This window comes from Phyllobacterium ifriqiyense (genome assembly GCF_030817885.1).
GTDB classification, from domain to species: domain Bacteria; phylum Pseudomonadota; class Alphaproteobacteria; order Rhizobiales; family Rhizobiaceae; genus Phyllobacterium; species Phyllobacterium ifriqiyense.
This window is the reverse complement of record NZ_JAUSZT010000003.1, coordinates 345,133-447,500: the sequence shown is the minus strand read 5'-3', so window position 1 is coordinate 447,500 and position 102,368 is coordinate 345,133. Positions and strand designations below refer to the sequence as shown.

The 102,368-nt window shown below is 53.2% G+C and carries 85 protein-coding genes, 3 tRNA genes, 2 rRNA genes and 5 pseudogenes (2 of these 95 only partly in view); 48 read left to right on the top strand and 47 right to left on the bottom strand.

Annotated elements, in window-relative coordinates; translation table 11 throughout:
* The 4 genes from QFZ34_RS09475 to QFZ34_RS09460 all read left to right on the top strand — a co-directional run.
* A tRNA-Ala gene (locus QFZ34_RS09475) sits at positions 1-24 on the top strand; it begins 52 nt to the left of the window's first position.
* Between the two features lie 392 nt (positions 25-416).
* Positions 417-3,235, top strand: a 23S ribosomal RNA gene (locus QFZ34_RS09470).
* A gap of 206 nt (positions 3,236-3,441) precedes the next feature.
* Positions 3,442-3,556, top strand: a 5S ribosomal RNA gene (gene rrf, locus QFZ34_RS09465).
* 281 nt (positions 3,557-3,837) lie between these two features.
* A tRNA-Met gene (locus QFZ34_RS09460) sits at positions 3,838-3,914 on the top strand.
* Positions 3,915-4,147: 233 nt separating this feature from the next.
* Here QFZ34_RS09460 and QFZ34_RS23365 read toward each other — a convergent pair.
* From QFZ34_RS23365 to QFZ34_RS09440, 5 genes and pseudogenes are all read right to left on the bottom strand, one after another.
* Positions 4,148-4,315 (bottom strand): annotated as a pseudogene (locus tag QFZ34_RS23365) (gluconokinase); the annotation flags it as partial.
* Between the two features lie 241 nt (positions 4,316-4,556).
* Positions 4,557-5,132, bottom strand: a complete 576-nt coding sequence (locus QFZ34_RS09455; RefSeq protein ID WP_307280015.1) for an endonuclease III domain-containing protein — start codon at positions 5,130-5,132, stop codon at positions 4,557-4,559.
* A 186-nt stretch (positions 5,133-5,318) separates the two neighbouring features.
* Positions 5,319-6,293 carry a WD40 repeat domain-containing protein gene (locus tag QFZ34_RS09450; RefSeq protein ID WP_307280013.1) on the bottom strand — a complete coding sequence of 325 codons (975 nt, stop codon included), beginning with the start codon at positions 6,291-6,293 and terminating at the stop codon, positions 5,319-5,321.
* Positions 6,293-7,405, bottom strand: a complete 1,113-nt coding sequence (locus QFZ34_RS09445) for a CobW family GTP-binding protein (protein ID WP_307280011.1) — start codon at positions 7,403-7,405, stop codon at positions 6,293-6,295. The genes QFZ34_RS09450 and QFZ34_RS09445 overlap by 1 nt, the downstream gene beginning before the upstream one ends.
* 104 nt (positions 7,406-7,509) lie before the next feature.
* Positions 7,510-8,277, bottom strand: coding sequence for a creatininase family protein (locus QFZ34_RS09440; RefSeq protein ID WP_370878836.1), 768 nt, complete (start codon positions 8,275-8,277; stop codon positions 7,510-7,512).
* Between the two features lie 297 nt (positions 8,278-8,574).
* Between QFZ34_RS09440 and QFZ34_RS09435 the strand changes: the two genes are divergently transcribed.
* Together QFZ34_RS09435 and QFZ34_RS09430 are read left to right on the top strand one after the other, a co-directional pair.
* Positions 8,575-9,063 carry a MarR family winged helix-turn-helix transcriptional regulator gene (locus QFZ34_RS09435; RefSeq protein ID WP_115052221.1) on the top strand — a complete coding sequence of 163 codons (489 nt, stop codon included), beginning with the start codon at positions 8,575-8,577 and terminating at the stop codon, positions 9,061-9,063.
* Positions 9,064-9,310: 247 nt separating this feature from the next.
* The gene (locus QFZ34_RS09430; protein ID WP_307280001.1) at positions 9,311-10,330 is read left to right on the top strand and encodes a LacI family DNA-binding transcriptional regulator; all 1,020 of its coding nucleotides are present in this window, start codon (positions 9,311-9,313) and stop codon (positions 10,328-10,330) included.
* A 38-nt stretch (positions 10,331-10,368) separates the two neighbouring features.
* On the opposite strand, the gene QFZ34_RS09425 is transcribed toward QFZ34_RS09430, so the two are convergent.
* Positions 10,369-11,139: a gamma-glutamyl-gamma-aminobutyrate hydrolase family protein gene (locus QFZ34_RS09425; RefSeq protein WP_307279998.1), complete on the bottom strand. Its 771-nt coding sequence runs from the start codon at positions 11,137-11,139 to the stop codon at positions 10,369-10,371.
* A 247-nt stretch (positions 11,140-11,386) separates the two neighbouring features.
* On the opposite strand from QFZ34_RS09425, the gene QFZ34_RS09420 reads away from it, so the two are divergent.
* On the top strand, positions 11,387-12,496 hold the full coding sequence (locus QFZ34_RS09420; protein WP_115052223.1) for a TRAP transporter substrate-binding protein: 1,110 nt from the start codon (positions 11,387-11,389) through the stop codon (positions 12,494-12,496).
* Positions 12,497-12,629: 133 nt separating this feature from the next.
* Positions 12,630-13,379, top strand: a complete 750-nt coding sequence (locus QFZ34_RS09415) for an SDR family NAD(P)-dependent oxidoreductase (RefSeq protein WP_115052224.1) — start codon at positions 12,630-12,632, stop codon at positions 13,377-13,379.
* Positions 13,380-13,385: 6 nt separating this feature from the next.
* Here the strand turns inward: QFZ34_RS09415 and QFZ34_RS09410 are convergent, their stop codons facing one another.
* Positions 13,386-14,285 (bottom strand): branched-chain amino acid ABC transporter permease, encoded by a 900-nt coding sequence (locus QFZ34_RS09410; RefSeq protein WP_307279994.1) that lies wholly within the window; start codon positions 14,283-14,285, stop codon positions 13,386-13,388.
* Positions 14,286-14,392: 107 nt separating this feature from the next.
* Here QFZ34_RS09410 and QFZ34_RS09405 point away from each other — a divergent pair, with 107 nt between their 5' ends.
* The 7 genes from QFZ34_RS09405 (at position 14,393) to QFZ34_RS09375 (ending at position 19,323) form a co-directional block, all read left to right on the top strand.
* Positions 14,393-14,947, top strand: coding sequence for a CGNR zinc finger domain-containing protein (locus tag QFZ34_RS09405; protein ID WP_307279992.1), 555 nt, complete (start codon positions 14,393-14,395; stop codon positions 14,945-14,947).
* Positions 14,937-15,434: a hypothetical protein gene (locus QFZ34_RS09400; RefSeq protein WP_307279989.1), complete on the top strand. Its 498-nt coding sequence runs from the start codon at positions 14,937-14,939 to the stop codon at positions 15,432-15,434. Before QFZ34_RS09405 ends, QFZ34_RS09400 begins: the two co-directional genes overlap by 11 nt.
* Before the next feature lie 112 nt (positions 15,435-15,546).
* Entirely contained in the window at positions 15,547-15,693 is a 147-nt protein-coding gene (locus tag QFZ34_RS09395; protein ID WP_008124743.1) for a DUF3096 domain-containing protein, read from the top strand.
* Positions 15,694-15,814: 121 nt separating this feature from the next.
* Positions 15,815-16,036 carry an aa3-type cytochrome c oxidase subunit IV gene (locus QFZ34_RS09390; RefSeq protein ID WP_115052228.1) on the top strand — a complete coding sequence of 74 codons (222 nt, stop codon included), beginning with the start codon at positions 15,815-15,817 and terminating at the stop codon, positions 16,034-16,036.
* A gap of 155 nt (positions 16,037-16,191) precedes the next feature.
* Positions 16,192-17,502, top strand: a complete 1,311-nt coding sequence (locus tag QFZ34_RS09385; RefSeq protein WP_307279983.1) for a Re/Si-specific NAD(P)(+) transhydrogenase subunit alpha — start codon at positions 16,192-16,194, stop codon at positions 17,500-17,502.
* Positions 17,502-17,912, top strand: a complete 411-nt coding sequence (locus QFZ34_RS09380) for an NAD(P) transhydrogenase subunit alpha part 2 (protein ID WP_115052230.1) — start codon at positions 17,502-17,504, stop codon at positions 17,910-17,912. The genes QFZ34_RS09385 and QFZ34_RS09380 overlap by 1 nt, the downstream gene beginning before the upstream one ends.
* 10 nt (positions 17,913-17,922) lie before the next feature.
* Positions 17,923-19,323, top strand: a complete 1,401-nt coding sequence (locus QFZ34_RS09375) for an NAD(P)(+) transhydrogenase (Re/Si-specific) subunit beta (RefSeq protein WP_307279981.1) — start codon at positions 17,923-17,925, stop codon at positions 19,321-19,323.
* A gap of 77 nt (positions 19,324-19,400) precedes the next feature.
* Here QFZ34_RS09375 and QFZ34_RS09370 read toward each other — a convergent pair whose 3' ends face one another.
* Positions 19,401-20,267: a tetratricopeptide repeat protein gene (locus QFZ34_RS09370; protein ID WP_370878730.1), complete on the bottom strand. Its 867-nt coding sequence runs from the start codon at positions 20,265-20,267 to the stop codon at positions 19,401-19,403.
* A gap of 127 nt (positions 20,268-20,394) precedes the next feature.
* A complete protein-coding gene (rpsU, locus tag QFZ34_RS09365; protein ID WP_008124734.1) occupies positions 20,395-20,646 on the bottom strand; it encodes a 30S ribosomal protein S21 in 252 nt (83 codons plus the stop codon).
* Between the two features lie 28 nt (positions 20,647-20,674).
* Between rpsU and QFZ34_RS09360 the strand changes: the two genes are divergently transcribed.
* From QFZ34_RS09360 to QFZ34_RS09335, 6 genes are all read left to right on the top strand, one after another.
* On the top strand, positions 20,675-20,965 hold the full coding sequence (locus tag QFZ34_RS09360) for a hypothetical protein (RefSeq protein ID WP_162802448.1): 291 nt from the start codon (positions 20,675-20,677) through the stop codon (positions 20,963-20,965).
* Between the two features lie 79 nt (positions 20,966-21,044).
* A complete protein-coding gene (locus QFZ34_RS09355) occupies positions 21,045-22,298 on the top strand; it encodes a sarcosine oxidase subunit beta (protein WP_307286223.1) in 1,254 nt (417 codons plus the stop codon).
* A 21-nt stretch (positions 22,299-22,319) separates the two neighbouring features.
* Positions 22,320-22,679, top strand: coding sequence for a sarcosine oxidase subunit delta (locus tag QFZ34_RS09350; RefSeq protein ID WP_307279972.1), 360 nt, complete (start codon positions 22,320-22,322; stop codon positions 22,677-22,679).
* A 3-nt stretch (positions 22,680-22,682) separates the two neighbouring features.
* Positions 22,683-25,661, top strand: a complete 2,979-nt coding sequence (locus tag QFZ34_RS09345) for a sarcosine oxidase subunit alpha (RefSeq protein ID WP_307279969.1) — start codon at positions 22,683-22,685, stop codon at positions 25,659-25,661.
* Positions 25,654-26,208, top strand: a complete 555-nt coding sequence (locus QFZ34_RS09340; protein ID WP_307279966.1) for a sarcosine oxidase subunit gamma — start codon at positions 25,654-25,656, stop codon at positions 26,206-26,208. The genes QFZ34_RS09345 and QFZ34_RS09340 overlap by 8 nt, the downstream gene beginning before the upstream one ends.
* A gap of 263 nt (positions 26,209-26,471) precedes the next feature.
* The gene (locus QFZ34_RS09335; RefSeq protein ID WP_307279963.1) at positions 26,472-27,647 is read left to right on the top strand and encodes an alpha/beta hydrolase; all 1,176 of its coding nucleotides are present in this window, start codon (positions 26,472-26,474) and stop codon (positions 27,645-27,647) included.
* Between the two features lie 5 nt (positions 27,648-27,652).
* Here the strand turns inward: QFZ34_RS09335 and QFZ34_RS09330 are convergent, their stop codons facing one another.
* The 3 genes from QFZ34_RS09330 to QFZ34_RS09320 form a co-directional block, all read right to left on the bottom strand.
* On the bottom strand, positions 27,653-28,135 hold the full coding sequence (locus tag QFZ34_RS09330; RefSeq protein WP_115052237.1) for a MaoC family dehydratase: 483 nt from the start codon (positions 28,133-28,135) through the stop codon (positions 27,653-27,655).
* 64 nt (positions 28,136-28,199) lie between these two features.
* Positions 28,200-29,495 (bottom strand): Hsp70 family protein, encoded by a 1,296-nt coding sequence (locus QFZ34_RS09325; RefSeq protein WP_307279958.1) that lies wholly within the window; start codon positions 29,493-29,495, stop codon positions 28,200-28,202.
* A gap of 92 nt (positions 29,496-29,587) precedes the next feature.
* On the bottom strand, positions 29,588-30,496 hold the full coding sequence (locus QFZ34_RS09320; protein WP_307279956.1) for a LysR family transcriptional regulator: 909 nt from the start codon (positions 30,494-30,496) through the stop codon (positions 29,588-29,590).
* 110 nt (positions 30,497-30,606) lie between these two features.
* On the opposite strand from QFZ34_RS09320, the gene QFZ34_RS09315 reads away from it, so the two are divergent.
* Complete coding sequence (locus QFZ34_RS09315; protein ID WP_307279952.1) at positions 30,607-31,611, top strand: aldo/keto reductase; 1,005 nt, start codon at positions 30,607-30,609, stop codon at positions 31,609-31,611.
* Between the two features lie 43 nt (positions 31,612-31,654).
* Here the strand turns inward: QFZ34_RS09315 and gnd (QFZ34_RS09310) are convergent, their stop codons facing one another.
* From gnd (QFZ34_RS09310) to cpdR, 5 genes are all read right to left on the bottom strand, one after another.
* Positions 31,655-32,686, bottom strand: a complete 1,032-nt coding sequence (gnd, locus tag QFZ34_RS09310; RefSeq protein WP_307279949.1) for a phosphogluconate dehydrogenase (NAD(+)-dependent, decarboxylating) — start codon at positions 32,684-32,686, stop codon at positions 31,655-31,657.
* A gap of 67 nt (positions 32,687-32,753) precedes the next feature.
* Positions 32,754-33,371 carry a DsbA family protein gene (locus tag QFZ34_RS09305; protein ID WP_307279946.1) on the bottom strand — a complete coding sequence of 206 codons (618 nt, stop codon included), beginning with the start codon at positions 33,369-33,371 and terminating at the stop codon, positions 32,754-32,756.
* Positions 33,372-33,485: 114 nt separating this feature from the next.
* Positions 33,486-34,361, bottom strand: a complete 876-nt coding sequence (locus tag QFZ34_RS09300) for an FkbM family methyltransferase (RefSeq protein ID WP_307279943.1) — start codon at positions 34,359-34,361, stop codon at positions 33,486-33,488.
* A gap of 364 nt (positions 34,362-34,725) precedes the next feature.
* A tRNA-Val gene (locus QFZ34_RS09295) sits at positions 34,726-34,800 on the bottom strand.
* 100 nt (positions 34,801-34,900) lie between these two features.
* Entirely contained in the window at positions 34,901-35,263 is a 363-nt protein-coding gene (gene cpdR, locus QFZ34_RS09290; RefSeq protein ID WP_115052244.1) for a cell cycle two-component system response regulator CpdR, read from the bottom strand.
* A 264-nt stretch (positions 35,264-35,527) separates the two neighbouring features.
* Between cpdR and QFZ34_RS09285 the strand changes: the two genes are divergently transcribed.
* Both QFZ34_RS09285 and hisN read left to right on the top strand, forming a co-directional pair.
* Positions 35,528-36,418, top strand: coding sequence for an N-formylglutamate amidohydrolase (locus QFZ34_RS09285; protein ID WP_115052245.1), 891 nt, complete (start codon positions 35,528-35,530; stop codon positions 36,416-36,418).
* Between the two features lie 237 nt (positions 36,419-36,655).
* Positions 36,656-37,429 (top strand): histidinol-phosphatase, encoded by a 774-nt coding sequence (gene hisN / locus QFZ34_RS09280; protein ID WP_307279940.1) that lies wholly within the window; start codon positions 36,656-36,658, stop codon positions 37,427-37,429.
* Here the strand turns inward: hisN and QFZ34_RS09275 are convergent.
* The gene (locus tag QFZ34_RS09275; protein WP_307279937.1) at positions 37,419-38,402 is read right to left on the bottom strand and encodes an alpha/beta fold hydrolase; all 984 of its coding nucleotides are present in this window, start codon (positions 38,400-38,402) and stop codon (positions 37,419-37,421) included. The two genes, hisN and QFZ34_RS09275, sit on opposite strands and share 11 nt — an antisense overlap.
* A 184-nt stretch (positions 38,403-38,586) precedes the next feature.
* Positions 38,587-39,009, bottom strand: a complete 423-nt coding sequence (locus tag QFZ34_RS09270; protein ID WP_115052248.1) for a hypothetical protein — start codon at positions 39,007-39,009, stop codon at positions 38,587-38,589.
* 268 nt (positions 39,010-39,277) lie between these two features.
* On the opposite strand from QFZ34_RS09270, the gene QFZ34_RS09265 reads away from it, so the two are divergent.
* Positions 39,278-39,745, top strand: coding sequence for an Hsp20 family protein (locus QFZ34_RS09265; RefSeq protein ID WP_115052249.1), 468 nt, complete (start codon positions 39,278-39,280; stop codon positions 39,743-39,745).
* Between the two features lie 46 nt (positions 39,746-39,791).
* Here QFZ34_RS09265 and QFZ34_RS09260 read toward each other — a convergent pair whose 3' ends face one another.
* Entirely contained in the window at positions 39,792-40,841 is a 1,050-nt protein-coding gene (locus QFZ34_RS09260; RefSeq protein ID WP_307279933.1) for a threonine aldolase family protein, read from the bottom strand.
* Between the two features lie 429 nt (positions 40,842-41,270).
* Here QFZ34_RS09260 and gltB point away from each other — a divergent pair.
* Both gltB and QFZ34_RS09250 read left to right on the top strand, forming a co-directional pair.
* Positions 41,271-45,990 (top strand): annotated as a pseudogene (gene gltB / locus QFZ34_RS09255) (glutamate synthase large subunit).
* Between the two features lie 113 nt (positions 45,991-46,103).
* The gene (locus tag QFZ34_RS09250; protein ID WP_115052251.1) at positions 46,104-47,558 is read left to right on the top strand and encodes a glutamate synthase subunit beta; all 1,455 of its coding nucleotides are present in this window, start codon (positions 46,104-46,106) and stop codon (positions 47,556-47,558) included.
* A gap of 207 nt (positions 47,559-47,765) precedes the next feature.
* Here QFZ34_RS09250 and QFZ34_RS09245 read toward each other — a convergent pair whose 3' ends face one another.
* Both QFZ34_RS09245 and QFZ34_RS09240 read right to left on the bottom strand, forming a co-directional pair.
* Positions 47,766-49,070 carry an SGNH/GDSL hydrolase family protein gene (locus QFZ34_RS09245; RefSeq protein WP_307279927.1) on the bottom strand — a complete coding sequence of 435 codons (1,305 nt, stop codon included), beginning with the start codon at positions 49,068-49,070 and terminating at the stop codon, positions 47,766-47,768.
* A 67-nt stretch (positions 49,071-49,137) separates the two neighbouring features.
* The gene (locus QFZ34_RS09240; RefSeq protein WP_115052253.1) at positions 49,138-50,364 is read right to left on the bottom strand and encodes a lytic murein transglycosylase; all 1,227 of its coding nucleotides are present in this window, start codon (positions 50,362-50,364) and stop codon (positions 49,138-49,140) included.
* A 296-nt stretch (positions 50,365-50,660) separates the two neighbouring features.
* Here QFZ34_RS09240 and galU point away from each other — a divergent pair, with 296 nt between their 5' ends.
* Positions 50,661-51,563, top strand: coding sequence for a UTP--glucose-1-phosphate uridylyltransferase GalU (gene galU / locus QFZ34_RS09235; RefSeq protein ID WP_162802453.1), 903 nt, complete (start codon positions 50,661-50,663; stop codon positions 51,561-51,563).
* Positions 51,564-51,836: 273 nt separating this feature from the next.
* Here the strand turns inward: galU and QFZ34_RS09230 are convergent, their stop codons facing one another.
* Entirely contained in the window at positions 51,837-53,597 is a 1,761-nt protein-coding gene (locus QFZ34_RS09230) for an outer membrane beta-barrel protein (RefSeq protein ID WP_307279924.1), read from the bottom strand.
* A 156-nt stretch (positions 53,598-53,753) separates the two neighbouring features.
* Here QFZ34_RS09230 and QFZ34_RS09225 point away from each other — a divergent pair, with 156 nt between their 5' ends.
* Positions 53,754-54,749, top strand: a complete 996-nt coding sequence (locus QFZ34_RS09225; RefSeq protein ID WP_307279922.1) for a KpsF/GutQ family sugar-phosphate isomerase — start codon at positions 53,754-53,756, stop codon at positions 54,747-54,749.
* A 162-nt stretch (positions 54,750-54,911) separates the two neighbouring features.
* On the opposite strand, the gene QFZ34_RS09220 is transcribed toward QFZ34_RS09225, so the two are convergent.
* The 3 genes from QFZ34_RS09220 to hemH all read right to left on the bottom strand — a co-directional run bounded on the left by QFZ34_RS09220 (position 54,912) and on the right by hemH (position 57,508).
* Entirely contained in the window at positions 54,912-55,370 is a 459-nt protein-coding gene (locus QFZ34_RS09220; protein ID WP_115052256.1) for an NfeD family protein, read from the bottom strand.
* Positions 55,371-55,388: 18 nt separating this feature from the next.
* On the bottom strand, positions 55,389-56,375 hold the full coding sequence (locus QFZ34_RS09215) for an SPFH domain-containing protein (RefSeq protein WP_307279917.1): 987 nt from the start codon (positions 56,373-56,375) through the stop codon (positions 55,389-55,391).
* A gap of 104 nt (positions 56,376-56,479) precedes the next feature.
* Positions 56,480-57,508, bottom strand: coding sequence for a ferrochelatase (hemH, locus tag QFZ34_RS09210; protein WP_307286215.1), 1,029 nt, complete (start codon positions 57,506-57,508; stop codon positions 56,480-56,482).
* A gap of 265 nt (positions 57,509-57,773) precedes the next feature.
* Between hemH and QFZ34_RS09205 the strand changes: the two genes are divergently transcribed.
* Positions 57,774-59,252 carry an NCS1 family nucleobase:cation symporter-1 gene (locus QFZ34_RS09205; RefSeq protein ID WP_307279915.1) on the top strand — a complete coding sequence of 493 codons (1,479 nt, stop codon included), beginning with the start codon at positions 57,774-57,776 and terminating at the stop codon, positions 59,250-59,252.
* A 178-nt stretch (positions 59,253-59,430) separates the two neighbouring features.
* Here the strand turns inward: QFZ34_RS09205 and QFZ34_RS09200 are convergent.
* Positions 59,431-61,315, bottom strand: a pseudogene (locus QFZ34_RS09200) (5'-nucleotidase C-terminal domain-containing protein).
* 178 nt (positions 61,316-61,493) lie between these two features.
* On the opposite strand from QFZ34_RS09200, the pseudogene QFZ34_RS09195 reads away from it, so the two are divergent.
* Positions 61,494-62,187, top strand: a pseudogene (locus tag QFZ34_RS09195) (alpha/beta hydrolase).
* Between the two features lie 78 nt (positions 62,188-62,265).
* Here the strand turns inward: QFZ34_RS09195 and omp10 are convergent.
* Complete coding sequence (omp10, locus tag QFZ34_RS09190; RefSeq protein ID WP_115052262.1) at positions 62,266-62,646, bottom strand: outer membrane lipoprotein Omp10; 381 nt, start codon at positions 62,644-62,646, stop codon at positions 62,266-62,268.
* Positions 62,647-62,762: 116 nt separating this feature from the next.
* Between omp10 and QFZ34_RS09185 the strand changes: the two genes are divergently transcribed.
* Together QFZ34_RS09185 and QFZ34_RS09180 are read left to right on the top strand one after the other, a co-directional pair.
* Positions 62,763-63,170, top strand: a complete 408-nt coding sequence (locus QFZ34_RS09185) for a VOC family protein (protein WP_115052263.1) — start codon at positions 62,763-62,765, stop codon at positions 63,168-63,170.
* Entirely contained in the window at positions 63,167-63,631 is a 465-nt protein-coding gene (locus QFZ34_RS09180; RefSeq protein ID WP_307279909.1) for a GNAT family N-acetyltransferase, read from the top strand. Before QFZ34_RS09185 ends, QFZ34_RS09180 begins: the two co-directional genes overlap by 4 nt.
* A 39-nt stretch (positions 63,632-63,670) precedes the next feature.
* Here the strand turns inward: QFZ34_RS09180 and QFZ34_RS09175 are convergent, their stop codons facing one another.
* The 3 genes from QFZ34_RS09175 to QFZ34_RS09165 form a co-directional block, all read right to left on the bottom strand.
* Entirely contained in the window at positions 63,671-65,116 is a 1,446-nt protein-coding gene (locus tag QFZ34_RS09175) for a homospermidine synthase (protein ID WP_115053209.1), read from the bottom strand.
* Positions 65,117-65,269: 153 nt separating this feature from the next.
* Positions 65,270-66,169 (bottom strand): heme-dependent oxidative N-demethylase family protein, encoded by a 900-nt coding sequence (locus QFZ34_RS09170; protein WP_307279903.1) that lies wholly within the window; start codon positions 66,167-66,169, stop codon positions 65,270-65,272.
* Positions 66,170-66,187: 18 nt separating this feature from the next.
* Positions 66,188-68,050: a M3 family oligoendopeptidase gene (locus tag QFZ34_RS09165; protein WP_307279900.1), complete on the bottom strand. Its 1,863-nt coding sequence runs from the start codon at positions 68,048-68,050 to the stop codon at positions 66,188-66,190.
* Between the two features lie 447 nt (positions 68,051-68,497).
* Here QFZ34_RS09165 and mepK point away from each other — a divergent pair, with 447 nt between their 5' ends.
* Entirely contained in the window at positions 68,498-70,354 is a 1,857-nt protein-coding gene (mepK, locus tag QFZ34_RS09160) for a peptidoglycan L,D-endopeptidase MepK (protein ID WP_307279898.1), read from the top strand.
* 72 nt (positions 70,355-70,426) lie between these two features.
* On the opposite strand, the gene QFZ34_RS09155 is transcribed toward mepK, so the two are convergent.
* Positions 70,427-71,065: a 2-dehydro-3-deoxy-phosphogluconate aldolase gene (locus QFZ34_RS09155; protein WP_307279895.1), complete on the bottom strand. Its 639-nt coding sequence runs from the start codon at positions 71,063-71,065 to the stop codon at positions 70,427-70,429.
* Positions 71,066-71,221: 156 nt separating this feature from the next.
* Here QFZ34_RS09155 and trhO point away from each other — a divergent pair, with 156 nt between their 5' ends.
* Together trhO and QFZ34_RS09145 are read left to right on the top strand one after the other, a co-directional pair.
* Positions 71,222-72,151 (top strand): oxygen-dependent tRNA uridine(34) hydroxylase TrhO, encoded by a 930-nt coding sequence (gene trhO / locus QFZ34_RS09150; RefSeq protein ID WP_115053213.1) that lies wholly within the window; start codon positions 71,222-71,224, stop codon positions 72,149-72,151.
* A gap of 125 nt (positions 72,152-72,276) precedes the next feature.
* Positions 72,277-72,993, top strand: a complete 717-nt coding sequence (locus QFZ34_RS09145) for a tellurite resistance TerB family protein (protein WP_115052268.1) — start codon at positions 72,277-72,279, stop codon at positions 72,991-72,993.
* 74 nt (positions 72,994-73,067) lie between these two features.
* On the opposite strand, the gene QFZ34_RS09140 is transcribed toward QFZ34_RS09145, so the two are convergent.
* Entirely contained in the window at positions 73,068-74,237 is a 1,170-nt protein-coding gene (locus QFZ34_RS09140) for a pyridoxal phosphate-dependent aminotransferase (RefSeq protein ID WP_307279891.1), read from the bottom strand.
* A 92-nt stretch (positions 74,238-74,329) separates the two neighbouring features.
* On the opposite strand from QFZ34_RS09140, the gene QFZ34_RS09135 reads away from it, so the two are divergent.
* Together QFZ34_RS09135 and QFZ34_RS09130 are read left to right on the top strand one after the other, a co-directional pair.
* A complete protein-coding gene (locus QFZ34_RS09135) occupies positions 74,330-75,010 on the top strand; it encodes a GNAT family N-acetyltransferase (protein ID WP_307279888.1) in 681 nt (226 codons plus the stop codon).
* Positions 75,011-75,207: 197 nt separating this feature from the next.
* Positions 75,208-75,417, top strand: a complete 210-nt coding sequence (locus QFZ34_RS09130; RefSeq protein WP_115052271.1) for a hypothetical protein — start codon at positions 75,208-75,210, stop codon at positions 75,415-75,417.
* Here QFZ34_RS09130 and QFZ34_RS09125 read toward each other — a convergent pair.
* The 4 genes from QFZ34_RS09125 to QFZ34_RS09110 form a co-directional block, all read right to left on the bottom strand.
* A complete protein-coding gene (locus QFZ34_RS09125) occupies positions 75,411-76,454 on the bottom strand; it encodes a nickel/cobalt transporter (RefSeq protein WP_115052272.1) in 1,044 nt (347 codons plus the stop codon). The two genes, QFZ34_RS09130 and QFZ34_RS09125, sit on opposite strands and share 7 nt — an antisense overlap.
* Before the next feature lie 11 nt (positions 76,455-76,465).
* Positions 76,466-77,125 (bottom strand): DUF1007 family protein, encoded by a 660-nt coding sequence (locus tag QFZ34_RS09120; protein WP_115052273.1) that lies wholly within the window; start codon positions 77,123-77,125, stop codon positions 76,466-76,468.
* An 80-nt stretch (positions 77,126-77,205) separates the two neighbouring features.
* Positions 77,206-78,114: a LysR family transcriptional regulator gene (locus tag QFZ34_RS09115; RefSeq protein ID WP_307279884.1), complete on the bottom strand. Its 909-nt coding sequence runs from the start codon at positions 78,112-78,114 to the stop codon at positions 77,206-77,208.
* On the bottom strand, positions 78,114-79,301 hold the full coding sequence (locus QFZ34_RS09110) for an amidase (protein WP_115052275.1): 1,188 nt from the start codon (positions 79,299-79,301) through the stop codon (positions 78,114-78,116). The genes QFZ34_RS09115 and QFZ34_RS09110 overlap by 1 nt, the downstream gene beginning before the upstream one ends.
* A gap of 539 nt (positions 79,302-79,840) precedes the next feature.
* On the opposite strand from QFZ34_RS09110, the gene odc2 reads away from it, so the two are divergent.
* Together odc2 and QFZ34_RS09100 are read left to right on the top strand one after the other, a co-directional pair.
* Positions 79,841-80,974 carry an ornithine/lysine decarboxylase gene (gene odc2 / locus QFZ34_RS09105; RefSeq protein WP_115052276.1) on the top strand — a complete coding sequence of 378 codons (1,134 nt, stop codon included), beginning with the start codon at positions 79,841-79,843 and terminating at the stop codon, positions 80,972-80,974.
* 83 nt (positions 80,975-81,057) lie between these two features.
* Entirely contained in the window at positions 81,058-81,669 is a 612-nt protein-coding gene (locus QFZ34_RS09100; protein ID WP_307279879.1) for a GNAT family N-acetyltransferase, read from the top strand.
* A gap of 130 nt (positions 81,670-81,799) precedes the next feature.
* Here QFZ34_RS09100 and QFZ34_RS09095 read toward each other — a convergent pair whose 3' ends face one another.
* Positions 81,800-82,408: an alpha/beta hydrolase gene (locus QFZ34_RS09095; RefSeq protein WP_307279876.1), complete on the bottom strand. Its 609-nt coding sequence runs from the start codon at positions 82,406-82,408 to the stop codon at positions 81,800-81,802.
* Between the two features lie 243 nt (positions 82,409-82,651).
* On the opposite strand from QFZ34_RS09095, the gene QFZ34_RS09090 reads away from it, so the two are divergent.
* Positions 82,652-83,215, top strand: coding sequence for an isochorismatase family protein (locus QFZ34_RS09090; protein WP_307279873.1), 564 nt, complete (start codon positions 82,652-82,654; stop codon positions 83,213-83,215).
* Positions 83,212-84,208: pseudogene (locus tag QFZ34_RS09080) on the top strand (GlxA family transcriptional regulator). Before QFZ34_RS09090 ends, QFZ34_RS09080 begins: the two are co-directional and overlap by 4 nt.
* 201 nt (positions 84,209-84,409) lie before the next feature.
* Here the strand turns inward: QFZ34_RS09080 and gnd (QFZ34_RS09075) are convergent.
* A complete protein-coding gene (gene gnd, locus QFZ34_RS09075) occupies positions 84,410-85,825 on the bottom strand; it encodes an NADP-dependent phosphogluconate dehydrogenase (RefSeq protein ID WP_307279865.1) in 1,416 nt (471 codons plus the stop codon).
* A gap of 138 nt (positions 85,826-85,963) precedes the next feature.
* Positions 85,964-86,797, bottom strand: coding sequence for a MurR/RpiR family transcriptional regulator (locus tag QFZ34_RS09070; protein ID WP_115052282.1), 834 nt, complete (start codon positions 86,795-86,797; stop codon positions 85,964-85,966).
* 175 nt (positions 86,798-86,972) lie between these two features.
* Here QFZ34_RS09070 and QFZ34_RS09065 point away from each other — a divergent pair, with 175 nt between their 5' ends.
* The 5 genes from QFZ34_RS09065 (at position 86,973) to QFZ34_RS09045 (ending at position 93,616) form a co-directional block, all read left to right on the top strand.
* A complete protein-coding gene (locus QFZ34_RS09065) occupies positions 86,973-87,722 on the top strand; it encodes an N-formylglutamate amidohydrolase (RefSeq protein WP_370878834.1) in 750 nt (249 codons plus the stop codon).
* An 89-nt stretch (positions 87,723-87,811) separates the two neighbouring features.
* Entirely contained in the window at positions 87,812-89,365 is a 1,554-nt protein-coding gene (locus tag QFZ34_RS09060; RefSeq protein ID WP_115052283.1) for an amino acid permease, read from the top strand.
* Between the two features lie 74 nt (positions 89,366-89,439).
* Entirely contained in the window at positions 89,440-90,810 is a 1,371-nt protein-coding gene (locus QFZ34_RS09055) for a glutamine synthetase family protein (protein ID WP_307279855.1), read from the top strand.
* A 91-nt stretch (positions 90,811-90,901) separates the two neighbouring features.
* The gene (locus QFZ34_RS09050; RefSeq protein ID WP_307279852.1) at positions 90,902-92,287 is read left to right on the top strand and encodes an aldehyde dehydrogenase family protein; all 1,386 of its coding nucleotides are present in this window, start codon (positions 90,902-90,904) and stop codon (positions 92,285-92,287) included.
* Positions 92,288-92,449: 162 nt separating this feature from the next.
* Entirely contained in the window at positions 92,450-93,616 is a 1,167-nt protein-coding gene (locus QFZ34_RS09045; RefSeq protein WP_115052286.1) for an iron-containing alcohol dehydrogenase, read from the top strand.
* 554 nt (positions 93,617-94,170) lie between these two features.
* Here the strand turns inward: QFZ34_RS09045 and QFZ34_RS09040 are convergent.
* The 6 genes from QFZ34_RS09040 to QFZ34_RS09015 form a co-directional block, all read right to left on the bottom strand.
* Entirely contained in the window at positions 94,171-95,235 is a 1,065-nt protein-coding gene (locus QFZ34_RS09040) for an ABC transporter ATP-binding protein (protein ID WP_307279848.1), read from the bottom strand.
* A 15-nt stretch (positions 95,236-95,250) separates the two neighbouring features.
* Positions 95,251-96,042, bottom strand: a complete 792-nt coding sequence (locus QFZ34_RS09035) for an ABC transporter permease (RefSeq protein WP_115052289.1) — start codon at positions 96,040-96,042, stop codon at positions 95,251-95,253.
* The gene (locus QFZ34_RS09030; protein WP_115052290.1) at positions 96,039-96,953 is read right to left on the bottom strand and encodes an ABC transporter permease; all 915 of its coding nucleotides are present in this window, start codon (positions 96,951-96,953) and stop codon (positions 96,039-96,041) included. The genes QFZ34_RS09035 and QFZ34_RS09030 overlap by 4 nt, the downstream gene beginning before the upstream one ends.
* 160 nt (positions 96,954-97,113) lie before the next feature.
* Positions 97,114-98,217: an ABC transporter substrate-binding protein gene (locus QFZ34_RS09025; RefSeq protein ID WP_115052291.1), complete on the bottom strand. Its 1,104-nt coding sequence runs from the start codon at positions 98,215-98,217 to the stop codon at positions 97,114-97,116.
* A gap of 398 nt (positions 98,218-98,615) precedes the next feature.
* Positions 98,616-100,205, bottom strand: coding sequence for a DHA2 family efflux MFS transporter permease subunit (locus QFZ34_RS09020; protein WP_115052292.1), 1,590 nt, complete (start codon positions 100,203-100,205; stop codon positions 98,616-98,618).
* Between the two features lie 32 nt (positions 100,206-100,237).
* Positions 100,238-101,416, bottom strand: a complete 1,179-nt coding sequence (locus tag QFZ34_RS09015) for an HlyD family secretion protein (RefSeq protein WP_115052293.1) — start codon at positions 101,414-101,416, stop codon at positions 100,238-100,240.
* Positions 101,417-101,564: 148 nt separating this feature from the next.
* Here QFZ34_RS09015 and QFZ34_RS09010 point away from each other — a divergent pair, with 148 nt between their 5' ends.
* Positions 101,565-102,263, top strand: coding sequence for a TetR/AcrR family transcriptional regulator (locus QFZ34_RS09010; protein WP_307279834.1), 699 nt, complete (start codon positions 101,565-101,567; stop codon positions 102,261-102,263).
* Between the two features lie 4 nt (positions 102,264-102,267).
* On the opposite strand, the gene QFZ34_RS09005 is transcribed toward QFZ34_RS09010, so the two are convergent.
* Positions 102,268-102,368, bottom strand: the 3' end of a protein-coding gene (locus tag QFZ34_RS09005; RefSeq protein WP_307279831.1) for a Fur family transcriptional regulator. The gene runs 304 nt beyond the window's last position; the window shows 101 of its 405 coding nt (coding positions 305-405); the start codon falls outside the window, past its right edge; the stop codon is at positions 102,268-102,270.

The following is a 102,368-nucleotide window of genomic DNA, read 5'->3' as shown; positions in this document are numbered from 1 at the left end:
GTTCGATCCCGTCCGCCTCCACCAAAGGTTTTGGAGATGGACGATGCGAAGGCAAGTATCATGTGAGGGAAGAAACAAGTTTGCAGCTTGTCGGGTTTAGGCCTGCAGGTTGCCTGTTCTGTATGACATTGTGAAGAGAAGATAAGTTCGGATTATTCCGGATGTTCAAGGATTTGCACCTTTGTGTGCTGATCTGCCGGCCTTATGGCCATGAACGCCGGGTAATGTCGTCAGGGGTGCTCATCAAAAGCCTCTGACTTATGATTGGCCGCTTAACCGCAGAGCCATCGAATTTATCTCAAGAAGCTGGTCTTTTTTGTCAAATCGATTGTTGCTGGGTGTTTTAGCAGCCTGTTGGTATCCCCCACAGGTGCAAGATGCTCGTTAAGGCAAGGATGGATATTGGCAATGAGAATGATCAAGTGTCTTAAGGGCATTTGGTGGATGCCTTGGCATGCACAGGCGATGAAGGACGTGATACGCTGCGATAAGCGTCGGGGAGGTGCGAATACCCTTTGATCCGACGATTTCCGAATGGGGAAACCCACCTTAGATATCTAGAAAATTTGAGTTGTTGGACGAATGTTCGAAGAACAATTCATTTTTCTAGATATCATAATAAGGTATCTAACTTTCGAATACATAGGGGTTAGAAGCGAACCCGGGGAACTGAAACATCTAAGTACCCGGAGGAAAGGACATCAAACGAGACTCCGTAAGTAGTGGCGAGCGAACGCGGACCAGGCCAGTGGCTTTTGTGAGACAAGTGGAACACCTTGGAAAGGGTGGCTAGAATGGGTGATAGCCCCGTACACGTAATGCGAACAGAAGTCCTTGAGTAGGGCGGGACACGTGAAATCCTGTCTGAACATGGGGAGACCACTCTCCAAGCCTAAGTACTCGTGCATGACCGATAGCGAACCAGTACCGTGAGGGAAAGGTGAAAAGCACCCCGACAAGGGGAGTGAAAGAGATCCTGAAACCGAATGCCTACAAACAGTTGGAGCCCAAGATTTGTTCTGGGTGACAGCGTACCTTTTGTATAATGGGTCAGCGACTTAGTCTGACGAGCAAGCTTAAACCGGTAGGTGTAGGCGCAGCGAAAGCGAGTCTGAACAGGGCGTTCAGTTCGTTGGATTAGACCCGAAACCAAGTGATCTAGCCATGAGCAGGTTGAAGGTAAGGTAACACTTACTGGAGGACCGAACCCGCATCTGTTGCAATAGATTGGGATGACTTGTGGCTAGGGGTGAAAGGCCAATCAAACTTGGAGATAGCTGGTTCTCCGCGAAATCTATTTAGGTAGAGCGTCGATCGAATACCTTCGGGGGTAGAGCACTGGATGGGCTAGGGGATCTCACCGATTTACCAAACCTAACCAAACTCCGAATACCGAAGAGTACTAATCGGCAGACACACGGCGGGTGCTAACGTCCGTCGTGAAGAGGGCAACAACCCTGACCACCATCTAAGGTCCCTAAGTTATGGCTAAGTGGGAAAGGATGTGAGGATCCCAAAACAACCAGGATGTTGGCTTAGAAGCAGCCATCATTTAAAGAAAGCGTAACAGCTCACTGGTCTAAATAAGGGTCTTTGCGCCGAAAATGTACCGGGGCTAAAGCCATACACCGAAGCTGTGGATTTGCATGTAAATGCAAGTGGTAGCGGAGCGTTCTGTAAGCCGTTGAAGAGGGACCCGTGAGGGCCTTTGGAGGTATCAGAAGTGAGAATGCTGACATGAGTAACGATAAAGGGAGTGAGAGACTCCCTCGCCGAAAGTCCAAGGGTTCCTGCTTAAAGTTAATCTGAGCAGGGTTAGCCGGCCCCTAAGGCGAGGCCGAAAGGCGTAGTCGATGGGAACCACGTTAATATTCGTGGGCCTGCGGGTAGTGACGGATCGCGTATGTTGTTCCTCCTTATTGGATTGGAGGGGCTTCGGGGCGGTTCCAGGAAATAGCTCCCGCGTATAGACCGTACCCTAAACCGACACTGGTGGACTGGTAGAGAATACCAAGGCGCTTGAGAGAACTGCGTTGAAGGAACTCGGCAAATTGCACGCGTAACTTCGGAAGAAGCGTGACCCTTTTTTACGCAAGTAGAGGAGGGTGGCACAGACCAGGGGGTAGCGACTGTTTACCAAAAACACAGGGCTCTGCGAAGTCGCAAGACGACGTATAGGGTCTGACGCCTGCCCGGTGCTGGAAGGTTAAGAGGAGAGGTGCAAGCTTTGAATTGAAGCCCCAGTAAACGGCGGCCGTAACTATAACGGTCCTAAGGTAGCGAAATTCCTTGTCGGGTAAGTTCCGACCTGCACGAATGGCGTAACGACTTCCCCGCTGTCTCCAACGCAGACTCAGTGAAATTGAATTCCCCGTGAAGATGCGGGGTTCCTGCGGTTAGACGGAAAGACCCCGTGCACCTTTACTATAGCTTTACACTGGCATTCGTGTCGGCATGTGTAGGATAGGTGGTAGACTTTGAAGCGGGGGCGCCAGCCTTCGTGGAGTCATCCTTGAAATACCACCCTTACCTATATGGATGTCTAACCGCGGTCCGTTATCCGGATCCGGGACAGTGTATGGTGGGTAGTTTGACTGGGGCGGTCGCCTCCTAAAGAGTAACGGAGGCGCGCGATGGTGGGCTCAGACCGGTCGGAAATCGGTCGTCGAGTGCAATGGCATAAGCCCGCCTGACTGCGAGACTGACAAGTCGAGCAGAGACGAAAGTCGGTCATAGTGATCCGGTGGTCCCGCGTGGAAGGGCCATCGCTCAACGGATAAAAGGTACGCCGGGGATAACAGGCTGATGACCCCCAAGAGTCCATATCGACGGGGTTGTTTGGCACCTCGATGTCGACTCATCGCATCCTGGGGCTGGAGCAGGTCCCAAGGGTATGGCTGTTCGCCATTTAAAGCGGTACGTGAGTTGGGTTCAGAACGTCGTGAGACAGTTCGGTCCCTATCTGCCGTGGGTGTAGGAATATTGACAGGATCTGTCCCTAGTACGAGAGGACCGGGATGGACGTATCTCTGGTGGACCTGTTGTGGCGCCAGCCGCATAGCAGGGTAGCTATATACGGACGGGATAACCGCTGAAGGCATCTAAGCGGGAAACCCACCTGAAAACGAGTATTCCCTATCAGAGCCGTGGAAGACCACCACGTTGATAGGCCGGGTGTGGAAGTGCGGCAACGCATGAAGCTTACCGGTACTAATAGCTCGATTGGCTTGATCATTCTCATTACTTATATCCATCTGACAAAGTCAGATGAAATAGATTGTCTCACGCGCCCTATCGCACCTTTGGTGCGGGCGCTGCGACAGCGCGCCGGGCAACCGGCGACGGCCAAGTCGGCCTTGTGGGCAAATGCCCGCAAGATCGATCATCGCCAACAATCAAGACAAACAATTCCAGCTTCTTCATTTTGTTGCGCTTTGCTGACCTGGTGGTTACAGCGGGGTGGCTGCACCCGATCCCATTCCGAACTCGGCCGTGAAACGCCCCTGCGCCAATGGTACTTCGTCTCAAGACGCGGGAGAGTAGGTCGCTGCCAGGTCTGCTAAACGCAACAAAATGCTGCTCAAATCACACAACAATACATAACAGACCAATCAGGCCGCGCCAGAATACGTTCAGGACGCGGCCTTTTTGCTTTTGGCAAACATTCCGGGTAATCTGGACAATGCCAAAAGCACAATGGCAATGGCAGCAATGCCCTCCTGCCACAAAAGGGTGGAGCAGCACCCCGTCCGAAAGCCCGAAAAAGCACCTTCGCTTTTGAGGCCGGACAAACGGAGAAGTCCGGGCTGCAAACGGCGTCAGCGCCGGTCTTGGTAACGCGGGGTGGAGCAGCCCGGTAGCTCGTCAGGCTCATAACCTGAAGGTCACAGGTTCAAATCCTGTCCCCGCAACCAATAACTCAACATCCCACAAAATACACCGCTACAATCCAACACACAAACACAGCACCAAGCCGCAGCAATGCACCAATGTGGCTGCAACCCGCAAGCCACAGTGCCAAATGTGGGTGCAAACCCCAAACCGGCCAATCAACGGCCGACGGTCAAGCACAACCGGACACAAACAGTTCAAACGGTCGCGATCCGAGTTGCGTCCCTGCCGGAACAGCTTGACCCCAGTCACTTATCTAAACCCTAAGCCGCCGTAGCCAGCCAACGCTCGCACCAACAATTGCGTCAATGCTCCGTGACACATCCTGGCGAAAAACCAGATCTTCCCCAACAGGCGATTCCAACGTTGAAAGCTGACTGTCCAACATCGAAACCGGCATAAAATGACCCGTGCGCTTACCCATGAATCATATCTATTCAAATCAAGCGGCATAATGCCAGTGAACATTCCGGCGCAGCATTTCATAATGCGTCGGCTTCCCGAAAAATTTCCCAGACCCTATACGATCATTAATTGCTGGTGGCTTGGCGATCACACAAATGCTTGCTGGCAGCCAAGTCGGGTAATGCAAAAATCACACGAACAAGGCAAAGCCAATCCACAATAATAGCTCGTGTCGCCATGTCCATGGCGCACAGAATTTTCTATGTCGAACATTGACCATGTGGACACATCATTTGCAGAGGGCATCCACAGCAGCGCGGTGTTCCAGTTACGCAGAATTCCTGCGCCAATTTTTTTACAAGCACGTGATGTTCTTCTGTGTCTTTAGCCAACCAGCAGTTCGGAATAAGCCGCTGTATGACTTTCATTTTGAGATTGTAGTTCCAATCGTCTTTGATGAGTTGAAATCGCGCGGCAAAACGAAGGTAGTGTGTATCAACTACCAAGGCGCGCATCTGCAAAGTGCTGAAATTGAGAACGCAGGCACTGATTTTGGGACCGACGCCCCGATGCTGCTGCAATGAGTGTAGAGCCTGTCCGACTGTCATATGGGCAAGTGTATCGAGACTGAGTTTACCCTGTTGCCGAATAATTCCACGCAACGCTTCGGGGATGTATATGCAGTATGTCTTGGGAAAAGTGATCCTATGAATGCAATCATTGACTTCGTCTGACGAAGCAGAGGCGACAGCTTCCCAGTTTTTGAATTTCTGTCGAAGATTCTGAAACGCTTCCAATGACACTTCGTCACGGGTGCGGCAGCCCAGCATTGCCATAACCAGCATACTGACAGGCGTGAACCGAAGTCCCGGAGCGGGAATGCCATAATGCGCTGTCAAGCGATCATGGACACCCACGAGCGGACTCGGAGCTCCAAAATCAAGAACATATTGCATAGGCCAATATTAGAACAAAACAAGAACATGTCAATTCCTGTTTGTGTTCTTGGCCAAAGCATCAAACTATGCTGTGATGTCGATCACGCCACAGTCGCCAGCCTCGCTTCCAAAGACCAGCCGATGCCCGGTAGTGTCCCAATTCATGGTGGAAATGGCGCCACTACCCTGCCGTCGCAATAGCACTTCTTTCTGGTCGCCAAAACGGCCCACAAGTATCATGCCATCGGAATAACCGATCGCGACAATATCCTCGACGGGATGGCAGGCAACGGAAGTCACAAGACTGTCGCCGCGCGTACCGAGTTCTAATGGCCCCTTGCCCATCGGACCGTCTTTGCCTGCAAAAGGCCAGACGATTGCTGCTGGAGCACCGGACGTTGCCAACCATTTACCCTTCGGGCTCCATGACCAGCTTTTCACTTTGTTAGGATAGCCTGTCATGCGCATGTGACGATTATCATCAAGCCGCCATCCATGCAGTGCGTTCTCTTGCATCGAGGTAACAAGAAAGCGGTTATCTGGCGAGAACATCACCATGACATGCGCGCCCTTCCACTCGAGCTCCGTCGGCGTGCTATTGGTAGCTGGCCAATGCAAGGTCACACCATTATAGCGTGCGATTGCCAAGCGAAGACCCTTTGGGGCAAAGGCCAGACCCTCAACACTGCGCTCATGGGCCAGCTCCTTGAGGCTACCATCAACAGATCGAAACCATGCGGAGCGGCCCGATGCGAATGCTATTGCACCACCCGGTGCCGCAGCAAGAGCTGTTATCCACTTGCGCGGCAGATTGCTTACTTCTGTTGACAGCCCGTTTGAGCCGGTTAAGCAGACTCTGCCATCTTCGCCACCCGTAAGCAAAGCCTTACCATCGCTCGATGGAATCGCACAAAGAAGCCCATCATGGGCCTCCACTGCTTTGTGGCCATTATCGAGACGATGGATAGTTCCATCTGCCAAAGCGAAGAAGGGGATATCTTGAATGAAACGCGCGTCGATACAGTGGCCGACCAAATCCAGTGGAGCTATGGTTGGCATCAGGCAAGACAGCTTTCAAGGCCAGCTTTCAGCGCAGCATGGTCAAGTTCGCGTCCAATGAAAACAAGACGGCTGTCATGCTTTTCGCCATCTTTCCAGGCTCGCTGATGGTCTCCCTCGATAATCATGTGCACGCCTTGGATAACGTAGCGTTCATGATCATCCTTGAATGCAAGGATACCTTTAAGGCGTAAAATATTTGGACCTTGGTCCTGCGTTATCTTTTGGATCCAGGGGAAGAATTTGTCGGCAACCAATTCCCCTGTGCGCAGAGAAACTGACTGCACAGTGACATCGTGGATTGGCGATGCATGACTGTGATCGTGATCATGCGTATGGTCGTGATCGTGATGATGGTGATGATGATGATGCGCATGACCGTGATCATGGTCACAATCCGGGCCGCAGGCATGATCGGGGTGATCATGGTCGAGAAAATGCGGGTCGTTCTCAAGTGCACGCGTCAAGTCAAATGCCCCGCGATCCAAAACTTTCACAAGATCAATATTGGCGCGTTCAGTGCGGTGAACCACTGCGTGGGGATTGATCGCGCGTATCGTGGCTTCAACAACCGCCAACTCCTCCGGTGTTACCAGATCCGTCTTGTTCAGCAGAACGACATCGGCAAATGCGATCTGGTCTTCTGCTTCCCGGCTGTCTTTCAGGCGTAGCGGCAGATGCTTGGCGTCAACCAGTGCTACCACCGCGTCAAGTGTGGTCTTTTTCCGCACATCCTCATCCATGAAAAAGGTTTGTGCGACAGGGACCGGATCGGCCAAACCCGTCGTTTCAACAATGATCGCATCAAATCTGCCCGGACGGCGCATAAGGCCTTCAACAACGCGGATCAGATCTCCACGAACGGTACAGCAGATACAGCCATTGTTCATCTCGTAAATTTCTTCATCGGACTCAACGATCAGATCGTTATCAATTCCGATTTCACCAAACTCATTGACGATGACTGCATAGCGCTTGCCATGGTTTTCGCTCAAAATGCGGTTGAGCAACGTTGTCTTGCCTGCGCCAAGATATCCGGTCAAAACTGTGACCGGTATTTGGGCGGTCTTGGCAGCGTCGGCTGGCGCGGAAATGGTCTGAGATTCACTCATAGCGTGCCTCTTGTTGAGTATAGACCCTCGATATAGGTGATTGGGTCACCGTTTGCCATATCTGTACCGAGCAAAAGGATGAGGCAATGCGATTGAGCGCCGTATCAGGTCTTGAATACAGAAACATCAAACTTCGCGACATCTTCAATCAACTCAACGATGCCCTTCAAGCTATGGCTGATTATTGCCTCGCCGGCCTGCGCAGTGGCCAATAAAGCGTTACCCGCCACGCCTTGCATGTTCAGATCAGACATTTTCCAGCCAAATGCGTGTGGCCCATAGGCTCGCAGGTGCTTGTAATCTGCGGCAAACTGGCTCTGGTTTGAGGTGAAGTTTTGCGCCTCGTTCATCTGAACAAGTTCAGGATGCAGGGCCAGCATCACCGAGGTTTCGATAAAACCACCATGGATATCGATGGTTTTTTCTTCAGGCGATATCAAACCGTCCGGTAGACCAAAGCGCGTCCAACTGGTCGCGACGGCAAGCATATCAAAGCGAACGCGCAGTTCTGTAGCGACGATTGTCATAAGCGGGGAATTGCCCCCGTGTGCGTTAAGCATGACAAGCTTGGATATTCCGCGTTCAGCTAAATTTTCACCGATCGCAATCCAACGATGTACTGCCTCGTCAAAACGTAGCGATGTTGTGCCTTTCACATCCATGTGTTCGATTGAATAGCCAACTGGTTCGGCGGTGAGGAACGTTATATCCAATTCGGGCGGTAGCAAGGGTTTGAGGCGATCGACCAATCCCTTAACAATCAACGTGTCCGTCTCGAATGGAAGGTGGGGTCCATGCTGCTCATGCGCTCCCAGCGGCAATAATGCGATTGTATTGTTTGAAGAGTTGGACATGTCCTGGTCACTTTGCATCATCGTTATAAAAAGCAATCCTGTAGCCACTGAAACTATGCTTATGCGCCGAGCATTCACAGCCTTAATTTCTGTGTCGCGAGCAATTCGTCGGCAAATTTCATCAGTTTGTCACATAAGAATTGTAACGCGGCACTCAGGCAGTAGTTTAAATGTAACCATTGTCCGGAAACGGGTCGAAAACCCCATAGGGGCCAGACATTTTCCTGACGTCGATTTGTCTGTTAATGAGTTTTGAGGCAATTGTGCTAGCCGTCTCACTATCGCGAACGGTTTATAAGCAAAAGAGGAATTGGAATGGTCAAGGATCGTAAGCCTCTTATTCTTCATCGCTTGCAGTCAACTGCAAGATTAACGCGTACCGCATTGGCGATAAGGCTGCTGGGCCACGGTTTTTATGCTGGACAAGACGCTGTAATGCTCCAACTGGCGCATGAAGATGGGCTATCGCCCAGCGTTCTTGCCAAGAGACTTGGTGTGCGTCCTCCGACGATCACAAAGACGATCTCCCGCCTGCAGACCCAAGGATTTGTGAAAAAAGAGGGGTCATCGACGGATCAGCGCCAAGCCCATATTTTCCTGACAGACACAGGAAATGAAGCCATCAAGTCGATTGAAAAATCCATTCGCAAGACCGAAAAAGACGCAATGAAAGGTTTTGACAAAAAGGAGCGTAAAGCTTTTGTCAAAATGCTCACAAGACTTGAAATGAATCTATCGGCTGCGGATCTGTTGCGTCAGACGGGCTCAGATGAGCACGATGATGACGACAATGACGATGAATAATTAACGGGCTCTATTTTGTCAGACATATAGCTTGCCTGCGGTTCTTGCCGCCTGTTCCCAGGCTGAAGACCGCAAGGTTGGGCTGCGTGCTCCGATCTTTGCAAGATAGTTTTAGCCTTGAGCGATGGGCACGCAATTTTCCGCGTCAGTTTTGGAGCGGAAAGAACTTTGATTTATTGATCCGCGATGGCATAACCCCAAGAATGATATTCTGTTCAATGAATGGAATCGCGGGGAGAAAGTACTTTTGGCGCAGAAAATTAAGCTATCGACAATTGCCGACGCGTTGAAAGTGTCTACCGCGACGGTGTCGCTTGCCTTGAGAGACAGCCCGCTTGTTGCCGACCAGACCCGGGACAAGATCAAAGAGCATGCGAGAGCAATCGGCTACATCTATAACCGGCGGGCCGCCAGCTTGCGCACTTCGCGGTCGGGAATTGTTGGCGTAGTTGTTCATGACATCATGAACCCGTTTTTTGCCGAAATTTTGCGGGCTATCGAGGGCGAGCTGGATCGTTCTGGCCAAACGTTCATTTTGTCGAATCATTACGATCAAGTGGAGAAGCAACGGACATTCATCGAAACTGTCCTGCAACTGGGCGGTGATGGTGTAATCATGTCTCCCGCCATAGGCACGCCTGCAGCAGACATTCGCATGGCTGAAGACAACGGTCTTCCAGTCGTACTGATCGCACGTACGGTGCAGGACGCGAATGTTCCGGTTTTCCGTGGAGACGATGCATATGGTATCGGGCTAGCGACCAATCATCTTATATCGCTCGGGCATACGCGCATCGCAATGGTCGGCGGTACTGATCAAACCTCAACTGGCCGTGACAGGTATGAAGGTTATCTGCATGCAATGCAGAAAGCAGGGCTCGATGCGAAACCAGAATGGCGGATTCCCGGGCCTCGGACTAAACAGGCCGGTTTCGATGCCGCGCCGCAATTTCTCGCGCTAAAGGACCATCCCACGGCAGCGGTCTGCTGGAACGATCTTTGCGCAATTGGCATGATGAACGGCATTGCTCGCGCCGGACTCGTCGCTGGCGTGGATATTTCAGTTACAGGTTATGACGATCTGGAAGAAGCCGCGATTGCGACTCCTGCCTTGACTACGGTTTGGAATGGCCAGCGGGAGGTGGGGCAACGTGCGGCGCGCGCTCTGCTTGACCAGTTAAACGGTGCAGACACCCATGCCCGTCAGGAACTTATCAAGCCTGAGTTGCGGATACGGCAGTCAACGTCAATACCAAAGGAACGCTGATCTGCTTAAGCTAGAACGGCCAAGAGTAGCGATTACTGCTATTCGGCAGCTTGCAATCGCTCGCGGCTTGCTTTGTGCGCACGCACTGCATCGCCAAATGCAGCAAAAATTCTCCGGGAAGAATTATCGGTTTTTACCCAGTACTCGGGGTGCCATTGTACACCGACTGCAAAAGCGCGAGCGTTTTTGACAGAGACAGCCTCGATCGTCCCATCATCGGCCACAGCCTCAATTTCCAGTTGAGGTGCCGGTCTATCTATTGCCTGCCGGTGTACGGAATTTACTTGGATGGCATCACTGTTCATGACTGCCGCCAGACATGAACCTGCCTTGATGTGCACCGGATGGCGAATTGCAAACCGTTCCGCCTGAATTTCGGAAGCAGGAGCCCTGTGGTCCATGCGCCCATCCAACTGCTGGATTTCTGTGGCAAGAGTGCCGCCCAATGCCACGTTCAGTTCTTGAATGCCGCGACAGATTGCCAGAAGCGGGATACCCCGGTCGATAGCGCGGCGGATCAGCGGGAGCGAGGTGGCATCGCGAGCGGGGTCATATGGCTCATGCGCTTCAGTGGGTTGGGCGCCATAGAGCGCTGGATGCACGTTGGACTTCGATCCCGTAATGAGTACGCCATCTACGCCGTCGAGAATCGCGTCAATATCCAGGCCCTCGCCAATTGAGGGTACAATAAGCGGAATAACATCGGCCGCTTGATAGGCAGCCATCAGATATTGATCGGGCGCTGCATGCCAGGTGTAATTTTCGAAATTTCGCACGTCTGACGATATGGCGACGAGAGGTTGCCGCATGATTTCACTCCAAAGGGTTCTAAATAGAATGTAGTTGAGTTCGAAGCCATTTCCAATGGTCATGACCAACCATATGCGGCGCGGGCTACCACGAAGATAGGCAAAATTAGGTAGAACCGCCGTAACCGTCGGCTGGACTAGAACAAACGAGTGTGTATGTTTAGCGCAGGATCGGGAGAACAAGACTGAATGTCTGTTGATCTGGACCGGGAATAGTTCTGGGGTTCAAAGTTTTGGAGGAGAATTAATGGATCGTCGTTCATTCATGACGAAGGCGGGTTTTGCAGGTGTTGGTGCAGCGACAGCGGCAACCACATTGGCAGCACCGGCAATTGCGCAAACATTGCCCAAAATTACATGGCGCTGTGCATCATCATTCCCGAAATCGTTGGAGACGATTTACGGTGGAGCAGTCGACTTGTCAAAATATCTGCGAGAGGCAACGGATGGCAATTTCACTATCCAGCCATTTGCGGCGGGCGAAATTGTTCCGGGCCTTCAGGCGGCTGACGCGACAGCTGCGGGTACAGTCGAACTCTGCCATACGGTCGCTTATTATTATTGGGGCAAAAATCCCACTTGGGCGCTTGGAGCAGCTGTACCTTTCGCGCTCAATGCCCGCGGCATGAATGCTTGGCAGTATCATGGCGGCGGCATTGATTTGATGAACGAATTCTTCAACACCCAAGGACTGCAGGTCTATCCCGGCGGCAACACGGGCGTGCAGATGGGTGGCTGGTTCCGGAAGGAAATCAAGACCATCGAAGATCTCAAAGGTCTGAAAATGCGCGTTGGCGGCTTTGCCGGCAAGGTCCTAGAAACCCTTGGCGTTGTACCCCAGCAATTGCCCGGCGGCGACATTTATCCGGCTCTGGAAAAGGGCACAATTGATGCGGCGGAATGGGTTGGACCTTTCGACGATGAGAAGCTCGGCTTCCAGAAAGTTGCTCCTTATTATTATTATCCAGGTTGGTGGGAAGGTGGCCCAACGGTCAGCTTCATGGTCAACAAGTCAAAATGGGATGCGCTTCCGCCCGCGTACCAGTCATTGTTCCGTACCGCTGCGCAGGCCACGGATGCAAACATGTTGCAGAAGTATGACTATCTTAACCCGGGTGCGATCAAGCGGCTTGTTGCAGGTGGTGCGCAGTTAAGGCCATTCAGCCCAGAAATTTTGAACGCATGTTTCACGGCGGCCAACACTGTTTACGCAGAACTGGAAGCCAGCAACGCTTCGTTCAAGAAGATATGGGATTCGATCAAAGCGTTCCGCAATGAGCATTTCCTCTATTCCCAAGTTGCCGAGTACACATTTGATACTTTCATGATGGTGCAACAGCGCAACGGAAAACTATAAAACCACGATCTCGACGCCAGACCCCGGTTCTCGGAGCCGGGGTCTCATTTCATTCAGCTTCTTTTGGTTGTCATGCCATGCTGGGCCGTCTATCAGTGAGACCACAATTGGGATGCCCAGCGGTACTTAATCAATGAATATTGATAGATCTATTTCGGTTGCAGGAAAAACCATTGCGGTGACAGGTGGCTCGTCCGGGCTTGGTTTACGGATGATCCAGGTTCTCGCAGCCAACGGAGCCAATGTGGTTTCGATCTCACGGACGCCAACATCCGAGAGCATGGTTCACTCGAACGTCGTCAACATTATCGCTGATATAACGATTGCGGCCGACATAGAGCGGGCATTCGACGAAACGGAACGGCTGTTCGGCCCAGTTTCAGTTGTGTTCAACAATGCTGGCGTCGCTGCCATCGAACGGGCATTGACGACCACCCGCGAGCAATTGCGCCATATCTTCGAGGTCAACGTGGAAGGGGCATTCTTTATTGCTCAGGAAGCCGCCAAGCGCATGATTGCCAACAAAATCGGGGGTTCAATAATCAATCTGTCGAGTATTCTTGCCGACGCTCCGATTAAGGGATCTGCCGGCTATGCGATGTCGAAAGCGGCGGTAGCACAAATGACGCGATCGCTCGCGCTTGAATGGGCGCCGCATGGCATCCGCGTCAATGCCATTGCACCTGGCTGGTTTCCAACCAAACTCAACGAAACCATCATGGATGGTCCGGCAAAAGGTTTTCTCAAAGGCAAAAACCCAATGCGCCGCTTGGGAGAGCCTGAAGATATTGATGGTGCAGTGCTCTTGCTTGCTTCCGATGCAAGCAGCTACATCACGGGCACTGTTATCACGATTGATGGCGGCCATAGCCTTCAAGGCTAGAGTCCTCTAGACGCGCTCTTGTTCATCGACATTGGTGCGTATTGCCAATACCAGTACAAGCAATGAAAATATTGCAGCATCGCGCCAGAGCACTGAAAAATATCCGCCCCAGATGGATTCCACCATGCCGATGATGGCCGCTCCGAACGCAGCATGGAGCGGACGCGAAAAGCTCCCGGCGGCAGTTATAAACAGGATCTTGAGCCCAAAAATTATGCCCGTATTGAAGCTCACATTGCCGTAGTAGAGTGCTGCGAGAAATCCGGCGAGCGCACAGATTCCATAAGCGACCAGGATTGCGTTTGTTCGTACAGAGACGGGATCAATTCCGCATAGCGCCGAGGCGGTGGGCTCGTCGCTGACCGCGCGCCAGATGCGACCGGCCAGCGTGCGGTTCATGGTCAGTTCTGCAAGAAGAACAACAGCCAGTGCGATACCAATGTTCACAAGCTGTAATTGGGTAAGGCTTATGTAGGCTGCCTGCCCCAGAATAAAGACAGGCGAGGCCAGCATGGGCGGTAGCCAATAATCTCTTGTATCGGCAGCAATGCGCGACAACTCCATCAGAAAGATGGTTAGCCCCAATGTGGCGACGAGCACCGTATTGCGAGTACCAGCATCCAACGGAGTATAAATAAGCCTAGCGACCAAATAGCCGGCTGCGGTTACATAAAGGGCCGCAATTATGAAGCCAAACCCCAAAGCGGCTGGCATTGTCATCCAAAGGACGGAAAAGCCAAAAGCTGCTGCAAGAATGAATGTCTGTCCCGAAAACGCGAAAATTGCGCCAAGCGAGAGATCTGTTCGGTGCGTCAATCCATGAATGAGGACATAGCCATAGGCGAGCAGTGCATAGAGCGCCGCATTGTGAATTCCGTTCAACAATAGTTGCAGAAAGTACGACATTCAGCACCATCCCATCACCAACTAGTCTAACTTGCAAAATCGATTTTACCAGTTAGAATTTCGATATGTGGATTGATTGGAATGCTCATAGGTTTAGCGGAGGTGTGTTGGCGCTTGATTTGGCGAATACGATTATCTTTCGCCAAGCCCCTGACCGCGCCCAAGACCGTTTTTCAAACAGTCTGGAGGTTGCAAGGTTTGCATGCGCTGCTGGCATTTTCCGCGCCGGGGAATGGGGCAGTGTTAATTTTATCCCACCGCAGTCGCCGTCTGGGCACTTAAATTTGATAGAATTGCGCGAGGCGATAAATAACCTGTTCCGAACAGCGGTACTGGAGGGAGGCTTTAAAGCCCAATATTTGTCGAATTTTTTGCGACTGGCCTCGGCTGTCATCGGCGATAGCCAGAATGAGCAGGATTTTACCTTGCCGCCATTTGCCCAGCACAGAGAGCTTTTATTATCCGCTGGAGCCGCGCTGTCTGGTCTCAATCTACTCGACCCTGCGCGGCTATCACGAATCAAAATATGTCCGAATTGCCATTGGCTTTATCTGGATGAGAGCCGTAATCGCAGCCGGCGCTGGTGTGACATGACCGTGTGCGGCAATCGCGCAAAAGCAAAACGGCACTATGATCGGAAGGGAAGAGGTCATGGCTTATAGAGTCCGAAGTGCCAGTTTGCTGCTCAGCATAATTATTGTCTTGGCTCTTGGGGCATGCCGCGATCCCGGACAGGGTGATTATCTTAACGTGTCGGGAAAAATCTTCGTGTTTAATTATCGTATCGCGCAGGCGACTTACGTTTTAACACTCTCAAAAGTCAGGCCCCTTCCAAATGATTCCGTGCTGGAGGCAACTTTTGAAAATCCGGCAGGCGGAGATCCTTTCATAGTACGACAAAAAATCTGGCCGACCATGACAAAGGTGACCGTGGAAAGCCCTCCGGTGAAATGTGTGAAGGCCAATCGCGAGTATAGGGTCAGCATGCGCGTCATAGATGCGAGTGGTCAGCTATTGCAGACTATAGAGCGGAAGATGATCTCTGACGTTGATCAATCTGTCATGCCTGACAAGCCGCTTGTTGTTGGTCCGTTTTATGATGCCAATCCCGATAAAGGTCCTGCCGCGGTGGTGTGCCCCGGCACCTGATGAAGCCGCTATATCCACTGAATCTGCGAGAAAAAGATCGAAATGGATTGCATTCTTACGTGATTTGGTTTGCTCTGGGCATCAGGTACATCATTCAAAGGACGTTGCAAGCATGATTACACAGATCGCCATCGCCCCGTTGGTTGCACTTATAGCGGGCATCCTCATATTGATCGCCCCACGCCTCTTGAACTACGTTGTCGCGCTTTATCTGATTATCATTGGTGTTCTCGGCCTGTTTCCTAACCTTCTCAATTAGATAATCTTCAATCGCCGATAATATTATCTCAATTGAACAGCAGCGAGCGACTATCTGCGCATTGCGCTGATGCGTCGTTTTCGCTATTGCCATTAAGACGTCGATACGAAGAGGTTTGAAGATGGCTGAACATCACGATACCGCCCCTGCGGAACTGGGCGCTCCCATGGACTACAAAGAACATGAGAACACCTACAATCTGTTTCTTACGCTTTCAAAATGGGGTGTGATTTTCTGTGTTGCGCTGTTAGCTGCAATGGCTTTCGGTTTTTTCGCTGGCGGGTTCTTCTCCGCTACCATTTTATTCATTGTTATATGTGTGGCTGCCTGGTTTTTGGTTTAGCCTGCTTGTCTTTTCGTTGCATCATTCGGGTGGATGCCCTTTGCAAACCAGTTAGCTGACTGTTTTCACCTTAAGGGTATTGCCCGGTAAAGTCGGACAGGCGTAGGCGATCTTGCTGAGCCTGTGGAGAGTTAACTTGCTTAGGGGGTGAGAGCTTGGCTCAGACACTATTCATACCGAAAGAGGCTGATGCCAGTGAGCCGCGGGTTGGCGGCTCGGCGGAAACGGTCAAAAAACTTATAAGTCTTGGTTTTTCAGTTATCGTTGAAAGCGGTGCGGGCGTTTTGTCCCGTATTCCCGATCGCGAGTTTGAGTCAGCCGGAGCCTCAATTGGCAAGGCAGCAGATGCGAAAAGCGCCGATATTGTTTTAAAGGTGCGCCGACCAAGCTCGACCGAGCTCAAATCCTACAAAAAGGGCGCGGTCGTCATTGCTATGCTCGATCCCTATGGCAATGAAACCGCAATCAAAGAACTTGCCGATGCGGGCGTTACTGCATTTACCATGGAATTCATGCCGCGTATCACGCGTGCTCAGGTCATGGACGTTCTTTCCAGCCAGGCAAACCTTGCCGGTTATCAAGCAGTGGTTGACGCAGCAGAAGAGTATGATCGCGCTTTGCCAATGATGATGACGGCTGCGGGTACCGTTCCTGCTGCAAAGGTTTTCATCATGGGTGTCGGTGTTGCCGGCCTTCAGGCGATCGCGACAGCGCGCCGTCTTGGAGCCGTTGTTACGGCAACGGACGTTCGACCAGCGGTCAAGGAACAGGTTGCTTCGCTTGGTGCGAAGTTCCTTGCTGTTGAAGATGAAGAGTTCAAGGCCGCCGAAACAGCCGGTGGCTATGCCAAGGAAATGTCGAAAGAATATCAGGCAAAGCAGGCTGCGCTGGTTGCAGAGCATATTGCCAAACAAGATATTATTATCACAACGGCCCTCATTCCCGGCAGACCAGCACCACGGCTCGTAACGCGCGAGATGTATTCGCGTATGCGACCGGGTTCCGTCATCATTGATCTGGCGGTGGAACGTGGCGGAAATGTAGAGGGTGCTGTTGCCGGAAAGATCGTTGAGGTCGACGGCGTGAAGATCGTCGGGCATCTGAATGTCGCCGGACGGATCGCCGCCACAGCGTCACAGCTTTATGCCAAAAATCTGGTCGCCTTCGTTGAAACCCTGGTCGATAAAGAAGCCAAGGTAATCAAAGTCAATTTCGACGATGAGTTGGTTAAGGCGACTGTATTGACGCATGACGGCAAGGTTGTGCATCCGGCCTTCGCAGGTGGCGCTGCCACATCCTCGGTGCAAACTGCTGCCGCGAAAAAGGTCACGACCGTCAAAGCCACTACTGCCAAGGAGGCACCGGCGAAAGCTCCGGTCAAGAAAGCAGCATCAGCAAAAGCGGCTGCACCGAAGAAAGCTGTGACGAAAACTGTTGCCCCCAAAACATCTGAAGGAGAGGCATGATGGCTGACGCAACGCTAGACAAAGCGCTCGAAACGCTTAATCAGGCCACGGAAATGGTGCGGCAGGCCGCCGAAACCATGCCCGACGCGGCTGGTGCTGCTGCACATGCGATTACCGGTGGTGCAGTTGACCCATTCGTTTTCCGCCTCGCGATTTTTGTTCTGTCAATTTTCGTTGGTTATTATGTGGTCTGGTCGGTAACGCCCGCGCTGCATACGCCGCTCATGGCCGTGACCAACGCTATTTCATCGGTCATCGTTGTCGGTGCGCTGCTTGCTGTGGGCCTGTCCGCAAGTGGGGTGGCCACCGGATTTGGGTTCATCGCGCTCGTTCTTGCAAGCGTCAATATATTTGGCGGCTTCCTCGTCACTCATCGCATGCTTGCCATGTACAAGAAAAAAGAAAAGTGAGATTTGAGCAATGAGCGTTAATTTCGCAGCTTTTCTTTATCTCGTCTCCGGCGTCCTGTTCATCTTGGCGCTGCGCGGCCTGTCACATCCAACCACAAGCCGACAGGGTAATTTCTACGGCATGATCGGTATGGGCATATCGATCATCACGACGCTGACGCTGGCCGAGCCTAGTTTGGGCGGTCTTGGCTTGATCGTTCTTGGTCTTGCCATTGGCGGCGGTGTTGGCGCCTATATCGCCAAGCGTATTGCCATGACGGCCATGCCGCAGCTTGTTGCAGCGTTCCACTCTCTCGTTGGTTTTGCCGCCGTGATGGTGGCAGCAGCGGCAGTCTACTCTCCTGAATCATTCGGGATTGGTGAAATCGGATCGATACACGCGCAGGCGCTTGTCGAAATGTCCATTGGTGTTGCTATTGGCGCGATCACCTTCACGGGTTCGATCATAGCGTTTCTTAAATTGGATGGCCGCATGTCGGGTAAGCCGATCATGTTGCCCGGACGCCATTTCATTAATGCCAGCCTATTGATCGCAATTGTTGTTCTCGTCATCGCCTTGGTCTTGACGGAAAGCCATGTGGTCTTCTGGCTTATCGTGATTTTGTCGCTCATTTTGGGTGGATTGATCATTGTGCCAATCGGCGGCGCTGATATGCCGGTCGTGGTATCAATGTTGAACTCCTATTCAGGATGGGCAGCAGCAGGTATCGGCTTTACGCTGGGCAATCTGGCATTGATCATCACCGGTGCGCTGGTTGGCTCATCCGGTGCGATCCTGTCTTACATCATGTGTAAGGGCATGAACCGGTCATTCATCTCGGTCATTCTTGGTGGCTTTGGCGGTGAGACTGGCGGTGCTGCTACTGGCGAAGTTGAGCAGCGTCCTGTCAAGCAAGGCTCTGCCGACGATGCCGCCTTTATCATGAAAAATGCTTCCAAGGTCATTATCGTGCCGGGCTATGGCATGGCCGTGGCGCAGGCGCAGCATGCTTTGCGTGAAATGGCGGACAAGCTCAAGGCCGAGGGCGTCGAGGTCAAATACGCCATTCACCCAGTTGCAGGCCGTATGCCAGGTCACATGAACGTTCTATTGGCCGAAGCAAATGTGCCTTACGATGAGGTGTTCGAACTTGAGGATATCAATTCCGAGTTCGCTCAAGCTGATGTCGCCTTTGTTATCGGTGCGAATGACGTGACCAATCCTGCAGCAAAGACTGATCCAAAGTCACCAATCTTTGGTATGCCAATCCTTGACGTGGACAAGGCTGGAACAGTTCTCTTTATCAAGCGGGGCATGGGTTCCGGTTACGCCGGGGTGGAGAATGAACTTTTCTTCCGCGACAATACGATGATGCTGTTTGCCGATGCGAAGAAGATGGTCGAAAACATTGTGAAAGCGCTCGACCACTAATCTGAAGCGCAATTAAATAATAAAAAACCCGCTATCTCGGCGGGTTTTTTATTGGTTTTATGATCTTTTCTACCGCATCAAGCGCCGCGTGTACGGGCAAGGCCGTCTTTGGCCGGCTTGTAATTCGGATCAAGTTGTACGGCCTTTGCATAGGATTTGGCTGCACGGGCCTTCTCGCCGCGATGCTCATAGATGAGAGCCTGATTTGCCCAGCCTTCTGCGATGTCACCATCGAGCTTGATGGCCGTATTGAAATCGTCAAAGGCATTGTCGTCATCGCCGAGTGCGACATAGGAGATGCCACGACCATTATAAGGTTCTGCGGCATCAGGCTGTAGCGAGATCGCTGTCGAAAAGTCTTCGATAGCCTGTTTGTGCTGGTTGCGAGCCTGATAAATCAGTCCGCGATTATGATAGGCGCGAGCGTCAGTTGTGTTGAGCTGAATAGCTTGCTGGAAATCATTCAGAGCCTGATCGAGTTTGCCCGCCTGCCGGTATAGATTACCGCGGCCAATATATGCCGTATCATATTGCGGGTTGATCTGGATGGCTCTGCTGTAATCCGCTGCAGCTTGGGCTGTGTTGCCCAAATTGCGATAGACCAGCGCCCGGTTTGCATAGGCCTGATAGAAGTTTGGGTTCAACTGAAGGGCTGTGTTGAAATCCTTGATGGCATCATTGCTACGGCCCGCGCGCCCAAAGGCCGATCCGCGCACATTATAGGCTTCGGGATCTTTTGGATTATTGCGGATGACATCATTAAGCGAACTGATGTTTTCGGCAGAGCCTTGAGCTTTGTCGATCCCGGTCATATCTGTCGCAGTGGTGTTGCAGCCTGCAAGCGCTAAAGCCATTACGGATGCCAATAAGAGGCCAGCGATTCTTGTCGATCCCTTGATCGATTCAGGTTTGCGGTATGAAGCCATTTCCATTGAATGTGTCATATTCCAATTGTCCTGTTCAACCAAAGCCTTTGCAAGCGAAAATGTTCCTATTCCGACAAACGAAAAAAGGGCGGTGTGACACAAGCCACTCCACCCCTTGTCGCGTCAAGGCGTCGTTAGTTGTCTATTAACGAGCCGCGGAAGCGCGGGCCGGAACTTTCTTAACAGGCATCGGCAAGAGGCCTTCACGCTGAGCCTGCTTACGAGCCAGCTTGCGAGCACGGCTGATTGCTTCTGCCTTCTGGCGAGCACGCTTGATCGACGGCTTTTCGTAATGATCATGCATCTTCATTTCGCGGAACATGCCTTCGCGCTGCATCTTCTTCTTGAGGACGCGGAGGGCCTGATCAACATTATTTTCGCGTACGAGTACCTGCACGGTTTTTCCTGTATCTCTTAGAATTTCGTTGAGCCTGATTTTTGACGCCTGTCCATTGAGCAGGGAACAAAAACCAAACTTCGCGACAGTCATCTATCGCAAACTGGGGTGGCCATTAGCAGAAACTTTTATCGATGTCCATGACAGAGTTGTAAACACCGGTGAGTATTTGTCTCAAAGCGCCAGCAATTATGTAATTTGGGATTATCTAACGCGAAGCGCCAATCTCCGTCGCAAAATGGCAAAAGAGCTTTGGCTGGATGCGATACTGATGCATAAAAGCATGGTTCTGGCTTTTAAAGTCGATGTCGATATTTGAACAGGATCAAGCGGCGCCACTCATTAATAATCGCTTTGCAGTGGCTATTTTGCCAAGGCCCAATTGCTAGGAATGGATGATGCGGAAATATTCGGTATTTGCTTTGGCGAGGGAGGCGTTGCGTGCCCATAAGGGCTGGGATCAGCAATGGTCTTCGCCTGAACCCAAATCAGAATATGACGTTATTATCGTCGGAGCGGGCGGTCACGGACTGGCAACTGCGTACTACCTGGCAAAAGAACATGGCATCACCAACGTGGCCGTTTTGGAAAAGGGTTGGCTGGGCGGTGGCAATACCGGCCGCAATACGACGATTATCCGCTCGAATTATCTATATGACGAATCGGCAGGTATTTACGAACATGCGGTGAAGCTCTGGGAGGGGCTGAGTCAGGATTTGAATTACAATGTGATGTATTCGGCGCGGGGCGTAATGATGCTTGCGCACAATATTCATGATGTTCAGGTCTTCAAACGGCACATCCATGCAAACCGGCTGAACGGCATCGATAATGAGTGGCTGACACCGGAGCAGGTCAAGGAGTTTTGCCCACCGATCAACCTTTCATCGGATGCGCGTTATCCCATCATCGGCGCTGCCTTGCAGCGGCGTGGTGGTACGGCGCGGCATGATGCGGTTGCGTGGGGCTATGCCCGCGCTGCCGCGGACCGAGGCGTTCACATCATCCAAAATTGCGAGGTTACGGGTATTCGTCGCGCTCCAAATGGCGCTGTGCTTGGCGTAGATACCAATCATGGCCCAATCAATGCCAAGAAAGTTGGTGTTGTCGCCGCCGGTCACACCTCTGTTTTGATGAACATGGCGGGTGTTCGTATGCCGCTCGAGAGCTATCCGCTGCAGGCCCTGGTTTCAGAGCCGGTCAAGCCGCTTATTCCCTGCGTGATCATGTCGAATACGGTCCATGCCTATATCTCGCAGTCGGATAAGGGCGAGATGGTCATTGGCGCTGGTACAGATCAGTACACATCCTATTCGCAGACAGGCGGACTGCACATTATCAACCATACGCTCGATGCGATCTGCGAGATGTTCCCGGTTCTCACGCGCCTGAAAATGCTGCGGTCTTGGGGTGGCATTGTTGATGTGACACCCGATCGTTCTCCCATTCTCGCAAAGACACCTGTGCCAGGGCTTTACGTTAATTGCGGTTGGGGAACAGGCGGTTTTAAAGCCACTCCCGGTTCGGGCAATGTTTTCGCCCATACAATTGCGCGCGACGAGCCGCACAGGATCAATGCGCCGTTCACGCTTGAGCGGTTCACGACCGGGCGTTTGATCGATGAAGCCGCTGCTGCGGCTGTTGCACACTGATTTTCAAGAGAGATAGATATTATGCTTCTCATCAAATGCCCCTATTGCGAAGAAGAGCGTCCGGAACTGGAGTTCCGCAATGCAGGCGAAGCGCATCTTGTGCGCAATTCTTCGATCATTGAACAGTCCGACGAGGAGTTCGCGTCTTATCTCTATTTCAGGCAGAACCCCAAAGGTTTGCAATTTGAACGCTGGCGCCACATTCATGGCTGCGGACGATTCTTCAATGCTGTTCGCGATTCAGTGTCGGACAAATTCCTGACCGTTTACAAGGCTGGTGAGCCAAAGCCTGAATTGGACGCACTTCTGTCCGCAAATGCTTCACAAGAAGTGGCATCGGTAAAAAAACGTGCGCCCCGCACAAAGAAAGCGGAGCTTTGATTTATGGCTCAATCCACTCATTCCGGCAGCAATCGCATTGCAGGCATTGGCCGCCTCGTTCCTGCAAAAACAGTGCGATTTACCTTTGACGGTCAAAATTTGACAGGACTGGAAGGTGACACACTCGCCTCGGCTCTGCTTGCTAACGGCATCCACCTGGTTGGTCGTTCGTTCAAATATCACCGGCCACGTGGCATTCTTTCCGCAGGCAGCGAAGAGCCGAATGCTCTTGTTGATATCGAGCGGGACAAGTCACGCAAACAGCCAAACGTTCGTGCGACAGTCCAAGAAATCTACGATGGCCTGAAGGCAAAATCGCAAAACCGCTGGCCGTCGCTGACATTCGACATTGGCGCGATCAATGATGTTTTTTCGCCAATGCTGCCAGCTGGTTTTTACTACAAAACTTTCATGTGGCCGAAATTCGCGTGGAAAACGATATATGAACCGAAAATCCGCGCAGCCGCTGGACTCGGTGTCGTACCGGGCGAGCCCGATACGGATCGTTACTCCAATCGCTTTGCGCATTGTGACGTACTGGTAATTGGCGCTGGAGCCGCAGGCCTTGCGGCAGCTTTAAGTGCGGCGTCCACTGGCTTGCAAGTTATTCTTTGCGACGAGCAGCCCGAGGTTGGTGGCGCATTGCGCTATGAAAATGACGTTCAGATTGATGGCATCAGTGGTTACGAATGGGCTGTTGCAGCCTATGCCAAACTGCGCGAAATGAAAAATGTTCGGGTCCTTACCCGCACAACGGCGTTCGGTTACTATGCGCAAAACTTTGTTGGGCTGGTTGAACGACTTAGCGACCATTTAAGCCGCCCTGCTGCTGAAATGCCCCGTGAGCGTCTCTGGCAGGTTCGAGCAAGCAAGGTGGTTCTGGCAACAGGTGCCATTGAACGACATATGGTTTTTGCCAATAATGACCGCCCGGGCATTATGCTCGCATCTGCCGCCCGCCTGTTTCTCAACCAGTATGGCGTTGCAGTTGGCCGAAAGGTGGGAGTCTATACCGCCAACGACTCGGCCTACGCAGCAGCGATCGACTTAAAGCGTGCCGGCATTGACGTGCCGGTCATTGTGGATACACGCAATAACCCATCATCCGCCATTATTGATGAGGCGCGCTCACTCGGCATAGAGGTGCTGACCGGCCATGCTGTCTACAGCGCTGGCGGCAAGCGTCGCATTTCCTCCATATCCATCAAGCCAAACGAGGGTGGAATCGAGCGAAAGATCACAGTTGACGCGTTGATCATGTCGGCGGGCTGGACGCCTTCGGTTCACCTCTTTTCGCAGTCGCGTGGCAAGGTGGCTTGGGACGCCGACAATGAGCGCTTCCTGCCGGGAACTTACGCGCAAAATTGCGTGTCCGTCGGTGCATGCAACGGTACCGACAATTTGCAGTCTGCCCTCGATGAGGCCATTGCGGCTGGCGGCGGGCAAGCTGGTACAATAGTTGCAACTGGTGGCACCAATTGGATCGCCGGGATGATCGGATCTGCTCCGGGAGCAGGGGCCGATACGACCGTTAAAGCTTTTGTGGATTTCCAGAATGACGTGACCGCCAAAGACGTCAGGCTGGCGGTTCGCGAAGGCATGCACTCCATAGAGCATATCAAGCGTTTTACTACCAATGGTATGGCGACGGACCAAGGCAAGACATCCAATCTGCATGGTCTGGCTATTGCCGCGGAAGCTTTGGACAAGCCGATTCCATCGGTGGGTCTCACAACGTTCCGGGCGCCATTCACGCCTGTCACTTTTGGCGCGATCGTCAATCATGCCCGCCATGATTTGTTTGATCCGACGCGCCGCACACCCATGCATGCCTGGCACGAGGCTCAAGGCGCTCCGTTTGAGGATGTCGGACAGTGGAAACGTGCATGGTATTATCCTCAAGCTGGCGAGGACATGCACGCGGCAGTCAATCGGGAATGTGTTGCTGTACGCAATCAAGCGGGCATTTTTGATGCTTCAACATTGGGCAAGATCGAAGTTGTTGGGCCTGACTCGGCCAAATTTCTCGAACTCCTATATACAAATCCTTGGGAAAAGCTCGGAGTGGGCCGCTGCCGTTATGGCATCATGCTGCGGGAAGATGGTTTTATCTACGATGACGGTGTTGTCGGTCGTCTCGCAGAAGACCGGTTCCATGTGACAACGACAACGGGTGGTGCTCCACGCGTGATGCACCATATGGAGGATTACCTTCAGACTGAATTCCCACATCTGAACGTATGGTTGACCTCGACAACAGAGCAATGGGCTGTAATCGCCGTGCAAGGTCCGAAGGCCCGTGAAATCATTTCGCCGCTCGTGGAAGGAATTGATCTCTCGAACGAAGCCATGCCGCATATGAGTGTGCGGGAGGGTAAAATTTGTGGTGTTCCCACCCGCTTGTTCCGCATGTCGTTTACCGGTGAAGCTGGTTACGAAATCAACGTACCAGCGGACTACGGCAAAGCCGTTTGGGAAGCGGTCTATGAACAGGGTAAGCCGTTTGGCCTTACGCCTTACGGTACTGAAACAATGCACGTCCTGCGTGCGGAAAAGGGTTACATCATTGTCGGCCAGGATACTGACGGAACTGTTACCCCGCAGGATGCCGGTCTGACTTGGGCCATCGGCAAGAATAAAACGGACTATGTTGGTATTCGTGGTCTTCTGCGCCGTGATCTTGTTTCTGATGGGCGCAAACAGCTTGTCGGATTGAAGACAGTCGATCCGAAGATTGTGTTGGAGGAGGGTGCGCAAATCGTGGCCAATCCTAACCAGCCTGTTCCGATGACAATGATCGGCCATGTTACATCTTCCTACTGGTCAGAAAATTGCGGTCGTTCCATTGCACTGGCGCTGGTGATCGACGGAACAAAGCGATTAGGCGAGAGACTTTACGTGCCAATGCCAAATGGTGTGATCGAGGTTGAAGTAACCGGAATGGTCTTCTTCGATGAAAAAGGAGAACGGCTCAATGGTTGAGGTTATCGGCGCAACACGACTGCATCCGTTGCAGGCCGGTCATTCCAGCGCTTTATCCGTTTCGGTAACGCTGGCTGAAAATGCCACTCGCTTATCGCTTCGTGCCCGGGAAGATGCAATTCCTGCGATTTCGAAGGCTCTTGGCCTGTCATTGCCAACGAAGCCCAAGACGTCCACATCCGAGGGCACGAGATCAGCACTATGGTTGGGTCCTGATGAATGGCTCATCATTGATACCGCAGATAGCAGTGTCGTCGCAGATATTGCCAAAGCTAAAGTTCTACATTCTGCGGTAGATATTTCGCATCGCAATATAGGAATTTTGGTTTCCGGCAAGGGGGCCGATGCTGTGGTCAACGGTGGGTGTCCGCAAGATCTTTCACTGGCAGTATTTCCGGTAGGAGCTGCTTCGAGGACAGTCCTCGGCAAGATCGAGATTGTCCTTTGGCGCTTGGCTGAAAATGAGTTCCGCGTGGAATGCTGGCGGTCATTCTCAAACTATGCCTATGCGTTTCTTCAGGAATCTGCTCGAGACGTTGCCGTGTAACTAAGAGATAGGTTCCTTTCGGGCCGACAGTAAAATTCGGTTTTCAGATGGATAATGGTAGAGCCTGTGCACTAAGCAAGGTGCCGGCAATCTGAGCGCATACAAAACAAGGACTGCGCTCGCGACATTTGCAATGATGTGCAATTTTCTGGATATGATGTAAACAGGCGCTGACTGCGTCGACAAACACAATTACGCCGTCGTTTTTTATGATGGGATGCGGATGACCACCGATTCGGTGGTCAGCTTGCATAGAGAAGCATATGGCGGTCAAGAAACGTCTGGTTATCAATTTCACTGGTTATGAAGGTTTGCATCCTGATGCAGTTCGTGGGCGTTATCTGAATAGTTCAGGTGACTTCAATAGGTTGTGGAACACTAAAACGATTGCCGGGCCAATGGTGGGCGAGGGGTCTGGTGTTGCTGCCATGCCCATTGAGACTACGGGAGCGAATTGGAGCACCGAAACCGAATTCTGCCAGTATGGCACTGCCGATATTTTCGATATCTATTCTGCACGAGGCGTCATCACCCGTTTTGCGACAGGCCTGATGGCCTTTCTTGATATTCTTTTATCGGGCACCTTCTATCGATACCTGCGCACCAGCTGGCGATTTTGCCTCTTCTTCATGTGGCCCTTTGCTCTTGCCTGCATAATAACGATGGTACTGCTTGGGGTCGGTTTGTCGCCCATCTGGGCAGACTTCAATCCTTGGCATTTGGTATGGAGTGTTCCCCTCGCGCTTGTAGCTTGCCGTATCCTTATTCGTTGGCCGGGAGATAAAATATTCTTTTCCTATCTGCTTGATGATTGGGCTGCGGCGTCTGATCGAATTCATGGTCGCAACAGTGAGTTGCTCCTGCGTCGTCGCGGTTTCGCCGATCACCTGATCAGGAAGCTGGAGGCAAGTGACGCGGATGAGGTCATTATAATTTCCCATAGCCTGGGAACTGTGCCAGCCGTAGAAGCAATCGCTGATGTCTGGCGCGCGCAACCGGAGCTATTGAAAAACAGACCGGTATCGCTGGTTGCAGCGGGCTCGTGCCTCCTGATGATCGCATTGCACCCCCGAGCAATAAGCTTGAAGGAGGATATCCGGGTTGTCATGCAGGAAACGCCAGTGCTTTGGGTGGAATTCCAGGCCATTTCCGACATTATACATTTTTATAAGTCAGATCCGGCAGGGGCGCTGGGGATTGAACCGAAGGTAGCGCCCATCATCCGTCGAATAAGATTCAAGAATGTTCACAAGCCAGCGCGGTATGCGCGGGCAAAGAAGAATTTCTTCAAGATGCACCTGTTGTTTCTCAAAGGAGCACAGATACGCAACACCTACGACATGGGCATGTTTGTGCAGGGGCCCTTTATGTTTGCCGAATTGATGACCAAGTATGACGGAGAAGCGGCGCCACTTGATGAAAAGGGTAGGATAGGCTGAAAACCTCAATCCATTTCTGGTGGATGCTCCAATACGGCAATTGTCAGCCAATTTGCCACTAATGCAGGCTTGATAAGGTTTTCGACGTCCAAAGTGACTTCGTAATTGTTGAGGACACGGCCTGAGGGGCGGATATCAGCATCTACAAGCTTGAAGCGTGCACGCACACGCCTGCCAGTATTGACTGGAGACATGAAGCGCACTTTGTCAAAACCGTAATTGATACCCATTGTGGCACCTTCAATCATCGGCAGTGCTTCATAGGCCAGGGTGGAAAGCAATGAAATCGTCAGGAAGCCATGGGCGATGGTGCCGCCAAACGGAGTTTCTTTTGCAGCACGCTCCGGGTCGACGTGAATGAATTGATGATCGTCGGTAGCGTCGGCAAACAGATTGATCATTTCCTGCGTGACGGTACGCCATTCGGAGCAACCGATTTCAGTCCCGACCGCTGCTTTCAATTGTTTGAGCGTTATCGCTTCTTTCATAATATCGACTTTCCAAACATATGCAGAATGTGGTTTGTTTCGATAGTCGGTTCCGCCCCGATTGTCATCCCTGAACTGTCCATTGAGCAATATCGTCGCGTTCACCGATCAGTGCCAGTCCGTGCGCAATAGAGAGGAGTTCACCCCCGCTCTCGATCCGGCCCTCGTCAAAGCGTTTGGTGAAAATGCTTCGAACAGCAGGGACAAAGGATGTTCCACCCGTCAAGAACACTTTATCGATTGAGGCCGGAGACGTGTTTGTTTTTGTCAGGACTTCATCCAGCGCGCCTTCAATCCTATCCAGATCTTCTGTTATCCAGCTTTCAAAATCTGAACGTTTGATCGTCTTTTTGCCGCCGGACCCAAGAGGGGCAAAATTGAACTCGGCTTCTTCCGCCGATGATAGTGCCATCTTCGTTGCGGACACTGCCTGATAGAGCGGGTATCCTTCGTCATGTTCGACGAGATCGACAAAAGTCTCAAGTTTTTCCGGATCAAAACTACTGCGGACAAGCTTCTTTAACTCGACGAATTCACGTGAGGTTTTGAAGATAGAAAGCTGGTTCCAGCGTCCAAAATTTGCATACCAAGACGAAGGAACTTCCAGCCTTTTGTCAAAACTCTTGAAATATGTTCCCTTGCCAATCTGTGGCGCAACGATCTGGTCTATCATGCGATAGTCGAAATGGTCGCCCGCAACGCCGACACCAGAATGACCGACAGGTGTTGCCTTCAATTTGCCTGCGAAGCTTTCAAACCGAATGATCGAATAGTCAGTCGTGCCGCCGCCGAAGTCAGCTACCAAGACTGTCGCATCTGATTTTAAATGTTGAGCGAAATAAAAGGCAGCAGCGACGGGCTCATAAACGAAGTGCATTTCAGGAAAACCAAAACGCGTGAGCGCCTCGCTATAGCGCTGCATTGCCAGTTCCGGTTTGGGATTGGCTCCCGCGAAATGGACGGGGCGACCGGTTACGATCCGGCTGACCTCCGACGGCCAATTATCGTCCGCATATACTCGCAGCCGCTTTATGAAAATCTCCATGAGGTCTTCAAAAGTTTGCCGTTTCGCAAAGATCAATGTGCCTTGAAAGAGGGCACTTGCCGCAAATGTCTTTATGGATTGGAGAAAACGGCATTCGCCAGGATGATCAATGAATTGCCGTATCGCCGCGTGCCCGGCCTCAACCTTCAAAGAGGCAGCACCCGCCAGGGGATCCTTCATGAAAGACAGTGCCGTCCGCATGCTGTCGGCTTCGCCAGCCCGACTAGTGAATGTCATTGACCGTGTGGTGGCTCCATCTGCCAATGCCATGACGGAATTGGTTGTGCCAAAGTCAAAACCCAGCGCCTGAGCCATGGCCGCGCTCCTTGTGCTGTTATATTTTGCTATTTTTTGCGCGCTCAATGCGCTTTCGATTTGGGAGGCGCGTCATCGCACACCATTGCGCGCTATGCAAGGGACAGCTTGTGATCGCTCTTTATGAAATCAACGAAAGCGCGTAACGGCGCAGGCATATGATTGCGGCTGGGATAATAGAGCCGAGGGCCGGTAAAACTGAGCCACCAGGATTGCATTACAGGCACAAGTTCACCGCTTTGGAATGCAGGCGTAATCGTTTCTTCGAAAGTGTATATCAAGCCAAGGCCAGCAATCGCCGCTCCGAGTTCAACTTCGATAGAAGATGCGAGCAAAGGACCCTTGGGAGTAACTTTCACAGTTTTCCCATTCTTTTCAAACTCCCATGCAAAGGAGACGCCGCTCGCAAAGCGATGGCGAATGCAGGCATGGTTGATGAGATCGCGCGGGTGCTCTGGCGTGCCGTGAGTGTCAAGGTAATCAGGTGCTGCGGCCAGAACAAACCGCTGCGTGCGCGGCCCGATTGGAATTGCGATCATGTCGCGTTCAATACTCTCATCGTAGCGAATACCGGCATCAAAGCCCGCGGCGAGGATATCAATGAATGTATCGCTTGCGAGGATGTCGAGACTGATCCCTGGATGACTAAGAAGGAACCTGTTGACGATAGGTGGTAGGATACTACGGGCGACGATAATCGGCACATTTAACTTGAGTGTTCCAGTGGGGCTGTCGCGGAAGCTGTTTAAGGCATCCAGCGCGCCAGCGATCTCGCCCATTGCGGGCTTTAAACGCTCCAGCAATTGCGTACAGGCGTCCGTTGGTGTGACGCTTCGTGTGGTCCTGTTCAAAAGGCGGACATTAAGCCGCTCTTCAAGGCGGCGTATTGCATCGCTGAGTGATGATGCGGAAACGCCGCGAACTTTTGCTGCAGCCCGAAAGCTGCGGGTTTCCGTGATCGCGACCAACGCGCTCAAATCAGAAAGGTCTGGTTCATTCATTGTACACTTTTCCGAACAACCCGTGCATGATAAAGCGGATTATCGCACAAATTGAAATCTTTTATAGTCGCATTCGAGAGCTCGTAAACAGGAAAATACGGAGTTTTAGAATGCAATATCATCAACTTGGTGCAACTGGCCCGAAGGTTTCTGAAATTGGACTCGGTTGCATGGGCATGTCAGGCATGTATGGACCCTCCGATCGTGCCGAGAGCATTGCTACAGTTCATGCCGCTTTGGATGCCGGTATCAACTTGCTGGATACGGGCGATTTTTACGGTATGGGCCACAATGAAATGCTGATAGCTGAGGCATTGAAGGGCAGAAAGCGTGAAGATGCGCTGATAAGCGTTAAATTCGGAGCGCTTCGCGATCCGAGTGCCGGATGGATCGGATTTGATGGAAGACCCGCGGCGGTCAAGTCTTCGCTCGCCTATACGCTTCAACGGCTGAATGTTGATTATATCGATGTTTACCGACCAGCCCGGCTTGACCCTGATGTGCCAATTGAAGACACAATCGGCGCAATCGCCGATATGGTAAAGGCAGGTTACGTCAAACATATTGGCCTGTCCGAGGTTGGTTCGGCAACGATACGGCGTGCGGCTGCCGTTCACCCGATTGTTGATCTCCAGATTGAGTACTCGTTGATCTCACGCGGCATTGAGGACGGCATTTTGCAAACTTGCCGCGAGCTTGGCATCAGCATCACTGCCTATGGCGTGCTTTCGCGCGGACTGATCAGTGGGCATTGGCAGAAGGATGCAGCGGCACCTACCGATTTCCGTGCGTATAGTCCCCGGTTCCAGGGCGAAAATGTCGACAAGAATTTGGCGCTTGTCGAGGCGCTCAAAGCGATTGCTGACAAGAAGGGCGCTTCTGTCGCACAGATCGCCATCGCATGGGTTGCTGCGCAGGGTAAGGATATCATTCCGATTGTGGGCGCTAGGCGTCGTGACAGGTTGACTGAATCCTTGGGTTCCCTTGACGTTGCACTCACCGGTGAGGACTTGGAAGCGATCGAAAAAGCTGTGCCAAAAGGCTCGGCAGCGGGCGCCCGTTATACCGCTGCACAGATGGCGCATCTCGATAGTGAAGTCAGCGCACATGGTTAGATAGATAGGGCCGGTTTGTCAGCCCTATCTAAATAGACACAGATTAGCCTGCGGTTTTGTTCGCGGGCTTTTCTTTATGCCCGCCGAACTCGCTGCGCATGGCGGAGAGAATCTTGTTGGCAAAGTCAGCATTGCCGCGCGATGAGAACCGTTCCTGCAAAGCAGCGCTGAGGACGGGCGTTGGCACAGCTTCATCAATGGCAGCGATGACGGTCCAGCGTCCTTCACCGGAATCGGAAACATGGCCTTCATAGCTCTCCAGGCCGGGATCACCATAAAGGGCATCGGCAGTCAAATCGAGCAACCATGAACTGATAACACTGCCACGACGCCACACTTCGGCGATCTCTGGCAAATCAAGCTTGTATTGATAGTGTTCTGGATTTTGCAATGGCGTGGTTTCCGCGTCAACTACATGCTCACGCATGCCGATGTCCGCATTTCGCAGAATATTCAGACCTTCGGCGTAAGCGGCCATCAACCCATACTCGATGCCATTATGGACCATTTTGACGAAGTGTCCGGCACCGTGCGGTCCACAATGCAGAAACCCCTGATCGGCTGTACTGGCAAGGTCTTTGGGGCGGCTTTCAGTGATCGGCAAGTCACCTTTGCCAGGTGCGAGAGCGGCAAAAATGGAAGAGAGATGCTCAACGGTGGGTTTTTCGCCGCCGATCATGAGACAATAGCCGCGCTCCAGGCCGAATACGCCGCCGCTGGTTCCCACATCAACATAGTGAAGACCTTTTGACCGCAAGGCTCCGCTGCGCCTGATGTCATCATGATAATAGGAATTGCCACCGTCGATCAGGATATCGTCCTTATCCAGCAATGGTACGAGTTGATCCAGAACTTTGTCGACAACAGCAGCGGGAAGCATAAGCCAAACAACCCGTGGTTTGGACAGTTTGGAAACGAAATCCTGCAGAGACGCACTTGCCGTAGCCCCCAGCGCTTCCAATGCAGCCATGCTTTCAGCGCGCGCGTCATAAACAACGCATTCGTGTCCGTGCTGCATCAGCCGTTGGGTCATATTGTTACCCATACGGCCCAATCCAATCATACCGAGTTGCATTTCTAAATCTCCGGGGGAAGGTTGAAAAATATCCTTGAAGGATGGCATTACGGGCCAGGTCGCTATGTTACCGGACGGCAGGCACTCTGCTTCCTGATTTATCAACGGCGGCGCGAAGCGTGTCAATGTCAGTCACTCGCGGATAGAGCTCCCGGCCCACGATGAAGGCGGGTGTGCCGGCTAGCCCTAGTGATTTTGCCTGCGCAGCGTTATGATCCAACCGCTCTTGTATGGTATCGAAATTTTGTTCCAAGGCATCCCTGACCCGGTCAGTGTGGATGCCAGCTGCTCGTAAGGTTTCATCTACCCGTTTCAGCGTGAGCCTGCCCGGCACCTTCATGAGAGCGCCGAATGCTTGTTCGTGTTGACCGCTATACCCAGCGGCCAAAGCCATTCTTGAAGCGTAAACTGAAGTATCTCCGAATATGGGCCAATCTCTCATAATCAGCCGTATCGACTTATTGTCTTTCAGCAGTTCTTCCAGTTGAGGATGAAGCTTTTTGCAATTGGGGCATTGATATTCGAAGAATTCGACGATTGTCACGCTGCCTTTCGGGTTGCCAAATACAGACCAAATAGGATGATCTTCCCGTGGCTGTTCTTTCGCCTCAGCTATCTTAGGTAAAAATACGCTGCTTAAAGCCACAGTCAGAAGATCACGGCGATTCAAAAATGGATTGGTCATCAGTTCCCCGGCCAGCATTATCTGCTCGCCATCATGGCGAAAGGAACGGCATATTTGGGGCGCCGGATTGAGAAAAACGAGTAAAAGCCGGTGGCTTGGATTCGTCCGCTTTTATCAGATCGGCAGCGCAACAATATCGACGTGATCGCTGTCCGCCGTGTGCACATCGTTCATTATCGCCGGAACATCCTGTCCCCGGTCAAGTAATGTGCCCTCTGCAGTGATAATGGAAATTTGATAGCCAAGGTCTATAAGGAATTTCAAATAGGTCTCGGGCGTGACGCTGGATATCCAGCCGATTAGATTTGGGCTGAATTCGCTGACAATAATGGGGCGAAATTTTCTCAATGTATTTATCATGCCGGTAAATGCGCGGTATTCTGCACCCTCGATGTCGATCTTGACGAAATCGACCCGATTCCAGTCATGCAAGACATCATCGAGCCGTACGCAGGGAATCAAGCGTTTGATTTCAAGTGACTGTCCCGATTGAAGCGTAGCGCTGACGCCGTTGGAACCGGATCCATTCAGGGCGAGTACATCGGTTTTATCACCGACCGCGCTCAAAAGAACATTAACGTGGCTGAAGGAATTCGCGTCGCGGCTTGCCACGAGCAAACGACCGTTTTCGACATTCGGCTCTACCGCCAGAACGCGTCCCTGGCTTCCGACCAGTTTCGCACAGAGCATGGTGAAGTAACCAATATTCGCCCCGATATCTATGACGTGCATTCCCGGCTTGACGTATTGTTCGAATACCCTCGTCACATTTGGTTCATAGGCACCACCAATGACATTGATCCCGACATCCGGATCATTTCGATCCGCATAAATCCATGCGTCATTGAGAAAGACCTTTTCGATCTGCCCATCAGGTGCTGGGTCAAGTAAGCGGCGGCTCTGAAACTCAAGTGAGTTGAGATACATGCGAACAATGCTTTCAAGCGGCTGACCTACATAAGTGTAGTGAGATTTTTCAACTTCGTTCATTGTTCGACCCAAAATCAAACGGAACGCATAATCTATGTCAGCGGTAGTCGTGATCATCATTGTTCTGGCACCCGATTATAAAGCGCCTAATCTCTTGAGAGGAGTGCGCGGGGGCAATATTCAACGCTGTGATAATCAAACGCAAGGGCGTTTGTATATTTCAGAACTCAAAGTAAACGCGGAAATTCTTTCATTCCTACTGATAGATAAGAGTAGTTCGAGGGACATGCGAGGGAGCGTAGCTGACCAAACGCTGACTATTCAGAGTCTTTCTTGCTGATGCTACAAGGAAAGGCGCAGTGCAGGGCAAACACGCGCATTACGGCATTCGCCTTAAGTATCAACAATAGAGAGGAAGGTCAGATGGTGGGCGTGACAGGGATTGAACCTGTGACCCCTACGATGTCAACGTAGTGCTCTCCCGCTGAGCTACACGCCCATCTGCCGGGCGCATACACCATATTGAATTGTGTCCGTCAATAGCTGTTAAAGGAACTTATCGGGCTTTCTTGCAGGAATATCGGATTAGCTCGGCGCAATTAGGCTGCGACGAGCATTTTTTCGATTTCATTGACGAGATCGCGCAAGTGAAATGGCTTGGATAGAACCTTGGCATCTTTTGGTGCCTGCGAATCGGCATTTAGAGCCACGGCAGCAAAACCAGTGATAAACATGATCTTCAGGTCCGGATCGATTTCAGATGCCCGGCGAGCCAATTCGATCCCGTCCATTTCCGGCATGACAATATCCGTCAGCAACAAGGAAAATGGCTCTTCACGGAGACGATCATAGGCGCTGGCTCCATTGTCGAAATGCGTGACGTGATAGCCAGCTTTCTCCAGCGCCTTCACCAGGAAGCGCCGCATATCATTGTCGTCTTCTGCAAGAAGTATTCTTTTCATCGGTCCGTCCGAATTATCTAGCGCCGATCATCCCCAGACCAGCGTTCTGTAAAATCTACAAAGCGCTTTTTTGGTAAAGATCACGTGAATGATTTGCTAGAAATAAGGCTGAACGCGCGAAATGTCGAGGTGGTCCGGCGCGGATAGATCATCTTAAGAAAGATCAGCGAATGTTGCTTGCACGATCAATTCCATTACAGGCAAACTTGATCTAGAGTATTCAGGCATTGCCCGCAGGTTCAGCAATAACATTTGAAGTGAATGATGACCGTCAACCGCGATTTCCCCGATAGCTCTCCATTTGAATTGCGGCAGCCATCCGATCAGCGCATTCCATTTGTTTTTAACTCACCCCATAGCGGCCGTTTCTATCCACCGACATTCATCCTGCAATCACAGCTTGATGCGCATACCATCCGCCGCTCGGAAGATTGCTTTGTGGATCAGCTCTTCGCATCAGCCGTAATGCTGGGCGCACCGTTAATGCTGGCGCATTTCCCGCGTGCTTATCTTGACGTCAATCGCGAGCCCTATGAACTCGACCCCAAAATGTTTTTGGAGCCACTGCCTTCGTTTGCGAATGGACATTCTGCCAGGGTGGCAGGCGGCCTCGGCACGATTCCGCGGCTTGTTGGGGAAGGGCAGGAAATCTACGCGCAAAAATTTCATATTTCGGAAGCGCTCGGACGCATCGATAGTATCTACAAGCCCTATCATTTAATGCTCGGAAATGTGCTTGCGACGACATGTGCCCGTTTTGGCTATGGCGTACTGGTCGATTGCCATTCAATGCCTGCCAGTATCCGCTTTCCAGAAAGCGGAATGCGCCCGGATTTCATCATAGGCGACCGATTTGGCACGAGTTGCGCGCCCGAATTAGCCAGCGCCGCCATACAATTGTTGCGCGAAATGGGTTATGTGGTTGCACACAACAAGCCTTATGCCGGCGGCTACATTACTGAACATTATGGCCGTCCCCTGAAGCATATGCACGCATTGCAGATCGAGGTTAATCGCGGCCTTTATCTGAATGAGAATACCTACGAAAAAAAACCCGGATTTGAGCAGCTCCAACGGGATATCGGACTGTTCCTTGCGGACCTGGTTTCCCTGCCGGATTTTTATTTTCTCGATACGCCCTTGGCGGCAGAATAGGGATCCACACCATATCTCAATAAAAAAGACCGCGCGTGAGCGCGGCCTAAGTCTAGGGAGGAAACGCCCAAGGAGGGCATAGACAGGTCACCCCGTCCATTTTCTAGTTTATGCTGCGTCGCACAAATGTCAAGGTATTTGAGTGATTTTTTAGCATTCTTATACCATGCCTAAAAAACGCGCATAAATTGCGCGGTTTGATCACAAAAGAGAATAATAAAGTCATCAGGAGCTATTTTGATCATCGATCTTACCTTTTTGAAGCAAATCGCCGAGGTTGCAGCCCAGCAGACACTGCCGCGTTTTCGCACAGTAGCGCTGGTCGATAATAAATATCAGACAGGGTTTGATCCGGTTACCGAAGCTGACAGGGAAGCCGAGCGAGCCATACGTAGCTTGATAAATGCAACTTTCCCCGAACATGGAATTTTAGGCGAGGAATTTGGTGGAGAGAATTTAGCGCAGCCAAACATTTGGGTCATTGATCCTATTGATGGGACGCGGGCCTTCATCTCCGGCCTGCCGGTATGGGGAACGCTGGCTGGACTGACAATCAATGGCGATGCGGTGGCGGGGGTAATGTCTCAGCCATTCACGCGCGAGCTTTTCATGTGCGATGGCGATGCCTCTTGGTACGAAGGACCTGACGGGGTTCGGCGTTTGCAAACGCGCAAGACCACCGAACTGGCCGAGGCAACATTGTTTACCACTACGCCAGCGCTCTTCAAGGGTGCGCAGCGGGAAGTCTATGACAGGATCGAGTCGACGGCGCGCCTCGCGCGTTACGGTACAGATTGCTACGCTTACGCAATGTTGGCATCAGGATTTGTCGACTTGGTGATCGAAACCGGACTTCACCCATATGATATCGTGGCGTTGATTCCTATCATCGAAAAGGCCGGTGGCGTTATCACAACCTGGGATGGTGGCGCGGCGGAAAAAGCAGGCGACATTGTTGCGGCGGCTACACCGGAACTGCACGCCAAAGCGCTGGCCTTGCTCAATCAGTAAGCTCTGTCTCGTCCGATAGTTGCGTTGGTTCGTTGCCTGTTCCCGGAATGAAGGCATCGAATGCTGCAAAAAACTGTTCGCGATAGAAATCAGCCTCCTGCAGAATCTCATGCTTTGCACCATCAATTGTGAGAAGAGTGGTGTTGCGCAGTTGCACAGCATAACGCTCTATCGCCGGGGTCGAGACAATGGTGTCCGCGCCAGCTGCGATAATCAGTAATGGAATGCGTATTTTCTCGATAAATTCAGGGCGATTGACCCTGTTAATCGCTTTTGCGGCAGCAACAATCCAGCTTGCTGTCGGGCCACCAAGAGCGAGTTCCGGCGCTTGTTCGAGTACATCGCATTGGCGCTTGTAGCGGCTGGGATCTGATGTGACCGGGTTGTTTTCAAAAGGCCTGGCCTTGTATGGGCCGCTGAGCATGTAGGTTCTGCCAAGCCCAATGGAGCGCAGCGAGTTTGCGACGATCCTTGCCGTCATTCTTTGCAAGCGCGTCATGGGAATATCAAGCAGGGGTGATGTCAGGACCATGCGATGGATTCGGTTGGACATGGAGGGCGCTGCAAGCAGTGCTATGAGGGCACCGGTGGAGTGAGCCAGAACATAGAACGGGCCCTTGCAATCGGGCAGAAGCACGGTTTCAAAAAACCTTTCGAAGTCGGCAACATAATGTTCAAAGCTTTTTATATGGCCTCGCGCCGCATCGCGTAAAAGACGGCTTGAGGCGCCTTGGCCACGCCAGTCAAATGTGGCCACTGTAAAACCGCGCGCCGCAATATCCCTGGCGGTTTCGAAATATTTTTCGATACATTCGCTACGACCGTGCAAAATAATGACAGTTCCGCGAATCTGGGATGTGCTGGCGGGGATGATTGCATAACGCAGTTGCTTGCGATCTGGCAGATCAAAGCTATCGACACGGGTACCCGCGGGAATAGGATTGGACGCAATTTCGACGAGTGATCGGATCATGTGCGGTCGGGTGCCTCAAAGAGCAAGTTGCCTCCGTGATAAAGCCGCTCCGACAGAACGTCAAACAATGCCTGAAACGGCAAAGCTAAAAATAAAGATCGACCGGAAACTCTGCCTGAGAGCTTCCGGTCAGTACATTGCAGATGGAAGGGACGTTACATCTGCAATGATTTCGGCTTTTTTATCAGTAGGCCGGATTGATCTCGATGCTGAAGCCGGAGCGGCGATCACGGTCACGTCCGACGCGGCGGGTTTCAAGAATTTCGCCTCTGCGGGATACGACGACAATCACCGGATTGCCGCGGCGAGAAGCTCTTACAAAATAACGGCCACGTTCGAAATCGATATCGCGAACCCGGTAACCGCGACGCTCCAGCATGCGGGCAACATCGCGTGGCCCAAAGCGTTCACGGCGGTCATCGCGCCAGTCCGAACGGTCGCGATCGTAACGGCCACGATCCTGAATGAGATAGCCATCCGACTCGTCCTGCTCCAGATAGATGGCAGGTGAGTTATCGCGATAATAACGTTCCTGAGCAAATGCCGAGGAGGCGAAGCCTGTGATCAAAACGGCGGCTGCAGTAAGAGCGATAAGGGGTCTTTTCATTGTCCTATCCTTTATATGCCGGACCGTATCCGACCTTGGGTGTAGTTATAAAATCATCGAGCTGAACGTATTCCGAAGATGATGTTCATTTTGCGTTCATTGAACGTCGCAGTTTCATACAAATAGACTTGAAACCAGGAATTGCGCTTACCAAATATGGTTTGCAGCCGCCATATCGGGGTTGCTGGTTCAACAGAATTTGCCACATCGGGGATTCTGACGTGAATCAAAAAACGCAAACATTGTCGCTCTAAAGGAGGGCTTACCCATGCGTCACGTTGATTTTTCACCACTCTACCGTTCGACCGTCGGTTTCGACCGGCTTTTCACGATTCTCGACAGTTTGGCTCAGCCGGAAGGTGCCCAAACTTATCCGCCCTATAATATTGAGCGGACAGGCGAGAACACCTATCGCATCACAATGGCCGTTGCCGGGTTCTCTGAGGATGAAATCCAGATTGAAGCCCACCGCAACCAGCTCAAGGTGACGGGCGAAAAGACTGCTGAAAAGTCGGAGGATTCCGAGACATTATATCGCGGTATTGCGTCTCGCGCATTTGAGCGCCGTTTCCATCTTGCCGATTTCGTCGAGGTAAATGGGGCCAGCCTGAAAAACGGCTTGCTGCACATTGATCTCAAGCGCGAAATTCCGGAAGAGATGAAGCCGCGCAAGATTGCGGTTACGGCTTTGTCCGATAACGAAGCCAAGCAGATAGAAGCAAAAGCCACTAACTAAGCGGCTACTGCCATGAGTGGAGAGCGGCGCAGCGATGCGCCGCTCTTTATGCGATCAGATCACCAAATTGGCGGATTTCTTCTTGCGTCGTAGCAAAGCTGGTTACGAGGCGGATCATTGTTTCGTCATTTGCAAGCAGATTTGCTTCGTTGTGGGGCGGCTTCCACTCATAAAAAATGGCTCCGCTTGCCTGTAGGCTCGCCACAACACCCTTGGGGGCAATCGCAAAGACTTCGTTTGCCTGGGGTTGCCAGGCAAGTCTCATCTTTTTCGAACCAGCAATTTGTTCTGCAAGAAAGCGCGCCATCGTATTGGCGTGGGTCGCGAGCTCCAGCCATAATCCGCCAGCAAAATAAGCTTCGAATTGCGCTGCAACGAAACGCGACTTTGAAAAGAGCTGCGCGGATCTCTTTCGGATAAAGGGCACGTCCTTTGCCTGATCGGGGTTCATGAATATCAATGCTTCTGCACACCAGCAGCCGTTCTTGGTTCCTCCGAACGACAAAATGTCGACACCCTGTTTCCACGTCATATCCGCAGGACTGCAGCCAAGGGTAATGAGCGCATTGGCAAAGCGAGCGCCATCCATATGGAGTGGCAGGCTATTATCCTTGCACAGTGCTGAAATCGCTGAAATTTCGCCGAGCTCATAGATGGTGCCGATTTCTGTAGATTGGGTAATTGAGACACCCATTGGCTGTCCGGCGTGCACATTGCCGGGGGCGAATCCCCGAATAGCTGTTTTAAGATTATTGATATCAATACGCCCGGTCGGACCGTCTACAGGCTGAAAACGGCCTCCAGCTGAGAGAAAGCCTGGTGCTCCGCCCTCGTCCTCAATCAGATGGGCCTCGCGATGAGCGAAGGTTACGCCGCCTGGCTTGCCGATGGCAGCTTGGGCAAGCGAGTTGGCGGCGGTGCCAGTTCCAACAAAGAAAACGGCGACTTCCCGTTCAAAGATTGTGTTGAATGTTTCATCTATTGCGCGGTCGAGCGTGCTGGTGCCGTAAGCCGAGGCAAAGCCATCGGAATGCCGGTTTAAATTCGCGGCAATTTTGGGGTGGGCGCCAGCCCAGTTATCGGACGCAAAGTGCATGAAGCAAACCTCTCTTCAGGGTGGATGAGCAGAGGCTTACGCCTTTAGAAGCATAGTGGAAAGCAGCCGTAACTGTTAATAATGGAGGAAGTAACTATTCAGTATTCTATTTTTAGCGGAAACACCTGCTCTCGTAACTAATGCGAGCAAATTGACAATTTGACGCAATCTTCTTTCGTGGAATGATGTTATTTTTTGCTTTTCCATCTTGTTTGTTTGGAATAATTCTGGCATACGCTGATACGACAGCATTGCTGTCCTATTTGCGGAGACTGATAATTGAGGACGGCAGTCAAGTGCTTTCGTCCTTCTTAAGGTGCCCGCAATCTACAATCGGAAGATATGCCGCATGAAGCGGGGCAGGAATTATGCTATTCCGTCCCATATGACTAAGACCGCCCTGTGAGGGCTTCAATGGAGGAATTGACGATGTCGGATTTGACGCCATCTGTAACGACTGAACTCGCTCAGGCCGTACAGAATCGTGCGGTCAAAACCAATAAATTGTCAGGTTTCCCCAAAGCCCAAGGCCTTTACGATCCCCGTAATGAACATGACGCATGTGGTGTGGGCTTCGTTGCACATATGAAGGGTGTGAAGTCCCGTAAGATCATCGAAGACGGGCTTTTCATGCTCGAAAACCTGACCCATCGCGGCGCTGTGGGTGCCGATCCATTGATGGGCGACGGTGCTGGCATGCTTGTCCAGATTCCTGACGCGTTTTTTCGCGCGGAATGGGCAGAAAAGGGTGTCGAGCTTCCTCCGGTCAATCAATATGCCGTTGGCTATTTCTTTATGCCGCAGGACCCGGAAGAGCGTGCACATATCGAGCAAGTCGTAGCGGAAGTTATTGCTTCGGAAGGCCAGACACTTATCGGTTTCCGTGACGTGCCCGTTGATAATTCGTCTTTGTCAAAGGCTCCGCATATTGCTGCCACCGAGCCGTTTCATCGTCAGGTCTTCATTGGACGCAACCCGAATATTGAATCCAATGAAGACTTCGAAGGTCGCCTGTTTGTCCTGCGCAAGGTGATTTCAAACCGTATCTATCAAGAGAACGGTGGCAAGGAGAGCGACTTTTACGTTGTCTCAATGTCTGCCCGTACGATTGTCTATAAGGGCATGTTTCTCGCCTATCAGGTGGGTGCCTATTATAAGGATCTGAAGGACCCACGCTTTGTCAGCGCTGTCGCGCTTGTGCATCAGCGGTTTTCGACAAACACGTTCCCTTCCTGGAAGCTGGCGCATCCCTACCGTATGGTTGCGCATAACGGCGAAATCAACACGTTGCGCGGCAACGTCAACTGGATGGCTGCGAGACAGGCTTCGGTTGATTCCGAGTTTTTTGGCAACGACATCTCAAAGCTCTGGCCAATTTCTTATGAAGGCCAGTCGGATACGGCGTGCTTTGATAATGCTTTGGAGTTCCTGTTTCAGGGCGGGTATTCGCTTGCCCATGCAATGATGATGCTGATCCCCGAGGCATGGTCCGGTAACAAGCTGATCGCGGATGATCGAAAAGCATTTTACGAATATCATGCTGCGCTGATGGAGCCGTGGGATGGACCAGCTGCTGTCGCGTTCACGGATGGCCGTCAAATTGGCGCGACCTTGGACCGCAATGGTCTGCGTCCAGCGCGCTATCTCGTGACTGATGATGATTTCGTGGTCATGGCCTCGGAGGCGGGTGTGCTTCCTGTGCCGGAAGAAAAGATCGTCAAGAAGTGGCGGTTGCAGCCCGGTCGCATGCTGCTGATCGATATGGAAAAGGGTGAGATTGTTTCTGATGACACGATCAAATCCGAAATAGCCAATCGCCATCCATACAAGCAGTGGCTCAAGAACACCCAGTTGATCCTGGAAGAATTGAGCCCGGTTGAGCCGCGCGCCTTGCGCAAGGATGTCAGCCTTCTCGATCGCCAGCAGGCATTCGGCTACACGCAGGAAGACACAAGAATCCTGATGTCGCCCATGGCGACGACGGGCCAGGAAGCCATTGGTTCGATGGGTACTGACACGCCGATCTCGGCAATGTCTGACAAGTCGAAGATGCTTTATACCTATTTCAAGCAGAACTTCGCACAGGTCACCAATCCGCCGATTGATCCGATCCGTGAAGAGCTGGTGATGAGTCTTGTTTCATTCATCGGTCCACGCCCAAATCTTTTCGATCTGGTTGGAACATCGCGCCGCAAGCGGCTGGAAGTACGCCAGCCCATCCTGACCAATGGAGATCTGGAGAAAATTCGCTCCATCGGCCATACGGAAGATCGTTTTGACACCAAGACGCTCGATACGGCCTATAATGTTGAAGAAGGCGCTGCTGGAATGGCCGGTGCCGTGGAGCGGCTTTGTGATCGCGCTGAAGCGGCGGTTCACGGCGGCTACAACATCATCATTCTTTCCGATCGCCAAGTTGGTCCGGACCGGATTCCAATCCCGGCGCTTCTCGCAACCGCCGCCGTTCACCATCATCTGATCCGCAAAGGGCTGCGTACGTCGGTTGGTCTCGTGGTTGAGTCGGGCGAGCCGCGTGAAGTGCATCATTTCTGCTGCCTTGCAGGTTATGGTGCGGAAGCAATTAATCCGTATCTGGCTTTTGATACATTGCTCGATATGCACAAGCGGGGTGAATTTCCGCCGGAAGTGGATTCGAGGGAAGTTGTATCGCGCTACATCAAGTCCATCGGCAAGGGCATCCTCAAGGTCATGTCGAAGATGGGCATTTCGACCTATCAGTCCTATTGCGGTGCTCAGATTTTTGACGCTGTCGGGTTGAAGTCGGAATTTGTTGATCGCTTCTTCTTTGGTACGGCGACGATGATCGAAGGCGTAGGACTTGAGGAAATAGCGGAAGAAACAGTGCGCCGCCATCGTGACGCCTTTGGCAATGATCCTGTTTTGTCCACTACACTCGATGTTGGCGGCGAGTATGCCTATCGCATGCGCGGTGAAGCACATTTGTGGTCGCCGGACGCGGTAGCAAAGCTGCAGCATGCCGTGCGTACGGACTCGGCCAGCACGTTTAAAGAATATTCCGATATGGTGAACAGCCAATCGGCGAGGGCAAAGACCATTCGTGGCCTGTTCAATATCAAAATGGCTGCCGATACCGGACGAAAGCCAGTTTCGATTGATGATGTCGAACCTGCAAAAGAGATCGTAAAGCGATTCTCCACCGGCGCCATGTCGTTCGGCTCGATCAGCCGCGAAGCCCATACAACATTGGCTGTGGCGATGAACCGTATTGGCGGTAAGTCGAACACTGGTGAAGGCGGCGAGGAGCCTGATCGTTTCTACCCGCTGCCCGATGGCAAGCCAAACCCGGAACGTTCGGCGATCAAGCAGGTGGCGTCAGGTCGCTTTGGTGTCACAACCGAATATCTCGTCAATTCTGACATGATGCAGATCAAGGTTGCCCAGGGCGCAAAGCCCGGTGAGGGTGGTCAGCTTCCAGGACACAAGGTAGATGCGACAGTTGCCAAGACCCGTCACTCGACGCCGGGTGTTGGCCTGATTTCGCCGCCGCCGCATCATGACATCTATTCCATCGAAGATCTGGCCCAGCTGATCTACGATTTGAAGAACGTCAATCCCGAAGCGGATGTGTCGGTTAAGCTTGTTTCGGAAGTTGGGGTGGGCACAGTTGCTGCCGGTGTGGCCAAGGCGCGCGCTGATCATATTACCATTTCCGGTTATGATGGCGGCACAGGTGCATCGCCGCTGACGTCGCTCAAGCATGCCGGTAGCCCATGGGAAATGGGCCTTGCTGAAACCCAGCAAACGCTGGTGCTTAACGGGCTTCGCTCGCGCATAGCCTTGCAGGTCGATGGTGGCCTGCGAACCGGTCGTGACGTCATTGTCGGCGCACTTTTGGGAGCGGACGAGTTTGGCTTCTCTACCGCTCCATTGATAGCGGCAGGGTGCATCATGATGCGCAAGTGCCACTTGAACACCTGTCCCGTTGGCGTTGCAACGCAGGATCCGGTCTTGCGCAAGCGCTTCAAGGGCACGCCTGAGCATGTGATCAACTTCTTCTTCTATATGGCGGAAGAAGTTCGTCAGTTCCTGGCTGAGATGGGTTACACGCGGTTCGAAGAGATCGTCGGCAAAGCCGAACTTCTCGAAAAGCGCGAGGCGATTGATCATTGGAAAGCCACAAGGGCTCGATTTCTCTCGCATATTCCACAAGCCGGAAGCGCCCGAGGAAAAGACACGTTGGACAGAACGGCAAAACCATCCAATCTTCGATATTCTCGACCGCAAGCTTATTGAGCAGGCGCTGCCCGCCCTCGAAAGCAAGCAACCGGTTAAGATCGAAATGGGCATCAAGAATGTGGATCGCTCTGTAGGTGCAATGCTTTCTGGTGAAGTTGCCAAGCGTTATCGGCACAAGGGACTAAAAGAAGATACAATCTCGGTGAGATTCACAGGTACGGCCGGGCAATCTTTTGCTGCATTTTTGGCCAGAGGCATCTCCTTCGAGTTGATTGGCGACGGCAATGATTATGTAGGCAAGGGACTTTGCGGTGGCCGCATTGTCATTCGCCCGCCTGAAAATACGAAAATCGTGCCGGAAGATTCAATCATCGTTGGCAATACCGTGCTGTACGGAGCAATTGAAGGCGAGGCTTATTTCCGTGGGGTCGCGGGCGAACGGTTTGCTGTTCGTAATTCCGGAGCAATTGCCGTTGTCGAAGGCACCGGCGATCATGGTTGCGAATATATGACCGGCGGCGTTGTCGTCGTCATTGGCCAAACGGGCCGGAACTTCGCAGCCGGCATGTCCGGCGGCGTCGCCTATGTCCTTGATGAAGCTGGCGATTTTGCCCAGCGTTGCAACATGGCCATGGTTGAGCTGGAGCCGGTTCCGGAAGAAGATGACATCCTTGAGAAGCTTCATCATCATGGCGGTGATCTGGCACATAAGGGGCGTGTTGATGTTTCGGCCAATATGACAAGGCATGATGAAGAACGTCTGGTTCAACTGATTTCGAACCATATGCACTATACGGGTTCTGGCCGCGCGAAAGAAATTCTCGATAATTGGGAGAGTTTCAGGCCGAAATTCGTGAAAGTTATGCCGGTGGAATACCGACGCGCGCTCGAGGATATGGAGCGTATGCGGATGGGTGTCGCAGCCGAATAGTTTCAATGCCTTAGCTTCGAGCGTCGCTGTTGCGATGCTCGGCAAAGGTCCAATGCTGCCCGTTGATTTAAATCGATATGGGTGGTCCTCCGAGAGGCGAGGGGAGCAGTTTTATGGGTAAGGTTACAGGTTTTCTTGAGATAGACAGGCAGGTTGGCAAGTATCAACCGGCATCGGACCGCATCCGCCACTTCAGGGAATTCACCATTCCCATGACAGATGGCGAGGTCAAAAAGCAGGCGGCACGCTGCATGGATTGCGGCATTCCGTTTTGTCATGGCCCTACGGGTTGCCCGGTTCACAATCAGATCCCTGACTGGAATGACCTTGTCTACAATGACAATTGGGATGAGGCGATCCGGAACCTGCATTCCACCAATAATTTCCCTGAATTTACAGGCAGAATCTGCCCTGCGCCTTGCGAAGAAGCCTGTACGCTGAACCTTGAAGATGTGCCGGTTTCGATCAAGACGGTCGAGCAGGCCATCGCTGACAAGGCCTATGAAACCGGTTTTATCATTCCTCAACCAGCCGCTTCCAAGACCGGCAAGAATGTTGCGATCATCGGTTCGGGTCCGGCAGGGATGGCGGCGGCGCAACAACTTGGTCGCGCAGGACATGAAGTTCATGTTTACGAACGCGAGAGCAAGCCAGGCGGATTGCTGCGATATGGCATTCCGGATTTCAAGATGGAAAAGCATTTCATCGACCGCCGAGTAAGTCAGATGGAAGGTGAGGGCGTCACTTTCTTCTGCGGCGTCAATGTGGGAATCGATAAGCCAATTCAGGAGCTTATCGATAGCTACGATGCCGTTTTATATTGCGGCGGCGCCGAAACGCCGCGCCCTGCAGGCATTCCCGGCGCTGAATTTGAAGGTGTCCACGATGCGATGCACTATCTGGTTCAGCAAAATCGTCGTGTAGGCCGTGAAAACATTGAATCCGTTGCCTGGAAAAGCGACTCGATTGTCGCGTCCGGAAAGCACGTTGTGGTTGTTGGCGGTGGTGATACGGCGTCTGACTGCGTGGGCACGGCATTCCGTCAAGGCGCGGTAAAAGTGACCCAGCTCGACATCCGCCCGCAGCCTCCAGAAAAAGAAGACAAGCTGAGCGTATGGCCTTACTGGGCAACGAAAATGCGTACTTCTTCATCGCAAGCCGAGGGTGCTGCCCGTGAATTTCAGGTGGCAACGCTTGAATTCATTGGAGAAAATGGCGAGCTGACCCATGTGAAATGCTGTGAAGTGGATGAGGCACGCAAGCCTATTGCCGGAACGGAATTCTTCATCAAGGCCGATCTTGCCTTCATCGCCATCGGCTTTTCCGGCCCGTTCGAAGACGGGATTGTCAAAGAGCTTTCCGGTTCGCTGGAAATGAAAGCCGACCGTCGTGGCAACCGCTCGGTTGTAGCGGATGATGTCGATTATCGTACCAGTGTCGACAAGCTTTTCACCGCTGGCGATGTCAGGCGGGGACAGTCTCTGGTGGTCTGGGCGATCCGGGAAGGTCGTCAGGCGGCAGCTTCAATAGATGAGGCTTTAATGGGAAGTTCGGTGCTCCCTCGATAGGTATTTCTACCGCGCGCAACCAAATTGCACGCGGTAGTTACAATTCTTCGGCAAAAATCGACGATTCTTCGGCAATTCCCAGAGAGTTTTCGTTGTTTTTGTATCAGTTCCGGAAATTCTGATTTGAGTTCGCAACTTGTCGGATTATTTTTGCGGAAATCCCGATGACAATCTCATGCACGTGGCGCGCGAGTACCAGTGTCGGTCCTATTTGGCCGGTTTTGGCCAAGAAAAATCATTTGTGCGTCCGGGCTGGCTTGCTGGTGTCACACCCTGTTTGATGAGCAGATCGCGGTCCGATTTTTCGGCAGCGGGGACGGAGCGCGTGGAGGCGCCAAGTAGATCGGTGCCGCCGTCCAGCTCGGGATCATTCAGGCTGATTGGCGCAAGCCTGTCAACTCTGACAGGACCGGATGGGGTTTCCGGCAATGCCTGCACGGGAGCACCCGGTTTGATGGCGGCAATATCGGGCGCGGTGGCTGTACCCAGCATTTGGCGCAATGGCTTTTCGACATAGAAAGCGAGTTTACGCTTGCCGGCAGGGGTCAGGCCGATTCCGTCATTGTTACGCAGGCGCGCCGTTTGCCCCGACATATCGAAGCCGGTAAGCGTAAATGAGCCACTTTGATCAACAAAGCCATCCCACACATCGACGAACGTGCCTTCGGCTTTTTCAGCGGCATTGCGATAGAGTTCATTAAAGGCCAGTACGTCATTGGTCATGCTCTTGGTTTTGAAAGCCGGTTGCCCGACCCAGACGACCTGTTTGCCGGTTTTCTCGACAGCATCTAGAAATGCACCGAGCCGAGCCTGATACTCCTTCGACCATTCTTCACTCAGGAATGGTTTTCCCTTGGCCTCAGACTGAACACCGGTAAATTGCTGCCGGTCATTGGCTCCCGCCATCACCACGACGACTGAAGGTTTTTCCGTTTCAATCAATCCACCTATGGTCATAGGCCAATTGCGATGGTCGTCGCGCACGAACCCGGATGAGCCATCGGCCTTATCAATGACGCGCACGCCGGGGCTATCGATAAAAGCTGCCTCAAGACCCTCTGCCAGACCGCTGGCCATGAAGTCGCCAACGACAAGAACTGTCTTGGCATCAGGCAATTTGTCAGGAATGGCTGGTTCAACCGCTACCGATGGCGCGGGTCCCGATTGCGGTCCTGCCGGAACTGCTTTCGGGCGCGCGGGTTTGGTTGCGCGATTTTTAGGCCGAGGGCGGACCCTCCGGCCATCATCGATCAGGCGGTCGGTATCTTCGCGATAAATTTCACGACGTCCCATCAGCATATCGAGCAGGGTTCGGGCAGCTGCGGTTTCGGTGAAAACGAGTATCCCAGAAAGTCCGAGCGCCATAGCAAAACCTGCCAGCCGTATAATTCTTTGCTCGGGCGCAGTGCGTGGTTCGACTTTCGACAAGCGCTCAGGAAGCTCACCACGAGGAAGCTTCGTGGGTTGCAAAGAAAGTGGCAACCTCTGAGTTTCTTTAGTTTCTGCCGTCAAACCCACATTCCTCACGGTGAGCTTGTCGAACCACGCTACACGTTCGCGCAGTGCGACAGACTCTCCCCTACTTTTTGCGCAGGATCGTCAGCACTTCCTTGCTGGGGTGACCATCAGGGTCCAGGCCCATGCGGGTCTGGAATGCCTGAATGGCATTGCGCGAACCACTGCCGATCTTGCCATCTACCTTGCCGTCATAATAGCCGAGTTCGGTCAAATGATGTTGAAGTTCTTCGCGTTCTTTCATTGTGATGGGCGTAAACGGCCGGTTCCAGTCCTGACGCAGGCCCGTTGAACCGGCAATCTGATCGGCCAAAAGGCCAACGCCCAATGCATACTTATCGGCATTATTGTAGTTTTTCAGCACGAAAAAATTCTTGGTCATGAGGAATGACGGACCTTGGCGTCCATCCGGCACTTTCAACGTCGCTTTTACGCTACCATTGGGGAAAGCCTTGCCATTGGCACGGACGACTCCGAGTTGTTGCCACTCTGCGATGGACTTTGAACCGGCGGGGAATTTGCGCCCGGCAGGCAGCACAACCTCATAACCCCATGTCTGGCCGCTCTGCCATCCATTCTTGCGAAGAAGATTGGCGGCTGTCGCCAAGGCATCAGGCACGGAGTTCCAGATGTCGCGTTTGCCGTTGCCATCCATATCCACGGCATAGGCGATATAGCTTGTCGGAATGAACTGCGTATGGCCGAGCGCGCCTGCCCATGAACCGGTAAGGTGACTGCGGTCAATATCGCCGGACTGAAGAATTTTCATGGCGGCAATCAATTGCGTGCGGCCGAATTTGCCCCGGCGCGGATCAGCATAGGCAAGAGTGGCGAGCGAGCGCACAGCATCGCGCATCACATCATCGCGTTTCATGATCTCGCCGTAGTTGGTTTCCATCGACCAGATTGCGAGAAGAATATTGCGATCAACGCCGAATGATTTCTCAATGGCACCCAGCCAACGGCTGTACTTCTTGGCCATTTCGCGGCCTGTTGCCACCGAGTTTTCATTGACGCGGTTATCAATATAATCCCAGACAGGCGCAGTGAATTCCGGCTGGAATTTCGCCTTCTCCAAGACTTCCGGATCGATCTCCGTGACGCCGGCAAAGGCGCGCTTATAGGTTGCCGCAGAAATCCCGCTGGCCATCGCCGTTGCCCTGAAATCGGCGATCCAAGCCTGGAACTTTGCATCAGCGGAGGCATTATTGACGTTGAGTGACAGGATAAGACCCGCCGCAGCTGCAATCATGCAAAAACGTTTAGACAATGCGGACGAAGCTTCAATCATGTTATGCCCTCGAAATGTGTTTCCACAGGTTCAGACGATAATATTAGCATGTCAAAGTTAGGAATTAGTTTACCATGCCTTCCTCAGTGCCCACATTAACATCGGCAAAGAATATTTATTTTACAGGCCTGTGCATTTTCGTTCTTTGAGGCCAGATTGTCCAGGATCTAACCAAAAACCAGAATCGGTATTTGGGAATTATATCAAAATTTGAATTGTTACTGCGGCTTTTGTGAGTTCACGACGACAATAGATGCTTTAACGAAGAAATCGCATGCAACACCAACGAGGTACCGATGACGACACTGAAGAAAATTCGCAAGGCCGTCTTTCCCGTTGCGGGTTTTGGAACCCGCGTTCTTCCAGCAACAAAATCCATTCCGAAAGAAATGCTGACAGTCGTCGACAAGCCAGTCATTCAGTATGTGGTCGATGAAGCGCGCGAAGCTGGTATTGAACATTTTATTTTCGTTACGGGCCGCAACAAGGCTGTTATCGAAGATTATTTCGACGCGCAGTACGAGTTGTATTCATCGCTGACAGAGCGCGGTAAAACAGCCTTGCTGGAAGAATTGCAGAGCATTCAGCCAAGGCCGGGCACAACCAGCTTTACCCGTCAGCAGGTGCCGATGGGGCTTGGCCACGCCGTCTGGTGCGCACGCGATATCGTCGGCAATGAGCCATTTGCGCTGCTTTTGCCTGACATGATCATGCAGCCGGAAAAGAATGGCTGTCTGGCCGATATGGTGGAGCTATACAATCAATCGGGTGGCAATATCGTTGCGGTGCAGGAATGCGACCCGGCTGAAACACACAAATATGGTATTGTCGGGCAAGGCAAGCCGGTCGGCAATGGGTTTGAGCTGACGGAAATGGTGGAAAAGCCCGCCAAAGGCACTGCGCCTTCAAATCTTTACATTAATGGCCGCTATATTCTCCAGCCGGAGATTTTCAACATTCTGGAAAATCAGGAACGCGGTGCGGGCAATGAAATCCAGCTGACGGATGCCATGCTCAAACTGACCAAAGAACAGGATTTCTTCGGTTATCATTTCAAGGGCCGTACCTATGATACCGGCTCCAAGGAAGGCTTCGTTGAGGCCAATGTGGCCTTCGCACTGTGGCGCGAGGACATCCGCAATGGTGTGTTCGACAATATTGGCAATATGCTGAAAACGATCAAGCCAAAGGGGCAGTGATCTATTTTAGTTGGGAGCAGCCTTGGCTGCTCCCAATGTTTTGCGGGGTTCGCCCTTCGATAAGCTCAGAAAATGGGTAATCGCATCTCCATTGTGCGTGGTTCGACGAGGCTCACCATGAGGAAAGTGAGTTGATTGCAGGGAATCGAAATCCTGCAAAGTTGAAAATCATCATGCAGCTCTCGGAGTTGTGAGGCAGGACCATGCAATCAACCGACCTTCCTCATGGTGAGCCCGTCGAACCACGCATTAGTTCAATGCAATAACTTAGTATTACCGCTGCAATGTCACGCCGACATACACACTCGTCTCATCGGTATTGCGTGATTCAACGTCGCTGCGGACAAGCTGGTGGCGGGCGCTGACATCCAGCCCGACAAAACGATTAAACCAGTAGGTTGCACCGATCTCGGCACCGAAACCCTTATCCAGTCCCGTATCATCTTTATTGTCGCGCAAAGAAGCGATCAGTTTGGCGTTAAAGTCCAGGTTGGCCCGGACCTGACGTTTGATGCCAACCGTTCCTTCATAATAGACCGAACCGCTTTCTCCGGGGGCGGTTGCGCCTTCGACGCGGGTCAAAAGACCGATATCGACATCGGTTCCGCGCTGCGGAGACCATTTGATCGCCGCATCCGCACTGAGGCCTTCGACAGCTTGCAAACGGTCATCGTCAATACCTTGGCGTAGATAGCCAAGTGCGAACTCGCCTGACATTTTCTCCCCGAAATCAATCTCGACGCCGCCGCGAAGCCCTGAACGCACACCGGAACGGCGATAGCCGCTAAAATCGACTTTCTCATCATAAATGAGTTTACCAAACTCGACCTCGACAAAGGGCTTGATGGCAGGCGACATTTCAAAGCCGCCACGCAAGGCGATGCTGGCGAAGGTGTTGTCGCGATCTTTCTGGCTGACAGCGATATTGCCGAATTCGGCATTGCCGTAGGTGGTTCGGTTGACCTTGCCTTTGACATCGCCGAAAAATTTGCCGAACTCGTGGCGCAAGCCAAGCGTTCCATCAAGCTCTTGCACGCCAGGACGGTTTGATGTGCCTTGAAGTGTTGTTGGCGCGCTTGGATCTTCCTGCCGATAGCGATAGCCCGCTTCACCTTTTACAGTTGTGCGTGCGCCGAGATCCAGTTGAAAGCCAGCACGCAGCCCAATATTGGGCGCTGAATATTCCTCACCGGAAAGGGTCTTGTCATAGGTCCCATCAAAATCCAGCCATGCGGAATGGCGTGACCAATCTGTCGTGGCACGGGCACGCAGCCGGGTTTCCGACAGGATGGCGGATTTGCCATCCGAACTATTATCGGCATTGGTTGTTGCCCGCAGACCCTGACTGAGGGAGGGGCGCAAAGTTACTGTTCCGGCCCGTATGCCGAGCGGCGCGAAGGGTTCAGGATCGGGACGCGGTATACGGCGCTCAATCGCCGAGACAGGCATATTGTCCTTTTCAGCGCGATTTTCCGCCGGATTGGCTTCCTGACTCTGTTCGATTGCGCCGGTGTCATAAGGATTTTCCGGATCTCGGTCAGTGTTATTTTCGTCTCCGGCCGCGGCTGTGGGGCGTGGCGCTCCTAGCCGTGGTTCCGGTATTGGCACTGATGCCGTCGGAACTGGCGTCATCTGATCCTCCGGCGAGGGCGGCGGGTTCAGTCCACCGCTATCATCGGCTGGACCGCTCGGAGGGCTGCCGTCGTTTTGAGGTACACCCAACAATCCCAGATTGGAACTATCATCCTCGGCGGGCAGGGCGCCGGGGCTGACAGGCTCATAAGCGCGGGAGGGAATGCCGGAATCGGTTGTAGCTGCGCGCGAATCAGCGGGACGTGTAGTTTGCGTCTGCAGGGTGTTTCCCTGAATAGACCCGCGCAACTGAGAGTTGTCTGGCAGAACAGTTTGCTGAGCCAGAGCAGGGCCGCAAACCATAGACACAGTGCTGCCAAGCAAGATTGCGATGACGCAAAGATTGCTTGAAGCTTTGAAGCGATAACTCGCTTTTGCGCGTGGTTTGGACGAATGAGTCAATAGATTTGCCAAAGGGTTCGAACCTTCAACGATGGTAAAGAAGCATGGTTAATGACTTGATAAGACCGCCGGTTTTGCGCGGTGCTCATACGGATTTGCGAAGCGGCAATGAACAAAAATTGGACATGAGCCAGCGGAAGCGCTAACGGTTTGCCCATGCAGGCTATAAATGACACCAAACTGGACAGGTCCGCAGCGGTTGACTCCGCAAAACGGACAATTGCAACCGAACAAGACGGGCTAGTTGCGCTAGGCGCAGCGCTGGAAGGTTCGATGGCCGATGCGTTCTGCCGCGCGATTGAGAAAATCGCTGCAATCAAAGGGCGCATCATTGTTACCGGCGTTGGCAAGAGCGGCCATGTCGGCGCCAAGATCGCTGCGACATTTGCCTCGACAGGCACACCGGCCTTTTTCGTACATCCTTCGGAAGCCAATCATGGCGACCTTGGCATGATCGCCGCCGATGACGCCATTCTTGCGCTGTCATGGTCTGGCGATACGGCGGAACTGAAAGGAATAGTCAGCTATTCGCGGCGGTTCCGCATTCCGTTGATTGCGGTGACGGCGGGTGAAAAATCAGCACTGGCAATGGCTGCCGATGTGGTGATCCTGATGCCGCGCGTGGCGGAAGCCTGTCCGCATGGCCTTGCGCCGACGACATCTACGCTGATGCAACTGGCGATGGGCGATGCGATTGCCGTGGCGCTGCTTGAGGCACGCGGCTTTACCCCCGGTGACTTCAAGACATTCCATCCGGGCGGTTCGCTCGGTGCCAGCCTCACTCATGTGCGCGAGATCATGCATCGCGACGACCAGATCCCCCTTGTGCCGCTTGGGACGCTAATTCCCGACGCGATGAAGGTTCTGTCCGAAAAACGTTTCGGTTGTATTGCGGTCGAGAATGCCGATGGCACGCTGGCTGGCATTATCACCGACGGCGATCTTTCGCGTAATCTGCACCGCAGTCTGGTGACAATGACCGTCGAAGAGGTCATGACGCGGAACCCGAAGACTGTACCGCCGACCATGCTGGCAAGCGCCGCACTGGCTTTGCTCAATGATCACAATATTGGTGCGCTGATCGTGACTGAAGACAATTACCCGGTCGGGATCGTGCATTTCCATGATCTGTTGCGCATCGGCGCTGCATAAGAGCGTTGCAATTCGATTGTGCGTGGTTCGACGGGGCTCACCATGAGGAAGGTGGGTTGATTGCAGGGAAACACTCCTGCAGCGCTGGCGAATTAACCCGCAGCCCACTGCCCTTCCTCATGGTGAGCTTGTCGAACCACGCATTTCTGTTGTGCACATGAGCTAGAGCGCTTCGACCCGCAATGTTCCCTGATCGATCCCGACGATTTTCACTGGCGTTCCGGCGGCAAGGTCCGGACCTGTGACACGCCAGAGACTATCGCCGACACGCGCGCGGCCCCGGCCATTTACGGTCGCTTCTTCAAGAGTAACAATCTGGCCAATGAGCTGTTCACCGCGCCGGTTGAGCAAGGGTTCGTCTGACTCCGCATCGGTTGCGCCGACGAGCTTGCGCCCGATGAAAACGGCGATCAGCGAAAGCACCAGAAACAGGATGACCTGCACCTGCCAGCCGAATGGGAAAGCTTCGCCAAGCAGGATGACAAAGCCGCCGACAATGAGCGCGGCGATGCCGAACCAGAGGAAGAATATTCCCGGCGCGGTCACTTCCAGGATCATCAGCAAAAGGCCAAGTACGATCCAGTTCCAGGGGCCAAGTTCCGCAAAGAGACGTTCCAGCATTTCAAAGCCTCACCCGAATTATGAATTCGTTCCGCTGGTACCTGGAACGGTGCGTCCGCGGGCTGGTGCAGCAGGCGGCGACGCAGGTGCATTATCGCCGAAAACTTCGCGAGCAATTGCGCCAATGCCGCCAAGCGAACCGACAAGAGCGGAGGCTTCCATTGGCATCATGATGATTTTCTGGTTGGGGCTGGAAGCAAACTTGCCGAAGGCTTCGGTGTATTTTTGCGCGACGAAATAATTAAGCGCCTGAACATTGCCGCTGGTGATGGCGGCTGACACCATTTCGGTTGCCTTTGCTTCAGCTTCCGCAAGACGCTCGCGGCCTTCAGCTTCGCGATAAGAGGCTTCGCGCTTGCCTTCTGCTTCGAGAATTTGCGATTGCTTCAAACCCTCAGCGCGCAAAATCTGCGCCTGACGGGTGCCTTCAGCTTCCAGAATAATGGCGCGCTTGTCACGTTCGGCCTTCATCTGACGGCCCATGGAATCGAGCAAATCCTTCGGTGGATTAATGTCTTTGATCTCCACGCGGGTCATTTTAATGCCCCATGAATGCGCGGCCTCGTCGACAACGCGCAGCAACCGATCATTGATCGTGTCACGGTTGGACAGGAGCTCGTCGAGAACCATGGAGCCCATGACGGTACGGATATTGGTCATGGTCAGGTTCAAAATGGCGTTTTCCAATCCGCTGACCTGATACGCCGCCTGTGGTGCATTGAGGATCTGGTAGAAGGCGATGCCATCCACGGCAATATTGGCATTGTCCTTGGTGATGACTTCTTGCGTAGGAACGGCAAGCACCTGTTCCATCATGTTGAGCTTGGCGCCGATGCGATCGAAGAATGGGACAATGAGGCTCAAGCCCGGCGATAGCGTGCGGGTATATTTGCCGAAACGTTCAATGGTGTAATTATAACCTTGAGGCACGGTTTTTACGCCCGCAAACAGAATTGCCAGTACGAGAATGGCAAGCACTGGTATCGTGAAATCAAAACCGCTCATTGTATCGCCCCCCTTGGTCGGCCCTGAGGCCCGAAACTCACACTATCCCGTTTAGCGGGTCAGTGCACGATAGACCATAGTGGCAACATCAAAAAGCAGCGATTCTACACCCAACCCTGTAGTTCGCGGCGGACGAGCTGTTCGATGACCCGCATGCCTTCATCGCTATCATTGAGGCAAGGCACGTGAGTGAAGTTTACGCCGCCATGTTCGTGGAAGATTTCCTCGCCTTCACCAGCGATTTCCTCAAGCGTTTCAAGGCAATCGGATACAAAGCCGGGGTTGAAGACAGCAACGGATTTCACACCCTCTTTGGCAAGTTTTTCCAGGGTCTTGTCCGTGTAGGGTTGCATCCATTCTTCGGGGCCAAAACGTGACTGGAAGCATGTTATCAGTTTGTCTTCGGCCCAGCCCAGTCTTTCACGCAGGAGCCGGGTGGTTTTCCAGCAATGGCAGGGATAGGGATCGCCGCGCTTGAAATAGCTCTGCGGTATGCCGTGATAGGAAGCGATCAATAGCTCAGGTTCAAAATCAAGCGTGGCATAATGCTTCTCGATCGATGTCGCCAATGCATCAATATAGACGGCCTCGTCCTGATAGGAGGGGACAATGCGGGTTGCTGGCATGAAGCGCATCTTGATCAGCGCTTCGAAAAATTTGTCATTGACCGTTGCGGTCGTCGTTGCCGAATATTGCGGATAGAGCGGGAACATGAGAATGCGCTTGCAGCCTGCTTTGTCCAGTCGCTCCAGTGCCTGCTCGATTGAGGGCTGGCCATAACGCATACCCCAATCGACAACGATTTCAGGGTGCTCGGCCAGAGCTACCCCAAGTTTTTCGCCTTGAGCGCGAGTATAGGTGCGTAGCGGCGATTCGTTGCGCTCGCGGTTCCAGATCTTGTCATAGAGCGCGCCGGATTTTTTCGGACGTGTGTTCAACACAATGCCGTAAAGCACGGGAAGCCAGATAGCGCGGGGCCATTCAATGACGCGCTTGTCAGAAAGAAACTCCTTGAGATAACGGCGCATCGAGGTTTTATCAGTGCCATCCGGAGTGCCCAGATTGACGAGCAGAACGCCGATTTTCGACGTCTCAATATGCGGATGGTCCTGGGGTTTTTTAACCGTCGCCATCGGCTCGTCAGAAATTTTCATTGTCGTACTCCGCTTCTGCCGCCAGAAACTAGTGTCCGCCGGTATTATTGCAAGGGCACCAAAGGCCGCATGTTGAGTGCACAGATCAGGAGTAAGCCGATTCAGTAAGTTTCGGGATTTGTGGCCGAACCACGCAGTATGCTTGGACATTAGCCCCCTAAGTTTTTCGTCGCAGGCTTCCATTTGGCATGGAACTTGCGTTTAATCGGTTGTCTGCGTTCGTCACTCAAAGGAAATGACTGTCATGTCCAGCCACCAGCATGCAACGCCTCCCGTTCTTCTTGTTACCGGCGCACATCCTCAGCTCTACAGCGCCGATCTAGCCCCCACCGCTCCTGAGGGACGAACCTGGGGCGCATTCAGCCTTTTTGCCATGTGGATGTCCGATGTCCATTCTGTTGGCGGCTATACATTTGCCGCGAGCCTATTCTTTTTGGGTCTGACGGGTTGGGAAGTTTTGATCGCCATGATCGTTGGCATAACGGCTGTCTATTTCCTGATGAACCTGATCGGCAAGCCATCGCTGAAATATGGTGTGCCGTTTCCCGTTGTGGCCCGCATGTCTTTTGGTGTCATGGGTGCCAATCTTGCTGCCGTTCTGCGCGGCATTGTCGGTATTGTCTGGTACGGCGTGCAAACCTATTTCGCCTCCAAGGCAGTTCAGGCGCTGGCAATTACCCTTGTGCCGAGCACTGTTGAACTGACTCGAAACGACATATTCGGGCTGTCGACGCTCGGCTGGCTCAGCTTTCTTTTCATGTGGGTTTTCCAATTGCTGATTTTCTTGCGCGGCATGGAATCCATCCGCAAGTTTATCGATTTTTGCGGGCCTGTGGTCTATGTGGTGATGTTCGCGCTTGCCATCTGGATATTATCGCAAACCGGCTTTTCCAGCCTGTCGCTGCAGCTTGCGCCACCGGCGGAGGGTTCTTCCCTGTCGCATATGGCGAATGCCTCCATGCTGATCGTTGCCTATTTTGCAGCGCTGCTGCTTAATTTTGGTGATTTCTCGCGTTTCTCGCGAGACGAGAAAGCCATGAAGATCGGCAACTTTCTGGGGCTGCCGGTCAATTTCATCGTCTTTTCCATCATCGTTGTGATCGTGACTGCCGGTACGGTTCAGGTCTTTGGCGAGGCCATTCTTGACCCGGTTGCCATTGTCGAGCGTATCAATAATCCTTGGATCGTCGTTCTTGGTTCGATTACCTTCATCGTCGCAACCATGGGTATCAACATCGTCGCAAACTTTGTCTCTCCGGCCTATGATATTGCCAATCTCTTTCCTGAGAAGATCAATTTCCGTATGGGCGGATTGATCACCTCCATTCTTTCGGTCCTCGTCTGCCCTTGGCTTTTTGTCTCAAGTCCTCAGGCGATCACCATTTTCGTCAGCATATTCGGTGCCGTTCTTGGTCCGATTTTTGGCATTATGATTGCCGACTACTATCTGGTGAAAAAGCAGAATGTTGTGCTTGAAGACCTCTACACAATGTCACCGGAAGGATCGCTTTACTTCGAGCGTGGCTGGAATAGCCGGGCGTTGCTGGCATTGGCGATAGCCAGTGTTATGTCTATCGGATTGTCGGTGCTTGGGGCCACGCAATATATCCGCAATGGTGGCGATTGGGGCTGGCTGCTCGGAGCAGTCATAGGTGGTGGTGTGCACTATCTGCTGATGCGCAATGAGCGGGTTGCTGCTGCGGCTCTGGGAGCGAAAGCGTGAAGTTGAAGCGGTTCGTGCCGATTATCTCTCCCCCCACGCGGGAGAGATAATCGGACGGTGAGGTGTGTATATGGCTCACCGTAAGGGATAGGCTGCTTGCATCTAGGCTGTGCGTGGTTCGCCCTCCTGAGCCTGTCGAAGGGCCAACCACGCACCACGCCATTGCAGCTTGTATATATTACTTGGCAGGCACTTTCATCTCGGCACCAACAGGCAGTTTCATAACTTTCATATCGGGATTTGCTTCAGATAGCTTCTTCCAGGAAAAACCATCGCCGTAGAGCTGTTCGGCAATATCCCAGAAATTATCGCCAGCCTTGATCACGTAGGAAGTCGGGGTTGTCGCAGGAGCTACGGAATCAGCAGGTTTGGCGGCATCGGCAGGTTTGGCAGCGTCTGCTGCCGGTGCTGCGGGCGTCGTTGTTTCGGAGGGAACGGGGACTGCAATCGGACTTGCGGATGTAATGCGGCCGTCCATCACAGGCATGTATGGGTTGTTTTTAACGAGATAGTCGGCAAGGACTTCTTCAAGGCCGGGACCATAATCGTAGGCATTGATACCATTGGTGGCGAAGACCTTGTAACCATCGCCGCCGGCGCGCATGTAATTATTGGACACCACGCCATAGGTTGCAGCAGGATCGATCGGCTTCCAGCTTTCGCCCTGCATAACCTGAACATCGGAAATACGGCTGCCGACAGGCTTGGAAATATCGAATGTATATTTCAAACCAGCGACCTGCGAAAAAGCGGCCCGCGATTTTTTCAATCTGGCTCGCTCCATTCTCCAGCGCCGCAACGACATCCGAGCCGCGCAACTGGAATGTCGCAAGGGTGTTCTGGAAGGGTAGAACAGTCAGAACCTCGCCCATGGTCACTTCACCGGCATCAATTGAGGCGCGCAAGCCGCCGCCATTGATGATGGCAATAGTCACACCTTGCGCCTTGACGCGATCAAGCATCGCGTCGGCGACAAGATTGCCCATGCTGCATTCGCCGATGCGGCAGACTTCACGAGAGCCGTCGATCTCGCCTGCAGTATCGGCGACTTTGCGGGCCTTCAGTTCTTCTATCGGCTTGGCAAGTTCGGCCACGCGGGCAACAAGGGCTGCATCCGGCGTGACTGAAGAGTCGAGCAGGATCGGCGCGCCGGAGCTTGCCGTGACATTGCCGTCATCATCAAAGGTGACTTTGAGCTCGCCCAGATATTTGGAATAGGCCTTGGCCTGAACGATTGGAACCTCACGTCCTGCGGGATTTTTGACGAGGGTGGGGTAGGGGCCGCCAGAGTCAGGATCAGTACTGGAAAGCAGAGTATGGCTATGACCGCCGACGATCACATCAATACCGTCGACCTTGGCCGCAATCTCTTCATCCTCAAAATAGCCGGTATGGTTGAGCGCGATGATCTTGTTGACGCCCTCAGCTTTTAATGTGCCAACGAGCTTTGTCAGGGTCTCGATCTCATCCGCGAATTTGACAGTGGGTCCGGGTGTAGAGATTTCAGCCGTATCGGTCGTCAGGGCGGATATGATTCCGATTTTCTGGCCGCCGATTTCCTTGATCAGATAGGGTTTGAACTTACCCGCGATCAGCGGTTCTGAATCAGCCTGGGTATTGCTGGAAATGATCGGGATTTTGACCTTATCGAGGAATTTACCCAGCACTGACGGGCCACCGTCAAATTCATGATTGCCCAGCGCCATGGCATCGTAGCCAATTGCATTCAGAAACTCGGCGGTGTCATCGCCCTTATAGGTTGTGTAAAACAAGGAGCCCTGGAATTCATCGCCAGCGTTGAGCACGATTACATTGCCGCCGTCCTTGGAAAGTGCCGCGCGGCGTTCATCGATCTTGGCTTTTACGCGCGCAATGCCGCCGAAACACTCATTCTTGGTCGTCTCTTCGGGCGAACAGGTGGAATCATATTTGTTGATGGCTTCGATGCGGGAATGCAGGTCGTTAATGTGCAGAATATTGAGCGTATAGTCGGCCATGGCGCTTCCCGCGCTGATGCCGAGGGCGGAGGCAGCTAGAAAAAGCTTGCCGAGAATTCTGGACATGACCTGCTCCGTTCAATTCGATGTGGTAATACATCAGCACCTTGATGTGCTTGTGACAAAAGCCATGGTTTCATCACTTTGCACACGATGCAAGAGAGGAAAACAAGCCTGTGTAAACACGCCAAGGTAATATTTAGTTCGGAAAATTACCTGTTCATTACAACAAGGAGTTTAAAACATGAGTGACAAGCCCACGGTTATTTTGGTGCACGGATTCTGGGGCGGTGCGGCCCATTGGAACAAAGTAATTATTGAACTCACGCGCATGGGGCATGCCAATATTCATGCCGTCGAACTGCCCTTGACCTCACTCGGCGATGACGCCGAACGCACGCGCAAAATGGTGGCGCAACAAAGCGGCCCGGTTCTTTTGGTGGGACACTCCTATGGTGGTGCCGTCATTACCGAGGCAATGCGCCCAATGTGGCCGGTCTGGTCTATATTGCAGCTTTTGCTCCGGATGCAGGGGAAAGCCCTGGTGCTATCACGCAGGAGCACGTGCCACTTGCAGCGGCAAATCTCACACTGGACAGCGATGGCTATCTTTGGGTCAAGCCGGAACTCTCCATGAAAGCTTCTGTCAGGATTTGACCGAGGAGGAAGGGCTTGTCATGGGGATCACCCAGAAGGCACCTTTGGCAAGCACTTTTGGCGATACAATCACTGCGCCCGCCTGGAAGACAAAACCGTCCTGGTATCAGATTTCCACTGACGACCGGATGATCGCGCCGGAAAACCAGAAACGCATGTCGTCACGTCTTGGTGCGCGGAAAATCATATCTCTTGACGCCAGCCATGCCTCGCTGGCATCACAGCAGGTGGAAGTTGCATCGTTGATTGATGAAGCAGCAACGGAACTGGCGAAGAACTAGAGGATCGCCTTGCCGAAAGATGTCCATGGGAACCTCCGTGGACATCTGCAAAGTGGCGGCCGAAGTCGAACCGCGATCTTAAGCGGAGCGGCGCGTCAAAGAAAACTGCTGGCCCGAGGAGGACGTGCAGTTCAACTGGCCGCCACTCACGAGCGCACAATTGACCTTGGACTGCGTACCGCGAGCAAGCGAGCGAAGATCAATCTCGACAAGATTTGCAGATACGAAGCGGTAATTGCCCTCGGCAAGTTTTTCCTTGGTATCATTGGCGCGGGTTTCGAAAACACCGCCATTGAAGTTCGAGAATGCAACACCGGATGTATCGAACCATTGGCCCTGAACGGCGTCAGTGGGGCGTGCGGTCTGTACAGGCCCGCCATCTGATTGCGGCCCGCTCATGCAGCCGGCGAGGACAATGGTCAATGCGGCTGAACCGAGGCCAAGTGATAAACGTTTCATCCAAACAATCTCCCATGGGTGTGGCCCATAAATGACGCTAAAATTAAGCAATAACAAGACTTAAGTTTATTGATAATCTGCGGCAAGCTCAGATTCGTACAGCAAAGAGGGTGGGTATGATAGGATATACGATGGTCGGCACGAATGATCTGCGCAAGGCGGAAGCATTCTATGACCCGCTCATGGTCGAGCTTGGCCTGGAGCGCTGCTTTAGCGATGAGGTTATGTTTTCGTGGGGCAGAAAAACCGATGACGATGTTCCCCGCTTCATGGTGGGCCTGCCTTTTGACGGAGAGGTGGCAAGTGTCGGCAATGGCAACATGACCGCGTTTCGGAGCGAACAAGCTGGTCTTGTCGACAGGCTCTACGCATTGGCTCTTAAGAATGGCGGCAGCAGCGAGGGCGAGCCAGGTTTGCGCCCGCAATATGGGCCGGGATTTTATGCGGCCTATGTCCGCGATCCGGATGGCAATAAGCTCGCCTTCGTTTGCTATGATGCGAAGATTGACGATCAGGAAAAATGAAGGATCATTCTTTCCGGCTGGAGCAGGCATCTGAACAGGATTTTCAAAGATTGTTCGAGTTACGGCTTCTCACCATGCGTGAAAGCCTTGAGCGGATCGGGCGTTTCCATGAGAGGCGGGCATTTGAGCGGTTCCGCAAGTCATTTCGAGCTGAATATACGCGACTGATTGTGCTTTCGGATGGTTCGCTCGGCGGTTGCGTGGCGCTTGGCCCGTCTGATGATGGATTGCTGCTAGAGCACTTCTACATTTCCCCGGCATTGCAGAGTGTCGGATTGGGGACACAGATCCTTCAGACGCTTTTGGCAGAAGCAGATGAACTCGGATTGGTTATACGCCTGAGCGTATTGAAGCACAGCGATGCCGGTCGGTTTTACAGCCGGAACGGATTCACCAATACCGGTGCGGATGAGTGGGACGTCTATTACGAAAGAAGCCCGCAAAAGAAACGGCACCTGTGAGGGTGCCGTTTGCCATTTCAGTATGGTCCAGAGCAAATATCAATGGACGAGAATATTGCGGAACTGCCAAGGATCGCTTTTATCAATGTCTTCCTTGAACAGGCCCGGCCGGTTTTCCAGCGGTGTCCAATCGGTATAGTGACCTTTTAGCGGGCCGAGATATGGCGTCTGAACTTCGAGGCAACGACGGAAATCAATCTCGTCCGTTTCCACGATACCCGCTTGCGGGTTTTCGAGAGCCCAAACCATGCCAGCTAGAACAGCGGAAGAGACCTGAAGGCCGGTCGCGTTCTGATAGGGAGCAAGCTTGCGGGCTTCCTCAATTGTCAGCTGCGAACCATACCAATAGGCGTTCTTGTCGTGGCCATAGAGCAAAACGCCCAACTCGTCAGCACCGTCGACAATCTCGGACTCGTCCAGCACATGCAGCTTGGTTTGCGGCTGGCCAGCAGCACCAAACATTTCATCAAGCGACAGGGTTGCCACATTGGATGGATGATAGGCGTAGTGGCATGTCGGCCGGTAGGTTGCCTTGCCCTTCTTGTCGAAAACAGTGAAGAAATCGGCAATCGAGATCGACTCATTATGCGTGACCAAAAGGCCGAACTGCGCGCCCTCTGTCGGGCACCAGGTGCGAATGCGGGTGTCAGCGCCAGGCTGCTCGAGGAAAATGGCGGCCTTGTTGCCCTTCTTCTGCTTACGGGCGTTCTTTGGCATCCATTTTTCATGGGTGCCCCAACCAAGCTCAGCAGGCTGCAAGCCTTCTGAGATGAAACCTTCAACGGACCAGGTATTCCAGAAGACGCCGAAAGGCTTTGGATCAACGGCACGCTGCGTATCGCGCTCGGCAATGTGGATACCTTTGACGCCGACCTGTTTCATCAACTTGGCCCAGCCATGGCGATCTGAGCGTTCAGGCTCGGTATGTTCAATATTGAGGTCTTTGGCCAGATCAAGCAAAGCACGTTTGACGAACCATGAAACCATGCCGGGATTTGCCCCGCAGCATGAAACCGCGGTCGGACCGCCCGGATTTTTCTTCTTCTCGGCAAGCAGCGTCTGGCGCAGCGCATAATTGGTGCGCTCGGCATTGTCGATGCCGCTTGCATAGTAGAAGCCAGCCCATGGCTCGATGACCGTATCGATATAGAGCGCGCCGAGCTTGCGGCAAAGATGCATGATATCGACGGATGACGTGTCTACCGAAAGATTGACGCAAAACCCCTGTCCGCCGCCTTCGGTAAGAAGTGGCTTGAGCAGTGTCTTGTAATTTTCCTGGGTGACTGCTTCCTGAATGTAGCGAATACCGCGTTCATCCAGCAATTTCTTGTTTGCATCGCTCGGGTCAATAACGACCAAGCGGGACTTGTCAAATTTGAAGTGGCGTTCGATGAGGGGCAGGGTACCCCGTCCGATGGACCCGAAACCGATCATCACGATCGGACCAGTAATTTCTCCATGTATAGGCCATTTAGCCTTCGCCATTTTTTCGTTGCTCCTAATTTTGATCTCCATCATTGAGGGCAGCGGGTTGATATACCGCTTCAAAAGCAACCATAGAGCATAGTCATGCTCAAGAGCAAACAACCGCTGGCCGCTTTGAGGTGAATTTTTGCCCTAATGTTAATTAAAACAGGATTACAGACGATTTAGAGTGTCAATCAGCCGCTCGCGGATTGTCATAATACCTTTATAATTGGATTGGGCAGGATTAAGCGCCTCCAATTGGCGGCAAAAAGCTTCTGCGACAGCGCGGCATTGCGGATGTTTCTTCAATGCATTTACGGGGTCGAGATAAATACGGATCGTGAAAAGAATATCCCCGGACATGGGTAATTTACGCAAGGTCTGCCGCTCGACCCGGATATGGCAATGGGTTGCCAGATCATCATCGGTGTAAAGCGCCCCTTTCTGATGGCTGGCGAGCGGGTGATACATCTCATCACCTGGCTGCAAAGACCAATTCATGCGATAGACGGATCGATCAGGGCGCAGATTGTCAAACATGCGGGTTATCAAATCGGCATTGCGGGTGCCTGCATTAAAGTCAGGAACGGGCGCATGAATATCGTCCATGGACCGCCCGAATTTTTCCAGCAATGTCCATGATGAGGGAAAAGACAATGACGCAGCGGCAAGATGCCAGCCGCGTTTCTCATCTTTGCGCATGAGAACCAGATCTTCCTGAACAAGATTTGCAGCACGGAGCAGCAAAGGCGTTTGTGCCGAGCCCAGCTCAATTTTATCGGGCCAACCGGAAACGGTAATCTCGTCACCATTGCGGGCGTAAAGTTGCGGATATCTGTCAATCAGATGAGCAGCGAGCAGCTCAAGAACTTCTGCTTGCGCGGCTTGCGTCCCCGGTTCCTCGACGAAAATCCGCTCAGCATGCAGACCAAAGAGCCGCCTCTTTTCTGCAAGATAGGCGAGAAGATTCTCGTCTACCTCTATCCAGTCTTTCAAATCCAGCTGTTGCAGCCCGATCGTGAAAGGCTGGCTCGATCCATCATAGGGCGTATGGACAGGCGCTTTATTCATGCTGATGGTGTCCTGACCCTAGTCCTGATCCATGGTCTCCAGCTCGTCGATAATGCCTTCAATAACCGACAGGCCTTTTTGCCAGAAGGCTGGATCTGTTGCATCAAGGCCGAAAGGAGCAAGCAGTTCGGAATGATGCTTGGTGCCACCAGCCTTTAACATGTCAAAGTATTTCTGCTGAAAGCCCGATTCCGCATTCTGATAAACGGCGTAAAGCGAATTCACCAGACAATCGCCAAAGGCGTAGGCGTAAACATAGAAAGGCGAGTGGATAAAATGCGGAATATAGGTCCAGAAATTCTCGTAACCCGGGCCGAAATGCACCGCATCTCCCAAGCTTTCCTTCTGAATGTCCAGCCAAATCTCGCCGATCCGATCTGACGTCAGCTCACCATTGGACCGCTCGGTGTGAACGCGACGTTCGAACTGATAGAACGCAATCTGCCGCACGACCGTATTGATCATGTCCTCCGCCTTTTGCGCCAGCATCGCCTTGCGTTCGCGCTTATCCCTGGTCTTTTCCAGCAATGAACGGAATGTCAGCATTTCACCGAAAACCGAGGCGGTTTCGGCAAGGGTCAGGGGTGTTGACGCCATGAGCGCGCCCTGATCCCCGGCCAGTACCTGATGCACGCCATGACCAAGCTCATGCGCCAGGGTCATCACGTCGCGTGGCTTGCCCATGTAATTGAGCAGAACATAAGGATGGGCAGAAGGAACAGTCGGATGGGCAAATGCGCCGGGCGACTTGCCCGGACGCGTCGGCGCATCAATCCAATTCCGGTCAAAAAAGCGCTTGGCAATCTCGGCCATTTCGGGGGCAAAGCCATTATAGGCTGAAAGCACGGTTTCGCGCGCTTCGGCCCATGGAATGACCGCTTGCGGTGTTTCCGGAAGAGGCGCGTTGCGGTCCCAGCTATTAAGATAATCGAGGCCGAGCCACTTGGCTTTCAACTTGTAATAACGATGAGAGAGACGCGGATAGGCGGCCTGCACCGCTTCCGCCAACGCGTCGACAACTTCACGCTCAACACGATTGGCCAGATGACGGCTATCGGCGATATCCTCGAAGCCGCGCCAGCGGTCGGAAATTTCCTTGTCTTTCGCCAAAGTATTGGTGATGAGCGTGAAGATGCGCAGGTTTTCCTTGAAAGTCTTGGCTAGCGCATCGGAAGCGGTCTTGCGCACTTCCGCATTCGAATCCTGCAGAAGGTTGAGGGTTGGTTCAATCGGCAATTCCTCGCCATTTACCTCAAAACGCAATGATGTCATTGTTTCATCAAAAAGCCGGTTCCAGGCGCCACGGCCTGTAATAGACTTCTCGTGAAAGAGTTGTTCCAGCTTGTCATCGAGCTGGTATGGCTTGTCTTTGCGCAAATCGACCAGCCATGGGCGGTAATGGCCGATGGCTGAATTGTCATCCATGGCCTTTTCGATCAGTGCATCTTCAATACGGTTCAGTTCGAGGCCGTAAAAGATCAGATGGGTGCTGGCATCGGTGAGCTTTTGCTGGATATCGCCATAGAGCTTGGCATTTTTCGGATTGGAAGTATCGCTGGCATAGACCAGTCCGGCGTAGGAGCCGATTTTGCCCATCAGATCATCGAGCGCTTCATACTCTGCAATGGACTGAGCAAAATCGCCGCCCTGCGGTTTTGCTATTTCGGCGGCGAGGGTGCCTTTCCATCGTTCTTCAAAGGCGATGGAAAGTTCACCGGCCTTTTGCAGATCAGCCGTAAGTTCACTGCTTTCGGGGGAAGGATACAGATCAGCCAGGTTCCATTCCGGCAATATGCCAAGTGCAGCCTGTTCCTCCTTTACGGCGGCGGCGCCGGATTTTGGGGAAAAAACAGTGGCCTGCAATATGTTGTGTCTGTTCATTTCAAAACTCATTATTGCGCCATAAAATGGCTGGGCGTAGGAGGTCCGGTCGAATCAGACCAGTGGAAATCGGAACACTAAACTTAGTGCAAAGAGACGGCTGTGCAACGATTTGACGCCAATGACGTAAACATGCTGACAAAGCCAAGTTGCCTAGGCAAATGAGACTTTGACCGCTTAGAGGCGATATTTTGGCGTGGGCGGGGTGGATTCTTTCGTCAAAACGCCTTATTCCTGTCGTTAACCAACTGTTGACCATGTCACATAACAGTGGATTTCATTCAGGTTTTTGCCATGCTCTCAACGTATTTGATGTTCAATAAGTGACCATTAACCATTAAATTGGATAATCCAGCTATTCGGGGACTTGAGAAAACGATCAAGGTTGGGACGACATTGTCAAACATGGTGCATGCACAGAGCGGTAAATTGACGGCAGGTTTTAACATGCGTGCCGGTTGGTTTGCGTTCCTCATGGTCTTCGCGTCGATGCTTTTTGTATCCGCTCAGGCTCAAGCCGAGACGAGAACTCTCAAGCTTTATTTCATTCACACGAAAGAACGCGCTGAAATCACGTTCAAGAAGAATGGACGCTATCAGCAGGATGGCCTGAACAAGCTGAACAAGTTTTTGCGCGATTGGCGCCGCAATGAACCGACCAAGATGGACCCACGCCTTTTCGATCTGGTCTGGTCGACCTATCAGAAGGTTGGCGGGCGAGACTATATCAATGTGGTTTCGGCCTATCGTTCCCCTACTACCAATTCGATGCTTCGCTCCCGTTCGCGCGGTGTGGCAAAGACAAGCCAGCATATGCTTGGCAAAGCAATGGACTGGTATTTGCCAGGTGTAAAACTTGCAACCTTGCGCAATGCAGCGCTGAAATTTGAAGCTGGTGGCGTTGGCTATTATCCGCGTTCCGGATCGCCCTTCATTCATACTGACGTTGGTAATGTCCGCCATTGGCCGCGCATGAGCCGCAAGGAATTGCTGGCGGTGTTCCCGGACGGCAAGACCATGCACATTCCGACCGATGGTAAGCCATTACCCGGTTATGAACAGGCGGTCGCAGCTTACGAATCCCGTAAGCGCAGTGGAGGTTCGATCCAGGTTGCAAGTTCAAGCTCTTCGCGTCGCGGTGGCAAGACTCTGTTTGGCGTATTGTTTGGCGGTGGCGCGGATGAAGAAGAGGATTCAGGCGAAAGCTCAGTAGCGGTTGCTTCGGCGCCGACACCGGCCCGGGGCACCACACGGCAAGCACCCGCCGCTGCCGCTGAATCCGACGAGGATTCAGGAGCCGCGCCAGCAACCACAGCCGGTAATCTTCCGGGCGTGATGGAACCTGCATTGCCAAACCGTAATGCGCCTGCGCCAGTGGCTGCACCGCGTCCTGAAACGCCGGTTGAGCTGACGCCGGAAGACAATCAGGCTCTTGCTTTTGCTGTGCCTGTGCCGCTGCGCCGTCCGGATTATGCGCCAGCTGTAGCAACGCCGGAGCCCTCAACGCTTAATGCGCTTGCAGCGGATAATTCAACGCAGGATAGTGCTGCAGCGATTGCTCAGATGATCGCAGCCAATCCGGCGCCGGAACCCGCGCCAGCAAATGTGGCGCAGCCGCAAATGGTGAATGCGCTTGTGCCTGTACCATTCGAAAAGCCGCGCACAGCGCCAAAGCAAAACGACATGATGGTCGCCTCCATTGTTCCAACGCAACGTCCGGCGAATATACCAGCTTCCGTTCAGACAGCGGATAACGACGTCATTCCGGTTCCAGACGATGATCTTGAAGCGATCATCAAGCAGTCTGATCCCGAACACAGCACTGTTGTGGCGGCGTCCGATCCTTCGCCGGAACTGCCAACCACTGTCGGCAAGACAGGTGGACGGGTGAAGAAGGTTACCGGCAATGATGCTGCTCAAGTTGCATCTGCCGCTCCCCAGCCTTCATTGCGCAAGACCATGCTTGAAGCCAAGGGCGGTGATCCGGTTGCCATGCTCGACAGCGGTGTGGTGACTACGGCCAAGGCATCCAAGCCACGCCGTCAGGCAGTGCAGGAGGCACCGAAGGCGATGCAGGTCGCGTCCGATGTGCCGGAGCGGGCACTTTCGAATGAGCAGGTCGCCGACACAGCACCGGCAGTTACCCCTGCAGTACTGCGCAATGAAACAATGCGCATGGCCCCGACGACAGTCTATGTCGCCGGATTCCAGCAGAAGTTGCCGGTTGCCGACGCCAACAAGTTTACCGGCAAGGCTGTGACCTTCATGCAGATCGCAAAGTTCAATCCCAGCCACGGTTCTTAAACAACGGTATAAAAATGAAAACGGCGGTTCTGAGCAGAGCCGCCGTTTTATATTGAACCGCAGTCTGTTCTATCAGCTAGCCAACTTGACGGCTTCGGCTGCCAGCTTGGTGATTTCGTCCCACTTGCCTTCCTTGACCAGATTTTCCGGCGCGACCCACGAGCCGCCGACGCAGACAACATTTGGCAGGGAAAGATAGGTTTTTGCATTGGCAATGCCGATACCGCCTGTTGGGCAGAACATCGTTCCGGCCAGCGGCGAGGAAAGCGATTTGAGGAAAGCTGCGCCGCCAGCCTGTTCGGCCGGGAAGAATTTCAGCATTGTATAGCCTTCTTCCCGCAGCGCCATGATCTCGCCGGGGGTGATCGCGCCGGGAAGCAACGGCACCTTGCTGGAGCGGGCAGCCTCAAGCAATTGCGGTGTTACACCGGGGCTGACGATGAAGCGCGAGCCGGCATTGGCCGCCTCTTCATACTGGCGCGCGTTGAGAATGGTGCCGGCGCCTACGATTGCTTCAGGAACCTCATTGGCAACCGCGCGGATGGCGTCGAGCGCGGCGGCGGTGCGCAATGTAATTTCGATGGCGGGCAGGCCACCAGCAGCAAGCGCGCGCGCCAAGGGCACCGCATCGGCAACATTTTGAATGAGGAGGACCGGAATGACCGGCTGGCCCTTGAGGACAGGTAGCAATAAATCGGTCTTCTGGGTCATGACAATCTCCGTCTTTTTGAACTCTAATCGATTTAGTGTTGCTGAACCTTTTTGTCCAATGATTCAAGTCCAGCATCATGCAAGAAATGCGGCCAAAGCACCGCTTGTCGCAAATATCTTGAAATTGACGTTGTGGCACAGTAGTTGAATGCCATCATGACAGATCATTCTTCCAATCTGCCCTTTACAGTGGCTGCACTATATCGGTTTGCCCGGCTGGATCACTACCAGTCATTGCAGGAGCCGCTGGCGAAACTGTGTTGCGCGCAAGGCATAAAGGGCACGCTGCTGCTGGCGGCCGAAGGCATTAACGGCACGGTTGCGGGCTCCGCTGCCGCGATCAAGACGCTGGTCGATTTTCTTGAAGCAGAACCTGCAATTGCAGGAATGGAACTGAAATATTCCCATGCCAGCGAAATGCCGTTCAAGCGTATGAAAGTGCGCTTGAAAAAGGAAATCGTCACCATGGGCGTTGAGGATATCGACCCGCTGCAAAGTGTCGGGACCTACGTCGCTGCGCAAGACTGGAACGCGCTGATTTCGGACCCCGATACGGTAATCATTGATACGCGCAATGATTATGAGACCGCCATCGGCACATTTACGGGCGCGCTTGACCCGCAGACGAAAACATTTCGTGAGTTTCCGCAATGGGTGGAAAACCATCGCGAGGAACTTGAAGGCAAGAAGATTGCCATGTTCTGCACTGGCGGTATTCGTTGCGAAAAGGCTACTGCCTTTGTCAAAGGTCTCGGCTTTGATGAGGTGTTTCATCTCAAGGGTGGCATTCTTAAATATCTGGAAGATGTACCCGCTGAGGAAAGCCGCTGGGAAGGCGAGTGCTTTGTATTTGATGAGCGCGTTTCCGTCGGCCATGGGTTGATTGAAGGGGAGGCAGAACTTTGCCACGCCTGCCGTAATCCTATCGCGCCCGAAGACAAGCTGTCGCCTTTGTTTGCAGAGGGGATTTCCTGTCCCAATTGCTATCATGAGCGCACTGATGAAGACCGCGCCCGCTTCGCGGAACGGCAAAAACAGGTGCGGCTGGCGCGTGAACGTGGGTTGAAAGAGCATATCGGGTCTTGAGCTTGCCGAGGGATGAACCACGTATGTCGTGATTGCGAGCCACAAATCCTTCCCTGTCATTGCAATGCCATGAAGCTGTTCCTAACTAAGACCAGCGAATTCATGCGACCAAGAGGGAGAAATGCATGCTCGATCCGAAGAAGATTTTGAACGATTTCCTGGGAAGCAATATCCCCGGCGTGGGAACCTCGGTACGCGACACAGCCGGAAAGGCGACGCAAATGGCCAAGGACAACCCTCTGGCGGCAGGTGCGCTGGCAGCGATTTTGCTTGGCACGGGTACAGGCCGTGAAGTTGCCGGCGGCGCTTTGAAGCTTGGCGGTCTCGCCGCAGTGGCAGGATTGGCCTACAAGGCCTATCAAAATTATCAATCGGGCAAGGCTCCCGCAGAAACCGCGCAGGCTCCGGCAAATGGCGAATTGCTGCCACCGCCGAGCGATTCAGGTTTCGATCCGCAGACGGCGCCGCAAGGTGAGCACGAATTTGCCCTTGTGCTGGTGCGTGCGATGATTGCTGCTGCCCGCTCCGACGGCATGGTCGATGATGCAGAGCGCGCGCGTATTTTGGAAAAGCTATCGCTCTCCGGCATGAACAGCGACACCCAGGAATTCTTGAATGCAGAACTCAGCGCTCCCGTTGATGTGGATGCGCTGGTTGCAGCTGCCGTTACCGACGAGCAGAAGGTTGAGCTTTATACAGCTTCCCGTCTCGCCATTGATCCAAAGACACGCGGCGAACGCGGTTATCTCGATCTGCTCGCCGGTCGTCTCAAGCTGCCGGATAGCCTCATCGATCATATTGAGGCAACGGTAAGTCAGGCGAAGGTCGCTTCGCCCGCCTAAGCTGATGGCATATCTAGTGCGTGGTTTGCCTCTCGCAAACTACGCGCTACATGGAGGCGGGCGGCAACGCCCGCTTATTTTGCCAGAAATTTCTCGATGCGTTCGATGGCGCGGATGATATTTTCTTCGGAATTGGCATAGGAGAGGCGGATATAACCTTCGCCGAGAATGCCGAAATCCGGACCGCCGATCAAAGCCACGCCGGCACCATCGAGGAGGGCAGAAGCAAGTTTTTTGGCGGGCCAGCCCGTTTCCTTGACGTTTGGGAAGGCATAGAAGGCTCCTTTGGGCGTGGCGCAGCTAATGCCCGGCAGGCTGTTCAGTCCATCGACAACAATTTTACGGCGATTGTCGAATGCCTTGCACATTTTCTCCACATCATCCTGCGGACCGTCAATGGCAGCTATACCGGCATATTGGCTTGGCGCGTTGACGCAGGACCAGCAATTGACCGCGAGTTTGCGCACCTTGTCATAGAGCTGATCGGGCCAGATGGACCAGCCCATGCGCCAACCTGTCATTGCCCAGGTCTTCGACCAGCCATTCAGCACGATCAGGCGGTCACGGATTTGCGGGAAGGTAAGAAGCGAGCAATGTTCTTCGCCATCATAGGTCATCACATCGTAAATCTCATCTGACATGATGGCGACATGGGGATGGTCTTCCAGACCTTTTACCAGTTTTTCGATTTCTGACTTTGGCGTGACGCCACCAGTCGGGTTGGCAGGTGAGTTGAGAATAAGAAGCCGCGTATTCGGCGTAATCAGCGATAGCGTTTCCTCCGCAGAAAAAGCGAAGCCATTCTCCTCACGAATTGGCACCGGAACGGGTTTGGCACCCGTAAACTCGATCATTGAGCGATAAATGGGAAAGCCGGGATCGGGATAGAGGATTTCCGCGCCGGGTTCGCCGAAAATCATGATCGCGGCAAACATTGTCACCTTGCCGCCCGGCACGATGATAATGTTCTCCGGCGAGACTTCGACGCCCGTCGTGGTCAGCGTGCGTCGTGCAACGGCCTCGCGTGTCGCCAGTAACCCATTGGCTGGCGTGTAGCCATGATGACCGTCTTTAAGCGCCTTGATGGCCGCTTCAACAATATGCGCCGGTGTTTTAAAGTCCGGTTGGCCGATGCCAAGATTGATGATGTCCTTGCCTTGGGCGCTGAGGGCTGTCGCGCGAGCCAGAACAGCAAAGGCATTTTCTTCGCCGATACGGTCGAAGCCCGAAATGGTACGCAGCATTTTCTTGTCTCACATACAATTTTCAACTTCTGCTTTGTGCGGGGACTAGCGTAACAAGTCAAACGTGCTTTGATAAAAATGGGCCGAATTACATGACCGATTTGAAAGACTGGACACCACGACCATTTCCTGCCCCTGAGCCGCTTGAAGGACGCTATGTCCGTCTTGAGCCGATCAATGCGGCAAAGCATGGCGATGGACTCTATGAGGCCTCGACGGTTGCTGATGCAGATGGCCGGTTCCGCTATCTTTTCGAGGACGTGCCTGAGAGTCGCAACGCCATGACGCCATGGCTGGCAAAAGTCGAAGCGAGCAAAGACCCGCTGTTTTATGCGGTCATCGACAAAGCCAGCGGCAAGGTTGCGGGACGTCAGGCGTTGATGCGCATAGACGCTGCCCATGGCTCCATCGAAATCGGCAATATTTACTGGGGACCGCTGATCGCGCGCAAGCCAGCAGCCACGGAAGCACAATATCTTTTCATGGCATATGCTTTCGATGTGCTGGGCTACCGGCGCTACGAATGGAAATGCAACAATAGCAATGAGCCGTCAAAGCGTGCCGCAGAACGGTTTGGTTTCACATTCGAAGGCATTTTCCGCCAGCATATGGTGCAGAAGGGCCAGAACCGGGATACGGCCTGGTATTCAGTGACCGATCAGGAATGGCCAGCGCTCAAAGCAGCCTATCAGGCTTGGCTTTCACCGGATAATTTTGATGCTGAGGGCCAACAGATCAAGCGGCTGGAAGAGCTTCGGCTTGCTGCAAGATAGTGAGCCCGTCGAACCACGCACATTATCCATGCAGCTCGATAAAAAACGCCACCGCCAGTTTCTTCGTAGGTGGCGCATTATTCAACTTATGAAAGATCAAGCTTGTCGAACCACGCATATAAAGATTTGCCGGAATACTTGCTTTGCGACCGGATAGGGCTACAACGCCACTTATATCGAACTGAGTGGTGATGTTGATGGACCCCAAAACCCGGAATGCGGCCATAGCGGCCGGTTGTATCATGCTCGGCTTTGGCATTGTCGCCTATCTGATGCCAAGCCTGATGCTGGCAATTGGCGATAAGTCGCCACTAGCCGCTGGTATTTTCGGTGTTATCTTTGTTCTGGGCTTTTTCGTCGTGTTCTGGCTTCGGGCCAGAAGCCAGCGCCGCAATAATAATCAATAGGACAGTGAAGCCGTCAGAAGCAGGCCGCCGGTCAAAACGATGAACAGCGCCCCGCCGATCTCGATAAAATTCTGAACCCGGCCCGAAAGCGCCGTTTCGCCAGATATGCGCAAGGCCACATTCTTGGCGGTGACGGCCAAGGTTGCGAGTATTGCGACCGTTATGAATGTGCCCAAGGCCATGGCGAAAACGGACAAAATTCCCCCAAGCACCAAGCCGTTCAATAGCGAGAACGTCAGAACGATCAGTGCGCCGGAACAGGGGCGCAAACCAACAGCAATGATGGCCGCCCAAGCGGTTTTCCAGTTGAAATCGCCGGAAATCATGGCCGGATCCGGGGCATGGCTATGGCCGCATGTCTCGCAGACATGACCTGCAGCATGGGAATGACCATGACTATGCGCATGGTGATCATGGTGCGTGTGGTCGTGATGCTCGTGACTGTGGTGAGCATGGTCATGATCATGATGTATGTGGCCCGCATGGGCATGAGCGGCATTTGCCGTGAAAAGCCGTGGCACCTTGCGCCAGAGCAATGACAGGCCGAAGGCCACGATCAGCGCGAAACTTGCCACTTCCATGACATGCGTCGCATCGTCCATGGACACAGTGGTGCCGCGAAGCACAAGAAAAGTCAGGCCAATGATGAAAACGGCTGTGAGAGCCTGCAACATGGACGAGGCGAAGGACAGGAAGACGCCGCGCTTCAGGGTCGTTTCATTGGCAACCATATAGGATGAAATGACAGCCTTGCCATGGCCGGGACCAACAGCGTGCAATATGCCGTAGAGAAAAGACAGGCCAACGAGGATCGAAGCTTGCCACGGATCCTCGCGCATGGCTTTGAGGGCTTTCGTCATGGCCAGATAAAAGGCGCGCTGTTGCATATTGATCCATAAGATGAATTCGGCAAACGGACCGGATGGCTTCATCGCAACTTCATTCATGCCGATGCCAAGCGAAGAGGTTTGCGCTAGAGCATGTCCGCCAAGGAGCGCGAGCGCGAGCAGTGCGCAAAGCCAGATCGATTTCCGCATCATTTATCCTTCTACCCTTGGGAGGGGCATTCTATTTCGAGCCTGGTGGCAAAGATTTTAGTCATGTCAGTGCCAGTGGGATCATTGAAAAAAGCATCGGTCAGCGTTCCCTGATTTTGCGCAATGGCCTCATCGGGGTTGGGGCGCACCACCTTCTGCTTACAGGCTGGCGGCAGTCCCGTCACATGCACATCCGCGTCGTTGACGTAATCGATGGCCGTGTAGAAGGTTGGATCATAGACGCCGAAACTGGTCTTTGTGCCAAGCTTCAGCGGATGTTTGGGGGTGCTCTCAAAGATGATCATCAACTGATTGTTCTGGAAATCGGCAATCAAATGCTTTGGCGCTGCCATGACGATCTTCTTGTCATTGAGCTGGACAGACTGAAAATAGTCGAACTCGGAAATCGAGGCATTGATCGTTTCAGCCAGAGCAGCCAATTCTGCTTCATCCAGCTTCAGATCACCATTCTTGTCGAACTCCACCAGAACGGTGCTGGAAAAGATATCGTCAAAACGCCAGACATGGCCAAGCTTTTGAACAGTTCCATCAGGATTGATCGTGATATCGAGGCGCGCTTCGGCAAAGACGTGCGGATGGACATAGGCAGGGGTGGCGAGGGTCATGCCCAAAGCCAGAGTTGCCATGAAGACCGCGAGTTTCTGCTGCATGAATTGCCCTTTATAGTTGTGATACAGGACATCCCGAACTTGGCAAAATTGGGACGATATAACATTAACAGCCCATCATTTCAGGCTTTGCGATTGTCCTTTTGGTCCTTGAACCATTTAGTCAGGTAATCGACAAGCACGCGCACCTTGGCAGGCAGATAGCGCCGATGCGGATAGACTGCATAAATACCGGCATCCCGCATGACGAACTCGTCAAGTACAGGCACGAGCCTGCCGCTTGCAACATCCGGCGCTGCGATAAAATCCGGAAGCATGACAAAGCCCAGCCCTGAAAGAGCGGCGCGGCGCGCGGCAAGCGGGCTATTGATCTCCAGGGGGCCGGACACCTGAACGGAAATGATCGGTCCGCTTTGATTATGAAACTGCCAGCTATTGCGCGAGCGATTATTGGTATCGACGATGCAAGGCAGGGCACTCAGCTGTTCGGGGCGCTGCGGTACACCCGTCTGTTCGATCAATGCAGGCGAGGCACAGGCGACGACACGGAAAGGAGCAATGCGCTTGGCGATCAGCGATGAGTCCTGCATGCGGGTAATACGGATGGCCAGGTCGAATCCTTCCTCGACCAGATCAACAAAGCGATCGTCAAGCCGAACATCGAGAGTGATTTCAGGCTGATCGGCGCAAAAATCGATGAGACATTGGCCAATATCGGCGTCGGCAAAGGTGCGCGGTGCCGAAATCTTGATCCGCCCCTTGATATCGCTGCTGGTGTCGCGAACCGTTTCCTTCAGGTTTTCGACATCGCGCAGAATTTCGCTAGCGCGCTGGTAATAGGTGTGGCCGGCTTCCGTCAGGGAAAATTGCCGCGTGGTGCGATTGAGAAGCAAAGCACCAAGCTCGTCTTCAAGTTCGCGTACATATTTGGACAAGAGTGCCTTGGAACGCCCGATCTTGCGGGCCGCCGCCGAGAACCCCTCCGCTTCCACGACATCAATATAGGCGCGCATGCGGGTGAGTGTGTCCATCAGTGTGCCTTTGATTGTAAAATGGTGCGGCCAAGGCGGATGAGCGCCATGTCACTGCCTTTCGGTCCAAGCAGCGAAAAGCCAAATGGCGCGCCGTGAACCTGACCAAGCGGCAAGGTGATCTGCGGAAAGCCCGAAAGGCCAGATATCATCAACAGGCGGAGCGCCTGTTCGCGATATGCCTGAATATCCCCAAAAGGCGTTGCAGCCAGTGGGGCTGCACCGGGTACGGTCGGCATAACCAAAACACCATCATCCTGAAGTAAATCTGCAAGCTCGCGGGTGAAAAGCGCCCTGCGCTTTACCTGAGCCTGATAGGTGTCCAGATCAATGGCGGCGGCATATTCGAACCGCTCTTTAACGCCGGGGCCGAGTCCGCGATTCTTCTCGGAAAGCCATGCTCCGTGCGCCGCCCAAGCCTCAAAGCCCTGAATCTGGCGGAAGCAGAGATAAAGATCATCCATGGATGCTGTTGATTGGCGGGCGGAACGGGCATGACCGAGATGGCCTGCGACCAATTTATACATTTGCCGGTAGGCGGCATCCTCCGCTTCGCCGACCAGAAGATGTTCCAGCAGCGGAATGAACAGCGGGCGCTTCAGCTTGAAGTCGCTTATGTCCTGACCAAGCAGGACATTGCCGACTTTCTCGTAAAGCTCGATATCACGGGCAAACCAGCCAAACGTATCGAGGGAGGGCGCCAATGGCATCGTGCCCTCCAGAGAGATGCGCCCATGGCTGATGCGCAAGCCTACCAGACCGCAAAAACTGGCAGGGGCACGGATGGAGCCGCCCGTATCCGTTCCGGTTGCGATGCTGGCCAATCCGCCTGCAACAGCTGACGCTGATCCTGATGATGAGCCGCCTGTGACGCGATCGGGCGCATTCGGGTTTATCGGGTGAGGATAATGGGCATTCTGGCCCATGAGCGAAAAGGCCAGTTCATCGGTCTGGGTCTTGCCGATAAATGTCGCTCCTGCATCGAGCAATTTCTGCACAGCTGGCGCGGTGGTTATGGCATTGGGTGATTCGGCCTGTTTTTGCCTATTTCCGCAACCAGTGGGCAGGCCGGCCACGTCAAATATGTCCTTGACCGCCAAAGTTTCACCACTCAAGGGACCATCGCCCGAGACAAGGTTAACAGACGGTAAATCCAAAAGAGCGTTAAGGGGCTTTGATATGGTCATCGTTCAAAGATTCTACGTGATTTTGCTCTGTTTGTTCAATGAATAAAAAACTTTGTCACAATCGATATTTGTCATTGATTGGACACATATTCCGCCTTATATCGCCCTTGCCCAAAGTCGCACGTGCCCATGGGTGTCCGCCGATCTTCATTATGGTGAGGAAACGGTATGGTACCTGGAACTAACCCCTCCAGTCAGCTTAGCAGCCAACTGCCAAAGTTGAGGACATCTGAAGCAACGACGGTGCGGGCCTAGTCGGTCTCTTTCGGCTGTCCAAAAGCCGAGAATTACTGAAGAGGCACACCTTCATTGCCGGTAGTGCGGATGGGAACATCCAAACCAAGGCAGACAAAGCGGATCGACGCCAGTTGGCGCAGGTCCACCGCCGCATGAACTTGTCCGTGTTTTCAGCATCTCCAAAGGCTGGCTTCGCGGGGGATGGATTCATGCACTTTGTCCTCAGCAGTTTCGATGGGCGCGGCCCGAGAAATTGCACTGCTTGAGCGGCCATACCAGCCGCTATGGAATTGGAGCATAACATGGCTACGCAGCGCATTATCGACTTCATCAATACCCGACGCCCGAACGGCCCTTGCATGGTGCTCGATCTTGATGTCGTGCGTGAAAATTTCCACAATTTCGAAATGGCCTTGCCAGAGTCGAAGATTTTCTATGCGGTGAAGGCAAATCCTGCGCCGGAAATTCTGCGCCTGCTCGCTTCGCTCGGTTCCAGCTTCGATACGGCATCGGTTGCCGAAGTCGAGATGGCGCTTGATGCGGGGGCAACTGCGGATCGTATTTCCTTTGGCAACACGATCAAGAAAGAGCGCGATATTGCCCGCGCCTTCGAACTCGGTATTCGCCTCTTTGCCGTTGATTGCGTCGAAGAAGTTGAGAAAGTCGCCCGTGCTGCGCCTGGCGCACGCGTGTTCTGCCGTGTCCTCACTGACGGTGCTGGCGCCGAATGGCCCCTGTCGCGCAAGTTTGGCTGTGTTCCTGCCATGGCGGTTGACGTGCTTCGCTCCGCCCAGCAGCTTGGCCTCGACAGCTATGGCGTGTCTTTCCATGTGGGTTCCCAGCAGACAGATCTTGCTGCATGGGATCGTGCGCTCGGCGATGCAAAGCAGGTATTTGACGCGCTTGCCAAGGAAGGCATTACACTGAAAATGGTCAATATGGGCGGTGGTTTCCCAACCCGTTACCTCAAGGATGTGCCAACTGCACAGGCCTATGGTCAGGCTATTTTCCAGGCGCTGAGCAAGCATTTCGGCAATCGTCTGCCTGAGACAATCATTGAGCCCGGTCGTGGCATGGTTGGCAATGCAGGCGTCATCAAGGCCGAGGTCGTGCTCGTGTCAAAGAAGGCCGCCAACGACAATGTACGCTGGGTTTACCTCGATATCGGCAAGTTCGGCGGTCTGGCCGAGACGATGGACGAGGCAATCCGCTATCAGATTACAACGCCGCGCGATGGCGATGTTTCCGAACCATGCGTTCTTGCTGGCCCAACCTGCGACAGTGCCGATGTGATGTATGAAAAGAACCCCTATCCGCTACCGATCTCGCTGACTATTGGCGACGAAGTGCTGATCGAGGGAACTGGCGCTTATACCACGACCTACTCGGCAGTTGCTTTCAATGGCTTTGAACCGCTCCGATCATACGTAATTTAAGGGCTGTTGCCCGGTGATGGACTGCTGTCCGGCTTCACGGCCGGACGGCGCTGACGCACCCTTATGATCGATTGGTCAAGACAATGAACGCAGTAGAATATATCGAACAAAATTTGCATCCGGATGGATTGCAGGCTTTCACTATCCGCAATGAAACCGCACAGGATGAACAAGCCCGTGAGGCCCTGCTCGACCGTGCCATGGGTGAGGGACGCCGCCGCAAGTCTTCTGAAAAACTGCGGCGCGGGCGCTTGCCTGCGCAAGGGCTGGCCTTTGTTGCACGCAGCAATGATGGCGCCTTGCTGGGAACAGTGCGGCTTTGGGACATTCAGGCCGGACATGATGCATCAGGAAAGTCCGTGCGCGCCTTGTTGCTGGGGCCATTGGCTGTCGAGCCGACGCTGAAGGGACACGGTATTGGTGCTGCATTGATGCGTCACGCGACAGCAGAAGCCGCACGCCTTGGCCATGGCGCGATTCTTCTGGTCGGCGATCCGGAATATTATGCACGTTTCGGATTTGACGGCACGAAGACAGCCGGTCTTGCAATGCCGGGCCCCGTTGAGCGCCATCGCTTTTTGGCGCTGGAGCTAAAGGCCGGACATCTGGACGGTGCGCATGGCCTGTTGACGCCAAAGGGCAAGCGCTCATCGGCTATCAGGATATTGCCGGTGGCTATGCGGTTTTCAAGGTAAACACCAATCCCGCTTATCTTCACTTGGTGGAATAAGCGGGGTTTTTACATTTGCAGCAAAACCCTGCGTGGTTCGCCCTTCTGAGCTAGCCGAAGGGCGAACCACGCACAAATGACAATGCCAGCGGGATTTACGATCCAAAAAACCGCTGAATCGCGGCGATCTCGCTCTGCTGGATTTCATGACCGCCCGTGTGCCAGGCAAGATCAGTTTCTACACCTTGCCCAATCAGATAATCGGCAAAATCCTGCGTCAATGAGGGCGGGCAGATAGGGTCACGCTGGCCTGCGGTGATCAGTACACGCTTGCCGGCAAGGCCGGGTTGAGCGTCTGGTTGCCAAGGGATAAGCGGGTGCATCAGCACAGCTTCGTTGAACAGGCCCGGATGTTTCAGCATGACGGAGGCAAGAATATTCGCGCCGTTGGAATAGCCAAGACCAATGGTCCTGGACGGCCGTGCTTCGATTTTCCGGGCACGGATGAAGTCCGCCATGGCATCCGTGCGCAAGGCAAGATCTTCCATGTCGTAAACGCCTTCGCCGGTTCGGCGGAAAAATCGCAATGCGCCATGTTCCGATACATTGCCGCGTGGTGAAATAATGCCGGCATCGGGCAGCAATTGCCGGCCGAAATCGAAAAACTGATTTTCATCGCCGCCGGTGCCATGAAAAACGAACAGCAGCGGCTGACCCTGCATTGCGGCAAGATGCGTGCGATTTTGATAGACGTCGGCTGACATTGTGGCCTTTCCGTCCGGCCCTTCTGCTGTCCGGATCGTTTGATGACTTTTATTGCCCCAATATGGGTGCTTGGCCAAGGAAAAGAAGGCCCGGCTATTGGATGGATTGTCTACTATTTGAAGACAGTGCGCCGCATTTGTCAGGTATTGGCTTTTATTGTCCGCTTTTCGTCCGGCACATGCGTATCACGCTGTTATATCTGGCGATAATCTCCTAATATTAACACATAGGAGAGTTCAAAAATGTCCGCAGACACAGCGCTCATCGTTATTGACGTACAAGAATCATTTCGCCAGCGTGGCTATTGGAATGAAGCAGAAGCACAACCCTTTATCGCAAACATCCAGCGATTGATTGATGGTGCTAAAGCCAAGGGCCTGCCCGTGGTACGGATTTTCCATGTGGATGGGGATGGTCCATTTGCCATGGAGTCGGGCTTTATCAAGCCTCTCGCTCCAGTTTCGTTCAGCGCCGATGCCGTTTTCAACAAATCCCGGCACAGCGCGCTAGTCGGTAGCGGGCTTGACGTTTGGTTGACCGAAAACGGCATCCGCAAAGTGTTGGTATCTGGAATCCGTACCGAGCAATGCTGTGAAACGACAACGCGCCATGCGTCAGATTTGGGTTACGAGGTGGAGTTTGTCTCCGAAGCAACGCTGACCTTTGCCATGACACATGCTGATGGCCGTACATTCAGCGCCGATGAGATCAAGGCCCGTACCGAACTGGTGCTCGCCGGGCGCTTTGCGCGAATTGTGACGGTTGACGAAGCATTGAGCGGAGTCCAACGCGCGATGGCCGCATGAGTGTAATGGAACCGAGAAATATCGATGTTCTGGTGGTGGTGCCCGCAAGGGCACTGCTGCTGGACATTGCCGGGCCGGTGGAAGTGTTGCGCAAGGCAAATTTCGAGCAGGACGTGGTGCGCTTTAATGTGCGCTATGTCGGCCCGCTGGCAAATGTAACTACATCCATCGGATTGACGATCAGCGGCATAGAGCCATTGCCCGGCAATGTCCCGGCGGATGCCATGATTATAATTTCGGGAGACGCGACAGAGCTGCTGGATACACCGGCTTCAGCCCATGCTGGAAGCGCAGGGCCATGGTGACACGGCGATTATCGACTGGCTTCGGACCCATGTCGGCGAGACACAGAAACTGGTGTCGATCTGCTCAGGTTCCTTGCTGGCGGGACGCGCGGGCCTGCTTGATGGATATGCCTGCACCACCCATTTCGGTTCGATCGAAGAATTGCGTGAAAATGTGCCGACAGCACGGATTTTTGACAACCGGCTTTATGTCGAAGATGGCAATCGTTACTCAAGTGCTGGGATTACGGCGGGCATTGATCTGATGCTCCATCTTGTCAGCCAGATTGCAGGGCCGGCATGTGCTGTGGCTGTTGCACGATATCTGGTGGTTTATCTGCGGCGCAGCGGCACTGATCCGCAATGGTCGCCCTGGCTTGACGGGCGCAATCACATCCATCCGGCAATCCACCGTGTTCAGGATAGGCTTGCCTCTGATCCGGCGCAGAATTGGACCTTGCAGTCGCTGTCTGACATTGCAGCCACAAGTCCACGCCACCTCTCACGCCTTTTTAACGAGCATACGGGAATGAGCATTCCCGACTATCTCAACCGCCTGCGGATTGCATTGGCGCGGGAGATATTGAGCAATACGCGGTTGGATATGGAAGGGGTGGCAGACCGCACCGGATTTGCATCGGCAAGGCAATTGCGCCGAGCTTGGGGGCGGATTCATGCCGCTCCGCCCAGCAGTGCAAGATTGCCGTGATGGCGCTTATTTACGCTTGCAGCATGGTTAGTGCGTGGTTCGACGAGGCTCACCATGAGGAAGGTAGTGGTTTGCAAGATTATCTTCTGGCCTTGCAGAAATAGCTCCCCGCAATACACAAATCTTCCCCATGGTGAGCTTGTCGAACCACGTACAACGCCAATGCAATCAAGTTAGCACACGTCGTTGTATCGAGCTTGATTAAGCATCAGACCAAGGCCCGTGGAAATCACCCTCTTCGCCAAGGCGTTTAAAGCCATGAGCGCCAAAGAAATCACGCTGCGCCTGAATGAGATTTGCTGTGCCGCGAGCCTGGCGGAATCCATCAAAATAGTTGAGAGCGGCAGAGAGTGCCGGAACTGGCAGACCTGCTAGCGAGGCTTCGGCAACGATCCTGCGCAAGGATTTCGAGCCTGACTGCATGCGCTCGACAAAGGCCGGTACAAGAAGGAGATTTGTGTCTTCGCTGCCTTCAAATGCCGCTGCAATCTGATCGAGGAACTGCGAGCGAATGATGCAGCCGGCGCGCCAGATACGGGCGGTCGTTGCAAGGGGGATGTTCCAGCCGCGCTCCTTCGATGCGCCTGCCATGACGTCAAAGCCTTGCGCATAGGCCGCAATCTTACCCGCAAGCAGACCCTGTTCGAGCGCGTCGATAAATGCCTGGCTGCCATCGGAGAGTTTGGCGGTGCCAAGATCGCCATAGGCCTTTGCCGCTTCGCTGCGCTGCTTGACCATGGACGAGATCGAACGGGCAGCAACAGCAGCCTCGATGCCGGTCGCAGGAATGCCGAGCATCTGCGCTTCGATAGCGGCCCAGCGGCCAGTGCCTTTCTGGCCTGCGCTGTCGAGAATGACATCGACGGCAGGCTTGCCAGTCTTCTTGTCACTGGCAAGCAGAACCTTGGCGGTGATTTCTATGAGATAGGAATTCAGCGGGCCTTCATTCCATTTTTGGAAAATCCTGCCAATGGCTTCGGAGGTGAGGCCAAGACCATCACGCAATACGCCGTAAACTTCGGCAATCATCTGCATATCGGCATATTCAATGCCATTATGGATCGTCTTGACGAAATGACCTGCTCCGTCAGGCCCAAGCAGGGCTGAACAGGATTCGCCTTCGTACTTGGCGGAAATTGCTGTCAGGACAGGCTCGATACGGGCATAGGATTCGGGCGTGCCGCCAACCATGATCGAAGGGCCATGGCGCGCGCCTTCTTCCCCACCGGAAACGCCCATGCCGACAAATGTCGGATCATTCGCCCCCAGTTCCGCTAGGCGGCGCACCGTATCGTGAAAATTCGCATTGCCAGCGTCGATGATGATGTCGTCCTTGGCAAGGAATGGTTTGAGCGCGGCAATCTGCTCGTCGACGGCCTCGCCGGCCTTCACCATGAGAATGATAGGACGCGGCGCGCGGATGTTTTTGGCCAGATCCTCAAGCGTCTCGCACGCGATGATCTTGTCCTGCAGCGCACCTGCTTCGGCGTAAAATTCATTTGTCTTGGCAACGGTTCTGTTGAAAACCGCAACGCGATAACCGTTCTCAGCGATGTTCAGCGCCAGATTGGCACCCATGACGCCGAGGCCGATCAATCCGATGTCAGCTTGCTGCATGATTTTGGTCCTTACACATTCAATAGGGGCATAATGCGATAATTTCATCCGGATGAATGGCACCGAGCCTTTTTCGAGTCCGGGACAGCATTAGTATATTAATGAGCGTTGGCGGCAATGGCATGGCCGGGAGAAAATCTAATTATCCCGCAATTGCTCTAGATCACGGATGCGATCGGCACTGCTTTGTTCAAGCTTGCGCGTGACTTCGGCAATCAGTGTTTCCGCAATGAGAAAGAGTGCGGCAGACGAATCCCAAGGGGAGGGAACGGCGGTTCGGCCAGCGATGACATGGCGGGCGAAACGCGCGATGGGAGAGAGCCATTGGTCGGTGACAAGCACGATTTCAACGCCGCGGGCCTGCGCCTTTTCTGCAAACCGCAACAGGCTATCCTGATAGCGGCGTATATCGAAAACCAGCAGCACATCCTTTTTGCCCATATCGATCAGCTGGTCACGCCAATGGCTTTCCTGCCCTGCCAGATGGGTGACGCCGGAGCGTACAATCTTGAGATGCGCGGCCATATAGGTTGCGATGGGATCGGTGAAGCGTCCGCCGAGGAGATAGAGACGGGCACGATTGCGGCTCAGCGCATCCGTTACGTCTCCAAGCTGTTGCGCTGAAAGGTGCTGGAATGTTTCGCGGATATTCTCAATGGCGGCTTCCATGAGCGGGAAGGTGGCCCCGTCCTTTGGCCGCTGGATGGTTGCAGCACGATTCCATGGCGACTGTACCTGTGCGGCGAGTTCCTCCTGCAGGGCGCTTTGGAACTCCGGATAGCTTTGGAAGCCGAGACGGGAGACGAAGCGCAAGATGGTCGGCGAGGATACACCTGCCTGACCGGAAAATTCAGCAACCGTTCTCAGGCCGATCAGCGGGTAATTTGCGATAAGCGTTTGAGCCGCCCTGCGTTCCGAGGCAGGCATCGCGTCTATCTTTTCTGCGATTAGCTCGGAAATGCTTGTGCTCATTTGGCTGTCTCCCCCGGTCCGAATTTTGAAACGTAAATTTCGGATTTGACAATTTTGATTGTTATGTATCAAATCATACGAGAGTGGAAATAAAAACATAAAATGTAACGTAAAGTACAGTTTGCCGAAAAGGGCAAAAATGGGCCGGACCATAGCGAGCGGTGCGCCGCAGGTAATGACAAAAGAATGGACTCCCGTTCGGATAACAAATCCGGATGGCGCGGGACCATGCATCATTCTTTGTGATCACGCCTCCAATTTTGTACCGGACGGTTTTGGCACGCTCGGCCTGAAGGATAGCGATCTTCAAAAACATATCGCCTGGGACCCCGGTGCATTAGGCGTGAGCGCCGTCATGAGCAGGTTGCTTGACGCGCCGCTGGTCGAGTCCTGCGTGTCGCGCCTGATCATTGATTGCAATCGTCCGCTGAATGCGCCTGATCTTGTGCCTTCGCTGAGCGAAGTGACGGTAATCCCAGCCAATGAAAATCTGAGCGAGGCAGCGCGACAGGAACGTATCAAACTTTCGCACAGGCCATATCATGCCGCCATTGAAGCGCTCGTCGAGAAGCGAAAGGCGGCGGGCAAGCCTGAGCCGGTATTTGTCGCAATCCATTCCTATACGCCGGTCTATCGCGGTGTCGAGCGGCCTTGGCATATCGGCATTATTCATGACGCGGACGAGCGCATTGCTGCGCCGCTTATTGCAGGCTTGCAGGCGCCGGGGCGTTACAACGTTGGAATCAACGAACCTTATTCACCGGCAGATCGCGTTTATTATACGCTGGAGCGACACGCTTCTGCCCATGGAATGCCGGCTGTAATGATCGAGATTCGCAACGATCTTGTGACGACAGCTCAAGAGGAGGAGGGCTGGGGGGAACTGCTTTCAGCTCTTTTGAATAATATAACAAAAGGCCTTTGATGGGCATTGCGGGGACGACAAACAAGGAATTCTAGAAACTGACGCTGCTATCGACGTTGCAACTCTTTCAATAATAACAGGGGAACGTGATGACACACCAGGACTACACAGACACAGACAAGCTGGAGGACGTAAAAGTTCTTCACGGAATGGGCTATGCCCAGGAGCTGGAACGGCGAATGAGCCGTTTCTCGAACTTTGCAATTTCTTTCTCGATTATCTGTATTCTATCCGGCGGTATCAATTCGCTGGCGCAGGCAACCTCCGGTGCGGGTGGCGCTGCAATCGGCATTGGCTGGCCCCTCGGCTGCCTTGTCTCAGCAGTGTTTGCCATTGCCATGGCGCAGATCAGCTCCGCATATCCGACGGCTGGCGGGCTTTATCACTGGGGCTCAATCCTCGGTAATCGCGGCACGGGCTGGCTCACCGCCTGGTTCAATCTGCTGGGTCTCATCACGGTGCTCGGCGCCATCAATGTCGGCACCTATTATTTCTTTATCGGGGCATTCGGCGAATATCTTGGTATTGCCGATTCGACGACTGTCCGCGTGGTATTTCTGGTAATTTTGACCGGCGCGCAGGCGCTGATCAACCATATGGGTATTGGTCTTACTGCCAAACTGACGGACTTTTCCGGTTATCTGATCTTTGTGACGGCCATTGCTCTTTCAGTCGTTTGTCTGGCCGTCGCTGATGGCTATGATTTTGCCCGTCTGTTTACATTCTCCAACTATTCCGGTGAAGCTGGTGGAAATGTGTGGCCAACGACGTCAAGCGCTTGGGTCTTTCTGCTCGGCCTGTTGCTGCCTATTTACACGATCACAGGCTATGATGCCTCGGCACATACATCGGAGGAAACCGTTCGTGCGGCGCATTCTGTGCCGCGGGGCATGATCTCATCCGTGCTCTGGTCGGCAGTTTTCGGCTACATCATGCTCTGCTCATTCGTATTGATGATTCCAAACATGGATGCAGCTGCGGCGCAGGGCTGGAATGTTTTCTTCTGGGCGATGAACGAGCAAGTCAATCCGCTGGTAAAGGACATTCTGTACTTCCTGATTTTCATCTGCCAGTTCCTTTGCGGACTTGCGACAGTGACCTCGGTTTCGCGCATGATCTTCGCTTTTGCCCGTGATCGGGGGCTTCCGGCATCAAAGGCGCTTTCCAAAGTCAGCCCAAAATATCGCACCCCGGTTTCCGCGATCTGGACGGGTTCAACCCTTGCCGTTCTCTTCGTCTGGGGATCCTCACTGGTGTCGATCGGCGAAACGCCGGTTTATACGATCGTGGTATCCTGCACGGTCATCTTCCTCTTCTTCTCATTCGCTATTCCAATTGCGCTGGGTCTGTTGGCCTGGGGCACGCCAAAATGGAACAAGATGGGGCCTTGGGATATGGGCGAAGGCAAGTTCAAGTTCTTTGCTGTGCTGTCGATATTGGCAATGGCTTTGATCTTCGTGCTCGGCATTCAACCGCCAAATGAATGGGCGCTTTACATCACTGTCGGCTTTTTGGTGGTTACGGCAATCGTATGGTTTGGCTTTGAACGCCGCCGCTTCCGTGGCCCTCCAATTGGCGACGAAGTAGCGCGCCGCTCGGCGGAAATTGCAGCTGCTGAACGCGCAGTCGGCGAAAAAGCCTGATTTCAACAAAGAGGCGACCGGCACCAAGCCGGTCGCCTCTTCTTTGACCCAGTTGACGTTTTTGAGGATGGACTATGCCCGGACATTGGAGTTTCGACGAACTGAAAAGCCGCGTAAGCAGCGGTGAAATCGATACAATTCTGGCCTGTTTCGTCGATATGCAGGGCCGATTGATAGGCAAGCGATTCCACGCGAGCTTCTTTGTTGAATCCGCACATGACGAGACGCATGGCTGCAACTATCTGCTCGCCAATGATATCGATATGGAGCCGGTTCCGGGCTATAAGGCGGCGAGCTGGAAACAGGGCTATGGCGATTTCGTCATCAAGCCTGACCTTACGACCATTCGCCATATTCCCTGGCTGGAAAAATGCGCGCTGGTATTGTGCGATATTCTCGATCACCATCATCACGAAGACCTTTCGCATTCGCCGCGCGCCATTCTCAAACGGCAGCTCGCCCGGCTGAAGGATCGCGGCTATCTGGCCTATTTCGCCTCGGAACTTGAGTTTTATCTTTTCGATGAGACTTATGAGAGCGCGAGAGCCAAGCACTGGAAGGGCATGACAACCGCATCGCCCTATATTCAGGACTATGTGATCCAGATGACCACCAAGGAAGACGCGGTAATGCGCGCCATCCGCAATGGCCTGTTTGATGCGGGTATTCCGGTTGAAAATTCCAAGGGCGAATGGGGTCCGGGTCAGGAAGAAATCAATGTGCGCTATGCCGAAGCGCTGGAAATGGCCGACCGCCATGTGGTTATGAAAAATGGCTGCAAGGAAATCGCCACCCAGATGGGCAAGGCGATCACCTTCATGGCGAAGTATGATTATTCGCTTGCCGGCAGTTCAAGCCACGTCCACAATTCATTGTGGAGCGCAGACGGCAAGACCCCGCTCTTCTATGATAAGAACGCGGAATATACGATGTCGCCTTTGATGCGCCAGTGGGTGGCGGGGCAGCTTAAATATGCCGATGATTTCACCTATTTCCTCGCGCCCTATATCAATTCCTATAAGCGGTTTCAGGCCGGTACATTCGCGCCGACGAAAAATGTCTGGAGCCTTGACAACCGCACGGCAGGTTTTCGCCTTTGCGGCGAAGGTTCCAAGGCTATCCGTATAGAGTGCCGCATTGGCGGGGCCGACCTCAACCCATATCTCGCTTTTGCAGGGTTGATTGCTTCCGGTCTTGCCGGCATTGATGAGAAGCTGGAACTCGCCAAGCCGTTTCAAGGGGATGCCTATGGCGGGGCAAAACTACGCGAAATCCCGAAAACCCTACGTGAAGCGACTGACACGCTGGCCCGCTCGAAAATGCTCAAGGAAGCTTTGGGTGAAGACGTCGTTGAACATTATGTTCACACGGCCAAATGGGAACAGTTTGAATATGATCGCCGCGTGACAGATTGGGAGTTGCATCGCGGCTTCGAACGGTATTGAAGAACTGAAAATAGAGAAATACCCCTCCCTGCTGCGATGCAGCCTGCCTTTGTGGGGAGGGGCTATAAAAACGAAAGCACGAGGTTTTGACATGGCCGAAACGGTCAAACTGATTACGCCCATTGATGGCACTGTTTATGCCGAACGCCCGATTGCCAGCGACAAGGCGATTGATGCGGCTGTTGAATCTGCCAAGCACGCACAAGGCCAATGGGCGCAAACCAGTATTGCCGAACGCGGGCGGTTTTGCCTTGCTGCGCTTGAGGCATTGCTGGCCATGAACGATGAAATCGTGCCGGAAATTGCATGGCAGATGGGCCGGCCAGTACGTTACGGTGGTGAAAAAGGCGGCGTTGAAGAACGTACGCGCTATATGGTCAAAATTGCCGAACAGGCGCTTGCGCCCATTTTGGAGAATGACAGGCCGGGTTTCCGTCGTTACATCAAGCATGTGCCGCTCGGCGTCGTCATGGTCATTGCGCCATGGAATTATCCCTATCTTACGGCGGTCAATACCATCATTCCTGCCCTGATGGCGGGCAACAGCGTCATTCTGAAACATGCGGCCCAGACCTTGCTGGTCGGAGAACGATTTGCGCAGGCTTTCGAAAAGGCAGGTCTGCCTAAGGGCGTATTTCAGAACATCGTGCTTGGTCATGCCCAGACAGAAAAGTTGCTTGGCTCCGGTCGCATTGACCACGTGAATTTCACGGGGTCAGTGGGTGGCGGACGCGCCATTGAAAAGGCGGCGGCAGGCACATTCATGACCTTGGGGCTGGAACTTGGCGGCAAGGACCCGGCCTATGTGTTGCCGGATGTTAATCTCGATCATGCGGTTGCCAATCTTGTTGACGGGGCATTTTTCAATTCCGGTCAATGTTGCTGCGGTATTGAGCGCATTTATGTGCATGAGAAGGTTTATGACCGTTTTGTCGACGGCTTCGTTGACCTGACCAAGCAATATGTTGTCGGTAACCCGCTGGAAGAGGCGACCACGATGGGCCCGATGGCGCAGACCCGCTTTGCCGAACTGATCCGTGAACAAAAGGCCGAAGCACTGCGCAAGGGCGCGAAAGCTCACGTGAACATGAATGTTGCCAATGACAAGGCTGGTTCTCCCTATCTTGCTCCCGAAGTGCTGACCAATGTCGATCATCAAATGAGCGTCATGCGCGAAGAAAGCTTTGGGCCAATCGTCGGCATCATGAAAGTGCGCAATGACGAGGAGGCCGTGGCCTTGATGAATGACAGCCCATACGGCCTGACTGCCTCGCTATGGACCACTGATACCGATCACGCGGCTTTGATCGGGGACCAAATTGAAACCGGCACTGTGTTCATGAACCGCTGCGATTATATCGATCCCGCGCTGGTCTGGACGGGTGTCAAAGACACGGGCAAGGGTGCGGCCATGTCAGCCATCGGATATGGCAATTTGACAAGACCAAAATCTTACCACCTGCGCGAAGAGATTTAACAAGCATTGGAATTGTGCGTGGTTCGACAAGCTCACCATGAGGGTCGTGAGTGGGCTACAATAGAACAAGGCAGAGTTGCCTATCTTTGCAAGCAATCCATCATCCTCATGGTGAGCTTGTCGAACCACGCACAATAGATATGCCAAACGTAGAGACATGATATGAGCCAGCTTATTTCCAAATGGAACTATCCAACCACGGTGCGTTTTGGCGCAGGACGCATCAAGGAATTGCCGGAAGTTCTGGAAGCGACCGGAATCAAAAATCCGCTTTTCGTTACTGATCCCGGCTTGGCGAAACTACCAGTGGTTGCGAGCACACTGAAAATTCTGGACGATGCCAAGATTCCCTACGGCGTATTTTCAGATGTGAAGCCCAACCCGGTGGATTCAAATCTGACCGCAGGCATTGCAGTGTTCAAACAAGGCAAGCATGATGGCGTCATCGCATTTGGTGGCGGCTCGGCGCTGGACCTTGGCAAGCTTATTGCGTTTCAGGCAGGGCAGACCCGGCCAATCTGGGATTTCGAAGATATTGGTGACTGGTGGACCCGCGCCAATAGCGATGTGATCGCGCCGATTATCGCCGTGCCAACCACTGCTGGAACCGGCTCGGAAGTTGGCCGCGCGGGCGTTATCACCAATGAAGCAACCCACACTAAAAAGGTGATTTTTCACCCGAAGCTCCTGCCGGCAATCGTTATCGCTGATCCTGAGCTATCTGTGGGCATGCCAGCTTTTATTACTGCGGGCACGGGCATGGATGCGCTCGCCCATTGCCTCGAAGCCTATTGCGCTCCGGGCTATCACCCAATGGCTGATGGTATTGCTGTTGAAGGCATCCGGCTCGTCTTCGAGAACCTGCCCAAAGCCTATGCCAATGGCAATGATCTGACAGCGCGCGCGCATATGATGAGCGCGGCGGCCATGGGGGCGACCGCCTTCCAGAAGGGGCTCGGCGCGATCCATTCACTATCTCATCCAATTGGCGCGCTTTATGACACGCATCACGGCATGACCAACGCCGTATTCATGCCTTATGTGCTTGCCTTTAATCGCGGCGCTATTGAAGAGCGCATCGTAAGGCTTGCCAATTATATCGGCATCAAGGGCGGATTTGATGGATTTGCCAAGGCAATTCTTGATTTGCGCACCGAGCTGAAAGTACCGCATGCCTTGCCAGGTTTGATCAAGGATCTGGACATGGATGATGCGCGCAAGGAGTTGATTGCCGACATGGCAATCGTCGACCCAACGGCGGGAGGCAACCCCGTCGAACTGACCAAACAAGCAGCACTCAAGCTGCTGAACGAGGCGATCAAAGGATAGCCGAAAGGCGAGCTTTGAAAGTCAAATTTAAAAGGGCGCTGGAGACAGCGCCCTTTTTGCATTTTGTCTGGGCTTGCCTGCGGCCATGGCAGTTTGGTTTTCTAAGAGCGGTGATTCCGGTAATCTTGTTCTGCTCAGGACCCTTGCTTCCATAATTTGGGCTGTTTGGGTAACTGGCTTAGGCAGAGGAAATATGCCGACTTCGAAATTTGTCGGATCGTCATTTTCTGAGATTTTGACATTTTGGTTTGTCGAGAGCCTCGTCATGTCGGCTTGGCTCACAATTATTTTGTGGCAATCTGATAAGCCTATTCAAGCATCGCTATGGACGTTCGGTGTCCAGTTGACGATCTTTTTTGACATGATGACTCTATTCAATTATTTCCGCTATAAGACTGCTGCTGACCAAGAGAATTGCGCAAAATTATCGGATTAGTCTGCGTCTGAACCCTATTGGCGATGAAATTGCCACAGTAGCGGCAATTTCCGATAGGCTGGTCGCAACAACTAATAACGATCCGGATCGTCTGCAATCCCGATCAATGCAATATTGTCTATTGCCCCAAGAGCAACATGTCCTTTGCCGCCAGGCTGACCTTCACGTTTTCTCCCGGTGAGGGCGGAGGTGCGCTTGGATTGTTGAATGTGTCGAAGGAAACGGTATTTTCGCCGAGCGAAGCGCGAATGCGGATGACCGAGCCAAGGAAGTGCACGCTGTTGATCTTGCCATCCAGCGTTGTCTCGCGCTTGTCGGTTGCTTCACCGAGACTGACAGCCTCCGGCCGTACCGCGAGAGAAATCTTGTCACCAACCTTGTGATTGGTGATCTTCTGGCCGATCATCACATCCTTGCCGTCGATTGCAATAATACCTGCAGCGGCATCGCGAACTGTCGCATCGAGCGTGTTCAACGTGCCAACGAAGGACGCAACGAAACGCGAGGATGGTTGATTGTAAATCTCGAATGGCGCGCCGACCTGTTCAGCCTTGCCTTCATACATGACGACTATACGATCCGAGATCGACAGCGCTTCTTCCTGGTCATGTGTCACGAAGATGGTGGTGATGCCAAGCTTGCGCTGAATGGCGCGGATTTCCTCACGCAGCGAGACGCGGATTTTGGCGTCTAACGCAGACAATGGCTCATCCAGCAGAAGCACCTGCGGCTTGGTGGCGAGAGCCCGGGCGAGGGCGACACGCTGCTGTTGGCCGCCGGAAAGCTGATAGGGGTAGCGATCCCCCAAATGGTCGAGTTTGATCAATGAGAGCATTTCATGAACGGTTGCGTCAATTTCCGCCTGCGGTTTTTTTGCAACCTTCAATCCGAAAGCGACATTCTGAGCGACGGTCATGTTGGGGAATAGCGCATAGGCCTGAAACACCATGCCGATATTGCGCTGGTTCGGTTTCAGGTTCACCACGTCCTGACCGCCAATGCTGATCTTGCCGGATGTGGGCGTTTCAAAGCCGGCTACCATACGCAGCACTGTGGTCTTGCCGCAGCCGCTGGGTCCGAGAAAAGAAACGAACTCACCCTTCTCGATATTCAGATTGAAGTCATGAACGACAGTGGTCGCTCCGAAACTCTTTTTCAAATGGCTGATTGTGAGAAATGACATTGTTTCTATCCGGTCTTAGCGCTTGGTGGCAGCGAGGGATTTATTGAGACGGGTGACAACCTGAATAAGACCCATGCAAACCCAGGTGATTGCAAAGGAAATGACTGCCAGAGCCGCAGGCTCATAGGCGCGGTTTGCACCGATAAGCTGCAGGAATGGTCCAAATGCGGGCCGGTTGAGCAGCGCCGCCATGGTAAATTCGCCGATGACGATGGCGAAGGTCAGGAAGGCGCCGGAAAGCACGGCAACCAGAACATTGGGGAGAATGACGCTCCACATGATCTTTAACCGGCTTGCACCAAGACTTTCCGCAGCTTCGGTCATAGTGCGAATATCGATAGCGCCAAGGCCCGTATCCACAGCGCGATACATATAGGGCAATGCCAGCATCGTATAACCAAAGACCAGCAGTAGGTTGGTACCCATGGCGGAGCCGGTCAAGGGCAGAAATGACGATGTATTGTAGAGGCGGATATAGCCGAACACGACAACAATCGCCGGAATGACCAGTGGCAGCAGCGTGATGAATTCAAGGAATGGACGCCAACCGGGAAGCCGCAAGCGCACCCAATAGGCAGTGGGAACAACCAGCACGATACCGACAATAATTGTCACCAGCGCCATAACGATGGAGTAGCCGAATGTTGCCTGAAAGCGTGGATCGCTGAGGATGACCCAATAGGCATCGAAGGAATATACGCCGCGGCGCATGCGTAGCGAAAATTCCAGAGTGCCGATAAGCGGCACCACGAAATATATGATGCCAAAAGCAAGTGCGATCCAAGACCAGAAACGATTGGTTTTCATTTAAGCCACCGTTCGCTGCGGGCGCGCATCCAGATATAAATACCGTTGGAAACGCCGGTGATAACAATCATACCGAATGCCAGCGCATAACCGAGGTGAGGGTCTTGCAAGACGTCGCCGCGAATCTGCGCGAAGAGCACGATAGGAACAATGCTGAGCGATGAACCGGTGAGTGCATAAGCGGTCGCAATTGCGCCGAACGAGTTAGCAAACAATAGGAGAATCGTGCCCAGCAGTGCAGGCCAGAGAATGGGAAATGCGACCATGCGCCAATATTGCGGGCCGGTTGCGCCAAGAATGAGCGCTGCTTCCTTCCATTCCTTCTTCAGCCCGTCCAAAGCTGGCGTAATGATGAGGATCATCAGCGGAATTTGAAAGTAGAGATAGGTGATCGTCAGGCCCCAGAAACTGAGCAGATTGAAGCCGTGACCATAAAGATTGAAGCCGAAAACATTATAAAGGAACGTCGTGACAAGCCCGGTTCGCCCCAGCGTCGCCAAAAAAGCAAAGGCGAGCGGCACGCCGGCAAAGTTGGAAGCGACGCCCGAAAAGGTCATTAGCGGCGAGCGTATCCAGGCCGGCAAACCGCCAAGTGTGACAGCGGCAGCGACGCAAAACCCTATGGCTGCACCGAGAATGGCCGAAGCAAGGGAAATTTTTATGGATATCCAGTAGGCATCCATGATGGATGGCTGGAACAGATTCACAATGTTTGTGAGTGTCAGATTACCCTGACTGTCCTGAAAGGCTCCGGCAATCAGATAGATTGTCGGCCATATCAAAAACAGCACGGCAAAGATGATGAAGGGCATGACCCCAAGCCAGTCGAGCGACAGGCGTTTGCGCTCATTCGCTATTGGCGCCGCCGGTGGAGCTGGTGATGAAACGTCTTGTTCTGAAACTGCACTCATGAGTGTTTGGGACCACTTGATAAAGTAATATTCAGCCGCGCCAGAGTAATGCAAAGGCAAGGCAGCCAGGATACCGACCCATCGGATATTCAGGGCCGACGCTGGCCCTCACATGATGGAAAAATCCCCGCGGCGGACCCGCGGGGATTTTTATCCTGTATTACTTGACGTTGGCGCCTACGATCTTGTCCCATCCCTTGGTGATGACTTCCTTGGCGGCAGCCTGTTCATCGAGAGTCGGGAAAATTGCCTTTTCATAGGCGGCAGCAGGAGGCAGCTTGTCGAGCAGGTCCTTGGGGATCTTGTTGTTCTTGGCAAGATCGTTGAAACGGATCGGATGGCAATAGCCCTTGAGCCATGTCAGCTGACCTTCATCGGAATAGAGATATTCCATCCAGAGCTTGGCAGCATTTGGATGAGGTGCATAAGCGCTGATGGCCTGAACATACACACCAGCAACAACACCGGAAGCCGGAACAACAACTTCTACAGGCGGATTGCCCTTGAGAGTGTCGCGGCCGGAAAGCGCGTTATAATCCCAGTTGATGATGATCGGTGTTGCGCCCTGAGCCAATGTACCGGACTTGCCGATAACTGGAACGAAGTTGCCAGCCTTGTTGAGGTCAGCAAAATACTTAAGACCTGCTTCACCTGCCGCAGCGCCATAAGTGCCGCCTGTGGAAACGCCAGCGGCGCCTACAGCAAGGATAGCCTGGTTGGAAGCGCGCGGATCGCCAGCAAGAGCAACGGCATTTGCATATTCAGGCTTCAAAAGGTCAGCCCAATCTTTCGGGACTTCCTTGACGATGTCGGTGTTTACCTGGAAGGAAAGAACGCCGTAATAGTCGCCATACCAGTGACCTTCAGCATCTTTTACATTGTCAGGAATGGAGTCCCAGGTGGAGACTTTATAAGGCTGGGTTAGGCCGTCTTTCTTTGCGGATGGACCAAAAGCAAAGCCGACATCGATGACGTCAGGAGCCTGCGGGCCCTTATTGTCCTTGTTGGCCTTGATGGCTTCGATTTCGTCGCCCGAGCCTGCGTCCGGATTCAGTTCGTTGACTTCAATGCCATATTTGGCCTTGAAACCAGCGATCACATCGCCATAGGCGCACCAGTCATGCGGCAAGGCGATTGTGGTCAGCGTGCCTTCCTTTTTTGCAGCCGCAACCAAATCTGCCGGTGCGTCGGCAAAGGAAACTGCCGTACTGGCAAATAGCACAGCAGTCGACAGCGCTACCGCGCGTTTTGTATAACCTACCATTTTTAGACCCCTGTTTGAGCGATACGTCATTGGCTCTTTATCCGACGTCCGGCACCCGATACAGGTCTCTCATGTCAGTTGGATGACAGACCCGTGACGTGCCGGTGAACAGACTTTCCCTGAGCAGTAAGGATAAGTGAACCACTTTTTCGGCGGCTTAGCAATTCGGCGAAAGCCTAAATTTATGGGGTATTCCCAATCGTTTCAAAATTACTTCAATAACGACAAAAACATTGTTGGAGACGCCAATTCGGGCAGGGAAAAGGGGCGAATTGGCCACAATATGACAGCTTCAGCATCAGGACTGAACGCCAGAGCCGGCGAAACAACTTAGGAGACTAAGTTAATTTTCCCATTTGCCGGAGCAGGGGGATGCCGGGCGGATGGAAGGGGCGACTCTAATGTCCGCCGCCTCCGGATGCCGGTGCCCCTGGCTTGCGCATCAGGATTGCGAAAACCGCCAGCGATACAAAGAGCATTGTCAGGATATAGAAGACATCCATGAAAGACAGCAGCGAGGCCTGCTGATGAACCATGCCGGAGATTCTGCTCAGAGCGGTCGTGGTTCCATCCAGTCCATGTGAAGCAAAATTCTTCGACATGGAATTCATCAAATCTTCTGCTTCCGGATTGCCCCAGCGAACATTTTCGGAAAGCTGGGCATAGTGCAGCGCACCGCGATCAGTGAGTATCTGGTTAATCACTGCCAGCCCGACCGCGCCGCCAAGATTGCGCATCAGATTAAACAAGCCGGAAGCGTTTTTCAGGCGAGCCAGCGGCAAAGTGCCAAGCGCAAGATTATTGATTGGCACCATGCACAGCATGAGCGAACAGCCTCGCAGGATCTGCGGCACAAGCAATTCGTAGAAATCCCAGTCCGCAGTAAGATGCGTCATTGTCCAGGTGCCCGCGCCAAAACCGATAAAGCCGATCATGATCATAATACGCGGGTCCATCCTGCCGGACAGGAAACCGGCTATTGGCGCGGTCATGAACATGGCAAGCCCGCTGACAAACAGCGCTTCCCCGATCATCAGCGCGTCATAGCCGCGAATCTGCCCCAAATAGACCGGGTAGATATAGGTAAGGCCATAGAGGCCAATACCGAGGACGAACGAGAAGGCTGATCCAAAGGCAAAGTTCAGATTTTTGAAGGCGAAAAGATCGACGATGGGCTGTTCGGCGGTAAAGGCCCGATAGAAGAAGATGATGCCACCAATGACCATGACGATGCTGCAATAGTAGACGGCGTGATCCTGCAACCAATCATTGCGTGGGCCTTCCTCAAGTACATATTCGAGCGAACCGAGGAATGCTGCCATACCGGCGAGGCCCCACCAGTCGAATTTGCTCAACAGGGACCGGTCGCCCTTGTCGAAGTCGATCAGGTTCCACGCAGCGATCGCAACGGCGATACCGGGGATGACGTTGACAAGAAAGAGCCAATGCCACGAAAAAGCATGGCTCAGATAACCACCGACCGTCGGCCCGATCGTTGGGGCCAATGTCGCCACGAGGCCGATCATGGGGGAAACAATGGAGCGCTTGGAGGGCGGGAAAATTGTAAAGGCAGCCGCAAACACACTTGGGATCATACCACCGCCGATAAAGCCCTGGATGGCGCGGTAGACGATCATCTGGTCAATATTCGTCGCAGTGGCGCAAAGCACGCTGGCGGCGGTGAAACCTGCGGCAGATACCGAGAAAAGAATCCGCGTTGAAACCAGCCGTCCCAGAAAACCTGACAGCGGGATCATGATAACTTCGGCGATCAGGTAAGAGGTCTGGACCCATGAAATCTCATCAGCGCTGGCGCTGAGGCCTGCCTGAATTTCGGCCAGGGATGCCGAGACGATCTGAATGTCCAGAATCGCCATGAACATTCCAAAGACCATCGCCAGAAAGGCGATGGCTTTTTTGGGATCGATCTTATCTTCCGGAATGGCTGGAGCGCCCGGACCGCCGGCTGCCGTTGTTGCATTTGCCATAATCGTCGCCCTTTCCGATTCCGGAACCGGATTTACTTGGCTGGAGTCGTCCGCGTGTCGACATCGACAACGACGCTGAGGCCCGCCTGCAACTTGCCGCTGGCCAAGGCGTCACCCGGCAAGGCAATGCGAACAGGAACACGTTGTACAACCTTGGTGAAGTTACCCGTGGCATTTTCCGGAGGAAGAAGGGAGAAGACGGCGCCGGAGGCCGGTGCAATGGAAGCAACCGTGCCTTCAAACGTATCGCCATCCAGCGCATCGACCCGAATGTGGACTTTCTGGCCCACATTTATGTCACGAAGCTGCGTTTCCTTGTAATTTGCATCGATATAGAGCGCATTAACAGGAACGAGTGCAGCCAAACGCTGGCCGGGACTGACAAGGTCGCCCTTCTTGGCGGCAAGATTGCCAATGACGCCATCCACTGGTGCACGGATGACGGTAAAGCTCAGGTCGCGCGCTGCCTTGTCTTTCGACAATTCGAGCGAGGCAATGGTGCCTTCAGCTTCCTTGTATTGGGCCTCAAGAACGCCGACATTGGCGGCTGCGCTGGCGATCTTTGCATCAGCGGATGCAAGATTGGCCTTTGCCTGATCCAATGCGGCAGTTGCATCATCAAGCGTCGACTGCGAAGCAAACCGCGTTGCATGCAACTGATTGGCCCGTACCGAACCGGCTTGCGCATTGGTCAGCACTGCCTGTGCGCTCAATTTTCCAGCCTGCGCCTCGGTCAGCGAAGCCCTTGCGGCCTCGGTCTGCGCCTTGATACGGTCAAGCGAAAGCTTCTGCGTGGCAATCTGTGCTTCGGCCTGTTCCTCAGCGAGCGTGTAATCGCCATTATCAAGCGTGATCAATGGATCACCCGCCTTGACGCGCTGGTTGGCAACAACATTGATTGTATCGATATAGCCGGTCACCTTGGGAGCGATGGCAGTAATATCGCCCTGGATATAGGCGTCATCGGTGGAAACCATAAAACGGCCCGTCGTCCAATATCCGTAACCGAAATATGCACCACCGGCGAGCGCCGCCACCAAAATAGTCGTCAGGATCAGCCGTTTGCGGGAGCGCTTGGGAGGCTCGGCTTTCTTTACGTCAGCGGCAACATCATGTTGCGGCGCTTCCGTAGTTGCGGGCATCTCGGATTTTGAAACTGGAGCCGGGAACTGACGGATGTCAGCCTCATTCTTTGCTTTGGACGCAGGCATTTGGGGTTTCTTTCTACGGATGTTCAGCCATAAAACTGATTGAACCATTCGGTTCGATCGTTGACATAGCGCAATTGAGAGCGCCATATCAAGGGGATCGAACCGCTTGGTTCGAAAAAAGAACAACAAACGAGGAAACAGAACGAGAATGTCATCTAAAAAGGCCTATTCGACATCATTGTCCACCGCTAACGCGCTGGAAGCAGCGCTATCGGGCGATGAGCGGCAGGGCCGTTTAGCTGCCGGGCAAGATCCGGCAAAGCGTCAGCAAATATTGGAGGGTGCCGACCGGGTATTTTCCACAATGGGCTTTGATGCAGCCAGCATGAATGACATTACGCGCGAGGCAGGTGTCTCCAAAGGCACGATCTATGTCTATTTCGATAGCAAGGAGGAGCTTTTTCTCGAACTTTGCATCAGTTATCGCGAAAGGCTTTTCAGCGGTATTTATTCCGCCTTTGAGGGCGACTATGATTTGCGTGATGCGCTTATCGCATTCGGCAAGGCGCTTTCGATCAAGGTGACGTCCGATGTGGTCATTCGTGCGCAGCGTGTTGTTATCGGTGTGGCCGAACGCATGCCCTCAATGAGCCGGAGCTTTTACGAGCAGGGCCCGAAAAAGGGGCAGGCGATGATGAAGGCATTTCTGGACAAGCATGTCGCCGCGGGCGATCTGGAAATTGAAGATACCGAACTTGCCACCTATCAACTGTCAGATCTTGTGATGACGGGCCTCTTCAAGCGCCGGCTGTTTGGCTGCATGGATGAGGCACCGACGGAAGAACAAATCAACAAGACGGTTACTGCGGGTGTCGATGTGTTTCTGAGAGCCTATGGCAAGCGCTGAATATTCAGGCTGTGCCACAGCTGGCGCAGATGCCGCGAATTTCGATTGTCGTTTTGGAAGGTTTAAACCCATTACCCTTTGTCCATTCACGGACACGGGCAGTGA

Excerpts from the sequence above, each read along its gene's own strand:
- QFZ34_RS09260 (WP_307279933.1), bottom strand. The coding sequence starts at position 40,841 with ATGCACTTTGCGTCCGATAACTGGGCTGGCGCCCACCCCAAAATTGCC.
- QFZ34_RS09020 (WP_115052292.1), bottom strand. The coding sequence starts at position 100,205 with ATGGCAAATGCAACAACGGCAGCCGGCGGTCCGGGCGCTCCAGCCATT.
- QFZ34_RS09285 (WP_115052245.1), top strand. The coding sequence starts at position 35,528 with ATGACCGTCAACCGCGATTTCCCCGATAGCTCTCCATTTGAATTGCGG.
- QFZ34_RS09445 (WP_307280011.1), bottom strand. The coding sequence starts at position 7,405 with ATGAGTGAATCTCAGACCATTTCCGCGCCAGCCGACGCTGCCAAGACC.
- QFZ34_RS09335 (WP_307279963.1), top strand. The coding sequence starts at position 26,472 with ATGGCGGTCAAGAAACGTCTGGTTATCAATTTCACTGGTTATGAAGGT.
- QFZ34_RS09015 (WP_115052293.1), bottom strand. The coding sequence starts at position 101,416 with ATGCCTGCGTCCAAAGCAAAGAATGAGGCTGACATCCGTCAGTTCCCG.
- QFZ34_RS09395 (WP_008124743.1), top strand. The coding sequence starts at position 15,547 with ATGATTACACAGATCGCCATCGCCCCGTTGGTTGCACTTATAGCGGGC.
- QFZ34_RS09175 (WP_115053209.1), bottom strand. The coding sequence starts at position 65,116 with ATGGCGAAGGCTAAATGGCCTATACATGGAGAAATTACTGGTCCGATC.
- QFZ34_RS09055 (WP_307279855.1), top strand. The coding sequence starts at position 89,440 with ATGCCCGGACATTGGAGTTTCGACGAACTGAAAAGCCGCGTAAGCAGC.
- QFZ34_RS09320 (WP_307279956.1), bottom strand. The coding sequence starts at position 30,496 with ATGAATGAACCAGACCTTTCTGATTTGAGCGCGTTGGTCGCGATCACG.
- QFZ34_RS09140 (WP_307279891.1), bottom strand. The coding sequence starts at position 74,237 with ATGCTGCGTACCATTTCGGGCTTCGACCGTATCGGCGAAGAAAATGCC.
- QFZ34_RS09030 (WP_115052290.1), bottom strand. The coding sequence starts at position 96,953 with ATGAGTGCAGTTTCAGAACAAGACGTTTCATCACCAGCTCCACCGGCG.
- QFZ34_RS09035 (WP_115052289.1), bottom strand. The coding sequence starts at position 96,042 with ATGAAAACCAATCGTTTCTGGTCTTGGATCGCACTTGCTTTTGGCATC.
- QFZ34_RS09170 (WP_307279903.1), bottom strand. The coding sequence starts at position 66,169 with ATGAATAAAGCGCCTGTCCATACGCCCTATGATGGATCGAGCCAGCCT.
- QFZ34_RS09045 (WP_115052286.1), top strand. The coding sequence starts at position 92,450 with ATGAGCCAGCTTATTTCCAAATGGAACTATCCAACCACGGTGCGTTTT.
- QFZ34_RS09455 (WP_307280015.1), bottom strand. The coding sequence starts at position 5,132 with ATGGCAATGCTGGGCTGCCGCACCCGTGACGAAGTGTCATTGGAAGCG.
- QFZ34_RS09130 (WP_115052271.1), top strand. The coding sequence starts at position 75,208 with ATGGACCCCAAAACCCGGAATGCGGCCATAGCGGCCGGTTGTATCATG.
- QFZ34_RS09370 (WP_370878730.1), bottom strand. The coding sequence starts at position 20,267 with ATGACACATTCAATGGAAATGGCTTCATACCGCAAACCTGAATCGATC.
- QFZ34_RS09180 (WP_307279909.1), top strand. The coding sequence starts at position 63,167 with ATGAAGGATCATTCTTTCCGGCTGGAGCAGGCATCTGAACAGGATTTT.
- QFZ34_RS09145 (WP_115052268.1), top strand. The coding sequence starts at position 72,277 with ATGCTCGATCCGAAGAAGATTTTGAACGATTTCCTGGGAAGCAATATC.
- QFZ34_RS09325 (WP_307279958.1), bottom strand. The coding sequence starts at position 29,495 with ATGGCTCAGGCGCTGGGTTTTGACTTTGGCACAACCAATTCCGTCATG.
- omp10 (WP_115052262.1), bottom strand. The coding sequence starts at position 62,646 with ATGAAACGTTTATCACTTGGCCTCGGTTCAGCCGCATTGACCATTGTC.
- QFZ34_RS09090 (WP_307279873.1), top strand. The coding sequence starts at position 82,652 with ATGTCCGCAGACACAGCGCTCATCGTTATTGACGTACAAGAATCATTT.
- QFZ34_RS09275 (WP_307279937.1), bottom strand. The coding sequence starts at position 38,402 with ATGATCCGATCACTCGTCGAAATTGCGTCCAATCCTATTCCCGCGGGT.
- hemH (WP_307286215.1), bottom strand. The coding sequence starts at position 57,508 with ATGGCGACGGTTAAAAAACCCCAGGACCATCCGCATATTGAGACGTCG.
- QFZ34_RS09185 (WP_115052263.1), top strand. The coding sequence starts at position 62,763 with ATGATAGGATATACGATGGTCGGCACGAATGATCTGCGCAAGGCGGAA.
- QFZ34_RS09270 (WP_115052248.1), bottom strand. The coding sequence starts at position 39,009 with ATGAAAAGACCCCTTATCGCTCTTACTGCAGCCGCCGTTTTGATCACA.
- QFZ34_RS09095 (WP_307279876.1), bottom strand. The coding sequence starts at position 82,408 with ATGTCAGCCGACGTCTATCAAAATCGCACGCATCTTGCCGCAATGCAG.
- QFZ34_RS09450 (WP_307280013.1), bottom strand. The coding sequence starts at position 6,293 with ATGCCAACCATAGCTCCACTGGATTTGGTCGGCCACTGTATCGACGCG.
- QFZ34_RS09135 (WP_307279888.1), top strand. The coding sequence starts at position 74,330 with ATGACCGATTTGAAAGACTGGACACCACGACCATTTCCTGCCCCTGAG.
- QFZ34_RS09165 (WP_307279900.1), bottom strand. The coding sequence starts at position 68,050 with ATGAACAGACACAACATATTGCAGGCCACTGTTTTTTCCCCAAAATCC.
- QFZ34_RS09435 (WP_115052221.1), top strand. The coding sequence starts at position 8,575 with ATGGTCAAGGATCGTAAGCCTCTTATTCTTCATCGCTTGCAGTCAACT.
- QFZ34_RS09350 (WP_307279972.1), top strand. The coding sequence starts at position 22,320 with ATGCTTCTCATCAAATGCCCCTATTGCGAAGAAGAGCGTCCGGAACTG.
- QFZ34_RS09355 (WP_307286223.1), top strand. The coding sequence starts at position 21,045 with ATGCGGAAATATTCGGTATTTGCTTTGGCGAGGGAGGCGTTGCGTGCC.
- QFZ34_RS09420 (WP_115052223.1), top strand. The coding sequence starts at position 11,387 with ATGGATCGTCGTTCATTCATGACGAAGGCGGGTTTTGCAGGTGTTGGT.
- QFZ34_RS09220 (WP_115052256.1), bottom strand. The coding sequence starts at position 55,370 with ATGCTGGAACGTCTCTTTGCGGAACTTGGCCCCTGGAACTGGATCGTA.
- QFZ34_RS09345 (WP_307279969.1), top strand. The coding sequence starts at position 22,683 with ATGGCTCAATCCACTCATTCCGGCAGCAATCGCATTGCAGGCATTGGC.
- odc2 (WP_115052276.1), top strand. The coding sequence starts at position 79,841 with ATGGCTACGCAGCGCATTATCGACTTCATCAATACCCGACGCCCGAAC.
- QFZ34_RS09070 (WP_115052282.1), bottom strand. The coding sequence starts at position 86,797 with ATGAGCACAAGCATTTCCGAGCTAATCGCAGAAAAGATAGACGCGATG.
- QFZ34_RS09390 (WP_115052228.1), top strand. The coding sequence starts at position 15,815 with ATGGCTGAACATCACGATACCGCCCCTGCGGAACTGGGCGCTCCCATG.
- QFZ34_RS09215 (WP_307279917.1), bottom strand. The coding sequence starts at position 56,375 with ATGAGCGGTTTTGATTTCACGATACCAGTGCTTGCCATTCTCGTACTG.
- QFZ34_RS09410 (WP_307279994.1), bottom strand. The coding sequence starts at position 14,285 with ATGTCGTACTTTCTGCAACTATTGTTGAACGGAATTCACAATGCGGCG.
- trhO (WP_115053213.1), top strand. The coding sequence starts at position 71,222 with ATGACAGATCATTCTTCCAATCTGCCCTTTACAGTGGCTGCACTATAT.
- QFZ34_RS09155 (WP_307279895.1), bottom strand. The coding sequence starts at position 71,065 with ATGACCCAGAAGACCGATTTATTGCTACCTGTCCTCAAGGGCCAGCCG.
- galU (WP_162802453.1), top strand. The coding sequence starts at position 50,661 with ATGACGACACTGAAGAAAATTCGCAAGGCCGTCTTTCCCGTTGCGGGT.
- QFZ34_RS09425 (WP_307279998.1), bottom strand. The coding sequence starts at position 11,139 with ATGCGGCAACCTCTCGTCGCCATATCGTCAGACGTGCGAAATTTCGAA.
- QFZ34_RS09025 (WP_115052291.1), bottom strand. The coding sequence starts at position 98,217 with ATGGTAGGTTATACAAAACGCGCGGTAGCGCTGTCGACTGCTGTGCTA.
- QFZ34_RS09240 (WP_115052253.1), bottom strand. The coding sequence starts at position 50,364 with ATGATTGAAGCTTCGTCCGCATTGTCTAAACGTTTTTGCATGATTGCA.
- QFZ34_RS09315 (WP_307279952.1), top strand. The coding sequence starts at position 30,607 with ATGCAATATCATCAACTTGGTGCAACTGGCCCGAAGGTTTCTGAAATT.
- QFZ34_RS09330 (WP_115052237.1), bottom strand. The coding sequence starts at position 28,135 with ATGAAAGAAGCGATAACGCTCAAACAATTGAAAGCAGCGGTCGGGACT.
- QFZ34_RS09250 (WP_115052251.1), top strand. The coding sequence starts at position 46,104 with ATGGGTAAGGTTACAGGTTTTCTTGAGATAGACAGGCAGGTTGGCAAG.
- QFZ34_RS09120 (WP_115052273.1), bottom strand. The coding sequence starts at position 77,125 with ATGCAGCAGAAACTCGCGGTCTTCATGGCAACTCTGGCTTTGGGCATG.
- QFZ34_RS09115 (WP_307279884.1), bottom strand. The coding sequence starts at position 78,114 with ATGGACACACTCACCCGCATGCGCGCCTATATTGATGTCGTGGAAGCG.
- QFZ34_RS09050 (WP_307279852.1), top strand. The coding sequence starts at position 90,902 with ATGGCCGAAACGGTCAAACTGATTACGCCCATTGATGGCACTGTTTAT.
- gnd (WP_307279865.1), bottom strand. The coding sequence starts at position 85,825 with ATGCAGCAAGCTGACATCGGATTGATCGGCCTCGGCGTCATGGGTGCC.
- QFZ34_RS09065 (WP_370878834.1), top strand. The coding sequence starts at position 86,973 with ATGACAAAAGAATGGACTCCCGTTCGGATAACAAATCCGGATGGCGCG.
- QFZ34_RS09010 (WP_307279834.1), top strand. The coding sequence starts at position 101,565 with ATGTCATCTAAAAAGGCCTATTCGACATCATTGTCCACCGCTAACGCG.
- QFZ34_RS09100 (WP_307279879.1), top strand. The coding sequence starts at position 81,058 with ATGAACGCAGTAGAATATATCGAACAAAATTTGCATCCGGATGGATTG.
- QFZ34_RS09060 (WP_115052283.1), top strand. The coding sequence starts at position 87,812 with ATGACACACCAGGACTACACAGACACAGACAAGCTGGAGGACGTAAAA.
- QFZ34_RS09415 (WP_115052224.1), top strand. The coding sequence starts at position 12,630 with ATGAATATTGATAGATCTATTTCGGTTGCAGGAAAAACCATTGCGGTG.
- QFZ34_RS09205 (WP_307279915.1), top strand. The coding sequence starts at position 57,774 with ATGTCCAGCCACCAGCATGCAACGCCTCCCGTTCTTCTTGTTACCGGC.
- QFZ34_RS09300 (WP_307279943.1), bottom strand. The coding sequence starts at position 34,361 with ATGAACGAAGTTGAAAAATCTCACTACACTTATGTAGGTCAGCCGCTT.
- QFZ34_RS09125 (WP_115052272.1), bottom strand. The coding sequence starts at position 76,454 with ATGCGGAAATCGATCTGGCTTTGCGCACTGCTCGCGCTCGCGCTCCTT.
- QFZ34_RS09305 (WP_307279946.1), bottom strand. The coding sequence starts at position 33,371 with ATGACCAATCCATTTTTGAATCGCCGTGATCTTCTGACTGTGGCTTTA.
- cpdR (WP_115052244.1), bottom strand. The coding sequence starts at position 35,263 with ATGAAAAGAATACTTCTTGCAGAAGACGACAATGATATGCGGCGCTTC.
- gnd (WP_307279949.1), bottom strand. The coding sequence starts at position 32,686 with ATGCAACTCGGTATGATTGGATTGGGCCGTATGGGTAACAATATGACC.
- QFZ34_RS09375 (WP_307279981.1), top strand. The coding sequence starts at position 17,923 with ATGAGCGTTAATTTCGCAGCTTTTCTTTATCTCGTCTCCGGCGTCCTG.
- QFZ34_RS09440 (WP_370878836.1), bottom strand. The coding sequence starts at position 8,277 with ATGCAAAGTGACCAGGACATGTCCAACTCTTCAAACAATACAATCGCA.
- QFZ34_RS09400 (WP_307279989.1), top strand. The coding sequence starts at position 14,937 with ATGGCTTATAGAGTCCGAAGTGCCAGTTTGCTGCTCAGCATAATTATT.
- QFZ34_RS09380 (WP_115052230.1), top strand. The coding sequence starts at position 17,502 with ATGGCTGACGCAACGCTAGACAAAGCGCTCGAAACGCTTAATCAGGCC.
- QFZ34_RS09110 (WP_115052275.1), bottom strand. The coding sequence starts at position 79,301 with ATGACCATATCAAAGCCCCTTAACGCTCTTTTGGATTTACCGTCTGTT.
- QFZ34_RS09040 (WP_307279848.1), bottom strand. The coding sequence starts at position 95,235 with ATGTCATTTCTCACAATCAGCCATTTGAAAAAGAGTTTCGGAGCGACC.
- QFZ34_RS09340 (WP_307279966.1), top strand. The coding sequence starts at position 25,654 with ATGGTTGAGGTTATCGGCGCAACACGACTGCATCCGTTGCAGGCCGGT.
- QFZ34_RS09265 (WP_115052249.1), top strand. The coding sequence starts at position 39,278 with ATGCGTCACGTTGATTTTTCACCACTCTACCGTTCGACCGTCGGTTTC.
- mepK (WP_307279898.1), top strand. The coding sequence starts at position 68,498 with ATGCGTGCCGGTTGGTTTGCGTTCCTCATGGTCTTCGCGTCGATGCTT.
- QFZ34_RS09225 (WP_307279922.1), top strand. The coding sequence starts at position 53,754 with ATGCAGGCTATAAATGACACCAAACTGGACAGGTCCGCAGCGGTTGAC.